The organism is Melghiribacillus thermohalophilus (assembly GCF_004342905.1).
GTDB classification, from domain to species: Bacteria; Bacillota; Bacilli; order Bacillales; family Alkalibacillaceae; genus Melghiribacillus; species Melghiribacillus thermohalophilus.
Genome location: NZ_SMAN01000004.1, coordinates 57,672 through 173,014, shown reverse-complemented (window position 1 = coordinate 173,014; position 115,343 = coordinate 57,672). Strand labels below are relative to the sequence as shown.

The 115,343-nt window shown below is 42.0% G+C and carries 111 protein-coding genes, 2 tRNA genes, 1 riboswitch and 5 other annotated features (2 of these 119 cut by a window edge); of the genes, 24 read left to right on the top strand and 89 right to left on the bottom strand.

Annotated elements, in window-relative coordinates:
• The 3 genes in view from EDD68_RS05575 to EDD68_RS05565 are tightly spaced (at most 46 nt apart) and all read right to left on the bottom strand, a layout consistent with a single transcriptional unit that may run on beyond the window.
• Positions 1 to 1,280: the 5' portion of an ABC transporter substrate-binding protein gene (locus tag EDD68_RS05575; RefSeq protein WP_132371261.1), read on the bottom strand. It extends 379 nt beyond the left edge of the window; the window shows 1,280 of its 1,659 coding nt (coding positions 1-1,280); it begins with the start codon at positions 1,278 to 1,280; its stop codon lies beyond the left edge, outside the window.
• Positions 1,281 to 1,326: 46 nt separating this feature from the next.
• Complete coding sequence (locus EDD68_RS05570; protein ID WP_132371260.1) at positions 1,327 to 2,322, bottom strand: ABC transporter ATP-binding protein; 996 nt, start codon at positions 2,320 to 2,322, stop codon at positions 1,327 to 1,329.
• The gene (locus EDD68_RS05565) at positions 2,315 to 3,352 is read right to left on the bottom strand and encodes an ABC transporter ATP-binding protein (protein ID WP_132371259.1); all 1,038 of its coding nucleotides are present in this window, start codon (positions 3,350 to 3,352) and stop codon (positions 2,315 to 2,317) included. The genes EDD68_RS05570 and EDD68_RS05565 overlap by 8 nt, the downstream gene beginning before the upstream one ends.
• 1,086 nt (positions 3,353 to 4,438) lie before the next feature.
• On the opposite strand from EDD68_RS05565, the gene EDD68_RS05560 reads away from it, so the two are divergent.
• The gene (locus tag EDD68_RS05560) at positions 4,439 to 5,398 is read left to right on the top strand and encodes an MBL fold metallo-hydrolase (RefSeq protein ID WP_132371258.1); all 960 of its coding nucleotides are present in this window, start codon (positions 4,439 to 4,441) and stop codon (positions 5,396 to 5,398) included.
• A gap of 39 nt (positions 5,399 to 5,437) precedes the next feature.
• Here the strand turns inward: EDD68_RS05560 and EDD68_RS05555 are convergent, their stop codons facing one another.
• The 5 genes from EDD68_RS05555 to ehuB all read right to left on the bottom strand — a co-directional run bounded on the left by EDD68_RS05555 (position 5,438) and on the right by ehuB (position 9,317).
• The gene (locus tag EDD68_RS05555) at positions 5,438 to 5,752 is read right to left on the bottom strand and encodes a thioredoxin family protein (RefSeq protein WP_132371257.1); all 315 of its coding nucleotides are present in this window, start codon (positions 5,750 to 5,752) and stop codon (positions 5,438 to 5,440) included.
• Between the two features lie 351 nt (positions 5,753 to 6,103).
• Entirely contained in the window at positions 6,104 to 6,943 is an 840-nt protein-coding gene (ehuA, locus tag EDD68_RS05550) for an ectoine/hydroxyectoine ABC transporter ATP-binding protein EhuA (protein WP_424399151.1), read from the bottom strand.
• A gap of 19 nt (positions 6,944 to 6,962) precedes the next feature.
• Positions 6,963 to 7,685, bottom strand: a complete 723-nt coding sequence (gene ehuD, locus EDD68_RS05545; RefSeq protein WP_424399150.1) for an ectoine/hydroxyectoine ABC transporter permease subunit EhuD — start codon at positions 7,683 to 7,685, stop codon at positions 6,963 to 6,965.
• 1 nt (position 7,686) lies between these two features.
• The gene (gene ehuC / locus EDD68_RS05540) at positions 7,687 to 8,337 is read right to left on the bottom strand and encodes an ectoine/hydroxyectoine ABC transporter permease subunit EhuC (RefSeq protein WP_132371255.1); all 651 of its coding nucleotides are present in this window, start codon (positions 8,335 to 8,337) and stop codon (positions 7,687 to 7,689) included.
• Between the two features lie 113 nt (positions 8,338 to 8,450).
• Complete coding sequence (ehuB, locus tag EDD68_RS05535; RefSeq protein WP_132371254.1) at positions 8,451 to 9,317, bottom strand: ectoine/hydroxyectoine ABC transporter substrate-binding protein EhuB; 867 nt, start codon at positions 9,315 to 9,317, stop codon at positions 8,451 to 8,453.
• A gap of 758 nt (positions 9,318 to 10,075) precedes the next feature.
• On the opposite strand from ehuB, the gene EDD68_RS05530 reads away from it, so the two are divergent.
• From EDD68_RS05530 to EDD68_RS05510, 5 genes are all read left to right on the top strand, one after another.
• A complete protein-coding gene (locus EDD68_RS05530) occupies positions 10,076 to 11,167 on the top strand; it encodes a GerAB/ArcD/ProY family transporter (protein WP_132371253.1) in 1,092 nt (363 codons plus the stop codon).
• Positions 11,167 to 12,672: a spore germination protein gene (locus EDD68_RS05525; protein ID WP_132371252.1), complete on the top strand. Its 1,506-nt coding sequence runs from the start codon at positions 11,167 to 11,169 to the stop codon at positions 12,670 to 12,672. The genes EDD68_RS05530 and EDD68_RS05525 overlap by 1 nt, the downstream gene beginning before the upstream one ends.
• Positions 12,669 to 13,823, top strand: coding sequence for a Ger(x)C family spore germination protein (locus EDD68_RS05520; protein WP_132371251.1), 1,155 nt, complete (start codon positions 12,669 to 12,671; stop codon positions 13,821 to 13,823). The genes EDD68_RS05525 and EDD68_RS05520 overlap by 4 nt, the downstream gene beginning before the upstream one ends.
• A gap of 381 nt (positions 13,824 to 14,204) precedes the next feature.
• Positions 14,205 to 14,414, top strand: a complete 210-nt coding sequence (locus EDD68_RS05515; RefSeq protein ID WP_165902070.1) for a helix-turn-helix domain-containing protein — start codon at positions 14,205 to 14,207, stop codon at positions 14,412 to 14,414.
• A gap of 145 nt (positions 14,415 to 14,559) precedes the next feature.
• On the top strand, positions 14,560 to 14,853 hold the full coding sequence (locus tag EDD68_RS05510; protein ID WP_132371249.1) for a hypothetical protein: 294 nt from the start codon (positions 14,560 to 14,562) through the stop codon (positions 14,851 to 14,853).
• Between the two features lie 112 nt (positions 14,854 to 14,965).
• Here the strand turns inward: EDD68_RS05510 and EDD68_RS05505 are convergent, their stop codons facing one another.
• The 3 genes from EDD68_RS05505 to EDD68_RS05495 form a co-directional block, all read right to left on the bottom strand.
• Positions 14,966 to 16,396: an alanine/glycine:cation symporter family protein gene (locus EDD68_RS05505; RefSeq protein ID WP_132371248.1), complete on the bottom strand. Its 1,431-nt coding sequence runs from the start codon at positions 16,394 to 16,396 to the stop codon at positions 14,966 to 14,968.
• Between the two features lie 321 nt (positions 16,397 to 16,717).
• Positions 16,718 to 17,890 carry an FtsW/RodA/SpoVE family cell cycle protein gene (locus EDD68_RS05500; RefSeq protein ID WP_207902542.1) on the bottom strand — a complete coding sequence of 391 codons (1,173 nt, stop codon included), beginning with the start codon at positions 17,888 to 17,890 and terminating at the stop codon, positions 16,718 to 16,720.
• Positions 17,891 to 18,151: 261 nt separating this feature from the next.
• Positions 18,152 to 19,186: an AimR family lysis-lysogeny pheromone receptor gene (locus EDD68_RS05495; protein WP_132371246.1), complete on the bottom strand. Its 1,035-nt coding sequence runs from the start codon at positions 19,184 to 19,186 to the stop codon at positions 18,152 to 18,154.
• 188 nt (positions 19,187 to 19,374) lie between these two features.
• On the opposite strand from EDD68_RS05495, the gene EDD68_RS05490 reads away from it, so the two are divergent.
• The gene (locus tag EDD68_RS05490; RefSeq protein ID WP_207902541.1) at positions 19,375 to 20,235 is read left to right on the top strand and encodes an MBL fold metallo-hydrolase; all 861 of its coding nucleotides are present in this window, start codon (positions 19,375 to 19,377) and stop codon (positions 20,233 to 20,235) included.
• Positions 20,236 to 20,278: 43 nt separating this feature from the next.
• On the opposite strand, the gene EDD68_RS05485 is transcribed toward EDD68_RS05490, so the two are convergent.
• From EDD68_RS05485 to ilvB, 9 genes are all read right to left on the bottom strand, one after another.
• Positions 20,279 to 21,046, bottom strand: a complete 768-nt coding sequence (locus tag EDD68_RS05485; protein ID WP_132371244.1) for an EAL domain-containing protein — start codon at positions 21,044 to 21,046, stop codon at positions 20,279 to 20,281.
• A gap of 80 nt (positions 21,047 to 21,126) precedes the next feature.
• Positions 21,127 to 21,214: riboswitch (cyclic di-GMP riboswitch) on the bottom strand.
• A 250-nt stretch (positions 21,215 to 21,464) separates the two neighbouring features.
• Positions 21,465 to 23,162, bottom strand: coding sequence for a dihydroxy-acid dehydratase (gene ilvD, locus EDD68_RS05480; RefSeq protein ID WP_132371243.1), 1,698 nt, complete (start codon positions 23,160 to 23,162; stop codon positions 21,465 to 21,467).
• 139 nt (positions 23,163 to 23,301) lie between these two features.
• Positions 23,302 to 23,889 carry a 3-isopropylmalate dehydratase small subunit gene (gene leuD, locus EDD68_RS05475; RefSeq protein WP_132371242.1) on the bottom strand — a complete coding sequence of 196 codons (588 nt, stop codon included), beginning with the start codon at positions 23,887 to 23,889 and terminating at the stop codon, positions 23,302 to 23,304.
• Between the two features lie 11 nt (positions 23,890 to 23,900).
• On the bottom strand, positions 23,901 to 25,316 hold the full coding sequence (leuC, locus tag EDD68_RS05470; protein WP_132371241.1) for a 3-isopropylmalate dehydratase large subunit: 1,416 nt from the start codon (positions 25,314 to 25,316) through the stop codon (positions 23,901 to 23,903).
• A gap of 68 nt (positions 25,317 to 25,384) precedes the next feature.
• Entirely contained in the window at positions 25,385 to 26,461 is a 1,077-nt protein-coding gene (leuB, locus tag EDD68_RS05465; RefSeq protein WP_132371240.1) for a 3-isopropylmalate dehydrogenase, read from the bottom strand.
• Between the two features lie 21 nt (positions 26,462 to 26,482).
• A complete protein-coding gene (locus EDD68_RS05460) occupies positions 26,483 to 28,033 on the bottom strand; it encodes a 2-isopropylmalate synthase (RefSeq protein ID WP_132371239.1) in 1,551 nt (516 codons plus the stop codon).
• Complete coding sequence (gene ilvC / locus EDD68_RS05455) at positions 28,020 to 29,048, bottom strand: ketol-acid reductoisomerase (protein WP_132371238.1); 1,029 nt, start codon at positions 29,046 to 29,048, stop codon at positions 28,020 to 28,022. The genes EDD68_RS05460 and ilvC overlap by 14 nt, the downstream gene beginning before the upstream one ends.
• 55 nt (positions 29,049 to 29,103) lie before the next feature.
• Positions 29,104 to 29,625, bottom strand: a complete 522-nt coding sequence (gene ilvN, locus EDD68_RS05450) for an acetolactate synthase small subunit (protein ID WP_132371237.1) — start codon at positions 29,623 to 29,625, stop codon at positions 29,104 to 29,106.
• 2 nt (positions 29,626 to 29,627) lie between these two features.
• Positions 29,628 to 31,349, bottom strand: coding sequence for an acetolactate synthase large subunit (gene ilvB / locus EDD68_RS05445; RefSeq protein WP_207902540.1), 1,722 nt, complete (start codon positions 31,347 to 31,349; stop codon positions 29,628 to 29,630).
• Between the two features lie 122 nt (positions 31,350 to 31,471).
• Positions 31,472 to 31,735 (bottom strand) — a binding site (T-box leader).
• 454 nt (positions 31,736 to 32,189) lie between these two features.
• Here ilvB and EDD68_RS05435 point away from each other — a divergent pair.
• Positions 32,190 to 32,762: a uridine kinase family protein gene (locus tag EDD68_RS05435; protein ID WP_243646761.1), complete on the top strand. Its 573-nt coding sequence runs from the start codon at positions 32,190 to 32,192 to the stop codon at positions 32,760 to 32,762.
• A 453-nt stretch (positions 32,763 to 33,215) separates the two neighbouring features.
• Here EDD68_RS05435 and EDD68_RS05430 read toward each other — a convergent pair.
• From EDD68_RS05430 to EDD68_RS05365, 14 genes are all read right to left on the bottom strand, one after another.
• A tRNA-Arg gene (locus EDD68_RS05430) sits at positions 33,216 to 33,289 on the bottom strand.
• Positions 33,290 to 33,541: 252 nt separating this feature from the next.
• Positions 33,542 to 33,615 (bottom strand) — tRNA-Gly (locus EDD68_RS05425).
• Positions 33,616 to 33,694: 79 nt separating this feature from the next.
• Positions 33,695 to 34,219 carry a metallophosphoesterase gene (locus EDD68_RS05420; RefSeq protein ID WP_132371233.1) on the bottom strand — a complete coding sequence of 175 codons (525 nt, stop codon included), beginning with the start codon at positions 34,217 to 34,219 and terminating at the stop codon, positions 33,695 to 33,697.
• A gap of 6 nt (positions 34,220 to 34,225) precedes the next feature.
• The gene (locus EDD68_RS05415; protein WP_132371232.1) at positions 34,226 to 34,831 is read right to left on the bottom strand and encodes an XTP/dITP diphosphatase; all 606 of its coding nucleotides are present in this window, start codon (positions 34,829 to 34,831) and stop codon (positions 34,226 to 34,228) included.
• On the bottom strand, positions 34,800 to 35,615 hold the full coding sequence (gene rph, locus EDD68_RS05410; protein WP_132371231.1) for a ribonuclease PH: 816 nt from the start codon (positions 35,613 to 35,615) through the stop codon (positions 34,800 to 34,802). Before rph ends, EDD68_RS05415 begins: the two co-directional genes overlap by 32 nt.
• A 140-nt stretch (positions 35,616 to 35,755) precedes the next feature.
• On the bottom strand, positions 35,756 to 36,832 hold the full coding sequence (locus EDD68_RS05405; RefSeq protein ID WP_132371230.1) for a GerMN domain-containing protein: 1,077 nt from the start codon (positions 36,830 to 36,832) through the stop codon (positions 35,756 to 35,758).
• Positions 36,833 to 37,051: 219 nt separating this feature from the next.
• Entirely contained in the window at positions 37,052 to 37,849 is a 798-nt protein-coding gene (racE, locus tag EDD68_RS05400) for a glutamate racemase (RefSeq protein WP_132371229.1), read from the bottom strand.
• A gap of 19 nt (positions 37,850 to 37,868) precedes the next feature.
• The gene (locus EDD68_RS05395; protein WP_132371228.1) at positions 37,869 to 38,327 is read right to left on the bottom strand and encodes a MarR family winged helix-turn-helix transcriptional regulator; all 459 of its coding nucleotides are present in this window, start codon (positions 38,325 to 38,327) and stop codon (positions 37,869 to 37,871) included.
• A gap of 324 nt (positions 38,328 to 38,651) precedes the next feature.
• A complete protein-coding gene (locus EDD68_RS05390) occupies positions 38,652 to 38,876 on the bottom strand; it encodes a helix-turn-helix domain-containing protein (protein WP_132371227.1) in 225 nt (74 codons plus the stop codon).
• A gap of 139 nt (positions 38,877 to 39,015) precedes the next feature.
• Positions 39,016 to 39,525 (bottom strand): hypothetical protein, encoded by a 510-nt coding sequence (locus tag EDD68_RS05385; protein WP_132371226.1) that lies wholly within the window; start codon positions 39,523 to 39,525, stop codon positions 39,016 to 39,018.
• 92 nt (positions 39,526 to 39,617) lie between these two features.
• A complete protein-coding gene (locus EDD68_RS05380) occupies positions 39,618 to 40,082 on the bottom strand; it encodes an acyl-CoA thioesterase (protein WP_132371225.1) in 465 nt (154 codons plus the stop codon).
• Between the two features lie 111 nt (positions 40,083 to 40,193).
• Positions 40,194 to 40,958, bottom strand: a complete 765-nt coding sequence (gene sdhB / locus EDD68_RS05375; protein WP_132371224.1) for a succinate dehydrogenase iron-sulfur subunit — start codon at positions 40,956 to 40,958, stop codon at positions 40,194 to 40,196.
• Positions 40,959 to 42,719 carry a succinate dehydrogenase flavoprotein subunit gene (gene sdhA, locus EDD68_RS05370; protein WP_132371223.1) on the bottom strand — a complete coding sequence of 587 codons (1,761 nt, stop codon included), beginning with the start codon at positions 42,717 to 42,719 and terminating at the stop codon, positions 40,959 to 40,961. It abuts the gene before it with no gap.
• Between the two features lie 54 nt (positions 42,720 to 42,773).
• Entirely contained in the window at positions 42,774 to 43,397 is a 624-nt protein-coding gene (locus tag EDD68_RS05365) for a succinate dehydrogenase cytochrome b558 subunit (protein ID WP_132371222.1), read from the bottom strand.
• Positions 43,398 to 43,794: 397 nt separating this feature from the next.
• Between EDD68_RS05365 and EDD68_RS05360 the strand changes: the two genes are divergently transcribed.
• Complete coding sequence (locus tag EDD68_RS05360; RefSeq protein ID WP_132371221.1) at positions 43,795 to 44,220, top strand: DUF2507 domain-containing protein; 426 nt, start codon at positions 43,795 to 43,797, stop codon at positions 44,218 to 44,220.
• Between the two features lie 78 nt (positions 44,221 to 44,298).
• Here EDD68_RS05360 and uvrC read toward each other — a convergent pair whose 3' ends face one another.
• The 12 genes from uvrC to zapA all read right to left on the bottom strand — a co-directional run bounded on the left by uvrC (position 44,299) and on the right by zapA (position 57,991).
• Positions 44,299 to 46,104 carry an excinuclease ABC subunit UvrC gene (gene uvrC / locus EDD68_RS05355; protein ID WP_132371220.1) on the bottom strand — a complete coding sequence of 602 codons (1,806 nt, stop codon included), beginning with the start codon at positions 46,102 to 46,104 and terminating at the stop codon, positions 44,299 to 44,301.
• 121 nt (positions 46,105 to 46,225) lie between these two features.
• On the bottom strand, positions 46,226 to 46,540 hold the full coding sequence (gene trxA / locus EDD68_RS05350) for a thioredoxin (RefSeq protein ID WP_132371219.1): 315 nt from the start codon (positions 46,538 to 46,540) through the stop codon (positions 46,226 to 46,228).
• A 318-nt stretch (positions 46,541 to 46,858) separates the two neighbouring features.
• The gene (locus tag EDD68_RS05345; RefSeq protein ID WP_132371218.1) at positions 46,859 to 47,839 is read right to left on the bottom strand and encodes an electron transfer flavoprotein subunit alpha/FixB family protein; all 981 of its coding nucleotides are present in this window, start codon (positions 47,837 to 47,839) and stop codon (positions 46,859 to 46,861) included.
• 33 nt (positions 47,840 to 47,872) lie between these two features.
• On the bottom strand, positions 47,873 to 48,646 hold the full coding sequence (locus EDD68_RS05340) for an electron transfer flavoprotein subunit beta/FixA family protein (RefSeq protein ID WP_132371217.1): 774 nt from the start codon (positions 48,644 to 48,646) through the stop codon (positions 47,873 to 47,875).
• 18 nt (positions 48,647 to 48,664) lie between these two features.
• On the bottom strand, positions 48,665 to 49,441 hold the full coding sequence (locus EDD68_RS05335; RefSeq protein WP_132371216.1) for an enoyl-CoA hydratase: 777 nt from the start codon (positions 49,439 to 49,441) through the stop codon (positions 48,665 to 48,667).
• Positions 49,442 to 49,445: 4 nt separating this feature from the next.
• Complete coding sequence (locus EDD68_RS05330; protein WP_132371215.1) at positions 49,446 to 50,048, bottom strand: TetR/AcrR family transcriptional regulator; 603 nt, start codon at positions 50,046 to 50,048, stop codon at positions 49,446 to 49,448.
• A 112-nt stretch (positions 50,049 to 50,160) separates the two neighbouring features.
• Complete coding sequence (locus EDD68_RS05325; protein ID WP_132371214.1) at positions 50,161 to 51,861, bottom strand: long-chain-fatty-acid--CoA ligase; 1,701 nt, start codon at positions 51,859 to 51,861, stop codon at positions 50,161 to 50,163.
• A 483-nt stretch (positions 51,862 to 52,344) separates the two neighbouring features.
• Positions 52,345 to 52,758 carry a DUF350 domain-containing protein gene (locus EDD68_RS05320; RefSeq protein ID WP_424399148.1) on the bottom strand — a complete coding sequence of 138 codons (414 nt, stop codon included), beginning with the start codon at positions 52,756 to 52,758 and terminating at the stop codon, positions 52,345 to 52,347.
• A 16-nt stretch (positions 52,759 to 52,774) separates the two neighbouring features.
• Positions 52,775 to 55,123, bottom strand: a complete 2,349-nt coding sequence (locus EDD68_RS05315) for an endonuclease MutS2 (protein ID WP_132371212.1) — start codon at positions 55,121 to 55,123, stop codon at positions 52,775 to 52,777.
• A 39-nt stretch (positions 55,124 to 55,162) separates the two neighbouring features.
• Positions 55,163 to 56,881, bottom strand: coding sequence for a DNA polymerase/3'-5' exonuclease PolX (gene polX, locus EDD68_RS05310; protein ID WP_132371211.1), 1,719 nt, complete (start codon positions 56,879 to 56,881; stop codon positions 55,163 to 55,165).
• A gap of 257 nt (positions 56,882 to 57,138) precedes the next feature.
• Positions 57,139 to 57,669, bottom strand: a complete 531-nt coding sequence (locus EDD68_RS05305) for a CvpA family protein (protein ID WP_341540264.1) — start codon at positions 57,667 to 57,669, stop codon at positions 57,139 to 57,141.
• A gap of 25 nt (positions 57,670 to 57,694) precedes the next feature.
• The gene (gene zapA / locus EDD68_RS05300; RefSeq protein WP_424399147.1) at positions 57,695 to 57,991 is read right to left on the bottom strand and encodes a cell division protein ZapA; all 297 of its coding nucleotides are present in this window, start codon (positions 57,989 to 57,991) and stop codon (positions 57,695 to 57,697) included.
• Between the two features lie 296 nt (positions 57,992 to 58,287).
• On the opposite strand from zapA, the gene EDD68_RS05295 reads away from it, so the two are divergent.
• Positions 58,288 to 59,151 carry an SGNH/GDSL hydrolase family protein gene (locus EDD68_RS05295; protein ID WP_132371208.1) on the top strand — a complete coding sequence of 288 codons (864 nt, stop codon included), beginning with the start codon at positions 58,288 to 58,290 and terminating at the stop codon, positions 59,149 to 59,151.
• 32 nt (positions 59,152 to 59,183) lie between these two features.
• On the top strand, positions 59,184 to 59,813 hold the full coding sequence (locus tag EDD68_RS05290) for a YpmS family protein (protein ID WP_132371207.1): 630 nt from the start codon (positions 59,184 to 59,186) through the stop codon (positions 59,811 to 59,813).
• 9 nt (positions 59,814 to 59,822) lie between these two features.
• Here EDD68_RS05290 and EDD68_RS05285 read toward each other — a convergent pair whose 3' ends face one another.
• Positions 59,823 to 60,587 carry an EAL domain-containing protein gene (locus EDD68_RS05285; protein ID WP_132371206.1) on the bottom strand — a complete coding sequence of 255 codons (765 nt, stop codon included), beginning with the start codon at positions 60,585 to 60,587 and terminating at the stop codon, positions 59,823 to 59,825.
• 320 nt (positions 60,588 to 60,907) lie between these two features.
• Here EDD68_RS05285 and rnhC point away from each other — a divergent pair, with 320 nt between their 5' ends.
• Positions 60,908 to 61,816, top strand: coding sequence for a ribonuclease HIII (gene rnhC / locus EDD68_RS05280; protein WP_132371205.1), 909 nt, complete (start codon positions 60,908 to 60,910; stop codon positions 61,814 to 61,816).
• A 162-nt stretch (positions 61,817 to 61,978) separates the two neighbouring features.
• Here the strand turns inward: rnhC and pheT are convergent, their stop codons facing one another.
• The 3 genes from pheT to EDD68_RS05265 form a co-directional block, all read right to left on the bottom strand.
• Positions 61,979 to 64,408, bottom strand: coding sequence for a phenylalanine--tRNA ligase subunit beta (gene pheT, locus EDD68_RS05275; RefSeq protein ID WP_132371204.1), 2,430 nt, complete (start codon positions 64,406 to 64,408; stop codon positions 61,979 to 61,981).
• Positions 64,409 to 64,423: 15 nt separating this feature from the next.
• Positions 64,424 to 65,458, bottom strand: a complete 1,035-nt coding sequence (pheS, locus tag EDD68_RS05270; RefSeq protein ID WP_132371203.1) for a phenylalanine--tRNA ligase subunit alpha — start codon at positions 65,456 to 65,458, stop codon at positions 64,424 to 64,426.
• A gap of 49 nt (positions 65,459 to 65,507) precedes the next feature.
• Positions 65,508 to 65,741 (bottom strand) — a binding site (T-box leader).
• 45 nt (positions 65,742 to 65,786) lie between these two features.
• Positions 65,787 to 66,533 carry a TrmH family RNA methyltransferase gene (locus tag EDD68_RS05265; RefSeq protein ID WP_132371282.1) on the bottom strand — a complete coding sequence of 249 codons (747 nt, stop codon included), beginning with the start codon at positions 66,531 to 66,533 and terminating at the stop codon, positions 65,787 to 65,789.
• Positions 66,534 to 66,636: 103 nt separating this feature from the next.
• Between EDD68_RS05265 and sspI the strand changes: the two genes are divergently transcribed.
• A complete protein-coding gene (gene sspI, locus EDD68_RS05260; RefSeq protein WP_132371202.1) occupies positions 66,637 to 66,852 on the top strand; it encodes a small acid-soluble spore protein SspI in 216 nt (71 codons plus the stop codon).
• 339 nt (positions 66,853 to 67,191) lie between these two features.
• On the top strand, positions 67,192 to 67,677 hold the full coding sequence (locus tag EDD68_RS05255) for a hypothetical protein (protein ID WP_132371201.1): 486 nt from the start codon (positions 67,192 to 67,194) through the stop codon (positions 67,675 to 67,677).
• Between the two features lie 141 nt (positions 67,678 to 67,818).
• On the opposite strand, the gene EDD68_RS05250 is transcribed toward EDD68_RS05255, so the two are convergent.
• Complete coding sequence (locus tag EDD68_RS05250) at positions 67,819 to 68,904, bottom strand: M42 family metallopeptidase (protein WP_132371200.1); 1,086 nt, start codon at positions 68,902 to 68,904, stop codon at positions 67,819 to 67,821.
• Between the two features lie 74 nt (positions 68,905 to 68,978).
• Positions 68,979 to 69,473, bottom strand: coding sequence for a dUTP diphosphatase (locus EDD68_RS05245; RefSeq protein WP_132371199.1), 495 nt, complete (start codon positions 69,471 to 69,473; stop codon positions 68,979 to 68,981).
• 178 nt (positions 69,474 to 69,651) lie between these two features.
• Here EDD68_RS05245 and EDD68_RS05240 point away from each other — a divergent pair, with 178 nt between their 5' ends.
• Together EDD68_RS05240 and proC are read left to right on the top strand one after the other, a co-directional pair.
• Positions 69,652 to 70,032, top strand: a complete 381-nt coding sequence (locus tag EDD68_RS05240; RefSeq protein WP_132371198.1) for a sigma-w pathway protein ysdB — start codon at positions 69,652 to 69,654, stop codon at positions 70,030 to 70,032.
• A gap of 93 nt (positions 70,033 to 70,125) precedes the next feature.
• Positions 70,126 to 70,334: a binding site (T-box leader), on the top strand.
• Positions 70,335 to 70,386: 52 nt separating this feature from the next.
• Complete coding sequence (gene proC / locus EDD68_RS05235; RefSeq protein WP_132371197.1) at positions 70,387 to 71,232, top strand: pyrroline-5-carboxylate reductase; 846 nt, start codon at positions 70,387 to 70,389, stop codon at positions 71,230 to 71,232.
• Between the two features lie 208 nt (positions 71,233 to 71,440).
• Here the strand turns inward: proC and EDD68_RS05230 are convergent, their stop codons facing one another.
• The 8 genes from EDD68_RS05230 to EDD68_RS05195 form a co-directional block, all read right to left on the bottom strand.
• A complete protein-coding gene (locus tag EDD68_RS05230) occupies positions 71,441 to 71,818 on the bottom strand; it encodes a hypothetical protein (RefSeq protein WP_132371196.1) in 378 nt (125 codons plus the stop codon).
• A 122-nt stretch (positions 71,819 to 71,940) separates the two neighbouring features.
• Positions 71,941 to 72,528, bottom strand: a complete 588-nt coding sequence (locus EDD68_RS05225) for a TVP38/TMEM64 family protein (RefSeq protein WP_132371195.1) — start codon at positions 72,526 to 72,528, stop codon at positions 71,941 to 71,943.
• Positions 72,529 to 72,581: 53 nt separating this feature from the next.
• Positions 72,582 to 72,851 (bottom strand): DUF1294 domain-containing protein, encoded by a 270-nt coding sequence (locus EDD68_RS05220; RefSeq protein ID WP_132371194.1) that lies wholly within the window; start codon positions 72,849 to 72,851, stop codon positions 72,582 to 72,584.
• 86 nt (positions 72,852 to 72,937) lie between these two features.
• Positions 72,938 to 73,294, bottom strand: a complete 357-nt coding sequence (rplT, locus tag EDD68_RS05215; RefSeq protein ID WP_132371193.1) for a 50S ribosomal protein L20 — start codon at positions 73,292 to 73,294, stop codon at positions 72,938 to 72,940.
• A 50-nt stretch (positions 73,295 to 73,344) separates the two neighbouring features.
• The gene (rpmI, locus tag EDD68_RS05210) at positions 73,345 to 73,539 is read right to left on the bottom strand and encodes a 50S ribosomal protein L35 (RefSeq protein WP_132371192.1); all 195 of its coding nucleotides are present in this window, start codon (positions 73,537 to 73,539) and stop codon (positions 73,345 to 73,347) included.
• 37 nt (positions 73,540 to 73,576) lie between these two features.
• A complete protein-coding gene (infC, locus tag EDD68_RS05205; RefSeq protein ID WP_132371281.1) occupies positions 73,577 to 74,080 on the bottom strand; it encodes a translation initiation factor IF-3 in 504 nt (167 codons plus the stop codon).
• A gap of 76 nt (positions 74,081 to 74,156) precedes the next feature.
• Positions 74,157 to 74,295 (bottom strand) — a sequence feature (ribosomal protein L20 leader region).
• A 304-nt stretch (positions 74,296 to 74,599) separates the two neighbouring features.
• Positions 74,600 to 75,601 (bottom strand): coiled-coil domain-containing protein, encoded by a 1,002-nt coding sequence (locus tag EDD68_RS05200; protein WP_132371191.1) that lies wholly within the window; start codon positions 75,599 to 75,601, stop codon positions 74,600 to 74,602.
• Positions 75,602 to 75,803: 202 nt separating this feature from the next.
• On the bottom strand, positions 75,804 to 76,952 hold the full coding sequence (locus EDD68_RS05195; RefSeq protein ID WP_132371190.1) for a hypothetical protein: 1,149 nt from the start codon (positions 76,950 to 76,952) through the stop codon (positions 75,804 to 75,806).
• 152 nt (positions 76,953 to 77,104) lie between these two features.
• On the opposite strand from EDD68_RS05195, the gene EDD68_RS05190 reads away from it, so the two are divergent.
• From EDD68_RS05190 to EDD68_RS05180, 3 genes are all read left to right on the top strand, one after another.
• On the top strand, positions 77,105 to 78,280 hold the full coding sequence (locus EDD68_RS05190; RefSeq protein ID WP_132371189.1) for a BMQ_0737 family morphogenetic spore coat protein: 1,176 nt from the start codon (positions 77,105 to 77,107) through the stop codon (positions 78,278 to 78,280).
• 126 nt (positions 78,281 to 78,406) lie between these two features.
• Positions 78,407 to 79,399 carry a hypothetical protein gene (locus tag EDD68_RS05185; protein WP_132371188.1) on the top strand — a complete coding sequence of 331 codons (993 nt, stop codon included), beginning with the start codon at positions 78,407 to 78,409 and terminating at the stop codon, positions 79,397 to 79,399.
• Positions 79,400 to 79,560: 161 nt separating this feature from the next.
• Complete coding sequence (locus tag EDD68_RS05180; protein WP_341540265.1) at positions 79,561 to 79,953, top strand: M67 family metallopeptidase; 393 nt, start codon at positions 79,561 to 79,563, stop codon at positions 79,951 to 79,953.
• A gap of 35 nt (positions 79,954 to 79,988) precedes the next feature.
• On the opposite strand, the gene EDD68_RS05175 is transcribed toward EDD68_RS05180, so the two are convergent.
• The 7 genes from EDD68_RS05175 to EDD68_RS05145 form a co-directional block, all read right to left on the bottom strand.
• A complete protein-coding gene (locus tag EDD68_RS05175; protein ID WP_132371186.1) occupies positions 79,989 to 80,864 on the bottom strand; it encodes a glycosyltransferase family 2 protein in 876 nt (291 codons plus the stop codon).
• 54 nt (positions 80,865 to 80,918) lie between these two features.
• Positions 80,919 to 81,647, bottom strand: a complete 729-nt coding sequence (locus EDD68_RS05170) for a glycosyltransferase family 2 protein (RefSeq protein WP_243646759.1) — start codon at positions 81,645 to 81,647, stop codon at positions 80,919 to 80,921.
• Positions 81,647 to 82,561, bottom strand: a complete 915-nt coding sequence (locus tag EDD68_RS05165) for an NAD-dependent epimerase/dehydratase family protein (RefSeq protein WP_132371184.1) — start codon at positions 82,559 to 82,561, stop codon at positions 81,647 to 81,649. Before EDD68_RS05165 ends, EDD68_RS05170 begins: the two co-directional genes overlap by 1 nt.
• On the bottom strand, positions 82,558 to 83,388 hold the full coding sequence (locus EDD68_RS05160) for a dTDP-4-dehydrorhamnose reductase family protein (RefSeq protein ID WP_132371183.1): 831 nt from the start codon (positions 83,386 to 83,388) through the stop codon (positions 82,558 to 82,560). Before EDD68_RS05160 ends, EDD68_RS05165 begins: the two co-directional genes overlap by 4 nt.
• Positions 83,388 to 84,374 (bottom strand): polysaccharide biosynthesis protein, encoded by a 987-nt coding sequence (locus EDD68_RS05155; RefSeq protein WP_132371182.1) that lies wholly within the window; start codon positions 84,372 to 84,374, stop codon positions 83,388 to 83,390. Before EDD68_RS05155 ends, EDD68_RS05160 begins: the two co-directional genes overlap by 1 nt.
• Positions 84,367 to 85,458, bottom strand: a complete 1,092-nt coding sequence (wecB, locus tag EDD68_RS05150; RefSeq protein WP_132371181.1) for a non-hydrolyzing UDP-N-acetylglucosamine 2-epimerase — start codon at positions 85,456 to 85,458, stop codon at positions 84,367 to 84,369. The genes EDD68_RS05155 and wecB overlap by 8 nt, the downstream gene beginning before the upstream one ends.
• 146 nt (positions 85,459 to 85,604) lie before the next feature.
• Positions 85,605 to 86,522 carry an NAD-dependent epimerase/dehydratase family protein gene (locus EDD68_RS05145; protein ID WP_132371180.1) on the bottom strand — a complete coding sequence of 306 codons (918 nt, stop codon included), beginning with the start codon at positions 86,520 to 86,522 and terminating at the stop codon, positions 85,605 to 85,607.
• A gap of 133 nt (positions 86,523 to 86,655) precedes the next feature.
• Here EDD68_RS05145 and EDD68_RS05140 point away from each other — a divergent pair, with 133 nt between their 5' ends.
• Positions 86,656 to 87,618 carry a hypothetical protein gene (locus EDD68_RS05140; RefSeq protein ID WP_132371179.1) on the top strand — a complete coding sequence of 321 codons (963 nt, stop codon included), beginning with the start codon at positions 86,656 to 86,658 and terminating at the stop codon, positions 87,616 to 87,618.
• A 190-nt stretch (positions 87,619 to 87,808) separates the two neighbouring features.
• Here EDD68_RS05140 and EDD68_RS05135 read toward each other — a convergent pair whose 3' ends face one another.
• On the bottom strand, positions 87,809 to 88,522 hold the full coding sequence (locus tag EDD68_RS05135) for a glycosyltransferase (protein WP_132371178.1): 714 nt from the start codon (positions 88,520 to 88,522) through the stop codon (positions 87,809 to 87,811).
• Positions 88,523 to 88,680: 158 nt separating this feature from the next.
• On the opposite strand from EDD68_RS05135, the gene EDD68_RS15175 reads away from it, so the two are divergent.
• From EDD68_RS15175 to EDD68_RS05125, 3 genes are read left to right on the top strand one after another with little or no spacing between them, the layout of a single operon-like run.
• A complete protein-coding gene (locus EDD68_RS15175; protein WP_165902068.1) occupies positions 88,681 to 88,824 on the top strand; it encodes a hypothetical protein in 144 nt (47 codons plus the stop codon).
• Complete coding sequence (locus tag EDD68_RS05130; protein ID WP_132371177.1) at positions 88,821 to 90,047, top strand: glycosyltransferase family 4 protein; 1,227 nt, start codon at positions 88,821 to 88,823, stop codon at positions 90,045 to 90,047. Before EDD68_RS15175 ends, EDD68_RS05130 begins: the two co-directional genes overlap by 4 nt.
• Before the next feature lie 24 nt (positions 90,048 to 90,071).
• Positions 90,072 to 91,127 (top strand): glycosyltransferase family 4 protein, encoded by a 1,056-nt coding sequence (locus EDD68_RS05125; RefSeq protein WP_165902067.1) that lies wholly within the window; start codon positions 90,072 to 90,074, stop codon positions 91,125 to 91,127.
• 194 nt (positions 91,128 to 91,321) lie between these two features.
• Here the strand turns inward: EDD68_RS05125 and cysC are convergent, their stop codons facing one another.
• The 12 genes from cysC to EDD68_RS05065 all read right to left on the bottom strand — a co-directional run bounded on the left by cysC (position 91,322) and on the right by EDD68_RS05065 (position 104,146).
• On the bottom strand, positions 91,322 to 91,933 hold the full coding sequence (gene cysC / locus EDD68_RS05120) for an adenylyl-sulfate kinase (protein ID WP_132371175.1): 612 nt from the start codon (positions 91,931 to 91,933) through the stop codon (positions 91,322 to 91,324).
• Positions 91,934 to 91,944: 11 nt separating this feature from the next.
• A complete protein-coding gene (locus EDD68_RS05115) occupies positions 91,945 to 93,729 on the bottom strand; it encodes an SLC13 family permease (RefSeq protein ID WP_132371174.1) in 1,785 nt (594 codons plus the stop codon).
• Positions 93,729 to 94,901 carry a sulfate adenylyltransferase gene (gene sat / locus EDD68_RS05110; RefSeq protein ID WP_132371173.1) on the bottom strand — a complete coding sequence of 391 codons (1,173 nt, stop codon included), beginning with the start codon at positions 94,899 to 94,901 and terminating at the stop codon, positions 93,729 to 93,731. The genes EDD68_RS05115 and sat overlap by 1 nt, the downstream gene beginning before the upstream one ends.
• Positions 94,902 to 95,201: 300 nt before the next feature.
• The gene (gene thrS, locus EDD68_RS05105) at positions 95,202 to 97,148 is read right to left on the bottom strand and encodes a threonine--tRNA ligase (RefSeq protein ID WP_132371172.1); all 1,947 of its coding nucleotides are present in this window, start codon (positions 97,146 to 97,148) and stop codon (positions 95,202 to 95,204) included.
• A 13-nt stretch (positions 97,149 to 97,161) separates the two neighbouring features.
• Entirely contained in the window at positions 97,162 to 97,719 is a 558-nt protein-coding gene (locus tag EDD68_RS05100) for a GNAT family N-acetyltransferase (protein ID WP_132371171.1), read from the bottom strand.
• Positions 97,720 to 97,816: 97 nt separating this feature from the next.
• Positions 97,817 to 98,048: a binding site (T-box leader), on the bottom strand.
• Positions 98,049 to 98,109: 61 nt separating this feature from the next.
• Positions 98,110 to 98,955 carry a sporulation protein YtxC gene (ytxC, locus tag EDD68_RS05095; RefSeq protein WP_132371170.1) on the bottom strand — a complete coding sequence of 282 codons (846 nt, stop codon included), beginning with the start codon at positions 98,953 to 98,955 and terminating at the stop codon, positions 98,110 to 98,112.
• A gap of 81 nt (positions 98,956 to 99,036) precedes the next feature.
• Positions 99,037 to 99,960, bottom strand: a complete 924-nt coding sequence (dnaI, locus tag EDD68_RS05090) for a primosomal protein DnaI (RefSeq protein WP_132371169.1) — start codon at positions 99,958 to 99,960, stop codon at positions 99,037 to 99,039.
• A gap of 11 nt (positions 99,961 to 99,971) precedes the next feature.
• On the bottom strand, positions 99,972 to 101,336 hold the full coding sequence (locus tag EDD68_RS05085) for a replication initiation and membrane attachment family protein (protein WP_132371168.1): 1,365 nt from the start codon (positions 101,334 to 101,336) through the stop codon (positions 99,972 to 99,974).
• 106 nt (positions 101,337 to 101,442) lie between these two features.
• Positions 101,443 to 101,910, bottom strand: coding sequence for a transcriptional regulator NrdR (nrdR, locus tag EDD68_RS05080; protein WP_132371280.1), 468 nt, complete (start codon positions 101,908 to 101,910; stop codon positions 101,443 to 101,445).
• A 57-nt stretch (positions 101,911 to 101,967) separates the two neighbouring features.
• Entirely contained in the window at positions 101,968 to 102,348 is a 381-nt protein-coding gene (locus EDD68_RS05075; RefSeq protein WP_132371167.1) for a cytosolic protein, read from the bottom strand.
• A gap of 171 nt (positions 102,349 to 102,519) precedes the next feature.
• Positions 102,520 to 102,897 carry an adenosylmethionine decarboxylase gene (gene speD, locus EDD68_RS05070; protein ID WP_132371166.1) on the bottom strand — a complete coding sequence of 126 codons (378 nt, stop codon included), beginning with the start codon at positions 102,895 to 102,897 and terminating at the stop codon, positions 102,520 to 102,522.
• A gap of 214 nt (positions 102,898 to 103,111) precedes the next feature.
• Positions 103,112 to 104,146, bottom strand: coding sequence for a glyceraldehyde-3-phosphate dehydrogenase (locus tag EDD68_RS05065; protein ID WP_132371165.1), 1,035 nt, complete (start codon positions 104,144 to 104,146; stop codon positions 103,112 to 103,114).
• A gap of 250 nt (positions 104,147 to 104,396) precedes the next feature.
• On the opposite strand from EDD68_RS05065, the gene EDD68_RS05060 reads away from it, so the two are divergent.
• The gene (locus EDD68_RS05060; RefSeq protein WP_165902065.1) at positions 104,397 to 104,777 is read left to right on the top strand and encodes a hypothetical protein; all 381 of its coding nucleotides are present in this window, start codon (positions 104,397 to 104,399) and stop codon (positions 104,775 to 104,777) included.
• Between the two features lie 37 nt (positions 104,778 to 104,814).
• On the opposite strand, the gene coaE is transcribed toward EDD68_RS05060, so the two are convergent.
• The 9 genes from coaE to icd form a co-directional block, all read right to left on the bottom strand.
• Positions 104,815 to 105,414 carry a dephospho-CoA kinase gene (gene coaE, locus EDD68_RS05055; protein WP_132371163.1) on the bottom strand — a complete coding sequence of 200 codons (600 nt, stop codon included), beginning with the start codon at positions 105,412 to 105,414 and terminating at the stop codon, positions 104,815 to 104,817.
• Complete coding sequence (gene mutM, locus EDD68_RS05050; protein WP_132371162.1) at positions 105,411 to 106,259, bottom strand: DNA-formamidopyrimidine glycosylase; 849 nt, start codon at positions 106,257 to 106,259, stop codon at positions 105,411 to 105,413. The genes coaE and mutM overlap by 4 nt, the downstream gene beginning before the upstream one ends.
• Positions 106,260 to 106,273: 14 nt before the next feature.
• A complete protein-coding gene (gene polA / locus EDD68_RS05045) occupies positions 106,274 to 108,907 on the bottom strand; it encodes a DNA polymerase I (RefSeq protein WP_132371161.1) in 2,634 nt (877 codons plus the stop codon).
• A 200-nt stretch (positions 108,908 to 109,107) separates the two neighbouring features.
• Complete coding sequence (hflC, locus tag EDD68_RS05040; protein ID WP_132371160.1) at positions 109,108 to 110,037, bottom strand: protease modulator HflC; 930 nt, start codon at positions 110,035 to 110,037, stop codon at positions 109,108 to 109,110.
• Positions 110,034 to 110,996, bottom strand: a complete 963-nt coding sequence (gene hflK, locus EDD68_RS05035; RefSeq protein WP_243646758.1) for an FtsH protease activity modulator HflK — start codon at positions 110,994 to 110,996, stop codon at positions 110,034 to 110,036. Before hflK ends, hflC begins: the two co-directional genes overlap by 4 nt.
• A gap of 200 nt (positions 110,997 to 111,196) precedes the next feature.
• Positions 111,197 to 112,948: a two-component system histidine kinase PnpS gene (pnpS, locus tag EDD68_RS05030; protein ID WP_132371159.1), complete on the bottom strand. Its 1,752-nt coding sequence runs from the start codon at positions 112,946 to 112,948 to the stop codon at positions 111,197 to 111,199.
• Between the two features lies 1 nt (position 112,949).
• Positions 112,950 to 113,651: a response regulator transcription factor gene (locus EDD68_RS05025; protein WP_132371158.1), complete on the bottom strand. Its 702-nt coding sequence runs from the start codon at positions 113,649 to 113,651 to the stop codon at positions 112,950 to 112,952.
• 318 nt (positions 113,652 to 113,969) lie between these two features.
• The gene (gene mdh / locus EDD68_RS05020) at positions 113,970 to 114,908 is read right to left on the bottom strand and encodes a malate dehydrogenase (RefSeq protein ID WP_132371157.1); all 939 of its coding nucleotides are present in this window, start codon (positions 114,906 to 114,908) and stop codon (positions 113,970 to 113,972) included.
• A 27-nt stretch (positions 114,909 to 114,935) separates the two neighbouring features.
• Positions 114,936 to 115,343 carry the 3' portion of an NADP-dependent isocitrate dehydrogenase gene (icd, locus tag EDD68_RS05015; RefSeq protein WP_132371156.1) on the bottom strand. Its footprint extends 864 nt past the window's final position, so 408 of the gene's 1,272 nt are visible here — the last part of the coding sequence; its start codon lies beyond the right edge, outside the window; its stop codon occupies positions 114,936 to 114,938.

The following is a 115,343-nucleotide window of genomic DNA, read 5'->3' as shown; positions in this document are numbered from 1 at the left end:
TTCATGACAATTTTGACCTCAACGCCAACTTCCGCAAGCATTTGTTTGATGGCTTCTGCCATCAGTTTAGGCTGCGGCATATATGGACGCGGATTAGACATGGTGTAAAGTTCTACAGTGAATCCATCGCCATATCCAGCTTCAGCAAGTAAACGTTTTGCTTCTTCCGGATCGTAGCCGTAATCTTCAATATCGTCATTATAGCCCCAGAGTGAAGGTGGCATTGGATTTTTCGCAGGTTTTCCTATTCCTTCATAAAGGGTTAGTAATTTATCTTTGTCAATGGCCAGATTGATCGCCTGACGAACCCGTTTATCAGACATTGGTCCTTCTTTGGATGTATTCATCGCCATGTAGCTAACGTTCATGGAAGGACGGCGGATGACCTGCAATTCTGAATCGTTTTCGGCTGTGGTCAAATCCTGCGGGTTCATTCCATTCATAATATCGATGGTCCCGGACTGCAGTTCCATGAAACGGGCACTGTTATCTGGAATGACCCGGAAGATGACTTCATCGATCGATGCGACCTGACCAAAGTAGTCTGGATTCTTTTCCAGGACAATGCGATCGTCTCTTGCCCATTCAACAAATTTGAACGGACCGGTTCCTACTGGATTTTTTCCATAATCTTCACCATATTCTTCGATGGCTTCAGGACTGGCGATACCAAATGGTGGCATAGCCAGCGTCTGAAGGAAAGGTGCATTTGGTGCTTCAAGTGTGAACTGAACTTCATATTCACCGGTAGCCTCTACTTTTTCAATAATTCCAGCGGGATCATCTTCACTGGCTCCAAACATGTATCCATAGTAAATAAATTCGTCGGATGTAGCCCATCGTTCGAAGTTGTACACTACATCTTCAGCAGTGAAGTCTGTGCCATCATGGAATTTAACACCCTCACGCAGCTGGAATGTCCATACAGTCCCATCCTCGCTTACATCCCAGTCAACGGCTAATGCTTCAACAACATCCGTGCTGTCTTCGGCATAACGTACAAGTGTGTCATACACTTGATTCGTTACGTAAATGGATTCACCGTCTGTTACCTTTGACGGATCCAGGGAAACAGCATCAGCACCCCTACCAAAAACAAGGGTTTTCTTTTCACCACTGTCATCGGAACCCTCAGAGTTGTCGGAATTGTCTGCCTGAGATGTGTCCGTGTCATCCCCTGAATCATCAGTGGATGCATCATCGGAACCTCCACATCCTGCTATAATGATTAAGACTAAAAGCATGGCACTAAACAGCGACCATAAATATTGTTTCTTCATGAGTCAACCCCCTGTAAAAGTTTTGGTGATATTTATCGTGCAACAGTTAATTTACTCCTGTTTCTACCACCTCCTTCACAAGATGACAGGCCACCTGATGTTCATCAGAGTTGGTCAGCTGGTTTAGCTGTGGCCTTTTTTCCCGGCATATATCCTCTGCCAGAGGACACCGGGTATGAAATTTACACCCTGAAGGAGGAGAGGATGGGCTTGGCAGATCCCCTTCAAGGATAATTCGCTCTTTTTCGAGATGAGGGTCAGCTTCGGGCACGGCTGAAAGAAGTGCCTGAGTATATGGATGTTTAGGGTTGTGATACAGTTCATCTGCCTCACCGATTTCAACAATTTCACCCAGATACATGACAGCTACCCGATCACTGATGTGATGAACAACACTTAAATCATGGGCGATAAATATATATGTAAGATTGTACTCTTTCTGCAAATCTTCCATAAGGTTGACAACTTGAGCCTGAATGGACACATCAAGGGCCGATACAGGCTCATCACAAATGACCAGTTCCGGCTCCAGGGCGAGTGCTCTTGCAATTCCAATACGCTGCCGCTGTCCCCCGCTAAATTCATGTGGATAACGGCGTTTATGGTAAGAACTCAACCCTACTACTTCAAGCAATTCATCTACTTTTTGTCGCCGCTGTTTTGATGGAACATTAAAACTTCGCAGCGGTTCACTGATAATCTGTTCAACAGTCATGCGAGGATTAAGGGAAGCATATGGATCCTGAAAAATCATTTGCATCTGCTTCCGGAGCTTGCGGAGTTTTTCTCCTTTATACCGGGTTATTTCTTCTCCGTTAAAAAAAATGTTTCCTTCGGTAGGTTCCAGTAATCTCAAAATCGTTCGCCCGGTTGTTGATTTGCCGCAGCCGCTTTCCCCAACAAGACCGAGTGTTTCCCCTTTTTTAACAGCAAAAGAGACTCCATCTACCGCTTTAACTGCCCCGACCTGCTTTGGTATAATCGCACCTTTTTTAATCGGAAAGTGTTTTTTTAAGTCTTTTACTTCAAGTAAATTAGTCATTGGATAACACCTCTTCTTTTTCCTCGTACAACAAACATCTGACGAAATGATCCGGTTCACAAGGTTCGTAGGATGGATTTTTGCTGTAGCATGAATCCATCGCATGCTTGCAGCGCGGGGCAAAATGACATCCTGCCTCAAGATTTCTCAAATCAGGGGGAAGACCGGGAATGGCTTCCAGTCGCTTTTGTCCTTCTTTTTTCTTTGTGATCTTTGGAATGGAATTTAACAGCCCCCAGGTATAAGGATGTTTTGGGTGATCAAATAGTGTCGCTGCTTCCGTAAATTCAACGGGCTGTCCGGCATACATCACCATCACCCTGTCGCAGACTTCTGCGACAACTCCGAGATCATGGGTGATCATCATAATGGACATGCCCATCTCTTCCTGAAGGCGATTTAATAAATCCAGGATTTGCGCCTGAATGGTCACATCTAATGCGGTGGTAGGCTCGTCAGCAATAAGCAATTTGGGATCGCAGGATAATGCCATGGCGATCATGACCCGCTGGCGCATTCCGCCGCTGAATTCATGGGGATAATTGTTCAGCCGTGCCCGCGCATCCGGTATGCCAACCAGATCGAGAAGCTCTACGGCACGATCGATTGCTTCTTTCTTTGTCATATCCTGATGAGTGAGAATCGTTTCTACCATTTGTTTTTTGATCGTAAATACTGGATTCAACGATGTCATCGGGTCCTGAAAGATCATCGAAATTTCATTCCCGCGGATTTTTTTTAGTTCTTTTTCTGACATACTGAGTAAGTTTTTGCCTTCGAATTCGATTTCACCACCAACAATTTTTCCCGGTGGGGAAGGGATCAGGCGCATGATAGACATCGCCGTCATGCTTTTGCCAGACCCCGATTCTCCCACAATCCCCAATGTTTCTCCTGGTTTAATGTCAAAGGTCACACCATCAACTGCTTTCACGACTCCAGCTTTCGTGAAAAAATGCGTCTTTAAATTGCGAACCTCAAGCAAACTGGTACCTGTCACCTGTCGGTTTTTTTTATCTTGATTTGCCATTGTGATCCCCCTTTGTGGTGCCCGTCACCTGTCGATTTTTTTCTTGAATATATGTAGTAGATCGATACTGAATCGGTTCATTTAAAAGTGATTTTTTATTTCTATTACAATATATATAAGGAATTTTCTGTTATGTCTGACTTTTCTAATTTATTTTTAATTATACATAACTATGAAACTCGATGTATTTTTTCTCATTTTTCTTAAAAAAAGTGCCAGTCACCCGGCACGTTTTGTCGAAAAAGTATAGATTGAAAACCTTCCTAATCATTATCATAACAATGATCAGGAAGGCTTTCTAAACGTTCATTTCTTCTGCAATTTTTACCTGCAGGCATTCATTCATCACATTTCATAGAACTTAAATCTTCCAGTCATTTCATCAAGGTTTATTCATTTTGAACTAGTTCGCAATCCAATCTGCGTTTTTCAGTTTCATCACCTGAGAAAATGCTGAGAACAAGTTTGAACGATAAAAAAGCTGGAGAATGATGAGGGGAAAAATAAAAACGGAAGCTGCACCATTCATAATGTTGAGGTTCACTTGTAATCGAGGCCCTGACGGGATTTAAATGTATCGATTTGCTTGTTTTATACAAATCAAGAGGGTGGGCAACCTGTCTTAAGAAAACACGTTCTTCAAACACATGACCAGACAGATGATATTTTTTATTGAAGTATTGGCATAGCGGGTGTTGATCCTCCTCATCACATTGGAAAGGGAGGTGAACTTGTCTGAAGGAGCAAGTGATCATGATTGGTCATTAAATAGTATACACCCAGTTTAAATCTGGTCTGTTCATGGACCAGCTCCAGCATATAAGGATAATTTCAGAAGTCCTGATTCGTTAAAAATAAAGCATCCCTTCTGTTGCCTCTGGATACAATATGATAGAACTATTGTGGGCTCGATATTCATTTTTATCTTGCCAACCGCTTTCACCTCCTTTTTTACATGTATGATGTATTCCACAAAAACAGCAAGACCCCTTCGACTCGAGATAGAGTTTTTTCGACAAGTGGCAGCACCTTTACAGATTGGTGAAGGTCTTCTACACTAGTTTTAAAAGGATGGGAGGTATCAGGATGGGAGCAAAATTAAAGCGATTAGATGAAAGAATTACATTAATTGATGGCTTTGATCTCGGGCTTGCCAATCGAACCGGATCATATGTCATCAATGAAGAGGAACTGACTATTGTGGAAACAGGGCCCAGCATGTCTGTCCCACACATTTTGGAAGGTTTAAAAGAACTCAACCTGCACCCCCAGGACGTGAAGTACATCATCGTTACCCATATTCATCTGGACCACGCCGGAGGAGCCGGCCTGCTTTTGAATGATTGCCCAAATGCAAGAGTGGTTGTGCACCCTCGAGGAGCAAAACATTTAGTCGACCCGGCACGATTAATTCAGGGAGCAAAGTTGGTTTATGGAGAGGATTTTGACAGACTGTTTGAACCTGTCGTGCCTATCCCTGAGAATCGGATCATAATCAAGAATGATAAAGAAACACTGACAGTCGGCAAAAACTGTACATTGACATTTTACGATACCCCTGGCCACAGTTACCACCATTTCAGCATTTACGATCCGGTGAGCAATGGAATATTTACAGGAGATACCATTGGTGTTAGTTATGATGAATCTTTAAAAGATGTAGGGATTCAGCTGTATTTGCCGTCCACTTCTCCGAATCAGTTTAACCCTGATGATATGCTTCGGTCCCTTGAACGTATCCAGAGATTACATGTAAGCAAAATTTATTTTGGCCACTTTGCCGAATCCGAACATGTTGACGAAGTGTATAAGCAGATTAAACAATGGTTGCCTCAATTTGTTAAAGTCGGCAAAGAAGCAATGGATACTCAACCGGGTTCAGTTCAGAAGGAAGTGACCAAAAATTTATATCAGCTCATCAAAAACGAGCTACGTAACCATGGGGTTCCTGACGATCACCCGGTATACGAATTCATCAAACTGGATACATCCGTCTGTGCCATGGGGCTGTTCGATTATTTTCAAAAACAGCAAAAAAACAGGTAAGGTGAGCGGTTTATCAACAATTCTTCGATTGACTGGCACCTATTCAGTCAGGATATTGAGCTGCCTGATCAGTTTGTCTAATTGGATAAACCTTGCCTGACGATGAAGTTCTTTCCCTTTTGAGAATAGAATGATAACCGGTACAGTAAAAACCAAATAGGCACCTGAAACGGCGGGGGTTTCGCTGGCATCTGCGTGAATCCCTTTTACTTTCGGATAGTCTTTTAACACTTCTCTCACTTGTGGCAGCACGGAATGACAAACAGAACAATGGGGCTGGGAAACATATAACAGCGTTAGCGGCTGCTCCTCGATCGTCTGGGTAATTTCCTTGAAATCTCTGACAAAGTTCATAGAGTATGATCCTTTCGTGTAGGTTTTACACCCCTTATTGTAAAGCAAAAACATAGATATTATAAACTTTATGCCTTGTACTTCTGAGGATCGTACGGTGATATCTAAAACCTCTATCACGTCTCATTAAAGAAGACTTGCATGCACCACGGCCTGGCATGCTGAGAGCAAAGGATTTTTCCCTTCCCTATCGCCCTCATCATATCCATTACCACTAAAAGGAGCCTTCACTGGCATGTCATACCTCTGGTTATAATGTAAAACCCCCTGCTGGAAAAGATCAACTCCAGCAGGGGGTTCGACATTAAATGACTCTTCCCGACAGGTGATAGGTTCCGTCCACGCCCATGATTATTTGGTTGTGGCGAGTCCTGAGACGGATGAATTTCCAATAAATCTGCTGAGAAACTGACGAATACGCGGACTGTCCGGGTTTTCCAGAATTTTATCCGGTGAACCCTGTTCCAGTATCCGACCTTCATCCAAAAAGACAATACGGTCTGAAATATCCCGGGCAAAATCCATTTCATGGGTAATTAAAATCATGGTCATATCACCTTCACGGGCCAGATCCTTAATAACTTCTAGTACCTCTCCTACCAGCTCAGGGTCCAGGGCACTGGTCACCTCATCAAATAGCATCACTTTCGGCTGCATCACAAGTGCCCGGGCGATGGCCACCCGCTGCTGCTGTCCACCAGACAGCTGGGATGGATACTGGTCCACTTTTTCTGCCAGTCCAACTTTTTCAAGCATCGTTACGGCCCGCTCCTCAGCTTCTTCTCTGGAAAGTCCTTGAACACGAATAGGGGCCTCTGTAACATTGCGCAAAATCGTCATATGCGGGAATAAATTAAATTGCTGGAATACCATACCGATTTTCCCGCGAACGTTCCTCATATGCTTTTCATCAGCAGGGACCAGTTTGCCGCCAACTTCTTTGTGCCAGAGATAATCACCGTCCACCCAGATGGTGCCGGAAGTCGGCTTTTCCAGTGTCATCAGCATCCGGATAATGGTCGTTTTCCCGGAACCGCTTGCTCCAATAATCGAAAGTTTCTCCCCGCGGCCAACTTCCAGGTTTAAATTATTTAACACAACGGTGTCGCCAAATTTTTTCGTAATATCGTTGTAACGGACAATCGGGTCCTTTACTTGATAAGATTTATGCTCCACAACTTTTTTATTCAACCTTCCCATACACCCTTTCTTAAGCATTTTTTTGCCTGAATCTTCTGTTCATGCGTTTTTCCAGTTTACTCACCAGAATGGCAGATGGATAACTTAACAATAAGAACAAAAACCCGACGATTGTAAATGGCTCCAGATAATCGAAATACTTGGCCCCGATAAATTTGGCCATATTAAGCATTTCCATTAAAGTAATTGCGGCCAGTAACGGTGTTTCTTTAAACATCGTAATTAAATAATTACCCAGCATCGGGATAACCGGGGGAATTGCCTGAGGCAGTACAATTCTGAGCCAGGTCTGGCCTTTAGAAAAGTTTAGCGCCTTACTTGCTTCCCATTGAGACTTAGGAACTGCCTCGATACCCGAACGGTATATCTCTGAAACATAGGTGCTGTAATGGATTCCCAGTCCCAGTACTCCCGCTGTAAATGCACTCATTTCAAAGCCGATATACGGGATTTCCGGGAATCCAAAATAAATGAAGAAGAGCTGTACTAGTGGGGGAGTACCCCTAACAAATTCCAAAAAACCCTGAAAGAACCATTTCACTGGCCTGATGGGAGAACGTCTTCCCAGAGTCAAAAACAGGCCGAGTATTAATGCGACAAAATAGGCAACAAAGGTGGCCGAAATCGTCACCCACATGGCATCCAGCAGATCAGGGAATATTTCACAGGTATACTGCCAGCTCCAGACATTGTCTTTATCATTAAAGGTTTGACACATATTATTCCAGTCCATGCTATTTCGCTACCCCCTTAGAGGCTCTGCGCTCAAAGAACCTTGATAGATAAATTAATGGAAGAGCCAGGATGAAATATAATACGAGCAATGCTAAAAATACTTCATCCGCCATTCCCGGATTGCTGTTTCGGATCATCTGTCCCTGATAGGTCAAATCAGACAGGGTGATCAGTGATACAAGTGAAGTACCCTTTAACAACTCAATGGAAATATTCCCAAATCCGGGAAGCATCATGCGGAGAGCCTGGGGCAAAATAATTCTTGACATGCGTTGCCATCGGGTCATATTCAGGGCAATGGCAGCTTCTGTTTGGCCTTTTGGAACTGCTTCAATGGAACCCCGTACAATTTCTGATGCATAGGCTCCATAGTTGAGGCTTAAAGCGATAATTCCAGCCCAGTAGGGTGACATGCTGAAATCATATCCATATGCCCTCAGCAATATTGGGAAAGCAAAAAATAGCCAGAACATTTGAACAAGCAGGGAAGTTCCCCGAAAGAATTCTACATACATCCGAGTAAACACTCGCACAAATTTTAATCGGCTTACTCCTCCGAGTCCTGCAATAAATGCAATGATAAAAGCAAAGACCGCTGATACAATAAATATTTGAACGGTTACTCCTGCCCCTTTTAGCAAGAGAGGCATGATATCTATATAAACGCTAATGGTTTTGCACTCCTTTCCCTATATGACAGTGGTCTATGATCGCGTTTAAAAGGCACTCTTGTTCCAGAGTGCCTTTCCACATTCAAATCCGTTTATCCCTCACATAGCTCTTCTTTCGTCACATCACCAGGCAAGTTATCTTCTGTAAATCCGTATGGCTCAAGAAGCTCCAGAAGTTTTCCGGACTCTTTTAGTTTCTTTAATTCTTTGTTATATGCTTCAACAAATTCTTTATCTTCAGGTCGAAAGGCTGCAGCTCCATAACCGTATACGGTCTTTCCATCGATTACCGGCTGCTGGAAGTCTTCTACAATTTCTATTTTATCGGAATCTGCATCTTCTAATGCTGTCCGAAGGGTAAGGTCTGTCATCGTAATGGCATCAACTCTTCCTGTTTCAAGTGCTGAAATGTTGGAAGGAATATCTGGAACGATAACCATCTGTTCTTCACTAATTCCTGCCGCTTCTAGATAATCAATTTCGATTGCACCATTCATAACCCCAATTGTCGCATCCGGGTTATTCGCTATGTCTTCATAGCTATGTAGATCCAGTGGATTTCCGGGCTGAACGGCAAAACCTTCTCCAATTCGGTATTCAGGTTCAGCAAATTCTACCTTCTCGCATCGGTCAGGTCTAATATACATACCTGCAGTAATGACATCAAAATTTCCCGCATGTAAGCCGTTGATTAAGGAACCAAACTCTGTAACTGTTCCTTCTACGTCTTCAATTCCAAGGTTATTGAAAATTTCTTTGGCAATGTCAACTGCCTCACCTTTAATTTCTCCATCTGCGGTCATATACGCATATGGCCGTTCATTGGCAAAACCAACGGTGATTTTTCCTTCCTCTTTTGCCTGATCCAGGGTTGACGAATCCCCTCCTGATGTACTGGATCCACAACCTGCAATGGCCAGAATAGCTGTTATAGCAAAAAAGGTTAATAGTTTTTTCATGGTTTACCTCCTTTAAATATTCGAACACAAGGTTTTGTTGTTCAATTTCGAATATTCCAAAAATTTAACAGAGTCCTGCGTGTAAAATCAAGTGATTTCTTTGTTTATTCGCCTTTTAAACCCAGGTCTTTGACGTATGCGGACGCAGGCCATTAAATATTCATAGATTCATAGGATTCAAAAAATCCGTCTTCCCTTCTCAACGCCACATATAAAGTTTACCAGCTACCCAAAAATGGATTCAAATACCATTATTTACGATTTGCTGGCATTATGAATGTTTTACGGGGATAAAAGCCAATTAGCCTTTTTAAACCTATTATATGTATAGATAATTCAATTATTCTTCCATATCCACATGTCAGCCATCTGGATATTTTATTTTGATACACACTGAAACGATATAGAAATGATTACAAATGAACCTTAAGATAGACGTACACCCGGATTTTTACTCGAGTAATCATAACAGAGTAGCTTTTTTCCAGGTACATGTCCTTCCATACGGTTTGTTCATTGTGCTCTTTACAATATGCAGGAATGGATAAAATTCCAATCGAAAGGGGAAGAACTGCCTTCTGTAAAAAAAGAGGGGGACCCCCTCTTTTTCTACGACTGCAGAACATTCCTTCCCTGGACAACCCATTTACCATTGTTGAAGGAAAAATTTTAAATTTTAGGATTGAAATGGACTTAAATGAGAAACCATGAGTAATAATTCGTGAATTGCAAATAATGAGACTGGTAGGTGTCCATCTATGCAGGATAAGTTTGAAAAAATTGACGTATTCAATGTAGCCTTATTATTTTTCACATCCATTGGTCTGGTCAATCACGTAACCATTATCCCGGCTCTTTTATCAGCATCCGGACGGGATGCCTGGATTGCCGTAATATTTACCTTCTTCGTCGTCACACTCTGGTCTTTCACGGCTTATTACGTCATAAAAGGAACGAATAGGGAAAATATCTATGTCTGGCTCAAAAAACACTATGGGAAGGCAGTAGCCTACGGATTTGGTTTTGTCACCGTGGTTTATTTATTATCCCTCGTTGCTGTAACACTTAAAGATATGATCGACTGGACCTATATAACATATTTAAACAAAACACCTCCGTTTCTTTTGTATACGCTATTTTTGCTTCTCTGCTGGTTTATCGGTAAAACCAATATACGCACGATTGCCATCGCCAATGCCGTTTTATTGCCTGTCATAATTGTCTTAGGCTTTTTTGTATCGTATTCCAATATGAGGTTGAAAGATTATTCACTTTTAACGCCGATCCTTGAAAATGGGTTTTATCCGGTCATTCAGGGGATGGTGTACTCTGCTGCAGGCCTGGTTGAAATCTTTTTAATCATATTCATTCAACACCGAATAAAGGGAAAAATAAAATTTCGCTTCTTTGTCATAGTCGTATTTTTACTTGCAGGGCTGACGCTGGGTCCTGCTACAGGAGGCATCGCTACATTTGGTGCTGAAGAAATGACTAAACAGCGTTTTCCGGCTTTTCAGCAATGGAGACTGGTCAGTCTGGGACGGTTTGTGGAACATGTTGATTTTTTTTCCATTTACCAGTGGCTCTCCGGGGCTTTTATCCGAATCTCACTGGCTTTATATGTCATTGGTGACCTCTTTGCCATTCCCCAGGGAAAAAAACGGGAACTCATGCTGGGAGTATTCTGCATCCTGGTACTGATTGTCCTCACATTCCCTTTCAGTGATATCGAATTTCTGTACTTTTTATCCTTCTTTTATTTGCCTGCGAGTCTGATCTTAATCGTCAGTTTATCTGTCATCTTCGTGTTATTAACAGTAGTCGCCAGAAGGAAAGGGAGAATGAAGTAATGGCTCGATACAAATCGAAATCAAAAGATAAAAAAAATCACATTCAAGATGAAATAACAAAGGAACAACTGGAAGATGTTTTTGAAAACTGTCAGGATATCAAAGCGCTTGAAATGGATTTTAATCGGCCGGGGCATAAAGCAGTCAATGTTATTTTCTTTTATAACGAAGGCATGAGTGATGTGGAAAAGCTCAACGAAAAAGTCATCCCGAGACTGGAAGAATTATTTAAACAGAGTGCTGATTCACGACTGGATAAACATACCATTATTGATGAACTTCATATTACTTCCTTAAAGATCGAAACCGACCTCGATCGCATTATCCCAAAAGTATTTGACGGGGAACTACTGTTTTTTATACCTGACTTAAAAACAGCTTATACCATTAATTTATCCAAACAGCCCCAGAGAAAGCCCGAGGAACCAAACACCGAAATATCCATAAGAGGGCCAAGGGATGGATTTATTGAAGAGATTGAGGTGAATGTTGCTCTTGTCCGCAAAAGGCTTCGGACCAATTCCTTTCGCTATGAACAGTTTGAAATCGGTGACCGCACTAAAACCAGGGTTGGACTTTTATATATCGATGATATTGCACGAAAGGATATTATTGATCATGTCAGAGAAAAATTATCTACCATTAAAATCGATGCATTAACCAGCTCTAACCAAATGGAAGAATTGTTAACCGAAACTCCATTTCGGCTGCTTCCGATGTTTAAATATACCGGAAGACCTGACTACGTTGCAGATGTATTGATCAAGGGGCATTTCGCCATTATTGTGGATGGCACCCCGTCGGCTATTATTGGTCCGGTTTACTTGATGAAAATCATGAAGTCGCCTGAAGATTCGGATACCATTTATATTTATGCTTCTTTAGGGCGGCTCTTTCGGGTATTTGGAATTACAGCAGCTACCTTTTTGCCCGGTCTTTGGGTCGCGCTCATTACGTATCATCCTGAACAGCTCCCGTTCATCCTTTTATCTGGAATTGCGGAATCAAGGCGGGGTGTGCCCCTTCCTCCCCCCGTCTCAGCCCTGCTGATGGTTCTCGCATTTGAGCTGTTCCGGGAAGCCGGTCTTCGTCTCCCAACCCCGATTGGACAAATCTTAGGCGTAGTTGGCGGTATCATTATTGGGGATGCAGCCATTCGGGCCGGCTTTACGAGCCCATCCATGGTTGTTGTCATTGCCACATCCCTCGTAGCTACCTTTGCCCTTGCCAATCAATCCCTCGAAGGGGTGATTAGTGTACTGCGGCTCGGAGTTTTAATCCTTGCCAGCTTTTTAGGGCTGTTTGGAGTATTGATTTCAGTTTACTTTATTTTAGCGTATGTATCTAATCTCAGGTCCTTTGGCATTCCATATCTTGCCCCGATTTCTCCTTATCGTCTAAAAGACATTACGGATGCCATCTTTCGCCGGCCGCTGAAATCAGATAAAAAACGGCCGGAAATCCTGCACCCAAAAGATCAGGATAAACAGGAGGATAATCAGTGAAACATAACAGCTTAGTTAAAGTCATTGGTTGGATTCTCATACTTATGTTTTTATCCGCCTGCTGGAATGCGAAATCGATTGAACAGCTGTTCTACGCCCATAGCATTGGGGTTGATTACAGGGATGATAAATATTGGATCTATTTGCAGATTGTTAATTTTTCAGGTGCTTCTCCTGGACAAAACGGCGGCGGTGGTGAACAGCCATCTGAAATTGCAGTAGGAGTAGGAAAGGGAGATACATTTGCAGAAGCTGTTCATGATCTGTATCCCGCAACCCAGAGACGGGTTTTCTGGGGGCACCTGTCAAGCATTATTTTCACAGAAAATGCACTCCGTCACCAATTTATGAATACGCTTGACACGTTTAACCGGTTCAATGAATCCCGGCCAACCCTCTGGATCTACGCAACCGATCAGTCACCCGAAGAAGCTTTATCCACCATGCCGGTAGCCGGGCAAAATGCTATTTTTTCTTACCTGGGTGAACCATGGGAAAGTTATGAGCAAAGTGTTTTAATACAGCCGATAAAAATGAACCGTTTGATTGCATCCATCAATGAACCAGGGAAGACCACATTATTGCCAATGATCCGTGTAGCAGGTGACCGATGGATCAATACTGAAGAACAGGTGCCGAATTTGTTGATTGACGATATTGCAGTGATCCAGGACAAACAATTCAAAGGTTCTTTAACCGAAGATGAGATGCTCGGAGTAAGATGGATTCAGGGGGTTAAGGCCAGAACACCAATTATCGTAAAGCAAAAAGACAAGGCTGTTGCCACGTTTATCGCAACATCAGCTGACTCAAAGATTACCCCAAACATGAACGAAGGAATGCCAACCTTTGATATACAGACAAGAGTAAAGGGCTATGTTATTGAATTAAAAAAAGAAGTGACAAAAAATTATCTGGAAAAACAATTAAAGAAAAAAATCAAAGAACAAATTGAACGTACGTTTCAGGCAGGTCTCGAAATCGAATCAGACATCTACAGTTTCTCACATGTTTTATATAAAAAAAATCCAGAACAGTGGGACCAGCTTGAAGAAAAGGGATATTTAAACATAAACAAAGAATCCCTATCCTCTATAAATGTTGAAATCAATATCGATCATGCAGGATCAGAAAAACTTTTACTAGAATAAATTGACAAAGGAGCGTGAACCATGACGCTCCTTTGTCTATGCTTCCATCCATTTCGGTGTTCCATTATTCATCCAACCCGAAAACATCCACCTTTACCGTATGTAAGGCAAAGGCACCATGTTAACTCCAGTTTTGTTGAAGGCCCGAAAAGGCTTTCAGTGCTGATAGAGGAACGGGAAAAATCAGGTCTGGATCATACAATACCTAAACAGGAAGCATTGTAGTGAACGCTAAATGTTTATGAAGTTTATTTTTCAATATTTCATAAATTTTTGATTCCTTCATGAAATTGGAAGCTTATCCCCAGTTATCTTATGTTACTATTACAGTTAGTCAAGGGCCCTTTTACAAACACATCTCAGCGGATAAGGAGCGTTCATATGTACAGCATTTCAGAAGTTGCCAGACTGCTACATATTAAACAAGAACGAGTGAGAAAGTGGTGTGAAGAAGGTCGGTTTGAAGGAGCCGTGCAAATTGGCGGTGAATGGAAAATCCCTGCCTTCTATTTTGATTTTGAAACCGATGATGGGGATGTGCCGAATTCCAGAAATTCGTTTAATGCAAAGAATCAATACTTCTCCCATTAATCTACTCTCCCATCTCTCTTCCACAGGTATTTCGATTATTCGGAATTCCTGGCTTTCTTTTATGAAGTGTGACCCATGATGAATAATCAACAGTGATATGGAGAAAATATCTTTTTGTAAGGCACATTGGATTGGAGTGAGTGAAATGAAAGAACTACTGGAACATGTGAAGGAAGTGCTGGAGCAATCACTAAACCATCCTGATGGCCACAAATTAGATCACTGTATACAAGAGCTGGAAGAAGCAAAGGCAAGGGCCGGCGAAGATCAAGAACAAATGTTCAATGACCTGTTAAGGGCAGTGACCCAGGCACGAAACGCCCAGATCCAGCTAGAAAACGCCAGGGATAATTCCGCCACCAATGCATTTACCGAGGCGCACCGTGCTATAGAACAGGCTATTGAAGCCTACACAGACCCGGACAATGATCCTGTTTAGAGGCCAGAGGTGTTCCTGATGGTGGAGCACCTCTGGACGGTTTACAATGAGAAAGTCGTTTAAAAACTGTCAGCAGTCCTCGTGGTCAACAGCAGGATGGATCAAGTTTTTCTCATTTTCCTTCCTGTTCAGTCCACCACTCTACATTTTTTAACTCTTTAATTCTTGAAGCATAAAATACAGGATCTTTTCCTTGCTTGCGCTGTTCAATATAATCCTGCAAAACAGCGAAGGCAATTTTGCCTAACAGTAAAATGGCAATGAGGTTTACAATGGCCATCATAGCCATAAAAAGATCGGCCATGTCCCAGACAAGCTGAATTTTGGCCATGGACCCAAACATCACCATCCCAAGGACGGCAAAACGGTAAACCTGCAGCCACATGTTACTGTCTTTCATAAACTCAACATTGGTTTCCCCATAATAATAGTTTCCGATTACGGAACTAAAAGCGAACAGAAAAATGGCGATGGCCACAAAAACGGCTGCCCACTCACCAATATGTGCACTTAACGCTGCCTGGGTCAGCTGAATGCCGTCCTGACTGGCCATGGTGTAATCGCTGTACAACAGAATCATAAAAGCGGTTGCACTGCAGATCAGCAGTGTATCTGTAAATACCGCAAGGGTTTGGACCAGTCCCTGTTTGACCGGGTGACTGACACCGGCTGTTGCAGCAGCATTTGGGGCACTTCCCATTCCTGCTTCATTGGAGAATAATCCTCGTTTGAGACCCTGCATCAAAGCTGCACCAATTCCTCCACCAACAGCCTGCTCTAGTCCAAAAGCGTGCTGTACAATTAAAGCAATGAGTGCTGGAATTTCCGTTATATTGATCACCAGTACATAAAAGGCAACGATTAAATATACGACAGCCATCACCGGAACAATGACCTGGGCTACTTTTGCAATCCGTTTAAGACCACCAAAAATAATCAGTGCTGTCATGATAACGAGAATCATGCCCATCAGTGCCCGGTTGGCGCCAAAAGCTTCTTCAAAGGCCATAGAAATCGTATTGGCCTGTACAGCATTAAAAACCAGACCAAAACATAACGTAATTAAAACAGAAAACAGGATACCCATCCATTTTTGTCCAAGTGCTTTTTCCATATAATAAGCTGGACCGCCCCGGAAACCATCACCATCCCTTACTTTATACACCTGTGCAAGGGTGCTCTCGACAAAAGCAGAGCCAGCACCAATTAATGCAATAAACCACATCCAAAATACCGCACCTGGTCCGCCAACGGCAATGGCTAAAGCTACTCCGGCCAGATTTCCTGTCCCCACTCGTGATGCAATGCTAATACTAAACGCCTGGAAAGCAGAAGTACCTTTGCTTCCGCTTTGTTCAATGGCTTCTTCCTTAATTACCCGAAACATTTCTTTAAATAAGCGAAACTGCACAAACTTACTGCGGATTGTAAAGTAAATGCCAGCTCCTATTAAAAGAAATATTAATACATATCCCCAGAGAATATCATTTCCAAAAGATGTAATTGAATCAAGCAGACTATATAATTTTTCTCCGATTGACATGCATATGTTTCTCCTTTCTGTTTTGTTTTCCCTTAAAATATATGACTCGATCATTTTCGAAAACACTAAAAATGAAAAAAGCTGAGATATAACTGAAAAAAGGAATGAAATGAAAGATCCGAACAAAATTCAATGTTCCGGATCTTTTTATCAAACAAGAGAGTATAAAACTTGAATCTGTCTTACTCTCTCACCTTCACATGGAAGGTTCTATTGTCTAGCTACGGGAGCGATTCTCTTCCGATCTTCTTCCCCGTCAAGGTTGATGCCTTATCAATCATCTGATGGAAAAAGTTGACGTTCCCGGATCGATCCTGCTTTTTACTTTGCTGACAGATTTGTTTCAAACATATATTTCTTCGTTCTCATTTTCATATTGATCACAAGTCCGACGGCAATCATGCTTGCAATCAATGAACTTCCCCCATAACTGATAAAAGGCAACACTATACCGGTGATGGGCACGATTCCGACAGACATCCCAACATTTTGAAACACCTGAAATGCCAGCATTCCAATCACCCCTGCACCGACATAACTTCCAAAAGGATCTTGATAGTGAACAGCAATCAGGGTAATACGATATATTAATAAAAAATATACGATTATCACTAAACTGGCCCCCAAAAACCCGTAAATACCAGCGATAACTGCAAAGATAAAATCCGAATAGGCATAGGGTACATTGGGGAAATATTCCAGGGATGATAAACCATACAGATGCCCTGCCCCTATACTTAAAAGGGATTGCCTGAGCTGATACCCTTCTTCTGGATATTCAAACGGTTTTAACCATCCGTAAAAACGATTTGCCTGATAATCCGGCAAAACCCCCAGTACTTGATTAAAGAAAAAATCTGGATAATACATATACAAAAAAAACAGGGCAATTAACGAGAATACAGGTATTGAAATCATGATTAAAAGGGTAGACATTCTCAGATTGGCAACCAGCAAAACAGACAAAAAAATAACGAGATACACCAACAGGTTTCCTAAATCTGGAAACCGTTGCATAAGGAAAATTAACGGTACTAGGTAAATCCCCATTTTTAAAAGAAACTTGATTTCACTCAGTGGACGGGAATCAGTTTCTGTCCTGGCAGCAGTTCTACTTAAAACCAGAATCAATCCGATTTTCATAAACTCTGCCGGCTGAATGGAGAATGGACCAATCCTGTACCATCCCTTTGCCCCATTAATGATAGGAGCAATATCTTCAGGAGCTACCAGTATCCCGGCAAGGAACAGAAGACTGAAAATATAAATATACACAGCAAGCTGCTTAAAAACAGATAGATCGATCATGGTTACCAGCAACAATAAACCACCTGAAAGCGCATACCAGATTAATTGTTTTTTTATATAATGATCAGTCGTTAATTCAAGGTCCTGAACATGAAATAACGAAACAAAACTGATGGTGGCCAGTATTCCCAATAATGACAAAACAATGTAATCAAGTCTGGATAAAAACTCAGAAGTTTTATTCATACTCCAACTGTTCACCCCACTTTCACCCTGATGCCTTAACCATTCCATCATGAATCCATGCGTTCATTCCAGCTACCAATGTTCAGGCAGACGAACCCCCATCTCCATACGCGCATAACCCTTTACAATTCTACCCATATATGGTTAGAAAGTCTATTCCCATTTTAAAAATCCTTCAATGACAGCTTCCATCCCCCGCCCGGAAGACATTCTGGACAAAAAATGACGTGTCATGATAAACACGTCATCACCTGCTAAGTATTATAGGTATGGTAATTGCTCTATAGCCTTTAGAGGCAGCCGAGCAAAAAAGTAATCCTTATATTCATTTACAAAACCATCATAGGCCTTCTGTAATATCCCTGTATCCTTTTTTGCCAGTCCATAATAATAAGTTCGAAATGGGGTGAAGTGATCAAGATTTTCTAGCAGTTCTATAGCCCTTTTCCTGTTTCCTCTGGCAATTTCTAAATGAGCCTGTTCCGACAGATCAGTAGTTTCAATTTCTTCATATTTGCCGAAGTGTGCAGATATAAAAGGAATCGTATGATTCGCTACCTGATCGTAAATAATTTTATAACCGTATACGCTGGATAATAACAGCGATTCCTGAATATGTCCCATTGCTTTATCATAACTTTCAAAAATAAAGGTTTGGGCCAGATGGGAATGCAGCATAGCTTTTCTCTCTTGATTGTAACTATTGTTAACCACTTTATACGCATACATTCTTGCCATGATGACTTCGTTTTTTTTCCAGTGATAATGAAATAAAACCTCATATTGCCGCATGGTGAGATAATCACGAAGCAAAGGGGATTCTACCTGATCAATCCATGCTTCCAGGGTATCCAGATAAACACCTAATTTTCCGTATTCCCTTAAATCGTAATAACTGTATATCAGCATGAATAGCTTTAATGCTTGAAGAGCCGGGTCAGATGGTCCCAGGTCGTTCATACAGTCAATTAATTCCCGGGCATTGATTTTCCGTTTTTTCCGTAAATACATCCATTTATACATGTTCGCCCATTCTGCTGAGGTTTCATCAAGGAGTCTAGAATGTTGATCAACCAGGGTTCTTAATTCTTCATAAAAGCCATTCCAGTAGAGAAACTCCATTCCCTCCCTTTGAATACGCGGGGAACTGGAAGATATAACGAATTGTTTGATAATCTGGATGGTATCATATAAACTTCGATTATTTTTTGCAATTTGCATATTCAAAAATAACGGCAAGTGTTCACTTAACCCAATAGCTGACAGATCGTTATGTTCTATCTGGTTTCCCGTCATCTTTTCAAACCCCTCTGCACAGGTGAGATGCTTCACCATTTTTCAGGATTATTTTATATTTTACTACAAAGATTTGCATGATTTCAAAACAGAATGCCAAATATGACTGGCAAACGGGGACTTCTTACATGAAAATGTCGATTCGGATGCATGATAATAGTAGGAAAACAATTAGGAAGGTGATCATGGTGGACAAAGATATTGGATATGGTCAGGATTACAAATTCATACCCGCAACTTCAGTAGCAAGCGGAATGATGCAGGAAATTGCCGAAGGGGTGCTCTTTCAGACGATTCAAATCGTAAATATTGGCTTGATCACAAACCGTGAACAATCAAAATGGATGCTGATTGATGCGGGAATGCCAGGTTCGGCCGATGATATTCTTGAAACCTGTGAAAGAATATTGGGCCCAAAAAGCAAGCCTGAAGGAATTATTTTAACCCACGGACATTTTGACCATGTAGGAGCGCTGATTGAGTTATTAAAAGAGTGGGAAGTGCCGGTTTATGTACATCCTGATGAGTTGCCGTTTGTTACAGGGGAACTCAGTTATCCTGAACCGGACCCTTCTGTTGAAGGGGGGCTGATTGCAAAGATTTCACCAATGTTCCCAAATGAACCGGTGAATATCGGAAATTATGCCCGAGCCATTCCATCCGATGGGTCCGTTCCAGAATTGGCGGAATGGCGCTGGATACACACACCAGGACATACACCCGGACATATTTCTTTGTTTCGAGAAAGGGATCGGGTCCTTGTCGCCGGAGATGCTTTTGTAACCGTGAAACAGGATTCCCTTTACAAAGTCCTTACCCAGAAACAAGAAATCAATGGTCCTCCAAGATATTTCACAATCGACTGGGAACAGGCCTGGAATTCTGTTAAAAAATTAGCATCATTAAATCCGGACATAGCACTCACCGGACATGGACTTCCTGTATCAGGTGACAAGCTCTCTGCTGGACTGGACAAACTGGCTCAGGAGTTTGACAAACTGGCCATTCCTGACTTCGGCCGCTACATTGACGAAAAACCTTATTCATAGATGCATAATGAAATCCCCTGGTGACTTCATTTCTCAGGGGATTTTAATCTTTATGTATCGTCGTTGCTGTATGGGCATGCTGATCATCCTGAGTGGCAAATTGGCCTAGCGGTGCCGGTTTATCAAGATAAAATCCCTGGCCTATATCGACCCCGAGTTCTTTTGCCATTTCCAGATCTTCTTTTGTCTCAATCCCTTCAAGGACAACCTTCATCGCCTCACTGGAAAAATGGACAAATACTTTCACAGCCTCCTGTTTCATCAGGGAGTGCTGAAGGTTTTTGGAAAAATATTTATCGAGTTTGATGACATCCGGTTCTATCTCGATAATATTTTGAAAGGAAGCTGAACCCTTTCCGACATCATCAATAGCGATCTGGAAACCGTTATGTTTTAAAAAGGAAATCATTTCCTTAAGTGATTCTGGATTTTGAATGACCTCATTTTCGTTTATTTCAATGACCATATCAGATGGGTCAAACGGAAATGTGTTCAAGAGTTTTTCAGAAAAGGATAAAAATGATGGATGCTGGAGTGTAGAAGGGAAGAGGTTAACAAATAAACACTGTCGTTTGAACAGATTATATTTTGAAAAATGCATCACAGCATTGGTTACAGATGACGTATCCAGATCAAAAAGACACCCATGTTCTCTGGCCGTACGGAACACATCTTCCGTACGATCGAAATTGTTTACCCTTAATAGGGATTCATATCCAATAACCTGGTCATTTTTCAGTTCATAGAGGGGCTGGAATACATGATGGAACAGCCCGTGTTCCAATATTTCCTTCATTGCACTGGCATTCATGACAGAATTCCTTTCTCACCACATGTTTGTTCTCAAAAAAAAAGATTCACCGAAAAAGTGAATCTTTTTAAGATTACTTCTTCGGTAACCCGGCGGCCTTAGCAAACAATTTGCCTTAGGTCCGTAGCTTTGCGTCCCTATCTTTCGATAGGTTTGCCTTTATCGGAAGTGATGATAGGATGATATTCCTAACAATTACTATGTATTGGTAATTTTATTTATAGTTATAACATATATTCGAAAAAAAATCTACCTGTTTCTACAGATTTAGACAAATCCATGACATCTATATATCAAACTCCCCGATGCCCTTAACGATATTTTATTTATCCTGTCTGCTATGAACAAACTTCTCTACTGGTTGACATCTTTGTATACGTAAAATGGCATCAGGTTCATCCTCTGATGCCATTTTACCTTAATCATCGAGATCTAAATCGGTAACCGCACCTTTAGATGCCGAAGAAACCAGATGTGCATATTTGGCAAGCACACCTTTCAATTTACGCTCTGGTTTTTTCCATTCTTTGCGGCGCCGTTTTAGTTCTTCATCACTGAGATCGACGGACAGTTCCCGGTTTTCACTGTCAATGGTAATCATATCCCCCTCTTTTATTAATGCAATCGGTCCTCCAACCTGCGCTTCCGGTGCTACATGTCCAACGACAAGACCGTGGGTCCCTCCGGAAAAACGCCCGTCGGTTATTAGTCCAACGGTATGCCCGAGGCCTTTTCCTACTAAAATGGCAGAGATCGAAAGCATTTCCGGCATTCCCGGGGCACCTTTAGGGCCCACATATCGTATGACCAGTATATCTCCTGGCTTTATGTCATCATTTAACACAGCATCTGTGGCATCTTTCTCCGTATCAAAGACCCGTGCAGGTCCGGTAATATTGGTGACCTTTAAGCCGCTTACCTTTGCTACCGCTCCTTCTGGTGCCAGATTGCCCCTTAAGATAATCAGAGGGCCATCTTTTCGTTTCGGCCGATCCAGAGGAGTAATAATGTTCTGATTCTCCTTTAATGGGGCCGCTTCTTTCAGGTTCTCCGCAACTGTCCTTCCGGTTACCGTCAGGCAATCCCCATGGAGGAGTCCGGCTTCGAGGAGGATCTTCATAACAGCCTGTACTCCCCCAATCTCGTGAAGATCCTGCATCACATATTTGCCGCTCGGTTTTAAGTCTGCAATATGGGGAACCTTCTTTTGAATCCGTTCAAAATCTTCAAGCCCTAATTTGACTCCAATCGAATGAGCAATGGCCAGAAGATGAAGAATCGCGTTCGTAGATCCCCCGAGGGCCATGACCACTGTAATAGCATTTTCAAAGGCTTCTTTCGTCATAATATCTTTCGGGTAGATTCCCTTTCTCATTACATTCATCAATGCTACCCCGGCATCGTAGCAATCTTTATGTTTTTTCGTTGTATCGGCTGGATTGGAAGAATTGTAAGGTAAACTCATTCCCATCGCTTCTATTGCAGCTGCCATGGTGTTGGCCGTATACATTCCGCCGCACGAGCCCGGGCCCGGACAGGCGTTGCATTCTACTTCATGGAGTTCTTTTCGGTCAATATCTCCCTGATTATACTTGCCAACTGCCTCAAATGCCGACACAATATCGATATCCTGACCATGTAAGTTTCCTGGAGAAATGGTGCCCCCGTATACAAAAATTGCCGGAACCTCACAGCGGGCAATGGCCATCATGCATCCGGGCATATTTTTGTCACAGCCGCCGATGGCAATCAGACCATCCAGGTTTTCTGCTCCCACCACCGTTTCAATGGAATCAGCAATGACCTCCCGGCTGTTCAGGGAATACTTCATCCCTTCTGTCCCCATGGCGATTCCGTCTGAAACCGTTATGGTATTAAAAATCATCGGTGCCCCTCCGGCATCACGGACACCCTGTTTCGCCTTTCGGGCCAATTCATCAATATGAACATTACAGGGTGTCACTTCACTCCAGGTGCTGGCGACTCCCACCATCGGCTTTTTAAAATCCTCATCAGTAAAACCGACAGCCCGAAGCATCGCCCGGTTTGGTGCCCGGTTTACGCCTTCACTGATTACCTTACTTTTAATCCGCATATCTTTTGTATCATCTGTCATCATACTTCCCCCCCGAAATTTGAGAACGTGTGTTTAAACTACTATATGCGTTTTTTCAGAAAATTTCAATATGTTCAGGAATGCCCGATTCAAAAGGTCATAAAGCCCTGACCTTTTCTTATATAGCCAGGGCAAAACTTTATGCTGTATGGTTTCTTTCAAAATCTGTGATTTTGTCCGCATATTTCAATGTCACATCAATCTCATCCCACCCATTGATCAGCATTTCTTTCCAGTAGGAATCGATCTCAAAAGACTGCTCAAATCCTTTGTCATCACGGATTCGCTGTTCTTGCAGATCGATGGTGCATTCATAATCTGCCCTCGCAGATTCTTTTAACAGATATTGAATATCTTTTTCAGGCAATGGAACGGGCAAAATGCCATTTTTGAGACAATTGTTATAAAAAATATCGGCAAAGGAAGAGGCGACAATCACTTTAAACCCGTAATCCTGGAGTGCCCATGGAGCATGCTCCCTTGACGAGCCGCATCCAAAATTGTCCCCGGCAACCAATATACTGGCCCCTTGATTTTCCGGCCGATTTAGTTCAAACTCTTCGTTTACCGAACCATCGTCCTTAAATCGCCAGTCATAAAACAGAAACTGCCCAAATCCGGTACGTTCCACCCGTTTTAAAAACTGTTTGGGTATAATCTGGTCGGTATCCACATTGACACGGTTCAGACCTGCTACTTTTCCTTTATGAACAGGGATTGGTTCCACTATTTTCCCTCCTATCCTACCGGCTCTTTTTCAAGTAAGCGAATATCTACAAACTTTCCATAAATGGCTGCAGCAGCTGCCATCGGCGGGCTGACCAGATGGGTACGGGCACCTTTTCCCTGCCGGCCTTCAAAATTCCGATTTGAAGTAGATGCACAGCGTTCCCCTTCAGGGACTGTATCCGGGTTCATACCGAGACACATGCTGCAGCCGGAATCTCGCCATTCAAATCCGGCATCAATAAAAATCTGATCCAGCCCTTCCTGTTCTGCCTGTTCCTTAACCTTCTGTGATCCTGGCACAACCATGGCACGAACCCCCGGGGCTACTTTTCGCCCCTGGACGATTTTAGCTGCAGCCTTTAGATCAGATAATCTGGAATTGGTACAAGAACCGATAAACACATGCTGTATTTCGATTTCCTCCATCGGTGTATGGGGTTCTAAACCCATGTAATCCAGCGCTTGAGCTGCCGCACGCTTTTCGGTGTCTGTGTTAAAATCATCCGGTGATGGAACCCGTTCTGTGACAGGCACACACATGGACGGGTTCGTTCCCCAGGTAACTTGAGGGGCAATTTCAGATCCGTCTATTTCCACAACCCTGTCATAGTCTGCCCCTTCGTCGGTAGCGAGGCTTCTCCATTCCTCTACCGCCCTTTCAAAATCTTCACCTTCCGGGACATATTTTCTCCCCCGCAGGTATTCGAAGGTTTTGTCATCCGGGCTGATCAAGCCGGCTTTTGCCCCAGCTTCTATTGACATATTACAGATGGTCATCCGTTCTTCCATGCTCATGTTGCGGATCACTTCTCCTGTATACTCAATCACGTAACCCGTTCCGAAATTCACTCCGAATTTTCCGATAATCGCGAGTATCACATCTTTGGCTGTAACCCCTGCTCCCAGCTTGCCTTCCACGTTTACCTTCATGGTTTTTGGCCGGACCTGCCAGAGTGTCTGCGTCGCAAGAACGTGCTCTACTTCACTGGTTCCGATTCCGAAGGCCAGAGCTCCAAAAGCTCCGTGAGTTGACGTATGACTGTCCCCGCATACAATCGTTTTACCAGGCTGGGTTAATCCCAGTTCTGGACCGATGACGTGAACGATTCCCTGCTCTGGACTGTTGAGATCTGCCAGCTTAATGCCAAATTCCTTACAGTTTTCAACGAGGGTATCGATTTGTTTTTTTGCAATTTCATCTGTAATTGAAAAACGATTCACGGTAGGAACATTGTGGTCCATTGTAGCAAAGGTCAGGTCCGGTCGGCGGACCTTTCTCCCCTTTAGCCTGAGGCCTTCGAATGCCTGGGGTGAAGTGACTTCATGGACCAGATGTAAATCAATATATAAAAGATTCGGCTTCCCCTTCTCTTCGATGACTGCATGCTTTTCCCAGATTTTATCCACAATGGTTCTGGCACACATATTTTCCCCTCCCTTTTCAAATAGATGGTCAAGTGTCAGCCCGAACAGGACGGGCTGACACTGAATGATTACGTTTCAAGATATTCCACTACTTTTTGAGTCATTTCGTCTGTTGACAGAATGGTGGTTCCCTCCTGGGCAATATCCCCTGTACGATAGCCGCCCTTCAAAACCTGCTGTACAGCTTCTTCCACAGCACATGCTTCTTGATTCATAGAAAATGAGTATTTCAGCATCAATGCAGCAGATAGAATCATGGCGAGGGGATTGGCTTTGTTTTGACCGGCTATATCAGGGGCAGAACCGTGAACCGGTTCATATAACCCCGGGCCATCATCTGAAAGACTGGCAGATGCCAGCATCCCCAGTGATCCGGTCAGCATCGATGCTTCGTCACTTAAAATATCCCCAAACATATTTTCCGTCACGATTACATCAAACTGAGCAGGATTCCGGATCAGCTGCATCGCCGCATTATCTACCAGCATGTGCTCCAGCTTCACTTCCGGAAAGTCCTTTGACACCTCTTCGGCCACTTCCCGCCACAATTTACTTGTCTCCAGCACATTGGCTTTATCAACAGAGGTTACCTTCTTTCTTCTCACCTCTGCCAGTTCGAACGCTTTCCGAATGATCCGTTCCATTTCCCTCCGGGTATAAAAGAGGGTGTCTACTGCCGATTCCTCACCGTTTTCATTCTGTCTTCCTTTTGGTTCCCCGAAATATAATCCCCCCGTTAATTCACGGACGATCATTAAATCGACTTCTTTTATAATCTCCATTTTTAAAGTGGAGGCTTCTGCCAGGTCAGGAAAGCAGGTCACAGGGCGCAGATTGGCAAACACCCCGAGTTCTTTTCGAAGACCGAGCAGCCCTTTTTCGGGACGTAAATGGGATGGGTTTTGATCCCATTTTGGTCCTCCTACTGCTCCTAAAAGAACCGCATCACTGGTTTTGCAAACTTTAATGGTATTTTCGGGAAGGGGCGTGCCTTCCTGATCAATGGCATCACCCCCGATCAACGCAAATTCATAGTCAAACTGATGGCCAAAATGGCGGGCCACAACATCTAAAACTTTAATGGCCCCATCCATGATTTCTCTTCCGATTCCGTCTCCTGGCAAAACTGCAATTTTCTTATGCATCGAGATCCCCATCCCCCTAACCTATCCTTTGCTTACCGCCTTTTGCTGTTCATGATTCCATTTTTCCTGCATAAATACCCGGTTAATGGCATTCACATAGGCTTTTGCTGACGCCTCCAGCACATCCTGGGCCGTTCCCCTGCCATTGGAGGTTCTCCCCCTATATTTTATTTTGACGTACACTTCTCCAAGGGAATAGCTGCCGCCGCTTGTTGACTGAATCCGATAGTCTAAAAGCTCCACAGGCGAATCCATCATTTTGTCAAGGGTATTGTAAATGGCTTCTACACTTCCCGCACCGGTACCGGCTTCCTGGATTTGCTTTCCGTCCGGAGTCTCGAGGGTAATGGTCGCAGTTGGAATATGATTGGTTCCATACTGTACCTGAAGAGAAGTAATCTCATAGTAGCTGCTGGAAGAACCGGCCCGTTCTTCGGTCATTAGCGCCATTAAATCTTCATCGGTAATTTCTTTCTTCTTATCTGCCAGATCTTTAAACGCCTGGAATACGCGGTCCAGCTCATCAGGTTCCAATTCATAGCCCAGTTCTTTCATCCGATTTTTAAAGGCATGTCGCCCGGAATGTTTTCCAAGAACCATCGAATTTGATGCAACTCCTACTAATTCAGGAGATATAATTTCATAAGTGGTTACTTCTTTTAATACGCCATCCTGGTGAATGCCTGACTCATGAGCAAAGGCGTTTTTCCCTACAACTGCTTTATTCGCCGGAATGAGCATACCTGTAAGTTTGCTGACCAGTTGGCTCGTGCGGCTGATTTCATCCAGCTTCAGGCCAGTCATGGCATTATAGTGGTCCTTCCGAATATGAAGAGCGACCGCAATTTCCTCCAGAGATGCATTTCCGGCCCGCTCCCCGATTCCGTTAATGGTACCCTCGATCTGATCAGCGCCGTGTTCGATAGCGGCAAGAGAATTGGACACAGCCATCCCCAGGTCATCGTGACAGTGGGCAGACAGCTTTACCCGGTCTATATTAGGTACATTTTCTTTTAAATAGTTAAAAATTTTTCCGTACTCTTCAGGTGTGATATAGCCAACGGTATCCGGAATGTTGACCACATCTGCTCCTGCATCAATTACTTCTTTTACAATCCGGGCAAGGAATGGCAAATCAGTGCGGCAGGCGTCCTCTGCTGACCACTGAACGATCGGAAATCGTTTTTTCGCATATCTTACCGATTCAACTGCTGTTTCAACAACCTGTTCCGGGGTTTTCTTCAGCTTGTAAGTCATGTGAACCGGTGAGGTAGCTATAAAAATATGAATCCTTGGCTCTTCCCCGTATTTCAGGGCTTCCCATGCGGTATCAATATCCTTCTGATTCGTGCGAGCAAGACCCGTTACCGAGGAACCTTTAATGGTTTCTGCAATTTCCTTTACGGAGTGAAAATCTCCGCGGGAAGCTGCCGGAAAACCTGCCTCAATAATGTCCACCTGCAAACGCTCAAGCTGCCTGGCAATTTCCATTTTTTCCGAGTGATTCAAATTGACCCCGGCTGACTGTTCCCCATCACGAAGGGTCGTATCAAACATGTTAATCTTTCGCACCAGCGCCCACTCCCTGCTTTTGTTTATTCCCTTTGACAAAAGGCATCATTTCACGAAGCTCACGACCTACGGTTTCGATTAAATGATTCTTTTCTTTTGCGTTGATGGCATTGAATTCTGGACGGTTCACCTGATTCTCGAGAATCCATTCTTTGGCGAACTTGCCGCTTTGAATGTCTTTCAGTACCGCTTTCATATTTTCTTTGACATGTTCATCAATCACCCTTGGTCCGGACTTAAAGTCTCCCCACTGGGCGGTGTCGGAAATGGAATAGCGCATGCCCTCCAGGCCGCCTTCATACATCAGGTCCACAATCAGTTTTAATTCATGCAGACATTCAAAATAGGCCACTTCCGGTTGATAACCCGCCTCAACCAGAGTTTCAAAACCGGCTTTGACAAGTGAGGTTAAACCGCCGCAAAGAACGGACTGTTCACCAAATAAATCCGTTTCCGTTTCCTCCTGAAATGAAGTTTCCAGAACACCGGCACGGGCTGCCCCAATCGCTTTGGCATAGGCCAGGGCATATTCTCTGGCATAGCCGGTATAATTTTGTTGAACGCCAATAAGGGCTGGAACCCCTGCTCCTTCGGTATAGGTACGCCGGACGAGATGTCCCGGCCCCTTAGGTGCTACGAGAAAAACGTCTACATTTTCGGGAGGAACAACCTGATTAAAATGAATGTTAAACCCGTGGGCAAATACTAGGGCATTTCCTTCCCTTAATCCCGGTTCAATCTGATTTTTATACACAGCTGGCTGATGTTCATCCGGAAGAAGCACCATCACAATATCAGCCTGCTCTGCTGCTTCCCGAACGGTCATCACCTGATGTCCATCAGTTTCCGCCTGGTTCCATGATTTCCCTTTCCTGAGACCTACCACCACATTCATGCCGCTCTCCTTTAAGTTCAATGCATGGGCGTGCCCCTGTGATCCATAACCGATAATCGCAATCTTTTTATTTTTTAAAAGCTCCTCATTACAGTCTCCGTTATAATACACGTTTGCCATCAAAAACCTCTCCTTTCAAAAATTCATATATATTTTTAATCATCAAAAACAAATGTTACGGATTAATCAGCAAATTGTGTCTGCTTTGTTTAAGCTGTTTGGTTCCCCTTGTGAAAGCAGTTGTGCCTGTTCGGGCGATTTCTTTAATCCCATATGGCCTTAACAGGTCAATTAAAGCTTCCACCTTATCCGTTTTTCCAGTCACCTGTACCACAATGCTGTCTTTGCTCACATCTATGATCGAAGCCCTGAACGGTTCAATCACCCCTGTGATTTCCGATCGGTTTTGAGGGGAACTCATGACTTTTATTAAGGCAAGTTCCCTTGCGACCATGGGCATATCCGTTATATCCTGAACCTTAATGACATCAATCTGCTTGTTCAGCTGCTTGATCAGCTGTTCGGCCTTTCGTTCATCCTCTACTTCTACCACGAAGGTCATTCTGGAAACTTCCGGTGTTTCCGTATGACCCACCGTTATGCTTTCAATGTTGTAGCCCCTTCTGGAAAATAAACCGGTTATGCGGCTTAGAACTCCGGAGCGATTGTTGACAAAAGTCGTAATGATCCGTCTCATAGCTAAGGCTTCACCCCTACCATCTCATGATTTCCTTTTCCTGGAGGCACCATTGGATAGACCTTTTCCTCCGTTGGAATCTTGACGTCGATCAGAACGGGACCTTCATATTCCAGCGCTTCTTTCAACACAGCTTCAGCCTCCTGTTCACTGGAAGCTTTGAATCCTTTAATTCCGTAGGCATCTGCCAGCTTTAACAGGTCTGGCTGATCTGGAATTAACGAGTGGGAATAGCGTTTTTCGTAAAAAATTTCCTGCCACTGTCTTACCATCCCGAGGGAATGGTTATTCATCACGACAACTTTTACGGGAATATTAAACTGGGCCAGAACGGTCAGTTCCTGAGATGTCATTTGAAAACCGCCATCCCCCAGAATCGCTACTACAGTTGCTTTTTCATCAGCCAGCTGAGCCCCAATCGCTGATGGAAGGCCAAATCCCATCGTTCCGAGGCCTCCGGAAGTAACCCAGCGGTTCGGTTTTTTAAATCCATAATACTGAGCTGCCCACATCTGATGTTGACCAACATCTGTTGTGATGATGGCATCTCCTCGTGTTTGCTCATGAATCATTTCGATGAAACGCTGGGGTTTCACCACGTCCGAATCTTTCTTGTACGTCAGCGGATATTCTTTCTGATAGCTGTTTAGCTTATGGATCCAGCTGGATGTATCCGCCTGTTTTCCGTTTTCTTCAATCAGTGCTTGTAACGCTTCCCTTGCATCTCCAACAACGGGAATTTCTGTTGGAACATTTTTGCCGATCTCCGCCGGATCAATATCGATATGGGCGACTTTTGCCTTTGGAGCAAAATGTTTCAGGTTCCCTGTCACCCGATCATCAAATCGTGCACCAATGCTGATTAATAAATCACATTCATATAAAGCCATGTTTGCAGTGTAGCATCCATGCATGCCAGCCATTCCAAAATACAACTCATGATCACCCGGCATACCTCCGAGCCCGAGCAGGGTGTGCACAACTGGAATCTGCTGCTGTTCCACATATTTTCTCAGTTCTTCGTTAGCCCTGGCATGAATCACCCCTGCCCCTGCAAGGATGACCGGTTTTTCCGAACGGCTGACGGCCTCCACCAGCTTACGGATTTGCAGGTGATTCGGTTTTGTCGTCGGCTGATAGCTCGGGATATTGACCTCTTTAGAGTAATCAAAAATTCCTTTGGCACTGGAAATATCCTTTGGGATATCAATTAATACAGGTCCTGGTCTTCCGGTTGTGGCAATGTGAAAAGCTTCCTTGATCATTTTTGGAAGCTCATTTACATCTCGCACCTGATAACTGTGCTTGGTAATCGGCATGGTGATTCCAATGACATCCGCTTCCTGAAAAGCATCGGATCCGATAACCCCCGATGCAACCTGACCGGTAAACACGACAAGAGGCAATGAATCCATCATGGCATCGGTTAAACCTGTAACGACATTGGTTGCGCCGGGACCTGATGTGACGATACAGACACCCGGTTTACCGGAAATTCGCGCATAGCCTTCTGCCGCATGGATCCCGCCCTGTTCATGACGGGTTAAAATGTGTTTGATTCCCGCGTCATACAACTTGTCATAAATCGGAAGCACAGCGCCTCCCGGATACCCAAAAATGACTTCTACATTCTCTTCCTTCAGGGCTTCAACCAGCATCATGGCTCCATTCATTTTGCCAGATGTCGACTTTTCAACACTCGCTTCCTTAACTTTTGTTTTCATCAACAATCCTCCTTGAGAAAAAAACGTAATAAAGGATTAAAGGCCAATAGACTGACACCATCCACCTGTTTTGTCTTTAATAAAATAAAAACCTCCCCGCCCCCTATACAGCCCGAAGGCTTGCAAGGGGCGGAAAGGTTTGACTTTCCACGGTACCACCCTATTTTGTGACACCCTTACAAGCGTCACCTCATGAACGTATACCGGATGGATACGTTCATTTTAATAACGAGTGCCCGTTGACACCCGGCCAGCCCTACTGATGAAAAACGTTCGGGCTGACACTCAGAGGGGAGTTCATCCACAGTGGTATCACCGGTTTCCAGCTGCCCCGGCTCTCTGTAGATACCGAACCTGTGATTACTGGTCCTCTTCAACGCGTTAATCCGTTTATGTCGTGTATTGTTTGAGGACTATCATACGCCGATTTAGAGCGGGAGTCAACCACTTTTTTAATAATTTTTAGATAATTTAGATTTATCTAACTTATTGTATCCGCTTTCATTGTGAATTTATGAACGATTGTGAAAGGTCAAAGAAAATCAAAGAAATTTTGTTACCATTACAAACCGATTGCCTAAACACAATTGTAGGGGGCGTACGCAGGGTGGGGTAATTTCCTTATACGTTATATATAGCCCAATCTACATATTGGTATAATTGCTCTGAATCCGATAGAATATGTTAAAATATGTATAAACATTGTAAAAAAAGTTCTTAAGTTAACCGTGCAGTTTACTTCAACAAACAGGTTTAACAAAATATTCAGAACTAATATTTAACAAACTTAAAAGTGGTGATAAAGTGAATTTTAATGCGAAGCAAGGTGACGTGAATAACATTGAACAATTGATTAGCTCCATCAATTCTATATCTAAAAAACAATCAACCTTGTTAATCGGAATAGATGGATGTGGAGGTTCAGGCAAGACAACATTAGCAAATAAGTTGAAGACGGAATGTTCAAACGTAACTGTGGTTCATATGGATGATTTTTATTTACCTTCTTCTCAACTGATAAAAGCACCACCAGAAAAGAAACCCATTGGGGCAGATTTTGATTGGAAACGTTTATTAAAACAAGTTCTTGAACCTATCCGTCAAAACAAAGAGGGATGTTATCAACGGTACGATTGGGATATAGATGATTTAGCAGAATGGCATACAGTCCCCGTTGGAGGAATGGTCATTATTGAAGGTATTTATTCCATTCGTAAGGAATTAGCAAATAAATACGATTATAAAATATGGGTTGATTGTCCACGAGATATAAGGCTTTCACGGGGGCTTAAAAGAGATGGTGAGGAAGCTCGCGGTATATGGGAAAACAATTGGATGGTCTCAGAAGACATCTATGTAAAAGAACATAAACCTTATGAAATAGCAGACCTCGTAGTTAATGGAACGGAATAAATCCATTAATCCGCTAACGAGTGGGATTGTTGAAGAATTGCTTAGTAACGATCTAATGTGCGACACTCCCCACCTTCTGCAGTTCGTTTCACAATTCGATTAGGTTCAAATGGCTAAACCTACCTGGAAGTCTGCGACAATCCACGATCTGAGGCCCTCCACTTCTTTCGCTTAAACGCTTCTTGAATCGCATTTTTTGTTCCGTCATATTTCGAACGTCGGTCATCGCTAGACCATTGGACTGAACGGTTGTACGTCGGTCGTCTTTTCACGATAAATTTTGAGCCAATAGAAAACGCCTCCTTTCGCTATCACACGTAAGGAGACGTCTTTGTCCGATGTGTACCGCTATTTTCACGCGATTTCGGAGTTATTTCGGCTATATCTGCGCAATCTCTGCGTCTGGGCGAACGTTCGAATCACGTGACATAACGGTATTTTTAATAAAAGGAGCGTCCCAGGAGAGATTCGAACTCCCGACCGACGGCTTAGAAGGCCGTTGCTCTATCCAGCTGAGCTACTGGGACATGATATATAATGTTATATACAGCATAGTTTTTTGTTTAGGTTTACACTCCGTCGTCCCCATCTCAGTATGTCTATTCAAGAAGCAGCTCGATTGGTACGCTGAAGTTCATTCAGTGAAGCAAATTCGGACGTGCTCTATCCTGTTCCTTCCTCTGCAAGCTAATCCATTGATGCATGATGCGTCGGAACAACTCGCAGTCAATTCGGCAGATGTTTTGCTCGTAGCTGAGCTACTGGGACATGATATGAAATGGAGCGGGTGATGGGAATCGAACCCACGACATCAGCTTGGAAGGCTGAGGTTTTACCACTAAACTACACCCGCATTTTCCAATCGACAAGTATTATTATAAGAACATAATAAGCAACTGTCAACCACCAATTTTTGTTTTCAGGCAGGACTTTTAATCCTGCCCAAAAACAAATGATTTAGTTAATTCAGGAACTTCATTTCCCTCAAGATCTAAAAACTGCACATGAAAATGGCTGTTGTCTTCCCATGTCAGTTTCGCATAGGTTTTTTCAAGTCTTCCACGAGGCTGATTAATGCTTCCTGGATTAATCAATAACGTATTCCCCACTTTTTCCGCTGTCGCAAAGTGAGAATGGCCAAAGCATACGATGTCCGCTCCCACTTCTTCTGCCCGGTAACTTAAAGGCATGAGTGTTGATTTTACCCGGTACAGATGTCCGTGGGTCACATAAAACTTCACATTGTCCAATAGAAAGTCTACCTCATTCGGATAGTTTGTGTCAAAGTCACAGTTGCCCCGCACCCTTCGAAATCCTTCCATCCATTCAGATTCGTAATCGAGCTCTGAATCTCCACAATGGATGAAGGCATCCGCTTCCCCCTGATGTCTCTTTTTAATCATCGCCAGCTCATCTTTCAATCCATGACTGTCACTGACTATCATGACCGTCTTCATCTATCATCACTCCGCCAGTGGATTTTCTTTTAGCCAGTCCATCATTTGATTGATGGCATCTCTTCGGTGACTGATCCGGTTTTTCTCCTCCGGTTCCAGCTGAGCCATCGTCTGGTCATACCCATCCGGATAAAAAATCGGATCATAGCCAAACCCTTTATCACCGATTGGTTCAAAACCAATTCGCCCTTCACATCTTCCCCGTTTCAGAACCGTCTCTTTTCCCGGAACGGCAAGAGCAAGCACACAGACAAAACGGGCAGTGCGCTCATCCTGTTCCACTCCATCCAGCTCACTCAGCACTTTTTCCATATTTTTTTGGTCGCTTTTTTCAAGTCCTGCATAACGGGCCGAATAGACACCAGGCTTTCCATCCAGCGCATCAATTTCAAGGCCCGAGTCATCTCCCATGACTGGCATTTGAAAACGATCCGCTATCGTTTCGGCTTTAATGGCGGCATTTTCTTCAAATGTTTCCCCTGTTTCTTCGATTTCTGGGATATCCTCCTCGAGATCAAGCAGGGTTACAATCTCAATCCCAATAGATCCAAAAATTTCTTTAAACTCCTTTGCTTTTCCGTTATTCTTCGTCGCCAGAATGATCTTCTTCATGTTCTCCCTCTCCATTTTCTTCGTGATTGGCCTGTTCGATATTCTTTTGAATCAGTTCATGCCATTCTTCACCGATTGCTTCCCGCTGAATCTGGAATATATCTTTTAGTCCCTTTTCGGCAAGGATCAGCATGTTCTTTAACTGGTCAGGCGTAAAGGTCGCTTCTTCCCCCGTACCCTGCAATTCCACATATTCCCCCTCGCCTGTCATGACAATATTCATATCCACATTTGCTTCGGAATCTTCTTCATAACACAAATCTAAAATTTCTTTTCCATCAGGCAGGACACCGACGGAAATCGCTGCCAGATAATTGGTAATGGGCATTTCCTGAATTACTTCTTCACAGATTAAATTACCAAAGGCAAGAGTCATGGCGACAAATGCTCCGGTAATAGACGCTGTGCGTGTCCCGCCGTCTGCCTGAATGACATCACAGTCCACCCAGACGGTTCGCTCACCGATTTTTTCGAGATCCACAACTGCACGGAGAGAACGCCCAATTAAACGCTGAATTTCCATGGTTCTACCCGAAATTTTTCCCTTTGAAGATTCCCGGATATTCCGCTGTTCCGTTGCACGCGGGAGCATGGCATATTCGGCGGTTACCCAGCCTTTGCCTTCTCCCCTCATGAATGGTGGAACCCGATCTTCGACACTTGCATTACAGATCACTTTGGTATCTCCTACTGTAATGAGTACCGAGCCTTCTGGATGTTTGATGTAGTCCGTTTCCATATGTATGTGTCTCAGTTGATCATACTGTCTGCCGTCTACTCTCATCTCCACGTCCTCCTTCTGCGGTATCCAACAATCATAGTAACATAAATTTCACAAAAACCATAAAATCAACTAGCAAAAATAAAATGAGGCTGCTGGTCAGCCCCACTTTATGGACAGTCTTATTATAAACACATGGCCGATTAAATACTACCAATCTGTTGCATTTTTTCTCGGGTTACAGGTTCTGACAGCTCTTCCCCACTTTCCTGAAAAACCTGTTCATGTCCTTCAACTTGTACCTGGACTGCTTCGATTCCCGGCAGTTCCGTTAAAGAAAGAACAAGGGAAGTCATGACTTCATCAGAAATCACTTGATTTTCCGGCTGGCTAAAAATGGATTCATTAAACGTTAATGTCAAAATACCGTCTGTAAATTCAGGATCTTCCGTGAGCTGTACATTCTCCCTGAAGACATTTAATAATGGAAGTTCAGCTGACGGACCATCCATCAATGCTTGTACCACGGCTTCATACATGTCGTTTTCCTTTGTCTGAATCGGTATCGTCACGGGAACGTAATAGTACTCGTTATCGTGCTGGGCTGGATAGTAAAGCGTAACAGCTTTACTATCGAGCAGATCATAAACATCACCCGCAAATACGTTTATACCCTGATCTCTTGAAAACCCTTCAGAAATCGGCGTGCCATTAACGGGCATCACTTCCTGATCCTTTCCATTTATGCGAAGTTTTATCCGCTCAATGGAATCAAATTGAGTGAGAGTGAAGGTCATAGCCTGTAAAATTTTTAATTCATCCTCTGGTCGATAATTGGTAAATTCTTCGGAGACATCAACAATTAATGTTCCATCTTCCTGTAGATTCAGACCATTGACCTCGGTTCCAGCAGGAAGAACAGCCTGAAAGCCATTTGGCAAAAGGTTTGAAACAGGTCCGCCAATGACTAAATATTCAAGTGACTGTCTCGCTACTTCTTTTGATTCGGCTGCAGGTAGCTGCAAAATCTGCGGAACCACAAACCCATTTTGATCTATTAAGTATAATGTGCGCTCCGTGGTATTTGATACAGGCTCTGATGTACGATCCCCCTGTTCGTCCGTCTGATCTTCCGTGTTTTCTAAATCATCAATCATTTCTACATCCTCTGGTGGTGGATCCATTTCTTCCAGTGATTGTTCTCCTTCGAACATACAGCCATTCAGAATCATAGAAACTGACAGAATGCCTGGAATCATCCATTTCAAGCGCTTTTGCATGCCTTTCCCTCCCATGGTGGTTTGTACTACTATTTATACGAGCTATATAAAAAAATAGACCTTATTTTCAATAGAAAAATCCTGTTTTTTTGGGAGAAAAGAAAGATTCATAAATGGAAGTCAGCATTCTGGACTGAAGTTTCTCTTTACGTTCATCCGGAAAAACTGAAATCGGATAAACCAGTGAAACGCCAGTCCGTACTCTGGACTGGCGCTCCATTATAACCGTATACTCTTTATATGTGGGATTTTGTAACCAAACCAGTTATTGGCGATATGCTGAAAAAGGGCAAGATTTCCTGTTGTAAACAGTTTGTGATTTGGTTTTCGCTCTCCATGAAAAAGCAAATTACCATAGGCTAAAATCGTACTTACTTCTCTGGCCGTTTCTTCTCCTGAAGAAATAATCGTCACTTGATTACCAAGCACTTTTTGTATCACTGGTTTGAGTAAAGGGTAGTGGGTGCACCCCAGTATTAATGTATCCATCTCGTCAATGTGCTGCAAAGGTTTGAGGGACTCATCCACAATATGTTCCGCTTCTGGCCCTGATAGAATTCCCTGTTCCACCATAGGCACTAATCGGGGGCAGGCCAGGCTGTAAACCTCTATTTCAGAATGAATGTCTTTTAGCACATTTGGATAGGCTTTACTGCTAATGGTACCCTCTGTTCCAATTACACCAATTTTACGGTTTCTGGATGTTTTAATGGCAGCCCTTGCCCCGGGCTGGATGACTCCGACTACCGGGATATTTAAATGTGCCTTTAGTTCCGGCAATACAAAAGCTGTTGCCGTATTACAGGCAACTACCAGCATTTTGATATCATACTGACCCAAAAAATTTACCATTTGCCAGGTAAATCGTCTTACTTCATCCTTAGTTCTTGATCCATACGGACATCTTAATGTGTCACCGAGATAAATAAATTCTTCTTTCGGCAGCTGCCGCATCAATTCCTTCGCAACTGTTAATCCACCTACGCCTGAGTCAATAACACCTATTGGCTGTTCCACGAATGTCTCGCCTTTCTATCTATTTTTTCTCTCCATTTCGAATCATTTCCATCTCTGAGTAGAGATGATCCAGTGATCCCTTCAGTGTCAAAACTTCTTCCTCTGAAAAATTTTTGAGAACATCATAAAGATATTCCTGTCTTTTTTCAATCACTTCATGAATAATGTTCTTTCCCTTTTCCAGCAGATGAATCCGAACCACCCGCCGGTCCTTTTCATCGCGAACCCGCTCAACCAGTTCGGTTTTTTCCATCCGATCAATTAAGTCAGTCGTTGTACTAAATGCCAGATGCATCTTTTTGGAAAGGTCACCGATTGTTAAATCTCCCTCTTCCATTAACCATTGTAATGCAACAAATTGTGGCGGTGTGATAGGATAATGGTTTAAAATTTCCCGACCCTTTTGTTTGACGATGTGAGATATGTATCGCAGTTTTTTCTCAATTTCTCCAATTGTTGCTACATCAACATGTTCCACGGTCAGAGACCTCCTAATGATTAACTTCATACTCTTATTCTTATGTTTTTTTGACAGAAATTCAAGATATAATGACAAAAGAAGCCGAAAAATTCCTTGATTGATTCATAATGATGTTAGTATTTCATCAGGGATATGACCGTTATTTACGGATGATAAGGCAAATGCCCTTATGTTCACAACGCACCAGCAATCAACACCAAAATCTCACTGAGCAAGACATGCATATCCACCCATACTCATAAAATGCATATCTAAGGGTTCCTCCTGATGACATAAAAATGAGGCTGATGCCCAGGGTAATCCATGGGCCAGCCTCTCCATCTAAAGTTTCAACTCCCCCATGCGAAGGAGTTCGACCACTGCTTGTGAACGCCCCTTTACACCCAACTTTTGCATGGCATTGGAAATATGATTTCTGACAGTTTTTTCAGAAATGTACAATTCTTCTGCTATTTCCTTTGTTGTCTTATCCTGCACGAGAAGTTCAAATACTTCTTTTTCCCTTTTTGTGAGTATTTGCTTCGGCTTATAATCTTTGTCCTTCAACAGGTAACCCCTCCTTGCTCCCTCAGAGTTGCAAGGATTTGGGGAATGCTTAGTCACTTTATAGTATGACATAAAAATCTTTACTGTTCCCTGACAGTTCAAAAATGGGTCGTTTTCTTGCCAGCTCATCAGGAGCAGGCTATTCGACTTCAATTACGATCTGCCCAACATGTTCATTTCCGATGTATACATTCAAACACCATCGTCCCGATTTGGAAAATTCCATATATGAAGTTACCGTAGCATCTGATAATTGCGAAGAGGAAAGATCAACAGAGTTTACCCATGAAAAATGTCCCGTTTGATCAGTCAATACTTTCTCGATCGAATGGGTTTCCCTGTGAACTCCAATGACTGATACGGATTTGTCCTTCCATGTGGGTTTCTCTCCCCAGAAATACCAGTTTGCCTTTATCACTTCACGGGAAGAAAAAGACTCATCATATGACAGGGCTAATGTATCCCGTTTCCCGATGACCGTCTCCCCGTTCAATTTAAAACTTGGACTGATATCCCAGCTTTCAGGCAAGAGCTGCTGACTAACAGGAGGGATTGACTGAGATTCTTTTTCCTTGTTTTCAGTGGAACTTTCAACATGACATGCTGTGAGAAAAAGCAGCACAACCAGTATAAATTGGAAATATTTCATCCTCTCCTCCTCCTTTTCTATTTCCGGGGAAATATCACTTTGACTTTCTAAAGTAAAAAGGATGACCGGGGCCATCCTTTTTCACAGAAGAATTATTTCAATGCCTTTGTTTTGGCATTATTCAGTTGCTCCCTTTGTTCTTCGGTAAATGGTACTGGACGCCCTGTTTTCGGATTAATCTGCACAATTCTTCCCCGGCCAGTCAGACATAATTCACCCCTCTGGTTCATGCACATATAATGGATATCTATAGAGCTTTGGCCTATTTCATTAGCTTTCACATAAACCTTTAACTCGTCACCGAAGTACATTTGCCGGTGAAAATCACATTGCAAATCCGCTACAACTGGAACTTTATCCTGCTGGCCATCCAGTGGACCAAACAATTGAATGGCATCAAAGAATTCTATGCGGGCCTGTTCGAAATAAATAAAAGGAGAAACATTATTGACATGTCCGAACATATCTGTTTCAGAAAAGCGTACATTAATGGTTGTATAAAATTCAAATTCCTTTTTCCACTTTTCCAGATCATCAATATAATTTACTCTGCCCACAACTTTTCCCCCTATCAACATACAGAAAAGATCGAATATTAAGACATGCATGTTTCAGTAAAAACCTTGCCGCGAAATGCGACAAGGTTTATAAGCCATTATGATATCAAATTATACGTTATAGTCACTTCCAAAAAAGCTCTTAAATGATTGAACGGTTGCTTCACGATTCAGTGCAGCGATAGAGGTTGTAAGCGGAATACCTTTCGGACAGGACTGAACACAGTTCTGAGAGTTCCCGCAGTTTGCCAGACCTCCATCACCCATAATGGTTTCCATTCGTTCTTTTTTATGGTAGGCACCTGTTGGGTGTGCATTAAACAAACGAACTTGTGATAATGGAGCCGGACCAATAAAATTAGATTTGCTATTGACATTCGGACATGCTTCCAGGCAAACCCCGCATGTCATACATTTCGATAGCTCGTATGCCCACTGACGTTTCGTTTCAGGCATACGAGGTCCGGGTCCAAGATCATAGGTACCGTCAATCGGAATCCAGGCCTTTACCCGTTTCAATGAATCAAACATTCTCGAACGATCCACTGCCAGGTCGCGTACAACCGGGAAGGTGGACATCGGTTCAAGGCGGATCGGCTGTTCCAGCTGATCAATCAGAGCCGTACATGCCTGACGGGGTTTTCCATTAATATTCATGGAACAGGCTCCACAAACCTCTTCCAGACATCCCATTTCCCAGTATACTGGAGTTGTCTTTTCTCCTTTAGCATTGACTGGATTTCTGCGAATCTCCATCAAGGCAGAAATCACGTTCATGTTTTCTCGATACGGAATGTTAAATTCTTCCGTATACGATGTAGAATCGGGGCCATCCTGACGCTTAATAATGAGCGTCACTGTTTTGCCTTCGCTCATTTATTGTTCCCCCTTCTTCTTCGTGTAGTCCCTCTTCCGCGGCTTGATCAGGGATACATCTACATCTTCATAGTACAATGATGGGCTATTTTTCTCTGCATCATATTTAGCCATGGTTGTTTTCAGCCATTCTTCATCGTTACGGTCCGGGAATTCAGGCTTGTAATGAGCACCGCGGCTTTCATTACGGTTATAAGCACCAATGGTAATCACACGTGCAAGCTGCAGCATATTATACAGCTGACGGGTAAACATGACACCCTGGTTGCTCCAGCGCGCTGTGTCGTTGATATTGATGTTTTCCCAGCGCTCCATGAGCTCCTGGATTTTTTCATCCGTCTTTAATAGTTTAGCATTTTCGCGAACAACTGTCACATTATCTGTCATCCACTCACCGAGCTCTTTATGAAGCTGATAAGCGTTTTCGTTTCCATCCATGTTCATGATATTTTCAAATTTTTCTTGCTGCTTCTTCAGTTCATCATCAAATAGCTGGGACGATACATCTTCAGCCGACTTATCCAGTCCTTCAATGTACTTAACCGCATTCGGACCGGCAACCATACCACCATAAATACAGGATAGAAGCGAGTTCGCACCAAGACGGTTGGCTCCGTGAATCGTGTAGTCAACCTCTCCGGCAGCAAAAATGCCTGGAATATTGGTCATCTGATCATAATCAACCCATAATCCACCCATTGAGTAGTGGACGGCAGGGAAGATTTTCATCGGTACTTTACGCGGATCATCACCCATAAACTTCTCATAAATTTCAATTATTCCGCCAAGCTTAATATCGAGTTCTTTCGGATCTTTATGGGACAGATCCAGATAAACCATATTTTCACCGTTAATGCCCAGTTTCTGGTTTACGCATACATCAAAAATTTCCCGTGTTGCAATATCACGCGGAACCAGATTACCATAAGCTGGATATTTCTCTTCAAGAAAGTACCATGGCTTACCGTCTTTATATGTCCATACACGTCCGCCTTCTCCACGAGCTGACTCACTCATCAGGCGAAGTTTGTCGTCACCCGGGATTGCGGTTGGGTGAATCTGAATAAATTCACCATTGGCATAAATGGCACCCTGCTGATAAAGAGAAGATGCTGCGGAACCAGTATTAATCACAGAGTTTGTAGATTTACCAAAAATAATTCCAGGTCCGCCAGTAGCCACAATAACCGCATCTGCTTTAAAAACCTTTATTTCATGAGTCGTTAAGTTCTGGGCAACCACACCGCGGCTTTTGCCTTCTTCATCAATAACAGCGGATAAAAATTCCCAGCCTTCATATTTTGTAACATAACCATTAACTTCATGACGACGCACCTGTTCGTCAAGAGCATATAAGAGCTGCTGTCCTGTTGTTGCACCTGCATAAGCTGTTCTGTGATGCTGTGTGCCACCAAAACGGCGGAAATCTAAGAGACCTTCTGGGGTACGGTTAAACATCACTCCCATACGGTCAAGCATGTGAATAATGCCAGGAGCTGCTTCACACATTTTCAAAACCGGTGGCTGATTGGCAAGGAAGTCCCCTCCATACACGGTATCATCAAAGTGCTCCCATGGTGAGTCTCCTTCCCCTTTTGTATCTACCGCACCGTTAATTCCACCTTGAGCACACACAGAGTGGGAGCGTTTAACAGGTACTAGTGATAACAAATCAACGTGAACACCTGCTTCAGCTACTTTAATCGTTGCCATAAGTCCGGCAAGGCCTCCGCCTACGACAACTACATTTCGTTTATCCATGTCAAGTTGTCACTCCCTTAAATTCAAATAATTAATGTATTCATTCGATTCTGCTTAACCCTGAGTTGTAATAAACGCAAACAGCGTAGAAATACTGATATAAGACAACGCTACAAAAATAAATAGCGAAATATAAGTAAATACAACCTGCGATCTAGGTGTTACGGTAATGCCCCAGCTAACTGCAAATGACCACAAACCATTCGCAAAGTGGAAAACGGCTGATACAACCCCGACTATGTAGAATCCAAGCATAAATGGATTTTCAAGTATTCCTTGCATCAAGGCAAAGTTTACTTCAGTGCCATTAATGGCTGTAGCAAACCTCGTCTCCCACGCATGCCATACAACAAAAATTAATGTAATAATACCTGTAATTCGCTGCAAATAGAACATCCAGTTGCGGAAAAATCCGAATCTCGATACATTGTTCTTTGCAGTAAACGCAATATACACTCCATAGATGGCATGGAACAACAGCGGAAGGAAAATGACAAAAACTTCAAGAAAATAGCGGAACGGCAGATTTTCCATAAATGCAGCCGCCCGGTTGAAAGATTCAGCACCATAACGGGCAAAATTATTGACAATTAAATGTTGTACAAGGAAAATTCCCACTGGAATGACACCTAACAGAGAATGCAGTCGTCGATAGAAATATTCACGATTGTCTGACATGTTTTACCCCCCTCATATTCATTTAACCTAATGAAGAAATTTGAAGAAAAAAATAAAAAAATAAGCGATTTTAAACCAAAAAATTCCTTCTCGCCTTTACCATCTGAACTTTGCATGCCATGTAATATTGTACTTCTATCGTATGACAGCGTCAAGAAATGACATTCATAAAATGTTCAAAAAAAGCCTGATCTTCATCTAAAAACGCAGAACCCCACCTGGTTTTAGCAAATCGGTCACTCCAGTGAAAAGAAAACGTTTTTCTTGCAGGATTCCTATCTATTTCTATACATTTTATTATTAGCAAATATTGATGAAGCATGTATAATAAACATTATTATATTTTTTGAAGAAACAGCATGCGAGTACAAATGTGTGATGAAAGGGAGAACGTTCGATGGAAAAACAACTGAAGGGATTGGGAGAAGCCGTAAATTTAAAAACTCCAGCTCTTGCACATGAAATATTGAGGACAAAACTGCTCGACGATCTGCTGGGGAAAGAAAGTGAAATGATTCAGTACTATATGGGGAAAAACCTGGCCAGAATGTACCCATGCAAATCAATGGAAGAAATGTTCGAGTTTGTTTCAAGTATTGGCTGGGGAAATCTCATCATGACGAAGGAAAAGAAAAAATCCCGCATTTTTGAATTAAAGTCCCCATTGGTTCAGGCACGCTTTTCCTATGAAACACCCTATCTTTATAAGCTGGAAGCGGGATATATTGCTGAACAGCTCAAACAGATGACAGGAGATGACTGGGAATGCACCTATAAAGAAAACAAGCGGAAAGGCTTGATAGTGTTTTACGCCGCCTGTTAACATCCCATATATCCATTAGTCATCCCTGCGGTCGGCCGCAGGGATTTGTTCTAAATAGGCACGTTTGAATATAAGGGATTATGTTTCGGTTTGAGGTTCCTCCTCAGAAGATCTGGATTTAAAATACTGGACAATTTCTTTAGCAGTCGGTTCCGGAATGCCGATATTCCTAAAATCTTCAACACTCGCCTGTTTGATCCTATCGATGGAGCGAAAATGCCGCAAAATTTGATTTCGTCTTTTTTTACCCACCCCTTTTATGGCATCAAGCTGTGACTGAAATGCGCTTTTATTTCTCAGGTTGCGATGAAAACTAACCGCAAACCGGTGAACTTCATCCTGAATACGCTGGATTAAATAAAATTCATGAGAGTTCCGCTTCAGGGGAACGACTTCCGGTGGGTCCCCATAAAGAAGTTCGCTCGTCCGATGTCTGTCATCTTTGACAAGACCAGAAACGGGGATATCCAGTCCAAGTTCATTTTCAAGTACATCCTTAGCTGCATTCATCTGACCCTTTCCCCCATCTATCAAAATCAATTCAGGTAGGGGCAGTCTCTCTTTGAGCACCCTTGTGTATCTTCTTCTGATCACTTCTCTCATCGTTTCATAATCATCCGGGCCATCCACATGTTTAATTTTATATTTCCGATACTCTTTTTTATGAGGACGGCCATCGATGAAAACAACCATTGCTGAAACTGGGTCTGTTCCCTGAATATTCGAATTATCAAAAGCTTCAATGCGATGAGGGGTTTCAATATTCAGCGCATCCCCAAGCTTTTCTACTGCTTTGATGGTACGGGCCTCATCCTGCTCAATTAAAGAAAATTTTTCGCTAAGTGCAATCTCTGCATTTTTCATCGCCAGTTCAACCAGTTCTTTTTTACGGCCGCGCATCGGAATTTTCACGTCAATATTCAGCAATTCCTTCAACAGTTCATGATCGGTTCCGAGGGGAACTAATATTTCCTTAGGCTTTGGATGGTTCTGATGCAAGTAAAAACGCCCGATATAGCTGATAAATGTTTCTTCTGGATCATCGAAGAACGGAAAGATGGCCACATCCCTTTCAATCAGTTTTCCCTGACGGATAAAAAACACTTGAATGCACATCCATCCTTTATCAAAAGCGTAACCAAACAAATCCCGATTGACATGATCATTCAGGGTCATTTTTTGCTGTTCCATTACGGACTCAATATGCTGGATGAGATCACGGTATTCCTTTGCCCGTTCAAATTCGAGCCGTTCGGATGCTTCATACATCTTTTTTTCCAGATCCTTTTTGATTTCCTTATGGCCACCGCTTAAAAACTTTGTAATTTTCCGAACGATTTCTTGATTTTGCTCCTGGGGCACCTGAAATTCGCAGGGCCCGAGACACTGATTTAAATGGTAATACAGACAAATCCGGTCAGGCATTTGATTACATTTGCGAAGGGGATAAAGGCGATCCAGCAGTTTTTTTGTCTCACGGGCAGCATAGACATTCGGATAAGGGCCAAAATACTTTCCCTTATCTTTTTTTACTTTACGAGTAACAATAAGACGGGGATGGGCTTCGCTCGTGATCTTTATATACGGATAGCTTTTGTCATCCTTTAAAAGAACGTTATATTTCGGATCATGCTTTTTGATTAAATTCATTTCCAGTATAAGTGCTTCAATTTCTGATGAGGTCACAATATACTCCAGGTCATCAATTTCCTGAACGAGCCGCTGAGTTTTCCCGTCATGGGCCCCGGTAAAATAGGATCTTATCCGGTTTTTCAGTACTTTCGATTTACCGACATAGATCACTTCACCATGTTTATTTTTCATCAGATAGCATCCTGGCTGGTCAGGCAGGATGGCCAACTTATCACGTATTTTTTTGTTCATAACAGGCCACTCTCCTAATGAACGAAAACATCTGCTTTAATCCTAACACCCGGCGTGAATACCTTTAACTTTATTATACAAAAAGAAAGAACAGCCATAAACGGCTGTCCTTTTTAATTTATTACGCGTGGTTATTAATTAATTGAACCAGTGCTTCTTTTGGCTGAAAGCCGATAACCTGGTCCACAACTTCACCGTCTTTAAATAAAAGCAGTGTTGGGATGCTCATCACACCGAATTTTTGAGCAGTTTCAGGGTTTTCATCTACATTGAGCTTTGCGATTTTTACTTTATCGCCCATTTCACTGTTAATTTCTTCTAGAACCGGTGCAATCATTTTGCAGGGTCCGCACCATGGCGCCCAGAAATCTGTAAGAACTAGTCCTTCAGAGGTCTCCTGATTAAAGTTCTGGTCAGTTACATTTACAATAGCCATTATATCTTTCCTCCTATTCCAGCTAATTCAAATATGGTTTAAGTATATCATTTCGGGACAAAAGTATCTAATAGTTTGTTTTCATTACTTTTCCCCAACCGGGGATAAATCATGCGAAAGGGATCAACAAACCTTTCACATACCCCCATATGTTTATGATAAAAGGTGTGCCAACTATTGTCAAAAAATATATTTTTCATCATTCTCTGGCTATGAACCAATCACCCCTGAATGGTTCTACTGTCTGGTACATCCTACATGACAAAGAAAAAGAGACTGCAACCAGTTATTCTGGTACAGCCTCTTTTAGAGAGACAATTAGGCGTTTTCTTTCAATTTCTTAATTTCTTCAGTCAGCTTCGGAACAACCTCGAATAGGTCACCGACAATTCCGTAGTCTGCCACATTAAAGATATTGGCTTCCGGATCTTTATTAATGGCGACAATAACTTTTGAATTGGACATGCCTGCCAGATGCTGGATCGCACCAGAGATTCCGCAGGCAATATAAAGATCTGGTGTAACCACTTTACCGGTTTGGCCGATTTGCAGTGAATAATCACAGTATCCTGCATCACACGCACCACGAGATGCACCTACGGCACCCCCAAGAACTTCTGCCAGTTCTTCAAGCGGCTTAAACCCATCGGCGCTTTTCACACCCCGTCCTCCGGCAACGATGACTTTTGCTTCGGACAAATCTACACCTTCAGTGGTTTTACGGATAATATCTTTAATCACTGTACGAAGATCTTTGATTTCTACATCTTTTACAGCCACTTCTCCACTTCGGGTGTCGTCACGGTCCAGTGGAGCAATGTTGTTTGGACGGATTGTCGCAAACAACAAGCCTTCTGTAACCACTTTTTTCTCAAAAGCTTTTCCGGAATATATCGGACGTGTGAATACAACATCATCTCCGTCAACTTCAATATCTGTAGCATCAGAAATTAAACCGCTTTCAAGTCTACTCGCAATTTTCGGAGTCAAGTCTTTCCCCTGAGCGGTATGTCCCATGATGATGCCTTCAGGATTTTCATCTTCAATCACAGCCATGGCAGCCTGTGCATATCCCTCGGAAGTATAGTTTTTCAAATTTTCATGCTGAACGACCACCGCCCGGTCGGCTCCATAATAAATCATTTCGTTTCCTAACTGTTCCAGATTTCCTTCACCAAACAATGCGGCAACAACTTCTCCATCTTCATTTATTTTTCTTGCAGCTGCAACAGCTTCAAAAGACACGTTACGAAGCGCACCATCACGGACTTCACCAATGACTAGTAGTTTTTTACCCATTCGAATCGATTCCCCTTTCTTCTGCTGTTCGTATTATAGTACCTTTGCTTCGCTTCGCAATAATGAAACGAGTTCTTTAACCTGATCATCCATTTCCCCTTCCAGAATCCGGCCAGCCTCTTTTTCAGGGGGCAGGAATACTTCGAGGGTTTTTGTCTTCGGCTCTACATCATCTTCGTCTAAATCAAGATCGTCAATCTCTAATTCCTCGAGCGGCTTTTTCTTTGCCTTCATAATCCCCGGCAGAGATGGATAACGGGGTTCGTTTAAGCCTTGCTGACAGGTAACGAGAAGCGGCAGGGATGTGTCCACTTTTTCAACATCACCCTCAACATCCCGTTCAATATGAACCGTATCCCCGTCAATGGTAATGTCGGTAATTGTGGTGACATATGGTATACCTAAACGTTCAGCCAGACGCGGGCCTACCTGACCGCTTGCGTTATCAATCGCAACATTGCCGGCTAAAATCAGATCGTATTCTTTATCCTCGAAAAACGCTTCCAGAATTTTTGTAGTGGTTATCTGATCGGTTTCCTCCAGATCATCCTCTATATTGATCAGAACGGCTTTATCCGCACCCATAGCCAGAGCAGTCCGCAGTTGCTTTTCGGATTCTTCATTTCCAATCGTGACAACCGTCACTTCACCGCCATGCTCATCCCGAAGTTGAATGGCTTCTTCAATGGCATATTCATCATAAGGATTAATGATGAATTCTGCGCCCTCTTCCTCGATACGTCCATTTTCGATCACAATTTTTTCTTCTGTGTCAAATGTTCTCTTCATTAATACGTAAATGTTCATGTCATAACCTCCCTGAATCTATTGGTCTTTGAAATTAGGTTTTCGCTTTTCAATAAATGCCTGAACCCCTTCTTTTGCATCTTCTGTACCGAAGACTTTTCCAAATTCGATGGCTTCCTGATGAACCCCTTCTTTAAATTGAGAGGTTTGGGCATACGGCAAGAGTTTCATCACCGCGTGAATCGTTGGACCGCTTTTCTGGGCAATTTTCGCAGCCAGTTTCCGCGCTTCATCTAGCAATTCATCATCCTGGGCAACCACTTTGTTGGCCAGCCCATACTGAAATGCTTCCTTACCGGAAATCGGTTCGCCTGTCAGAATCATTTCATAGGCTCTTGGTATGCCGACATAGCGTGGAAGCCGCTGGGTACCTGCAAAACCTGGAATAATGCCAAGGGTCAGTTCAGGAAGTCCTAATTTGGCATCTTCTGTGATTATCCGGATATGACAGGACATGGCAAGCTCCAGACCACCGCCGAGGGCTGCCTTGTGAATGGCAGCGATTACAGGAACGTGAAAATGTTCAATCCGGTCAAAAAGCTGTTGACCCTTTCTCGCCAGTTTTGTATAATCATCCTCGTTTTGAAGACCGGTAAATTCTTTAATATCAGCACCTGCTGAAAAGAATCTACCTTCACCATGCAAGATAACGGCTTTTATGGATTTGTCTTGTTCGACCTGATCCAATGCTTCAGACAAATCGGTAAGAACATCTGTGGAAAGAGCATTGGCAGGGGGACTGTTCAGTGTGATGGTGGCGATGTGATCACTCTTCGTTAGCAAGACTTTTCCCATAATCTCAACTCCCTTTTTTATCATCAGTGGATTTTAGACCGTTAAGAATGTAATAGTGGACATCTTTTGCCTGTTTGACCAGGTCATATTTCTGATCTTTCATCACCCAGTTCGTAACGACCTCATCCACTGTACCAAATATCATCTGTCTTAATAGTTTAATATTAATTTGCGGATGAAACAATCCTTCTTCAATACCTTCTTTAAGAATCTGATCAATAATTGCAAGATAACCTTTCAGGGAATTGTTAATTTTCATACGCAAATCTTTATTGGATTGACGAAGTTCCAGTTGAGTCACAATCGCCAGCTGATGATTTAAAGAGAGTTGTTTAAAGTGGATTTCAATCAGGGAATATAATTTATCTTCTGCTGATTCTTTTTTGGTGATTTCTTCTCTGATTTTTTCAATAAACTCACCCATCTTTTCTCTGAATACAGATACTAAGATGTCTTCTTTATTTTTAAAGTATAAATAAATGGTGCCGTCAGCTACACCGGCTTTTTTTGCAATTTTTGACACCTGTGAGGCATGGTATCCGTTTTCGGCGATTACTTCAACAGCTGCATCAATGATTTGTTTGTACTTTGGTTTATTTCGTTTCATAGCCATCTCCTCTGTCTGACAAAAACTGAATGAACAGTCATTCACTCTTCATTCTACAACCCCTTAAAATTTATGTCAACTTTCGTGGCATTCATACATACATGATTTTGCGTCATTGTGCGTTTTCCTCGCTCTGATTGGCCTTTTCTTCTTCTGCCAGCTTTCTTCTTAAAATTTTCCCTACGGCCGTTTTTGGCAGTTCATCCCTGAACTCATAGATGCGTGGAACTTTATATGCGGCAAGATGTTTTCTGCAAAATTCGTCAAGTTCTTCTTCTGAAACAGTTTTACTCTCTTTTAGCACCAAAAATGCCTTGACTGTTTCTCCGCGGTATGGATCGGGCACGCCTACAACGGCTGCTTCTTGAACGGCCTCGTGTTCATATAGCACTTCTTCGACTTCCCGTGGGTAAATATTATATCCCCCTGCAATAATCATATCTTTTTTTCTGTCCACTACATAAAAATATCCTCTTTCATCCATGTAACCCATATCACCGGTAAACAACCAGCCATCCTTTAATACTTTTTCAGTCTCCTCCGGGCGATTCCAGTACCCTTTCATCACCTGAGGTCCTTTAACAGCAATTTCTCCTACCTCTCCGACTTCCGCTTCTTCCATCGTATCCGTCCTGAATATTTTCGAATCGGTATCAGGCCATGGAACACCAATGCTTCCTGACACCCGGTCACCCCAGATAAAATTAGCATGGGTAACAGGTGATGATTCGGTTAACCCATAGCCTTCCACCAGTTTCCCCCCGGTGATCGTTTCAAATTGATCCTGGACCTCTACCGGAAGAGGAGCAGAACCGCTGATACAGGCCTCAATTGACGAAAGATCGTAATCTTTGATTTTGGGATGATTCAGTAAACCGATGTACATCGTCGGTGCACCAGGAAATAAGCTCGGGCGTTCCTTTTCAATCATTTTTAAAATTTCTTCCGGGTCAAATTTCGGCATAAGAATCATTTTTTGCCCCATCATGACTGAAAAATTCATCACAGAGGTCATGCCATAAACATGGAAAAACGGGAGTGCTCCCAGGGTAACACCTTCGCCATCCTTGACTTTATAAAGCCAGGCTTTGGACATTTGAGTATTGGCAACGAGATTGAGGTGAGTGAGCATAACTCCCTTTGGAAAACCAGTGGTTCCGCCTGTATACTGAAGCAGAGCAAGGTCTTCTTTTGGATCAATATCTACTTGCTTTACACCATCCCCGGACTGCTTCAAAACCTGTTTCCAGTGATGTACGTTTTCTGTCTGTTCGATTTTCCCGGGATGCTGACCCTGCTTCTTTTGAACGAATGGGTATAATACATTTTTTGGGAAAGGAAGATAATCTTTCATACTGGTGACAATCACATGCTGAAGATCTGTCTGATTTTTTACGGTTTTCACCCGCGGAAACAGCATATCCAGACAGATCATATATGTTGCACCTGAATCTTTCAACTGGTATTCCAGTTCCCGTTCAGTATACAGGGGATTGGTCTGCACCACAATGGCCCCGGTCATCAAAGCTCCATAATAACCGATAATGGATTGAGGGGAGTTGGGGAGCATGATTGCCACTCGTTCACCTTTTTCCAGACCTAATGACTGCAAAAAAGATGCCATTTTTTTCGACGATTCCAGCAGATCCCTGTATGTCATTTCTCTCCCCAAAAAATGAAGCGCTTTCTTTTCAGGATAACGGCTGGCTGTATCAATCAAAAACTCATGAAGGGGTTTTTCATCATAATCAATGGTTGCAGGAATTTCTTCAGGATATAAATCAAGCCACACCTTCTTCTCTTCTTTCGTCATATCATAACCTCCTTTAGTTTCTTTAAGTTTATTATAAACTTTTTTTGTCTGATTTGAAATATTATTGTAAATCATCTGAAAAATAACCTGGCGTCATCACGCTGTGGTTCAAGTCACAAAATTGGCCGCTCTGTCAGGCATCAGAAAACCCGATGGCCAGTGAAAAACTGACCGAAGAGTGTCCGGGGAACAACGCCAGAAAGCCTGAGATCAATCGTAAATGTTTAAAAAGATAGATAGGAACCCCTTCAGCCATAACAAAGACAACGCACCACCAATCACGATGACTGAACCCTATGGCCCTCTTCGTTATCCTTTCTATAGTCTTTCATGGGAACAAAAAAAGCACCCGAAAGTTTTTCTATTTTTCGGGTGCAACAGCAGCAACATCATCCAATCATTAAATATACAATACCAATCACCACAAATATTGCTGCTACAATCATTAACACTTTTGCTAACGTTTCCATTTCCCAGCTCTCCTTATAAGATCGTAGCCCCAACTACAAAAGATAATCCTACAGATATGACCATCGATATGAAGCCAACTGCCCGGTTGTCAGCCTCGATTTCCTCATCGATACGAAACGTTGGCGTCAGAAATTCAAAAATAAAATAGCCTGTAAGCAATAGCAAAAACCCAAACGTTCCCCACCCTATGCTCTCCAGCATCGTATCGTTATGCTGAATGGAAAACCGAAAAATATTTGTAATCCCGAATATTTTCCCCCCTGTAGCCATAGCAACTGATACGTTCCCCTTCCGAATTTCCTTCCAGTTATTGTATTTTGTCACCAATTCAAAAACTGCAAGAAAAACAATCACGCATAAGATCACAACACTAAAAGTCGCTGCTGTCTCAACCAGGGGATATTCCCAAAAACTTTTCCACATCATCTTTCCCCCCTAAATTTTATCCTAATTTCAACACCGTCACACCGCTTCCGCCTTCATTCATTCCTCCCAATCTGGATGACTGAATAGAAGGATGCTGTTTAGCAAAATTTTGAACAGCCTGTCGCAAAGCCCCGGTACCTTTTCCATGGATGATGGAGACCTGTGGATAACCAGCAAGGATTGCATCATCAATGTACTTTTCCAATCGGTGAAGAGCATCTTCATAGCGTTCTCCCCTGAGATCCAATTCTGGTTTGACATGGTATGAACTCCCCTTAACCGTTGATAGGGATTGTTCTTTAACAGACTCCGGGCGGTGAATAAATTGTAAATCTTGTTGATTCACTTTTACTTTCATGATTCCCAGCTGAACCTGATATTCTGAATCATTCATTTGTTCAACAATATGCCCTTCCTGATTTAAAGAAAGCACTTTTACTTCATCTCCGGGCTGTAAAGATTTGTTTGGCTGCTGGCTCGCGGGGTGATCTGCTGACTGATTTTTCTGAGCAAATTCCACCTGTGCTTCCTCGAGCTGTTTTCTGGCATCAATTAGCTGATGCTCTTTTATATGGGCCTGTTGTTGCATGGAGCGTAACTCGTCAATGATTTCTTCGGCTTTTTGTTTTGCTTTTTCAACCTCTTTTTTCGCTTTTTCTTCCGCTTGTTTGTACAAATGCTCTTTTTTCTGTTCAAATTGCTTCCATTTTCTTTTCAAATCTTGGAGGAGGTTTGCTGCTTCATCAAGAACTTTTGCTGCTTCCTCGTAGTCTTGATCTGCTTTTCTCCTCGACTCTTCAAGTGAGGCAATCATGTTCTCCACACTCTGGGAATCCCGGCCGATTAACGTTTTGGATTTGTGGATGATTTCTTCGCTCAGACCAAGCTTTCTGGAAATCTCAAACGCGTTGCTTCTTCCCGGTACACCTATGAGAAGGCGGTAAGTCGGTTTTAATGTTTTCACGTCAAAATCGACTGATGCATTGATGACCTGTTCCCTGTTGTATCCATACGCCTTAAGTTCCGGATAATGGGTGGTGGCAATGACTCTGGCGTTCCTTTCAACCACTTCATCCAGTATGGCCATGGCTAGAGCTGCTCCTTCCTGAGGATCAGTCCCCGCACCCAATTCATCAAACAGCACCAGGGTTTGATCGTTTACATGATTCAGGATATCAACAATATTGGTCATGTGGGAAGAAAAAGTGCTCAAACTCTGTTCAATGGACTGTTCGTCGCCAATATCGGCAAAAACATGTTCAAAAACCGCCATTTTACACCCATCAAGGGCAGGAACCATTAATCCGGACTGAGCCATTAAGGTTGTTAACCCTACCATTTTAAGAGTGACGGTTTTCCCCCCGGTATTCGGACCGGTAATGACAATGGCTGTAGAATCTTTACCGATAGAAATATCGTTTGCAACCACTTCTTCTGCAGGGATCAATGGATGTCTTGCCTGTTTCATATCGATGATTCCCCGGTCGTTCATTTCAGGTTTAGTACCCTTTATCTTTCTCGCATACTTTGCTTTCGCCGTCATAAAGTCAATTTTCGACAGAATATTCATATGGAGATTTAACGGTTCTGCGTCCTGGGCAATCTTTTCGGTCAGTTCCCTCAAAATCCGTTCGATTTCCTGTTTTTCCCGGGATCGCGCTTCCTGCAGTTCATTGTTTAGCTCCACAACAGCACCGGGTTCTATAAACAGTGTTGCCCCTGAGGAAGACTGGTCATGGACAATGCCTCCAAATGCTCCCCTGTATTCCTGTTTAACCGGCAATACATAACGGTCATTGCGTATAGTAATGATGGCATCCGAAAGCATCTTACTTTTTGTCCGGGTATCATGTTCCAATTTATCCCTGATCCTGCTTTCAAAAGAACGAATTTGCCTGCGGACCGATCGCAGCCTGTCTGATGCACTATCCAGAACCTGACCATGATCATCAATACAACTTTTTATGCTTCTTTCCAGTTCATTTAAAGGGGTGATTTCTTCACTTAAATGTTTTAATATCGGAATATCCACCTCATCAATTTCCTCAATAAAACGTTTTAACGTTTTACTGGCACTGATGACACTGGCAACGTCTAAACACTCATCAGGCTGGAGCATCCCGCCGATTTTGGCCCGCTTGATGCTCGGACGTATATCTTTGATACCACCAAGGGGGATATGTCCTTTTACACGCAAAACCTGAAAAGCCTCGTCTGTTTCTTCCTGCCATCTAACAACTTCCTCAAGGTTTGTAGAAGGTTCTAATGTTGCTACCAGTTCTTTACCAGGTGATGAACTGGCATGCTCTTTCAGCTGGTGGATTACTTTATCAAACTCGAGGACTTTGTAAACTCGGTCATTCATGTTTCCTTCTCCTTTATGCTTTAAAATACATGTCAACCATTATTTATTTTTGTTTAAAAACTGTTCAAGCTGCTTTAGGGACCAGGTATTCAGTACAGTTTCTTTTTTGAGCCATCCTTTTCTGGCCATTATCACACCCAGATGGATATCATCGAGCATGTTAAAGCTGTGGGCATCTGTGTTAATCGCTATTTTCACACCAGTCTCCTGGGCTCTCTTTAGCCATTTCCATGAAAGATCCAGTCGATTCGGATTCGCGTTCAATTCAAGTGCCGTATTCGTTTCTTTTGCCCAGTGGATGAGCTGTTCAAAGTCTACGTCATATCCGGATCTTCTGCCAATTAATCGGCCGGTTGGATGGGCGATCAAATGCACATAAGGGCATTCCATTGCCGATTTGATCCGCTTCATGATGTCTTTTTTTGATTGTTTAAAACCAGAATGGATAGATGCAATAACCAGATCCATTTCTTTCAAGAAATCTTCAGAAAAATCAAGATTTCCATCTGGTAATATATCCATTTCAACACCAGAAAAAATATGAATCTCAGGATATATTTCATTCAAACGCGCAATTTCTTCCCGCTGATTTCTCAACCGCTTTTCGTCAAGACCGTTTGCTACCCTGAGGTATTTTGAGTGATCCGTAATGGCGATATACTCATACCCTTTTTCAATTGCTTTTTCGGTCATTTCTTCCAGAGACTGGGCGCCGTCGCTCCAGGTTGTATGCATGTGCAAATCGCCCCGGATATCTGTAAATTCTATAAGAGAGACCTCCTGTTTAAAGGCCTCGATTTCACCCTGATGTTCTCTGAGTTCAGGCGGAATATAATGGAGGCCGAAAGACTGAAAAAATGCTTCTTCTGAATCAAAAGTGTGAATCTCTCCTGTTTCAACGTCTTCAACCCCGTATTCATTAATCTTTTTTCCCTGTTCTTTTGCCAGCTGGCGCATGGCTACGTTATGATCTTTCGAACCGGTAAAGTGATGAAGAGCAGTGGAAAATGCTTCAGGACTGACGATTCGGAAATCAACCGACACATCATAACCTTCATAGAAGATGACTGTTACTTTCGTATCGCCCTGAGCTACAACTTCTTGTATGCCATCCAGGGCAACAAGTTGTTTTTTTATTTTTTCGGGGTGATCCGTCGCGATAATAAAATCGAGATCTTTAATCGTTTCTTGCATACGCCTCATACTTCCGGCTCTGGAAAAACGAACAACCCCATCCATCCCATTTAACCGGGCTTCAATTTTATTTGCAATAGGAATCATAAATGCGACGGGAAGGCGCTCAGGTTTTTCCGAAGCATCTTCCAGCGCCTTTACTATTTTTTCAGAAGATTTTTTCCCGAAACCGCTTAATTGTTCCACTTTCCCGCTTTCACACGCCTCTTTTAAGCTAAATGCATCTGTTACTCCCAGTTCCTGGTATAGCCTGGCTAATTTTTTGCCTCCAAGCCCCGGCAATTCTAACAGGGGGATTAAGCCTGCTGGAATTTCTTCCTCAAGCTGTTTTAAGGTCTGGGACTCCCCTTTTTCGATATACTCTTGAATAACAGCAGCTGTTCCTTTACCTATTCCCTTCAGTGTTGTCAAATCATCGATCTGTGCGAGGGAACGGTCATCGGTGTCCAGTGCCTGTGCAGCCTTCCGGTAAGCTGCTATTTTAAACGGATTTTCAGCTTTTAATTCAAGGTATATGGCAATTTTCTCCAAAAGTCTGATGACTTCTTTTTTATTTACTTTCATACTACCACTCACTTTCACGGGGTTCTAATGAATGACTTAAGAAATGCTTCACACACCTGCTTAATCCCGCCCACTGCTGAAGGGCTGGACATCCCGGCAAAATCATAGTAGCTCGAGGGGCTGGTGCCGAATCTGAACAACAAACTCTTCCATTTGAAGGATAGGAACAGACTCAACTTATTCTTTTTAAAAAAGAAATGGATAATTGTCCACAGGCAATGACTTCACTAGAAGAAAATAAAGAACTTCTCATGCTATTAAGATGAGAAGTTCGAAAAATAATCGGCAACATGGGTAAACCACAAGGATTTTATTTGATTCGAGATGACAGGGGTGTGTTCAACAATAAACTGGGCCAGAAAGGAACTGTCGATTAACTTCTGGATAAACACTACGGGTACAAGTGAAAGGAAGTAAAGCATAATAAATAAAATAAAATACACTTCTATAAACCCAAGTACTGCCCCAAGCATCCCGTTAAAACTGTTTAGCACTGGAAGTTCGGCAATAAAATCAAGCATATTGGCCACGATTTGAAGAATGATTTTTACCCCAAAAAACAAAATAGCAAATGCTACCGCATTATAGAAGGCATGTTCAAGGGGCAAAGTATTGACAAATATCGCCCAGGTACTGTCATCCTGTATTTCAGGGTATGGAATCCACAACTCCAGCAGGGGAGCAAGATTGTCATAATAAATAACAGCAAAAACAAAAGCAATGATGAAACCGGTAAGATGCATGAACTGCATGATAAATCCGCGTCTTAATCCAATGAAAATTCCCATGATTATTAGTATAAAAATAAATATATCAACCATTTTTCTTTCTTTCCTTTTTCTGAATTTGATCTAACAAATCGGTGTATTCATCTTTTAATTTTAAATAATCATTCATCGTATTGACAGCTGTCAAAACAGCCAGTTTAGTCGTATCCAGATGAGGATTCCCCTCCTGAATCTCCTTCATTTTCTGATCCACCATGCCGGCGACCATTTGTATATGATGGGGAGGTTCTTCTCCCACTATTGTATATTTTCGGTTATGAATTTCAACCGTTGTCCGATTTTTTTTTGACTGTGTCACAGAAACAGCCTCCTCATCTATCATCTAAAGAATATATTAACATGATTGTGAGCTAGTTGGAAAGGATTACTCGTAAACGAGTCCCTACCCGTTCGCATGTTCCCATTACCATTTCACGAGATTGCAAAACATCAATTTTCCTGTTTTAACTGCCCCTTTGACTGAATACAATAAATAGAGAAAATGCAAACACCATGACCGATTCTAAAGACAGCCTGACGATTCATGACAGGCTGAGCAGTCGTGAGCTGGGTCCGGAAAGCAGACAGGACTGCATTTGAGGGTCTTATATATTACTTTTGATCAGGTGTGAGAATGAAATGTGGAATAAAGGTACAATCCTCCTGGGGGTCCTGGGTGTATTATTCTTAACGATTCTTTTCAACTATATATTGCCGTCTTTTCCGATCACAGACAAACAAAACATAAATCAATCAATGAAAGAGATACTAACATCTAATGACGACAGCGAAGAAAGTTCACCATCGTTCCAAAAAGAATCTTTCTCCAGGATTTTTCATCACACATTGCGTTCCTTTCATACGATTACGGCCTTCAGAAATCAATATATCCACATTGTAGCAATCGGGGATTCCCTGACGCAGGGGGTCGGAGATCAATCGGAGCAGGGAGGTTATGTAGGAATCGTTCAGCAGCATTTAAAGCAGAGGGGGCATATTCAGGCATTTGGAAAAAGGGGACTTCGAACTGATCAGCTGATCAAACGACTGGAAGAACAGGAAATAGCTGCAGCTATTAAACAGGCAGACATCGTGATTTTGACAATCGGTGCCAACGATGTCATGCAAGTTGTGAAAAATCATTTTACCGAATTGACTTATGAAAAATTCGTTGAAGAACAACTACCTTATCAGGAACGTCTCAGAAAAATCTTTGAACGGATTCGCACGCTGAATGGGGATGCGAAAATCTACCTATTAGGTATGTTTAATCCATTTGAACAATATTTTGGGGATATTCAGGAACTTGACCGTATTGTTGACGACTGGAACCGAATTGGACGGAATACGGTTCAGCAATTCCCGCCTGCAGTCTTTATTCCAACTAAAGATTTGTTTTCCAATCGAGATCACAACCTCTTTCACAGTGATCATTTTCACCCCAATACAAAGGGGTATGAGCTCATTGCCCGGCGTATTCTTTACTATTTGATCCATTACTGATTTCTAGATTGATCAAAGCGGGGGAACCAATTATGTTTAGCAGATTCACCAGTGAAAACAAGTGGAAAACGCTATTTTTCGTTCTGGCGGGGATCAATGTGGCATTTTTATGCTGGCTATTCTCCTATCTATTTGCTCTCCCGGTAAATATTCAGCAGGACCAACAACCCATTTATGATGAACAAACTGCTATATTCACAGTAAATTCAACCAGGGAAAATCTAAATATTTTAATTAATTCATATCTTGATCAGTTGCCTAAAAGTGATATCTATAATTATTCGGTAAACTTGAATCAAAATGTTCAGCTAAGCGGTTCAATTATGGCCTTTGGCCGAAAAGTGCCGATTGAAATGACGATGGAACCTTATGTGTTAAAAAATGGTGATCTTGTATTAAATGTCATTTCGGTTACCCTTGGACGTCTTCCCCTTCCAAACAAAAAAGTTCTCGACTATATCCGGGATCATTACCATTTGCCAGAATGGGTGATCATTGATCCTGCCAGACACCGGATTTATGCGGCCGTAACTCAAATGAAAACGAAAAGCCATTTTCATGTTCGTGTAAAAGAATTTAATTTAGAACATAATGAATTTTCATTCCAGATTACTGTACCTTCCCATTCATTTGATTTAGATCATCTGGAAAAAGTTTTTTAGCGGGGGCAACTACTTGTTATATAACGAGAGTTTTAAATTCAAAGGAAAGTCTCGTTGTTCCTTAATCAAATCCCGCAAGTCTTTTGGTTCATTGAGCAGAAACCCCTGAGCAATTGGAACCCCGATGCTTTTGGCCATGGCAAGATCTTTCGCCGTTTCAATCCCTTCCAGAATTAGCTGCATCTGATCTTTGCAATAATCAAGAATGGATTCAATAAAAAATTGTTTCTGCTTTGACTGATGTAAACCCTCTGCAAAATATTTATCCAGCTTTATGTATTCAGGCTCAAGTTCGATTAAGGTTGAAATATTGGAACTTCCTTTACCAAAATCATCAAGGGCAAAGCGAATCCCCTCTTCCCTGAGCCGGACAATTGCTTTTCTCAATTCAGATATGTCTTCAATCGGTTCGGCTTCATTGATTTCAAATACAACCCTCTGTTTAAACAGGGGGAATTCTGAACCTAACTGTTTTACAAAATCAAAAAATGCAGGATTCATTAGAGTTGAAGGAAAGACATTTAAAAATAACGTTTTCTCCATTCCAGACTTAAAATAGGTTTTAACTGACTGAAAAACCGATTTTGTATCGAGAACATAAAGTTGATTCTTTTCCTTTGCCATTCGAAACAGCTGTTCCGGGTTCATATCTTGAAATCGAATAAAGCTTTCCATCCCATAAGTTCGCCAATCTGACAAAACATAGAGGGGCTGAAAATGATGAGAAATTTGTTTATTGTTTAATAACTGATCAATTGGATCCAATCCTTCCATCCCCTAACTTCTCTTTTTTCGCAAAAAAATGTTAATTTTTATGAAACATAATATACAATTTGTTAATTAGATTCGTACACATTTACATAGATGTTTATATTTGTTTATAAATGTTGTAATCATCCGTTATTTTCGCTTTTTACTGCAACATGACTCTGCGGAGGAACGTTTGTTTGCAGGATAAATGTCCCTCTATATAATGTATAAGATTCAGGTATAAAGATATAGTTTTTTGCATGGAAGGTAAAGTCTGTCCATCCTTTGTTTAGAACTCGCATTCCTTCTGTTATACTATGAATAAAAACAAGAGGGGATTATGGATGTCACAGGCGGTATTAACATTACCCTACGAAACCATACAGGAAATGAATCGGTATTACAAAGAATATTTGAAAAGAAATTCACCAGCAGGTACCGTTTTTGCTGCAAAGATTGACGGGTGTACCATTACAGCCTATCAGTCAGGAAAAGTACTTTTTCAGGGAAACAATTGTCAAAAAGAAGCCCTTAAATGGGGAGACTATGATGCATTCAAAGAAGAAACATCTCCTTCACTGCCATCCTGGATCGAAGGAAATCACATAGGGACGGATGAAGCAGGAACTGGTGACTATTTTGGTCCGGTTACCGTCGCAGGGGTTTACATCCAGAAAGATCAGATTCAACTGCTGAAAGATCTTGGCGTAAAGGACTCTAAAAACTTATCCGACCAAACTGTTCAGGAGCTTGCCAGAAAAATTGTTCAATTGGACATCCCCTATTCACTGATGACCCTGGAAAATGAGAAATATAATGAGCTCCAGAAAAGAGGCTGGTCACAGGGAAAAATGAAAGCCCTCCTTCATTACCATGTCATTGAAAAATTAACTTCAAAATTACATATGGATAACCCTTTGGAAGGGATCATCATAGACCAATTTGCTGAAAAAGATGTTTTTAAGCGCCACTTATATTCCGAAAATTTAGAAATGCCGGATCATTTATTTTTTCTTAAAAAAGCTGAACGTTATTCGCTTGCAGTAGCAGCAGCCTCCATCATTGCCAGGTATAAATTTTTATCAGCGCTTAAACATCTTTCGGCGAAATTAGGAATTGAACTTCCAAAAGGTGCAGGACATCAGGTAGATGAAACAGCGGCCCGATTAATCCGAATAAAAGGGAGGGAGACCCTGAACTCCTGTGCCAAGATCCATTTCGCAAACACAGACAAGGCCACCCGTCTTTTATGAAAAATCTTTTCAGCAAGGCGGAATACTTAAAAAAAACGAGGCGCACCTCTTAGCCCCGAAGACGGCTGGAGGACCACTAAGGAGATCCGATCTTTTTTATGTTATAAAAATAAAAAACCCGGTCATGTCTTTCATGACCGGGTTTCTAGCTGTGACAGGCATTTATCCTCTCAGTTCAGCGTGGAACTTTTCTTTCACAGATGTAATGATGTTTTCTCTGGCCTGATCCACTTCCTCATCAGTGAGCGTTGCCTCCGGATTCTGGAATAATAAACGGTAAGCGATGGATTTTTTGCCTTTTTCCATATGTTCACCTTGATAAACATCAAATACGTCAACTTTTTGCAGATAAGATCCTCCCGCATCCTTTATCACTTCAAGGATATCACTGGATGAAACCTGTTCACTAACGACAAAAGCAAGATCCTGGCTGACGGATGGATAACGTGGGATCGGTACAAACTGTTCTACTTTGTCCATATGTTCTAATATTTTTTCGAGATTGATATCAAATACATAAGTGTCCTTCAAGTCATACTCGTTTTGCAGTGATGGATGCAGTTGTCCAAGAAAGCCGAATGTTTCCCCATTGACTTTTAACACCGCACATCGTCCTGGATGCATCCCCTCAACTTCATCAGCTTCGAATTGAACTCCATTTAAGTGGATGTAATCGAATAGTCCCTCCAGAATTCCTTTGACCACGTAAAAATCGACAGCCTTTGTTTCTTTTTGCCATGGGTGGTTCATCCATAGACCAGTCAGAGCACCGGCAATCCGAAGTTGTTCTTCAGGCAGACTGATTAAGCCCTTCTTTCGATTGATATAAACAGAACCCAATTCATAAAGGGCAAGATCGGCTTGTTTTCTCGCAATGTTATACTGAAGGCTTGCAAGCAGTTCTGGCAGCAGACTTAAACGCAAGTGACTGTGAGCTTCACTCATCGGCATAGCCAGTTTAACTGGCACAGGGTTTAATGCTTTCACTTCAGGACTGACCAGTAATCCGGAACGTTTACGAGTAGTCAGGGAGTACGTCCATGATTCATTCAGTCCAGATCCTTGTAAATACCGATGAATGTTTCGTTTAAGCTGTTGTTGTTCCGTTAACCGTCCCGCATGCCCCGTTCCTTCAGGAAGTGTATATGGCAGGCGGTCATAGCCATAAATTCGGGCAATTTCTTCCACCATATCTTCTACTATGGAAACATCCCCTCTCCTGGTCGGAACGATTACCTTAAAGCCCTCTCCTTTATGCTCATAGTCAAATCGAAGTCTGGCAATGATCTCCTCCATTTCCCCTTTGGAGATATTGGTTCCAAGCACCTGATTGATCTGATCAGAAGAAAATTCTACAACATTCTCTATAACCTCAAGTTCATTAAATTCCACAACACCGGACAGTACTTTTCCTCCCGCATACTGCTCCAGAAGCTGGCAAGCCCTCAGACCAGCTTCTTTTACCCGTTTCGGGTCCACTCCTTTTTCAAATCGGATGCTTGCTTCACTGCGAAGCTGATGGTCTTTTGATCCTTTACGTACCGTCTGGGGATCAAAATAAGCCGCTTCCAGTAAAACGGTCGTCGTTTCTTGACTTACTTCTGAATCGGCTCCCCCCATGACGCCAGCAATGGCAACGGGTTCTTTTCCATTCGTAATGACGAGATGATCCTCTTTAAGGGTACGTTCTTCGTCATCAAGGGTTTGAATCTTTTCATCCTTTTTAGCCGTTCGGATCACCACTTCCTTAGAGCCAAATCGGTCATAATCAAAGGCATGCAGTGGCTGGCCATATTCTAACAGGACATAGTTTGTAATATCTACCACATTATTAATGGGACGGATTCCCGCTGCAATTAACCGGTTCTGCATCCATAGCGGGGATGGGCCTACTTGAATATTTTTAATGATAAAGGCCCCATAATATGGATTTAACTCCGGATTCTCCACTTTTACCTGAACATAGTCGGCTGCATCTTCGTTCATGGAATCAATCAATACCTCCGGAAGCTTTAAGTCTTTTCCGAGAATAGCTGCCACCTCATAAGCTACCCCAATCATGCTTAAACAGTCGGACCGGTTAGGGGTCAGTTCCAGCTCGAGAATCGTATCATTCAGATTCAAAAGTTTAATAGCATCTTCTCCGACTTCCACATCATCCGGGAACACAAAAATGCCATCTACAAATTCTTTCTGAACAAATTTATCATCAATGCCAAGCTCCTGAAGGGAACAAATCATTCCCTGGGATTCCACTCCCCGAAGTTTGGTTTTCTTAATTTTCATCCCACCTGGAAGTCTGGCTCCGGGTTTTGCCACTGCCACTTTTTGTCCTGCCTGCACGTTTGGCGCCCCGCAGATAATCTGCAGTTCCTCATCCCCGACATCGACCTGACAGAGGTTCAGTTTGTCAGCATTTGGATGCTTTTCGCATGATTTAACATAACCGACGACAACCTTTTTGATTTGATCAACGATTGGTCTGGCACTGTCCACTTCGATTCCGCTTTTTGTGATTTTTTCCGCCAGTTCTTCAGGGGTAATATCATCTAAATCAATATATTGTTTTAACCAGTTTATGGATACTAGCATTGTTGGCGTCCTCCTTTACGCATGATGGAATTGTTTCAGGAATCGTACGTCATTGATATAAAAATGGCGAATATCATCCACTCCGTACTTCAGCATGGCGATCCGCTCCGGTCCCATTCCAAAAGCAAACCCATTGTATTCGTCCGGATCAAAGCCAGCCATTCTGAGGACATTTGGATGAACCATTCCGGCTCCTAATATTTCAATCCAGCCCGTTCCCTTACATACGGAACATCCTTCTCCATGGCACATTTTACAGGAAATATCCATCTCCACAGAAGGTTCCGTGAACGGGAAAAAGCTGGGCCGCAGCCGAATTTCTCGGTCTTCTCCGAACATCTTTTTCGCAAATGTATTTAAAACGCCTTTTAAATCACTCATCCGGACATTTTTATCAACATATAGCCCTTCAATCTGGGTAAATTGATGGGAGTGGGTCGCATCATCGGTATCCCGGCGGTACACTTTACCAGGGCATATAATTTTCACAGGACCCTTCCCTTCATGTTTTTCCATGGTTCTTGCCTGAACAGGAGATGTATGAGTACGCATTAAAATTTCCTCAGTAATGTAAAAGGAATCCTGCATATCCCTTGCCGGGTGCCCCTTTGGCAGATTTAACGCTTCAAAGTTATAGTAATCCGATTCCACTTCGGGACCTTCTGCCACTTCAAAGCCCATTCCAATGAATAGATCTTCAATTTCCTGAATCAGTTTGGTTAACAGATGAGGACCTCCAACCGTGTTCGGACGGCCAGGAAGTGTCACATCAATGGTTTCTTCCCGAAGCTGCTTTTCAAGAGCCTCCTTCTCCAGCTGAGTTTGTTTTTCTTCAATGGACTTTGCAATGGATTCACGCACTTCATTAGCCAGTTGGCCAATGATCGGGCGTTCCTCTGCCGGCAATTTTCCCATACCCCTTAACACTTCCGTTATGGGACCTTTTTTCCCTAAATAAGAAACACGTACATCTTGCAGTTCTTTCACGTTTTCTGCTTTCTTCACTTTTTCAAGCGCTTCATTGCGTAATTCTTCCAGGCGTTCTTTCATGGGTTGTTTCCTCCTTTTTTATCAAAATGAAAAAGCCCCGCCCCTCAAAACAAGGGACGAGACTGGATTTCCGCGTTACCACCCTTTTTGGCACAGATGTGCCCGCTTCATTCAAGATAACGGATGCTTCCGAAACACCTTTACTTGCACCTGGCAAGGTCCCGGTGTCAGCTCCAGAGCGAAAGTTCGATGACGGCTTCGATGGAAATGCTTTCAGTCTGCGGCATTTCCTCCCTGCGATCGAAGGTTCCCATCATCTACTGGACTCCTTCAACACTTTTAGCATATTTGATTATGAAATTTATTATAGAAGAAGGTATTTTCTTTTTCAAGCCTGTGCCTGCAAATAATACATTAAAATGCCGCCTGCGATGCTGACATTTAACGATTCCGCTTTTCCTTTCATCGGAATGTAGACCCGCTCATCAGCTATGGTAAGTATCTTTTCCTGAACGCCTTCTCCTTCGTTGCCGAAAACAATTCCTAGTGCATCAGGAACTTGAAGGCTTTGAAAAGGTTTTCCCTCCTCAATGGCCGTTGCCCAAATGGAAAAACCAAGTTTCTTCAGCTGTTCACTCCACTCAGGCAAGTCCCCTCTATATACAGGAAGATGAAAAAGGGAGCCCTGGGTCGCACGTATGGTTTTTTCATTGTATACGTCAACTGTTCCTTTTCCAAAAATCACTGCATCAAATCCCATCGCATCCGCTGTACGGACTATGGTTCCTGCATTTCCTGGATCCTGAACACGATCTAGCATCAGCACTCTTTTGAATGATGAACGAAACGGAATCTCTTTCATCTCACAAACAGCCAGTATTCCCTGTGATGTCTCAGTGTCTGACAAATAAGACATAATTTCATCGCTGACCCGAAAAACAGGGAGTTCTCCGGGGTCAAAACCTAATCGAAAATCCTCGGTTAAGATCAACTCTTTGATCGGCCAGCTGCTTTTATTCGCCTCTTCAATCAGATGAGGACCCTCAACTAAAAAAGTCTGTGTCTTTTCACGCCACTTCTTTTTCTTTAGTTTATTCCATTTTTTTACTTTTCCATTTTGAATGGACTGAATCATCTGTTTCACCTGTTTCTAAATCTGTTTCATGTACCTTATGATACATATTTTACATCCGTGAGGTCAAACTAATCCTGTGACTAATCTTGAGTGGGGTGAAAACATGGATTTAAATTTGCGTAAAGCCATCTTAAACAATATTTCTGAAAATAACGCGGAACAATTGGAAGCTACTATAGTGGATGCCGTTCAGAGCGGTGAAGAGAAGATGCTGCCTGGTCTTGGTGTACTGTTCGAACTCATCTGGCAGCAGGCTACAGATGAAGAAAAGGATCATATGATTGACATACTTGAAGAGGGAATAAAGAATGCCACATAAAATCTTTAGCGTGTCTGCCTGATCGGGCTCTTATTATGTATCCGATCCGCAACCGGGGATGAAACAGGTTTTCCATTGAACATGTTCTGACTCAAAAGCTTCGTTTATTGTCCGTCAAAAGGGTAATGAGGGACTTTTCATTTTAAATGAACTTGTGCTTGTCCAGGTATATTCATTGTGGTAATGATCTCTATGAGCAGTGCACTACCTTTGAAGGTTGTGTTGGTTCCCTGGGGTCAGCAGCAATCTTTGGGCTGTAGCACAGCTTCCTGGGGGGAAGCCTCTACCTTTGGGCCATTAAAGCACTTTCTTGGGTAATCAGCTCCTGTCTTTGGGTCATTGAATCCCTTGCATGGGCCGTTGCTCCACGGGGTTGGGCCATTACACCCGGGGCTTGGGCCGTTACACCCGGGGCTTGGGCCGTTACGTACGGGGATTGAGCCGTTGCCCCCCATGCTTGGGCCGTTACACCCAGGGTTTGAGCCGTTGCCCCCCATGCTTGGGCCGTTACACCCAGGGCTTGGGCCGTTACACCCGGGGCTTGGGCCGTTACGTACGGGGATTGAGCCGTTGCCCCCCATGCTTGGGCTGTTACGCCCAGAGGTTGGGCCGTTGCATCCCATGCTTGGGCTGTTACGCCCGTGGCTTGGGCCGTTACACCCAGGGATTGGGCCGTTACGTACGGGGATTGAGCCGTTGCCCCCCATGCTTGGGCTGTTACGCCCAGAGGTTGGGCCGTTGCTCCCCGGGGTTGGGCTGTTACGCCAGGGGATTGGGCCATTACGCACGCAGATTGGGCCGTCGTCCCCAGATTTTGGGCCATAGCGCTTCTCCACTGAACGGCCAGAAACCCCTTTTCCTTCGCAAGTCTCCAGACTTAAAATCGTGAAGTGCATTTTCCTTGCAACCGCTTATAAATTCTCAAATTAAAAAGGAGCGCACGTGGAAGCGCTCCTTTCATGTGATTCATCCAAACGTAATTTCATTGACTTTGTTCCGGTCAAGACGCTTGATGACTTCAACAATTAATTTTACTGCATTCTCGAAATCATCCCGATGAATCATGGCAGCATGGGTGTGGATATATCGGGTTGCAATCGTAATGGACAGGGCAGGCACCCCATTTGCTGTTAAATGAATAGCTCCGGAGTCTGTTCCTCCGCCTGCAATTGCATCAAACTGATAAGGAATCTTTTGCTCATCTGCTGTATCCACAACAAAATCACGGAGACCTTTATGGGAAACCATGGACGCATCATACAAAATAATTTGTGGGCCTTTGCCAATTTTGCTAGTAGCTTCTTTTTCCGTGATACCCGGTGTATCACCGGCAATACCTGTGTCAACAGCAAATCCGATATCCGGTTGAATGGCATGAGCAGATGTTCTGGCACCTCGAAGGCCCACTTCTTCCTGAACAGTTCCTACACCATATACAATATTAGGATGTTTTTCGTCTTTTAACCGTTTTAGCACTTCAATGGCAATGGCACAGCCGATTCGGTTATCCCAGGCTTTGGCAAGTAGCATTTTTTCATTTTTCATCACGGTGAAATCGAAATACGGAACAATGGAATCCCCGGGGCGAACCCCAAATTCTTCTGCCTCTTCTTTGCTACTAGCTCCGATGTCAATAAACATATCTTTGATTTCAACTGGTTTTTTACGGGCTTCAGCAGAAATAATATGAGGAGGCTTAGATCCAATGATACCGGTTATATCCCCTTTTCTCGTCATGATGGTTACACGCTGGGCAAGCATCACCTGGTTCCACCATCCGCCGACAGTCTGAAAATAAACAAACCCTTTGTCATCGATGCGGGTGACCATCAATCCAATTTCATCCAGATGTCCGGCAACCATAATTTTAGGGCCATTTTCATCTCCGGTTTTTCTGGCAATTAAACTTCCCAGATGATCAGTATAAACTTCATCGGCATATGGGGAAATGTGTGTTTTCATCACTTCTCTTGCTTCCCGTTCGTTCCCTGGAATCGCTTTCGCATCCGTTAACTCTTTCAGCATCGTTAACGTCTCATCCATTTTTACCATTATGTATCCTCCCTTTGACAAAGTTACTCAAACCATTCCCATTATAACGCTTTTACATGCATTTAACAAAAAAATCAGTACCCCTGATCCTGCCGTTCATGATTTAGTTCATTTTTTTTCAAATACGCCTGTTCGATCATGTCGGTCGTAAATCCGAGCTTGATTCCCAGCCTTACATACTGAATGCAGAGATTGTTATAATGATCCATGGTGCTCATTGTGTGAAACAGTCTAATCTGATCATATACGGCCAAAAACTGTTCTGTCAGGGTGTCAGGTGGTGGGGATGTCAACTCGATTTCCTCCCCCTTGAAAAAATAATTCATATCGATTCCGAGAGATAAAATAAAATGAAGTCCGTCTACATATTCCTCGAGGATGACGGATTGTTCGTTAGGTCCTTTTGTGCTCCAGTATTTAAAACAGCGGGTTTCGTTAGCCAGTTCGCCCACTTCAACTAACAGAGCCATTACTTTTTCATCGAACAGGTCTTTCCCGTTCAGGTTGTGCTGCTTTTTAATTCTACCATCTAGCTTGTCCTGCATCTGATAAAGCTTGTCCCAGTTCATTCGAGTACTCCTTTTTTCTTTATATTATAACATGTCGGTAGCCAGTCGATTTTAAAATCTAAAACTTAACCAAAAAAAGTGAAACATAAGACATCAGCAGGACGTAAATATAAAAAAATATCTAACAGGCAAATCCATAGTTTTTAAATAAAAAATAGAGTATAGGGGTCGTTCAAACATGATTGTGATTTTATTTCGGATGTTCATACTTTTCGCTGTGGTATTTCTGATTTATGCCGTTTATAAATATATGATCAATCCAAAGCGTAAACTGGAAGCAGCCCATGAAAAAAAACAATTTTATTTCCTGGATGATCCGGAAAATGTCAAAAAAAATTTTTTCATGACATACAAAGGAATGATGTTTGAAGGCGAAAAATATTTAGGAACTACTGACCAGGCCTTTCATGTGGTAACAGTGAATGTCTGGACCCATCATTCAGACAGGCTCACAGGCATTACAAAAGATGATATTTATTTTCTGGAAAAAGAAATTTTAATTCGTTACCCCCACGCCAAAGTAGAATGGAAATATCCGATTAAACAGTTGCTCGAGTAATCCAGAGAGTGAACATAATCGTTGTCTAAATCACAAATTTTCTTGACATCGACCAGGATTTTCGTAATAATACTAAAAAACATAAACCATATGACTGAAACGGTGAAGGGGCCAGTAGATAAGATTTCTGGCAACAGAGAGTGGAATCCACCGGCTGAAAGATTCCACAGTCATGAGCTTATCGAACCTACCCCGGAGTTGTCAGGCAAAAACCTGACCGTTTCCCGCGATAAGGGTGACAAGAGGGCATGTTCATCACGTGTCAATAAAGGTGGTACCGCGGAACCCTTTCCGTCCTTTTACAGGGAGGAAAAGGGTTTTTTTCATTGGGTAAAAAGAAAGGAGCTGCAGAGAATGACAAACCTTCAAAACACAAAGATTTCGTTCATCGGGGCAGGGGCTATGTCGGAAGCGATCCTATCCGGACTTTTAAAAAAGGAAATCATACAACCAGATTCTGTGTTCATAACGAATCGGAAAAACGATGACCGCCTTCAAGAAATCAATCACACCTACGATGTGAAATGTTCCAGAAATACAAAGGAAGTCGTGAAACATGGGGATATTCTTTTGCTGGCTGTCAAACCAAAAGATGTGGATGAAGCGGTTGAAACGATCAAACCCTTTGTTCGAAAAGAACAGCTGTTCATCTCAGTACTAGCGGGGGTATCAACAGCATATCTGACCTACCGTCTCGGCCTGGACCTTCCCATCATTCGGGCCATGCCAAATACTTCAGCATCGATCGGACTGTCGGCAACCGCACTTGTACCTGGTAAACATGCAAATGACTCACATCTGAAAATGGCTGAAACATTATTCCAGTCCATTGGCACGACGGTTATCCTGGAAGACGAAAAAGACATTCACGCTGTTACCGGACTATCCGGCAGCGGTCCTGCATACATCTATTATTTTGCTGAAGCAATGGAAGAAGCAGCCCGTCATCTGGGGATATCTGCAGACAAAGCAAGGTCTCTCGTCATTCAGACCATACTTGGAGCGGCGAGTATGATGTCATCCACTGATGAACCCCCTTCTATGTTACGCAAAAAGGTAACCAGTGAAGGAGGGACAACCGAGGCTGGCATTAAAAAACTGGAATACTTCCGTTCTAAAGATGCACTGGTGGAGTGCATTAAGGAAGCAGCTGCCCGTTCCGAGGAGCTCGGGAAGCTGTTTTCGCCTATGAAGAGTTAGGGTTCTCCCTCTGACCACATACGTGAGGGGCGGACAGATCCATGAGATTATGGGAAATCCGTGAACCTTCTGACGTCCGTTCTGTTTAAACAGAGATTCATCAAATAAAAGTTGCTTCTTAAAAAAGACACAAACACCGGGTGGTCTTGGCAGGGAGACAGAACCCGGTTCATTTTATGTCGACTCAGGATTAAGAATAGGCACATATTTACTTTTCTTTATGATCATCATGGATTGTTAAACAGTTTCGCATCTGCATATATCTTCCCCAGAAAGCCCTTTGCTGAAACGACAAACCTATTATTTCCATTATATGACTGATATTCTCGGTTCCACTCTCATTCGAAATACCTGGATCATACAGACTTTTCTTCAGCACAAATTCCATACTGCCGGATCCCCCATCTCCAGGCAGTACGAGAGAGAGTTTGCTGCAATCAGGTAAAAGACACGTAAATGTATGTTCATGATCTTCAGCAGATAGCCAGTTTACGAAGTCCTGCTCGTCAGGCTTGCTTACTATCATGACAGCAGTAAGCATGGCCATAAACAATACTACAAAACTAAGAAATATTCCCCTCTTCATCTGATTTACCCTCACATCTTATTTCGTTTTGAATTATATCAAACAACGTATTCCCGACAAATTCCCCCTATTCTATGTGCCCATAAATAAAACAGGAAGGGCATCATCCTTCCTGCTTCTGATCAGGAAACAGACGTATGGGCGTTTTTGTTAAAGAAATCCTCCCATTTCATGACGATTTCTTTCTGTCTAATGAGGTAGAGGAGGGGAAGCAAAGCAATGACAACCATTCCCATCACCAGCGGGGACATCGTTGAGATCCATTTTCCAAATGATGTATAGACAAATGCGAGGGGAACATTGGACATAACCGATAATCGGACGTATTCCCGAAAACTTTTAGACATTTCAATGATACAGAGCGATAACAGGTGAAAATGAATAAAAGGCATTAATCTGAGCAGAATCAGCTGCCCTTTTGACAGTTTTGTATGTTCTCCCAGCATTTTTCCTTTCAGCCGAATCAGCCGGTTGATCATTCCGGGTGCACTCGAGGCCATTTGATAAAAGGCAATGCTCGACAGGGTGACACCGATCACCGAGTACACCGTGCCGGTAACCATCCCAAACAAGATCCCTCCTGATACGCAAATAAATGCGACAGGCAGGAAAAAAAAGGGCCTCAGCAGATGCAAAATGATAAATAATACCGGCGCCATGGTGCCGCTGGACTCTACAATGGTGAGGATCCATGATCCAAGATGTTCCATGAAAGAGCCCCTTTCCTTTGATTTATTCTATCTATATGACAATAGACGAGCCTTTATGACATCATCCCGAAGTAAATCAAAAGAACTCCATGTACGATCGTGAGAACAGGAATAATCAGGATGAAGGACTGATGCTTCGTTTTGTGGCGATATAGATACATGGCGAATAATGTCCCAAACGCTCCCCCGGCCAGAGACCATAAAAAAATCGTTCTTTCCCTGATTCTCCACTTTCCTTTTCGCGCCCTATATTTATCAGTCCCCATAAGCCCAACTGTCACAGCATTTACAAAAACAAAATAATAAAGCCACCATCCGTTCATAGGCTCCTCCTAAAATAGATATAGATTTTTCAAAATCAATGAAAAAGCCCTTGCTCACCGTAAGCAAGGGCTTCGTGTATCATCTTTTATTTCAGTGCTTCTTTCGCTTTTGATACAAGCTCAGCGAAAGCTTTTTCATCGTTTACAGCAAGATCTGCAAGCATTTTACGGTTAATGTCAATTCCGGCTTGCTTCAGTCCATGCATGAAACGGCTGTATGACATATCGTTCATACGTGCTGCCGCATTAATTCGGGCGATCCATAGTTTACGGAAGTCACGTTTTCTCTGTCTGCGGTCACGGTAGGCATACTGACCGGATTTCATCACCTGCTGTTTGGCTGTTTTAAATAAAGAGTGCTTGGCACCATAGTATCCTTTAGCTAATTTTAAAATGCGTTTGCGACGTCTTCTTGTCTGTGGTCCACCTTTTACACGTGGCATATTCTTTCCCTCCTATTGTCAAAAACCATATTTCTTGTTCTCAACGATCTTTATTTTGGAAGCATGGTCTTAATTCGTTTGTAGTCGCTCTTCGAAAGCAATGTTGCTTTACGGAGCTTTCTTTTCTGTTTTTGCGTTTTATGAGCGAATAAATGACTGGTATAGGCATGAGAACGTTTAAATTTGCCTTTTCCTGTTTTTCTGAAACGTTTTTGAGAACCTTTATGGGTTTTCATCTTTGGCATAATCGCTTCCTCCTTTAATCAGTGCTCGAACTCGTTCCTATTTTTCATTGCGGGGAGCAATCATCATAAACATATTGCGCCCTTCCATTTTTGGTTTCGTTTCCACAACGCCAAGGTCTTCAAGTTGTTCTGCCATGCGTTCCAACACCTGCTGTCCAAGCTCCTTATGAGTGATCGCACGGCCCCGGAAACGAACCGTCGCCTTCACTTTATCCCCTTTGCCGAGGAATTTTCTGGCATTGCGAAGCTTGGTATTGAAGTCATGTTCTTCTATGGCCGGACTCAGGCGCACTTCTTTCACATTAATCACTTTTTGTTTTTTGCGCTTTTCCTTTTCTTTCTTTTGCTGTTCATAGCGGTATTTTCCGTAGTCCATAATCCGGCATACCGGAGGCTTCGCATTTGGAGCCACCATCACGAGATCAAGATTTGCCTTTTCGGCAAGCTCAAGAGCTTCCTGGCGTGATTTCACACCCAGCTGTTCCCCATTTACATCAATGAGCCGAACTTCGCGGGCGCGAATCCGCTCATTGACAAACATATCTTTGCTAATAGTTAGCCACCTCCACAAATTTTTGAAAACATTAAGGTCTTTTTTCCGACAAGCTCCGTTTTATCCATTAAAAAAAGTGTGGCATACATACTGCACCCACACTACACCAAATCTTCCGTATTCATAAAAGAAGACTCTTTTGAACCTGCCAACTGTCGTTCTGACGTCGATCAGGTGAGAAGCGGGTGCTTCTACTTGTCTGAAGACCTTATCCATTTTTATACCTTTTATATTATATGCAATACATCACCGGCATGTCAAGTTTTCTTTGTGCAGTCCAGAACACAAAGGATTGTATCACATTGGCTTGTATGAGACAAGTTAATACTGTGAAAAAACGACCTTTTTTATTTATTCGCTATGTTTAATGTTTATCTTTTATCTTCGTTGCATTTTTTCCGGCTACAGCCAGTAAAAGAGGAAATTTTCATTTTGTTTCTACATTTAATCTATGCATTACAAAAGCAGTATGATTGGGGAGGTATAAGCGAGAGCAGCTTTAAAATATCAATTTGTATCCTTAGGTGTTTTCTGTTCGTATTCTTTAAGCTTTACCTTTACATCATTTAACTCATCGGTGAGCAAGCTAACCTTTTGTTCCAGTGAATGAATCATTACTTCACTTTCTGACAGCTTCGCTTCTGAATGTTGAAGTTCCCATAAAAGCAGCTCAATCTGGCTTTTATCAAAATCATCCTTGTTTTCTAACCGGTCATCATTTTGGTTTTTCGGAAGCTCTTCATCATCCAATAGCTCATTCATCTGTCTTTCCAGTTCATATATTGAACTCATATAAAACCGCTGTTGTTCATTGTTTAAAACGATAAGTTCTTTCATTTTTTCTTGATAGCTATTTTCTAATTCTTTTCTTTCCTGAAGCGCTTTTTCCAATTCATGCTGTAAAGAAGCGTTTTCTTGTTTCAATCTGGTATGAGCATTTGCAATTTGTTTATATTTTCCCTCTAAACGGTGTATCTCAGTCTTTAAATCCTTTTCTCTATTGATCATTTCGGTGTTCTGTTTCATCAGAACCCCATTATCCTCTGATAATTGTTTTATGTTGTTTTGGTATGTGGTATTTAATTGTTCAATTTTTTGGATGTGGTCGTTTAATTGAGAAATAGCATGCTGCTGTCGGGATTTCTCGGAATCACGATCAGCCATCTGCTCCTTTAACTGTTCGATTAGCTGGTTCCGGTCGTTTAATTTCTGGTTAAGATGCTTTATTTTCCTTTCGTTTTCCTTTAGATCCCGTTGATACATTTCCCCTAATTCGGCTAACTCCTTTTGCAGCTCCTGGATTTCAAAATACTGATCTTCCAGTTTTTTTTCGTATTCGTTATTCGTCTTTTCAAGCTCCATGTTTTTCTTTTTATAATATTTTAACAATTGGACATCCATATTCCGTTCATATTGATGAATGATCCTTTTATATTTTTCCAGTTCCGATTTATAGTGAATCAGTTTTTGTTCAAGCTCCAGGCAATCACCGGACAATGTTTGATTCATGTCATCCACCCTCTCATAATGGATCCCCCTCCTTCAGCATATGCCCGATCGGACAGTCCAGTGAATAACATTCATCAAACATTCCTGATTAGGGAACGCAGCACTGATCCTGGGAGCTGCCTGAGGACTTTCAGTTAGATGCAGTGATTCCGGGGATAACTCAAATACCGCAACCCTGAGGATTGCGGCAGACCCGATCACCTTAAAAAGAAATGGTTATACTGTTTTGGGAAGGAAATTTTTGGTTTTGTTCAGAAGTAATCAGAAAACTTTTGATTCTAGCCATGTTTTGCTGTGAAGGTTTTTTTACAATAAATTGTACATCACTTATTTTTAGTTGCTCTCCAGATGTTATCGTAAAATCGGATATTGGAGATATCCAGTATTCTCCCCGTTCTTTCGCCCGTTCAAACCAGTCTTCATACATGAATTTCCAACCACTAATTCCTTTTGATGTGTGCACTCCCATGGTTTCAGCTATATCAGGAGGCAAAATTTGTCCCCCGATTGAAATCGTGTCAACCGGGTCTACTTTTAAACATACTAGAGGATTGTTTACATCTGTGTTTCCGCTGTTTTTGATAACTATATCTCCCTTTATAATGTACATCTCTTCTTCACTGGAGGGATAAATCGTATAATCCAGATACATATCAATGAGTTGTTCCCTGGTACCGGGAACCCTTTTTGGCAAACGGGATGATTCTTTGGGTGCAATGGATACTTGATTGTTTTGGTGGTTGCCGGTAAACATCTTTAACACTTCGACAGGGAATGCGTGGCTGCTATTTTTTTTGTCCAGGAAATAGTCCATAATCCCCGAAGCGAGTGAGATCGCGAGCCTCCTGTAGAAAGATTGGTCAGAATCCTCAAGGGCTTTAGGAATATTCAACTGGACAATCAGCAGACTTGTATTTTTATCTGCTGCCCGTTTAAAGTTGTTCTGAATCCGGAATGCATCCAGATGTTTTTTAAAATGAGGTTTTAGGTCAACTGTATATAAAATGGTCACTGTAGGAGTACTTGTGTATGGATTTACCCTTCCTTCCAGAACAAGTGTTAGGTCAGCAGTTTTTTTTTCATGATGTTGATTACTGACAAATAAAACATCTCCATTTAATAATCGTGTAAGCTCCTTCTTCATGTACATCTCTTCTTTTTTTTGACCATGATCCGACAGATTGATGTTAATCATCTTCTGGGGAAGAGCTGATTCTATTTTTATTCCCTGTAGGGAATCTTTCCACTTGAGCTGATACCCATTTAACTCGCAAAACCGTTTAAATTTTATTAAATCGCTAGAAGGAATTTCCAGTACTTTGTTTTCATTCAAAAAAACAGGGATATGCAAATGCCCAACCTCCTCTTGCTATTCCGTCTATATAAGTCATTCAAAAATAAAACAAAATCTAAAAAATTTCACAAAAATAGGCATTTAAAATTTACCGAACCCCCATTTAGCCATACGATATAGTGACTCCAATACAGAAAGGATGAATGTTTGTGAGTAAGCGTAAATCGATCAGGGGATCACAGATTACTCCTTCACCGACTCCAACAGGCATTCCATTAGATCCAAATGACCTGACTCCCGAATGCATTCGTGTAGATAAAGTTTACGACTGGGTTTTCTTTACAACTGAATATCAAAACAAAAACATGATTCCAGATGAGGCCTGCCGTACAGCTGTTACAAATGCCCTTCAACAGGGAGAAGAAGTAACCGTGCAATGCGACCCGGCAGACCCGGATGATGTACTGTGCAACGCGACCATACTTGAAAATGGAAATCCAGGAAGAGTTCAGATTATATGGACTGTACCAGTAGAAGTCTCTGTTCTAATTAATGGCAATGTAGCCTGCACGTTTACCGTACGTACCCAATTCAGGGATGAGATTGCCCTATGTGTTCCCTCTGGAATTACAAATGACAATATCAACTGCCGGGCCACACAGGTTATTTGCCCATCAAATAATGGGGTGTTAATGGGATCGGATCCATTTGGACCAATGGTTCCTGTGAGGGTAATCCTTTGTAAAGATGTTCAGGTTGAATACCCGGTCAAATTAGAAGTACTGGCTAAATTTTGCTTTCCTCGTCCGAATGATATTGAATTACCTGAGCAAACGTTCCCTTGTGATCTTGATCTGCTCGAATTTCCTGAGCAATGTCCCGCCATCTTCCCTAGACAAAATACTGAAAGCCAGGCTACTGCATTGGCCCGAAATGAAGATACCGTCGCAGAGTTTAACGGAACAGTCGTAACTGGTTTATCGACACTTGAAGCTGAAATTGCTCAAGAGTGTTCAGTGGCTAATAGCACGTTCTACTATGAATTTGATGCTACGGATCCAGATACTACACCAACGCCAACTCCTACTCCATCTCCGTTTGATTATAGTTTTACATTTGTTCCTACAACAATTGAACGGGTCACAAGCAATCTGGCTGAAGAGTCATTGACAGCGTTTGGCGAGGGAAGACGTTCATTTGATGGAACGGAAGAAACGCTGTTCTATGAACTTAACATTTTCAATGATCCAGATCAGTTCCGCTTAATCCTGAGAAACAGTTCAGGTCAGGTTGTGTTTGATAGCGGAGTAGTAGATGCACTTGTCAATTACAGCGAATGCCGTACCTTTAACGATATTCTTACAAATAATAATGATGATGATTAATAAGGGTGTGGGGAGGACTTAACTCCCCTTACTCTCTATTTTTTGCTACATACGCCTATTTTTCCCGGACTGATTCAATCCCATTCTGTTCAATGAATATACTAATGAAAGAAAGGAGGATCTTTCATGTCTAATCAAACGGTTCCTTCTGACAACCGGTCCCTTGCCTTTTTGGGATGGAAAACGGATCAATTAAAAAAACAGCTTGACGAATATGAATTGGAAACCCGAAAGATTTCACGTGATGTTATGAATTCCAGACATCGGCTAACCGTTATACGCACACACTTCCAGAATAGTGAATGTAATGCAGATGAAAGTCCAGACATGAAAAACAGGATTCAATCTTTGATCAGACGATTAAATGCAATTCAACAAAAACAAACGATATCCAAAAAAGACCGTCAATATCAAATGAAAAAAAACGAAGAGTTGAGCCGCCAATTAAAAAAGTTGAATGATCGGCTATCCGAAAGCCAGCAAACCATTCTTTTTTTATCCAGACATGTGCATAATTTAGAGAAAACAAAAACAGATACCAGATGTAAAGAGCTATTCAATTATTTAGTAAAAAAGAAAACCTATATGCTCGATCAAATGTTTCACACAATTAAGAGATATGAATCTAAACATCTAAATATTCAACAATTCATTGATGAAAAAAAGAATTATTTCGCCCAGATCATAAATGATCTTCATTTGACAGCTGAAAATGATCATAAAGAAGGAGGGATTAGAGAAATGTTTTTCAATTTCTGGAATAACGACGAAAAAAAAACGAAACAAATACCATACGAAGATAAAATGAACGAAATCATGATTACATTGCAAAAGCTTCAGGATCAACTCACAGAATACGAAACGTTTTTTGACCATATGGAAAAAATGAGTAAAGATTTAGAACAAAGCTACAAAAATGAAATGAATGAATTAAAGTTGCTATTAAGAAAAATGGAACGAAACAGACAATCAGATGCACCAAAGAAAAAGAAGACACATCAGGAAAATAGCGATTACAAATCAAGCCACATTTCAGAACAGTTCCAGCCTTCCTATTATCCTGAAACCGATCAGGCTGAGGAACGTTTAATTTTTAACCCTTTTAAATATACCCAATAAAGGTTCAATGTTGAAAGGAGTGATCAGATTGAAAAGAAGCGATCTTCAATTGCTGTACAGAAGAAAAAGGTCAGTTCCAGTAACCAGCAAACCTTCTCTCACGTTTAAAAAAACGATTAGAAAAAAAAGGGGATCGGACTGCTGCAAGTAAACACCATGCCATTCTGATTCATCGACATGCGTATGATGCCATGATTGACCATTGTATTTCCGAACTTCCTAACGAAGGCTGTGGAATTCTTTCAGGAAACTCGACTGTAATTTCCCGAATCTGGAAAATGAAAAACATAGATGCCAGTCCCGAATCTTTTATGATGGATCCGGAAGAAATCAATGATGTCCTGGAAAGAATACACTATCTGGGTGAACAATTTATGGGAGTTTTTCATTCCCATCCTTCCGCAAGTCCATATCCATCGAAAGAAGACATGGATCATTTTCATTACCAGAACCTTCCCTATTTTATTGTCTCTCTTGCATCTTCCTCTCCGGATGTTCAATGTTATTATATTCGCAAAGGGAAGGCGGAGCGTGCCGAGTTTAACATGATTTAATTCCCAGAAACGATTTCTGGGGATTTTTTCATGGACTAAAATGGAATGTTGAATTTTCGAAAAAACCATTCATCATCATACTTTCGCATTTTAAAATACATTTCCCGCCGGGATAACACGCCATCACGAATAATGTCCCTTTGAATGGAATGGGCATCATGATCAATTAATTTTTTGCATTTCTGAATCCGTTTAAAATTGAAATGAGAATAGGCCATCCTGAGAAGGTTATAATGGACATGTTTCATGGATACCTGATATGGATGAGATTTCCTGAATTTATGCAAAATAGTTACAACGGGACAAACAGAAAGACGATAACCGAATAGCCATAATTTAATAGACAATTCTACATCCTCATATCCCCATACTTTGAACCCCCTGTCAAACCCTCCCACATGTTCAAAAACATCTCGATGAATCATCAAGCAGCCCCCTGGCAAAATAGCTGTCTCCGAAAGATGATTGGGTCTCGGATTCCAGGTAACTTTCAATTTACTGTTTAATGTTTGTCCATACCCGATATGATGTGGGTTTTCAGAAGCAGCTATGCCAGGGGTAACGGCATCCGCCCTGTTGTGCTGAAGCGGCTCTAGTAGACGGTCTAACCACCTATGTTCAAATTGTAAATGAGCATCACAAAATACGAAATACTCTCCATTTGCATGTTTAGCTCCTTCATTTCTTGCGTTAGAGGCTCCAAGTCCCTTCGTTTCAATAAGCTTCACTCCCTGAAAAGAGCTGGGATGTTTTAAAAAATGACAGCATCCGTCATCAGAATGATCATCGACTACAATGGCTTCAAAAGTTACATGGGTTTTTACCGAAAATAAGGATTGGAGTGTCTCTTTTACATGATTCCCTTCATTTTTTGCCGGGAAGATAATGGAAACTATAGGTTTTTTAGTCATACCAGACCCACCTTTCTCTTTATCTTCTGTTTTATCTTATGAAAAGTGTTCGAATCAGTGATTAGTCCATTTTTTCTTTCTCTCCCTTATTATCAACTGTTTAATGTCCTTCCTGTGTCTGTCCATTACTTTCATCGTTTCTTTTCTCAACCCTGATGCATATTTAAAACTCCCCATTCCGGTATGGACCCGATATTGAATGAGAGGCCATTTTAAATACGTAAAGTCATATATTTTGGCTAGTCTTAACCACATATCATAATCCTGAGTGAACCTTAATGACTCATCGAAAAGTCCAACCTTCTGAAATACATCCATATGGGTCATCACCGTACTGCCATTCACCGGGCATTGTTTCAGCAATGTTTTATAAAATGATTGTTTATTGGCAAAATGAAACTGAATCGGACTTCCAATATTTTGACCCTTCCCGTCGATTAACTTATAAGCGGTGTGGGATACTTTTGTCCGGTTTATTTTCATATGTGCCAGTTGTTTCTGAATTTTATCGGGTAAGAATACATCATCTGAACTGAGCCAGGCAAAATACTCGCCGGTTGCATGGGTGATGCCAGCATTTAAAGCACTCGCAGTCCCTGCATGCCCCTTTTCGATATACTTGATTTTTGATAAAAAAGGTGATATTTGTCTCGTATGGGATGTAGAACCGTCATTCACCACAATAACCTCCACATTTTGGTAGGTCTGGTTCAATGCACTTTGAATGGCCTGATCGATAAAAGGACAATTATAAAAGGGAATGATAATGGATACTTTTTCCATTATGCTTCCTCCTTTTCAGCATGAATACGATAATAGCTCAATACATCTTTTAAAGATTCAGGGAAACTTCGGACTGGTTTCCATCCAAGTTGTCTAATATTTTCTATATTTACACTGAATGTGTTTTTCTCCTGGATGGAATATTGAGGTAAGGAAACACTGGTTAGTGATTGAAAAGCTTCTACCACTTCAGCCAGTGACCTGCTTTTACCAGAACCGACGTCGTACTCTTCCCCCGGAATCCCTTTTTGAAACAGCCGTTCATAAGCGGCTACAGCATCCCGGACATCAAGAAAATCTCTTTGAACTGAAGGGTCATCAATTGTTATAGGGTCAGATTCCATCTTTTTTTCCATTGATGCAATTTTTTCCGCAATCATCGAACAGACCCCCCTGGAAGGCCCCGGGCCAATTAAATTAGTGGGTCTGGCTATGACGATATTCATCTGATAAAATGCAGACCAATTTTTCGCCAGCATCGTTTGAAATGTTTTGCTTAATTCATAGGGGTGTTTGGATGGCATCATGTGTGGCTGATCATTCTGAAGTGCGGATCCGATAAGCAATATTTTTGCGGGCAGTTTTTCATTACGGACGGCTTCCAGGAGGTAAAGGGTTGCCAAAAAATTCATGTTCATTGTCTTTAAGGGGTGTGACCAGGATTCTTCTACATGATTTTGTCCTGCGAGATGAAGGATGTTTTCTGGCCTTACAGTTTTCACCAGATCCCTGACCTGCTTCCATTCAAGCAGATCACCCTTTACTTCCTTAACCTGATCATCTGTCGGATCTTTCAGATGCTGTTTATGGGTTAACGCGGTAACCCGATAACCCTGACTGGCAAAATACCTGCATGCATGCTGACCGGTAAAACCACCAGCACCTGTAATTAAAATATCGGACGTTACAGTCATGACTGATCCATCCAATTTTTCAGCTCGATCAGCATCTGTTCATAGTCCGGAACTGCATAATGAAAATCCGATCTTGTTTGAAGAAGTGTTCGATCAAGCTGATGGGATTCATCTTCCAGTATTCGGACATCATCTTTTTGAAAAACTTGTTTGATCCATTTTAATAAATCATGTTTCGATATTTTCGATTCAGAACAAAGGTGATATAAGCCAGTGATATTGTTATTGATCATTTGATTAATGGCTTTAGCCAGCTCCAGTGTCGTTACCCCATTCCAGAATACTTGTTTATATCCGAAAATTTCTCCCCTCTGTTTCATAAACCATTGAAACAGTCCAATCCCATTCTCTTTTAGTTCCGGACCAATCATCGAGGTGCGAATCGTAAGATGGACATCACTTTCCTTGATTTCCCCCAGAGCTTTTGTCTTCCCATATACTGAAACTGGATCGGGCTGGTCATTTTCGGTATAACTTCCCCTTTCTCCGCTAAATACACAATCCGTGCTTATGTGGATGAGCTTCCCGTTTTTCCTCTCCATCCACGAAGCCAGCTGATGCGGCAATATCCCATTGACGTAAAAGGCGTCCACTTTATTTTTGCTCGCATTTTCATTTAACAGCCCGATACAGTTGATTAAAATATCCGGACTTACCTGTTTGATCAATTGTTCTGTTTTATCTGGATCCCTTACATCCAGAAAAAAACCTTCTTTGTCATCCCGGTCACGGGAGGTATAAAAAATATCATGCTCTGTTCTTTTATGAAAATAATCTACAATCATATGCCCGGCCATTCCTCTTCCGCCCAGAACCAGGATCTTCACTATAAAAACCCCCCTTTTTCTAGCATTCTTTTTATTTCCAATTTGCTCATGAGGTTATAATTGGAATGATAAATTTCTCCGCTCATTGCCGGGAAATGTTTATAATGTTCCCTAACCCCTTCGATTTCAATGGGTGGAAGAATAATATAATAATGATCTTTATAGACAACCGTATGATTACTTTCAAATTCTGTCAGCAATAATTCATGAATTTTTTCTCCAGGACGTAAGCCCTTTTCTTCAATATTTATGTTTTCACTTCCAGAATGCTCGATTAAAACGTGAGCCAGATCTATGATTCTGATTGCTGGCATTTTCATCACAAATATTTCTCCCCCGATGCTTTCCTCCGTTGCCCTGAACAATAATTCAACAGCATCTTCAATGGTAAGGAAAAATCTGGTCATTCTCCTGTCTGTGATTTCGATTTTTCCTTTTCGCTCCATTTGATCTTTAAAGACATGAATAACACTGCCATTGGTTCCCAAAACATTTCCGGATCGAATACAGATAAACTTCGAGCGGGAACTTAATGTGTTGGCATGAATAAACAATTTTTCGCCTATTGCTTTTGTAAACCCATAAAAATTGGCCGGATTTGCTGCTTTATCCGTTGAGATATAAATCACATTTTCAACCTGATTCACAAGAGCTGCTTCAATCACGTTCCTGGTTCCAGTTACATTTGTTTTTAATGCTTCATAGGGCTGATATTCACAAACAGGAACGTGTTTCAGAGCAGCGAGATGGAAGATATAATCAACACCTTTGCATGCATCTGACAGAGCTTTCTGATCGCGGACATCTCCCAAAATAAAAAACAAAGCCGGGTGCTCATTAAACATTTGTTTCATTTCCACCTGACTGGATTCATTGCGGGAAAAAATTCTTACTTCAGACGGGTTCTTTTTTAAAATTTGCCGTGTCAGTTCCTGTCCCCATGATCCGGTTCCTCCAGTTATGAGTATCTTTCGGTTTTCAAACAATTGCTGCACCTCCAAGCAAAAATTTCACGACCCGATCTGATACATTCCGATCGAGATAACCCTCCGGGCAATTCCAGTTCCTTTGACACTTCAACATCACATCTGTTTTTTCCAGAATACTTCTGGCATCAAGACCTGATAGAACATTGCTGCCACATTCAATCGTCTCCGGACGTTCTGTTGTCTTTCTTAAAGTAACGGCAGGCACATGGGATATACAGCACTCTTCCTGTACGGTACCGCTGTCGGTTAAAACACATGCTGCATGCTGCAGGAGATGTATAAATTCGAAAAAACCAAAGGGTTCATAAAATTCAACAAGGGGGTGAAGTTCATCCAGAAGTTCTTTGCTTATTTTTGAGCGTGTTCTTGGATGAATACTGCAAATGATTCGGCGGCCATAATGTATTCCCACGAGATTCAACCCCTGAATAATCTCATTTAGATGTTCGGGGCAATCCACGTTTTCCGAACGGTGGAACGTAACTAAAAAATATTGATAGGGATCCACCTTTAGTCTCTCCAGAATATTGCTTTTCGAAATGTCTTCATCATAATGCTGAATCACTTCATAAATAGGATTTCCCGTCACATATATACGGTTGACTGGAATTCCTTCTTGAATAAGATGTTGTTTGCTTCTTTCAGTATAAGGAAGGTTAAAAGATGATACGGAATCCACCATTTTTCTGTTTATTTCTTCTGGCACTTCCCTGTCAAAACAGCGATTACCCGCTTCCATATGAATAACGGGAATATTCATTCTCTCCGCAAGAATGGCGCTTAAGGCACTATTCGTGTCTCCCAATATCAGGACACGGTCGGGTTCTTCCTGTGACAGGATGGTTTCCAGTTCTGTAAAAATGATTGACAGTTGTTCCCCAAATGATTTTTGTGAGTGGGAGAGCACATAATCAGGCGTACGAAGGCCAAGTTGAGCAAAAAAAACATCATTTAATGAACGAGTAAAATTTTGACCGGTATGAACAATCACATGCTGCTTCGCATATTGATCCAGTAATGGCATGATTAAACTCAACCGGATAATTTCCGGTCTGGTTCCTAAAATCGTCATAATCTTCATGAGGCAATCCTCCGGTTTTTTCATTTCTCACTGTCAGAGTATGTCTAAATAGCAAGATGGTAAATGATAGAAGTTTAAAAAAACAGGAAAGAGGCGATGTGCCGGGGAAGATCCGTGATCTGCTGTCACCGACTTTCAGGTTGTCTTTATGGGCGGTAAAAATCTAAAGTGTTTTTCAACCCTTTTTTGAAGGAGGTAAGGGGTTCCCAGTTTAAATGCGTTCTGGCACTGCTTGAATCTAATAAACTATGTTTAATATCTTCGTCTTTTGCTTTTTTGTATACCGGTTTTATCTGAAGATTTTCGAGTTCCGTCATGAGATTCCAGAGTTCATTTAGACTTGTTGATATACCGGTTGAAACGTTCACAACGCAATTATTTCCGTGATGTACTGCCATGACATTTGCCCTGGCTACATCCTCGACATATACAAAATCCCTTGTCTGTTCCCCGTCACCATAAATGACGGGTTTCATGCCTCTCGTAAGTTTATGGGCAAATATAGCAACTACCCCACCCTCTCCCTGAATATTCTGACCAGGTCCATAAACGTTTCCATATCTTAAAACCGTGTACGGTATACCTGTCAAACGCAGATTATTTTTTAGATATAATTCTGATGCGAGTTTGGAAATCCCATATGGCGATTTAGGAGCTGTGCGATGGTTTGGATCTACAGGCAAATATTCCGGTTCCCCGTATACGGCAGATGTCGAGCTGTAAACCATTTTTTCAACATCATATTGACTGGCAAACGATAGGACATTCAGGGTTCCTAAAATGTTAACTCTAGCATCGTAAAAAAAGTTCTTTTTTGACTTCGGAACACTGGCCTGGGCCGCAAGATGAATGACTGCATCCGGTTTACTCTGACGGAAAATTTCACCAAGAGGTTCACATATATCCTGATTAAAAAATTGTACATCCTGCAAATAAGGTTTAATGTTATTTTTTGACCCGGTACTCAAGTTGTCAATCACAGATACATTCATTCCATTTTCAACACATTGTTTTACGGTCTGGGACCCTACAAATCCACATCCGCCTGTGATTAAAACGTTCATGATCAAACTCCTTTTTTGAAATTTCTCTTCAATATATGAAAAAAACTATGTTGCTGTTTTTATAGCAACCCATGCATCTTTTGTTTTTGTACATAAACTATCAGGGAATACGAACAAATGAGGTGTGTGGGATATGAACCTATATATCGTTGGAGGAAAACAAAAAGGAGAAGTTTTAAAAGACTGGCAGCAGTATGAAAAAGGGCTTATTTTAAAAGTGGATACTGACAAAGGAACCCAGGAAACTGTACTGGAGTATCAATCGCCCAAAGAAGTTTGTGCTGATGGCGGTACATCTACTCATTTTACCGCTGCTACCATCAAGAATGACAAATTATACGTAGGTACGCAAACAGAGGTTATGATTTATTCCCTGCCCGATTTTCAACTATCGGGGTATATCACACTCCCCTGTTTTAACGATATTCATCATGTTCGTCCCCGCGAAAATGGAAACCTGCTAGTTGTGAACACAGGATTGGATATGGTCCTGGAAGTTACTCAGAAGGGATCCGTTATCAGAGAATGGGGAGTGATTGACAGTCCCTGGGAACGATTTTCAAAAGAAGTCGATTATCGAAAGGTGCCTTCAACCAAACCCCATAAGTCTCATCCCAATTATGTATTCACTGTAGAAAATGATATTTTTGCTACAAGATGTCATCAAAAGGATGCGATTTGCCTGACGAATCCCAGAAAAGTTATTGACGTAGGAAATGCCTACATTCATGATGGATTTATCCTTGATGATTCCATTTACTTTACACAGGTGAACGGCTATATCATCGAAATCGACCGGAATCATCTGCAGGTGAAACGACGGTATAATTTAAATGCCATGACCGATGTTGATAAACCCCTCGGATGGACCAGAGGAATTCATGTATTTTCTGACGGCAAGGCTATCGTAGGTTTTTCCAGAATCCGACCCTCCAAAAAAATCCGGGAAGATGGAAAAGAAATTCGTCTCGGAGGTTATGGAGTTATGCCTACTCGGTTAGCCTGTTATGATTTACATTCGCAAACATTTCTCTGGGATTTTGAAGTTGAAGAGTTCGGACTAAATGCCATCTTCTCGATTCATCCTGTAGATTAGTTAGAAATGAAAAGTCGACCCGTTTTTGTTGAAGGGCCTGGCTGGAGAATTTCTGATTCACAGCATGATGGAAGCAGCTCAAGGGGCTGTATGGGAACAGATATCTTTTAAAAAATCTGGGCTGTCTCAAAGCGATACCGTGCTTGTGAGACAGCCCATTACAGTGAGGATAACATGGTGGGACTCTTAATCATTTATTGATCTGTCTTTTTCGGATGGCTGGTAAATGCTCCTTTAAGAACATTTCTTTTTCCTTTTTGATTTCTTCCTGGTTTCTTCTCGTCCCCATACGGCCATGAATGCGATATAAAAGAAGAGGTTCTTTCAAAAAGACAATCGTTTCCAGTTCCATCACCTTTAGCCATAATTCAAAATCCTGAACATACTTTAGTTTTTCGTTAAATAATCCTGTCTGTTCAAATACGTTTCTTTGAATGATGACAGAAGAGCCATGAATAGGATTGATGCCTTTTAATACATATTGATCAAACTCATCCCGTGTGGCAAATGACTTTCCGGCATATTTCCTTACGATTTTTGACTGATGGTTCATAATATGATAGTTCGTGCATGTACAGCGGATCCTTTTTGAGGTCATAAATGCTATTTGTTTTTCTGTCTTTTCCCGGTAATGGATATCATCTGAACTTAACCAGGAAATATAGTCACCACTTGCTGCTTTTATTCCTGCATTTAATGCACTGGCGGTTCCACCATTATCTTTTTCAATATATATGATCTGGTCCATATAAGGTTCCAGCTTTTCCACATATTGATCTGAACCATCATTCACTAGAATGATTTCCTTATTGTTATAAGTCTGGTTCAGTCCACTCATAATTGCATGATCGACATAGGGGCAATTATAAAAGGGGATAATAATCGATACTTTTGGATTATACATGATTCTCACCCGCTATTAATTTATGCATCCATACGCTGGCCCGTATCCATCCTTTCACTAGTTTTTTATTTTTTGCGCAAGGGCAGTGCAACTATACAGAAGCTTCCGATATTCCATATAGTAAATTGTGGGAAATATCAGGTGATAGGAGGATCTGTATGAAAGACTATTCTGCAGAAGAACTCTGGAAAAAAGCAAAAAAAAATTTGCCGAAAGGATATCAAATTCCAGATCCCGAGATGGTTAAATGGATGAACGTAAAAAAAGATAAAACTTCAAAGCCTTTATCAAGGAAGGGATGAATGTGAAAATTTTAATTGCGACATCCTTCCGCATTCCCGGTGGTGGAATCTGGACGTTTGTCAGGCATTTAAAAAATCAGCTCGAACTTAAAGGGCATGAGGTGGACATTTTTGGACAGAGCCCAGAACTAAATGATTATCATCTATACAATAAGAACCAAACGTTTGATAAACTCCCTTTCAGAAATTTCCTTATCCGGATTCTTGGTAAGGATGATTTTGTCACAAACAATCGTATTTTAAATGCGGAAATCAACCGATATTGTTTTGAATTCGTTACGGCATCACTCAATCTCGCACAATACGATATCATTCATGCCCAGGATGTGATTGCAGCAAGATCATTTCGCCGTGTCAAACCGCGACATATCCCGATTGTTACGAGTGTACACGGCTATCTGTCAGGAGCCATTTACTACTCATTAAAAACCGGGAACCGTAACCTTTCAGACGAAGAAATCTACCAAACAGATACCTATCAGTATTACAAGTTTCTCGAGAGAATCGGCTATCAATCCAGTGATCTGATTCATACTTCCTCACGCTGGATGCGTAACAATATTACCAATCGGTTTTCTGTTAAACCTGACAAGATAGTCACATTTCCTTATGGAATGGATATAAAAGAATTACAGCAATATCCTCAGGGGATTTCCTCGCAAATACAAAAACCTAAAAACAAAAAAGTGATTCTAACCACTAGCAGACTCGTCTATTTAAAAGGCATTCATGATCTTCTCGATTCTCTTGAACGGCTCAAACAGGAAAGAGATGACTGGGTTTGCTGGATTCTTGGGGACGGTGAAATGAAAAAAGAGCTTGAAGAGAAGGCCTGTCAGCTTGGACTAAATGACCGTGTGTTTTTCCTTGGGACTACCCAATATGTCGGTTACTATCTTCAGCAAGCTGACATCTTTGTCCTTCCCAGTTTACAGGAAAATCAGCCCTTTGCATTAATTGAGGCCCAGTTATTTGGACTGCCCGCCATTGTCAGTGATTCGCACGGATTACCTGAACTGGTACAAGATGGAGAAACAGGCTTTATATTTCCTGCCGGCGACAGCAAAAAACTGTACAGCTGTTTAACGGAAATGCTGGAAAAAGACACGTTGAGAATTCAGATGGGAGAAAGAGCGAAAAAGTGGGGGGAACAACACTGGTCAACCAGAAGCCTGCTTCATGATGTAGAAAATTTATATCAACGTGCCATACAGCTCGCCTGAACAAATCCTTTGGAGGGATAAATGATGAAAGTTTTATTTGTCTTTTATGTGCCAGGAGGAGGGGTAGAAACGTTAAACCGACAGAGATGGAAAGCTTTAAAAAAAGCAGGCATCACTTCTCATTTTCTTTATATGAGAGAAGGAAGCGGAATGAAAAACGTAAAAAACATGACGGTCTTCATCACCAATCATAATCAACGAATTAAAGACATATTAACCAAACATCAATACGATGCCGTTGTCATCTGTTCTGATCATACCTTTATTCAGCGTTTAAAATCTATGGGGTATAAGGGAAAAATAATTTATGAAATACAAGGTCTAGGAGGTTATAAACAGGCGAGACGATGGCTTACCAACGCTCGATCTATTTTGTTACACCACGCAGATGCCATGATGTTTCCTGAAACGCCGCACATCGTTCAATTAACCAAAACAATCCTGCCAGAGAAAAAAACATTTATTTTTAACAATTGCCTTGACACAGAATCATTTACCTACCGCCCGCTTCCTCCTCCCAAATGTCCGGTCATCTCCTGGGTAGGACGTCTGGAAAAGAACAAAAACTGGCGATATTTCTTGAGAATATGTAAAGGACTGATTCAGAAACAACGAGATATGAAAATATGGATGTTCATTGATGACCAGCTTTCACCGGAAAAAGAAGACTTTTTAAAGATGATTAAAGGTTTAAAACTGCAGTCCAATTTGACGTTGTATACAAACATTCCGCATGAACAAATGCCAGACTACTATTCCATGACAGGGGATTCAGGGGGGTTTTTATGTTCCACCTCCCTGTCAGAAGGTTCCCCCTATTGTGTACAGGAAGCAATGAGTTGCAAATGTCCAGTTCTGGCCACCGATTCAGACGGAGTTCAAATCTTCATCACCCATAACGTTACTGGAAAATTAGTTCCAGATGATAAACCGCTCCATGCCATTCAGGAAGGACAAGAACTACTGACCAATCAGACCTTAAGAAAAAAAATCATTACTCGGGCACACCGATTGGTTCAGACGAAATTTTCGCTGGATCAGTATGGAAGGCAATTTAAAATGATGTTAAAACAACTTTAATGCACCTCATAAGATGTGACTGATAAAGTCCCAGGATCCACGATGAAGCTGTCTGAGCCTTCAGCAACAAAAACCGAAGCGAATCGGGGACTGCGCTGAAAAGGTAATCCACATTCACTGAGTTTTATTGTTTCCGAAGCAATGAAAATGCAGGTCCGGACACAGGACCTGCTCAATGTGTTTCATGGGATATTTTACATAGAACGAACGGTCAAATAACCTTTTTCTTTTAAATATTTCAAAATCTTTTCTGTGCATTGCTCAACTGTCATCTGATCCGTTTTCACAACGATTTCAGGATTTTCAGGCTCTTCATAGGGATCATCAATACCTGTAAAACCGCTAATTTCTCCATTTCTCGCCTTCTGGTAAAGCCCTTTAGGATCCCGTTTCTCACATTCTTTTACATCACATTTTACATACACTTCGATAAATTCCCCCTCATTCAGAAGACTCCGTATCCTATCACGATCCTTTTTATAAGGGGAAATAAAGGCTGCAAGGGTAATGATTCCTGCGTCTATAAACAATTTTGATACTTCTCCGACCCGTCTGATATTTTCTTCCCGATCTCTTTTTGAGAAACCTAAATCCTGATTTAATCTCTGTCTCATATTATCTCCATCTAATCGGTAAGTTCTTACATTCAGATGATGCAACGTTTGTTCAAGGGATACTGAAAGAGTAGATTTTCCTGACCCGGATAAACCTGTAAACCAGACGACACAACTTTTGTGTCCATTCAGCCGCTGCCGATCGGACTTTGTGATTAGACCTTCTTGTAAGAACACATGTTTTTGTTTCATCCGAATCCTCCCTACATCATCCATCTAAAATAAACAATCCATATGGTCAACACCATAACCATGCCATTTAATGGTGATCCAAACTTGATATAGTCTGAAAACTGATAGCCACCCGGACCATAAACAATTAAATTCGTCTGATAACCAATAGGCGTGGAAAAACTGGAAGAAGCGGCACAAGCGATGATGACAGCCATACCGGATGGGTCGATCTGAAGGGTATTGGCCACTTCCATCGCAATCGGAAACATGATAATCGCAGAGACATGGTTTGTCATCACTTCGGTAAAAAGATTGGTTAGCATATAAATCCCCAGCATGGCTGCAACGATTCCGAAAGGTTGTAATAAGAGTACGATTTTTTCTGCAAGCCAGAACGCAGCTCCTGACTGGACAAGCGCCTCACCAATTCCAATCGAACATGCTATGATAAAAAGGACGTTAAAGCGAACATACTGTTTAGCTTCATCAGGTGATACCTTTCCAAGAACAAAATACAGTATAGTTAACATCGCGACTCCAGATAATAAGGGGACAATCTTTACAGATATCAGGAGAATGGTCAAAAAAAACAATCCAACATCGATCCATCCCTGCATGATTGTTTTGGTTGATGAAAATGGATTTGTCTTAAAAATAGGGGTGACTATATAAAAGTCTTCTTCATGATTTCTAAAATCAAAATCGGAACCGATGAGGAGCAGTAGCGTATCACCGGGTTTTAAAACAATATCCCCAATTTTCTGTTTCAGCCGTTCATTTTTGCGGTGGACAGCAATCACAGCTGCATCATATTTTCCTCTGAATCCATTTTCCTTAATTTTTTTAAAAAGCAATGACGATTGATGTGAAACAACCGCTTCAACCAGCCTGGCATCATCCCATACATGTCTGTTAAATTGTTGGTCATCATCAGTTATGATCTCAAGCCCTTTTTGTCCCTGAAGCTCAACAATGGTCGATATGAGTCCTGTGAAAATGAGACGATCTCCTTCTTCAATGACCGTCGTGCTTTTTACAGGAGAAAGGTTTTCCCCGTTGCGGACAATCATGATTAAGTAAAGGCCCTGTAATTCTCTCAAGCCCGCTTCTTTAACAGTCCGGTCCAAATAGGGATAGTCACCGGTAACCAGAACTTCTCCCAAATATTCTCTGGAACGCTTCCTTATTTGTTGTTTTAGGCTCTGGTGTTTGGGCAGCAATCTGGAACTGAACACCACCAGATAGGCTAATCCAATAACTAATGCAGGTATCCCTATGATGGCTAATTCAAAAAAAGAAAACCCTTCTTGGAATTCCTGTATCATCATTCCATGAACGATAACATTGGTCGAGCTTCCCATTAACGTAATCATTCCTCCAAGAATGGTTGCATAAGATAGTGGAAGCAGAAAAATGGATGGATATTGATGATGTTCCTCTGACCAGTTTTTAACCGCCGGGGCAAATGCAGTCACAATCGGAGTATTATTTAGAAAAGCTGAAAATAATGACGAGGGCAATAATATTTTCAACAATGTTGCTTTATCCGAAGACGGTTTTTTTAGTACGGTGTAGATGATCCGGTCGATGATTCCCGTTTTTTTAATTGTACCAGCTATAATAAAGAGAAGCCCGACCGTTATCATGGCCTGGTTGGAAAAACCCTTAACCGCTTCCTCCGGTGAAATGATTCCTACCGAGAGAAACAAGACCAGTGTCAGGGCCATGATGATTTCAGTCCTCATCACCTCGAAGATCATAGCACATACCATAATCAGTATCGAACTGAGAACAAACATGATTTCCCAGCTCATTACGAGTTCTGTCTTCCCGTTCTATTCTGGTTTAGTCCTTCAATCAGTATTTCTGCTACTTCAGGTCTTGTCAGTTCAACTGGAGGCTTTTGACCATTTCTTAACATGTCTCTCACTCTGGTTCCGCTCAGCTCCAGGCGATCTTGTTTTTTATGTGGACACGTTTTTGGCGTTGCCATCTGAGCGCAAACATGGCAATAAAAGGCGTGTTCAAAGGTTAAAATTTCTATGTCAATCTCCTCTTTTTTAAATGTTTGAAAAATGTTTTGGGCATCATAAGTTCCATAATAATCTCCCACCCCTGCATGGTCACGGCCAACTATAAAATGAGTGCAGCCATAATTCTTTCTCACAAGCGCATGAAATACTGCTTCCCTGGGGCCAGCATATCTCATTGCAGCCGGAAAAATAGATAGTTTCACCCGGTTTTTAGGAAAATATCGTTCCAAAATCGTTTCATAACTTTTCATTCTGATGACAGGAGATATATCGTCTCTTTTCGTTTCCCCTACCAGAGGATGAACAAAGAGGCCATCGACAAGTTCAAGGGCAATTTTTTGAATATATTCATGAGCGCGATGAATCGGATTGCGGGTCTGAAAACCGACAATCGTTTTCCAGCCCTTTGCATCAAAATACTTTCTTGCATCTTCTGGTGTCATGGCATAATCCTCAAATGGTTCATGAGATGGTCTCCTCAGAAGCCATATCGGACCTCCAAGACAAATGTCCCCTTTACTTAACGTCTTTTTCACGCCTGGATGATCATTATTTATTGTTCCAAATACTGATTTTGCCTCAAACACTTTATCACACGCAAATTGATCCTGTACTTCCATCATTCCATAAATGATGCCGTCGGATCCCTTCAATGCAATGTGATCACCCGGCTGAATCGTTTGTGCTTCATCTTTTGTTATGGTTAACGTGATGGGAAGCGGCCAAATGTGACCATTAGATAGACGCATCGTTTCTAACACATGTACATAGTCGTTTTCGTTCATATACCCATCGAGGGGACTGAATGCACCAGTAGCTATCATTTCCAGATCCGATAACTCCCATGCGTTTAATGCTACAGACGGTAACTTATGTGCCTTTTTGATCCATTCGTCTTTGCATTCTTGATTCACTTCCCTCTGAATCAAAATTCCGCCATGCGGAGGAATCATTTTATCCCTCCTCAATATTTTCGAAAGCTTGATGTTTTTGATTTGGTCCTATGGATACTTTATGAAGAGTGGAATAAATCGGAGACGACTCGTCGCGAAAAAAAGCCATTGCCTAACTTGAATGTAGCAGAATAGACCTGCGCTTTTAGAAGAAAGAACGCACGGATTGCTGATCATCACCGATTAAGGGATGAGGACTACGGGAATCTGCTGTAGCTAAAAAATGTCCAAAGTAGCTCAACGATTTTCTCATTCTATGAAAAAAAGGAGTCAGATAGCTAGTATCTGACTCCTTCCTCTTTACTTTCTTAATCTTTTTTCGTGAATGTCTTGTTTGATCTCCTCCAGAAAACGCTCAAACGATTTGGTCTCCGATTTCTTTTCACCGTAGCGGCGAACATTGACCGCACTTTGTTCGATTTCCTGATCTCCGACAACAAGGGCAAACGGAATCTTCTGAACCTGTGCTTCCCGGATTTTGTAGCCGATTTTTTCATCTCGTTCATCCAGCTCTACCCGGATGCCTTCCATGCGGAGCTTTTCTTCCAGCTCTCTGGCATAATCCAGATGTGCTTCCAGAGAAACCGGAATAATTCTGGCCTGGACAGGTGCAAGCCAGGTCGGGAAAGCTCCTTTATATTCCTCAATGAGGAAAGCGACGAATCGTTCCATAGTGGAAACGACCCCGCGATGAATGACAACGGGACGATGTTCTTTGCCGTCTTCGCCAATATAGGTCAGATCAAACCGCTCTGGCAAATGGAAGTCCAGCTGTACAGTCGAAAGGGTTTCGTCTTTTCCTAAAGCGGTTTTCACCTGAACGTCCAGCTTCGGTCCATAAAAAGCGGCTTCACCTTCCGCTTCCACATAATCCAGGTTTAAGTCTTCCATGGTTTCCTTCAGGAGATATTGTGCCTTTTCCCACATTTCATCGTTATCCACGTATTTTTCTTTATCTTCCGGATCCCGGTAGGACAGACGGAAGTAATAATCATCAATTCCGAAGTCCTTATACACATTCTGGATTAATTTCACCACCCGAATGAACTCATCTTTCAGCTGATCTGGACGGCAGAAAATGTGGGCGTCATTCAAGGTCATCGCCCGAACCCGCTGCAGACCGGCCAGTGCCCCGGACATTTCATAACGGTGCATCATACCCAGTTCGGCAATACGGACCGGCAAATTTCGATAACTATGCAGCTGATTTTTATAGATCATCATGTGATGCGGGCAGTTCATCGGTCTTAACACCAGCTCTTCGTTGTCCATTTCCATTGGCGGGAACATGTCTTCCTGGTAATGATCCCAGTGTCCGCTTGTTTTATACAAATCAACGTTGGCTAAAACAGGTGTATATACGTGGTTATAACCGAGACGTTCTTCCAGATCCACAATATAGCGCTCAATGGTGCGCCGGATGGTTGCACCTTTCGGCAGCCACAGCGGCAGCCCCTGACCGACTTTCTGGGATACGGTAAAGATCTCAAGTTCTTTTCCAAGTTTGCGATGATCTCGTTCTTTCGCTTCTTCCAGCATTTTTAAGTGCTCGTCCAGCTGGCTTTTCTTTTCAAAAGCAGTACCGTAGATCCGCTGAAGCATCTGGTTGTCACTGTCGCCGCGCCAGTAGGCCCCGGAGATGCTCAGCAATTTAAAAATCTTGATTTTTCCTGTATGTGGAACATGCGGGCCGCGGCAAAGGTCAAAAAATTCACCCTGTTCATAGATGGTAATAGTTTCACCCTCAGGAATATCGTCAATCAGCTCCAGCTTCAAATCATCGCCGATTTCCCGGTAAATCTCTCTGGCTTCTTCGCGGGTAACTTCTTTCCGTTTGATTTCAAGGGCTTCATCCACAATTTTTTTCATTTCTTTTTCGATTTTTGGCAAATCTTCCGGTGTTATTTTCTCTTCCATATCAATATCGTAGTAAAACCCATTTTCAATGACAGGGCCTACCCCAAGCTTGACATGTTTATATAAACGTTTGATGGCCTGGGCCATTAAATGGGCAGTTGAGTGGCGAAGCACTTCCAGACCTTCGGGATCCCGGTATGTGACGATTTCAATCGTTCCATCCCCCGGAAGCTCCCTTCTGAGGTCAATCAATTCTCCATTAAACTTTGCGGCCAATGCCTGTTTTTTCAAGCCTGAGCTGATGGATGCTGCTACATCTTCAGCGGTTGTGCCCTGTGGAAACTCCTTCATGGATCCGTCTGGAAACGAAATTTGCAATTGTTCAGCCATTCTTGTCACTCCTTTATGAATGTTGGTTGATTGGGCTCCAATCCTCTTTCAGCATGCTGTAAACAACATGATCTACATAATGATCATACAGCCATTCGCATTGTCTTAAGGTTCCTTCATTTTGAAATCCAAGGCGTTCAGGAATCGCTCGGCTTTTATGGTTTTCGACAGCGGCCCGGATTTCCACTCGATTTAAATTCAGGTTATTGATCGCATAATCTACCATTGCTTTCGTAGCCTTTGTCATTAAACCGAGTCCCTGAAAATCTTTTCCCAGCCAGTAGCCAATGCTCGTTGAACGGTTTAACCAGTTGATGAAATGAAAACCGATCACGCCCGCTATCCTTCCCTTATGCCAGATGCCGGCATCCAGGCCATTGTTATCCGCAAACTTTTTTAATGAAGATCTGATAAAGACGTTTGTGTCTTCCTCGGATCTTGTATGGTCAACCCAGGGCAGCCATGTTCGCAAATGGTCCCTTGACTGATCGGTTAATTCATATAAGGCTTCACTATCCTGAATGTCCAGTAACTTCAGATATGAGTGTTCATCCAGCGGACAGGTAAACATATTTCTCTCCTCCCCATAACAATCATTGCGACTCACAATTAGCCTGCTTCGGAAAATCCCTTTCTGATTTTGAAAATCAAAAAACGCCCATCCCAAAAAAAGGGACGAGCGTTGCTTAAACCCGTGGTTCCACCCTTGTTCCGCATACAGCCATATGCGGCACTCTGGCTGGTCCTTAACGCGGATCAACGCTGACTGCTACTCTTTGTTCACAATCAGAGTTCAGAGGTGGTAAACAATATGCCGTCACTCAGGAAGCTTTCAGCCCATGGCTTCCCTCTCTGTTCGAGCAGGTTCCATATTGTTCATGTCCTCATCATTACTGCCTGGCTATGTTGGATTTTATTATGTAGGTATTATAGCGGCTCGTTAGGATAAAATCAAGCCTTTTTATGATGTATAAGGAAACTTTTCTGCTGGAAGAATTTCTACCCGTTCCTGAAAAACGCTGACCACCTTTTGTACCAGCGGATCTTCTGGCTTATGTGTATAAATTTGAATGCAGCGTGGGTTCAATGCCAGTAGGGGGGAGAGATTCGGATCTGTCGTTTGTTGTCCGTACAAATATAAGGGCTCTTTATTTTGCAGCTGTTTAATTTCCCGTCTCGTATAGGGTACGCCATCTGAGTTGTAATACTGAAAGGAATGGTCGGAGTATATGATCAGCGCGTCACATTTGATATTCTTTCTGTTTACTTCATTTCTCAGGTGGTGAATAAACTCCTGGTATTCCGACTCCCTTTTCCATTCGTCGATGGCATAGCCGATCAGTTCAATGAGCCATTCATAATAATCCTGTTTGGCTTTCTTTAAAAAGAGATTGAAATGAAAGGATCGGCCGGAATACAGACCGGACTGAACAAAGCTGTATAAATCGCATGACTGCCGGTGCTGAAATTTTTCGGGTACATACTGTTTCGGTTCTTTTACAACCGATCGAATAAAGGGGAGAATCTGTTCAATTTCCTGTTCATTCGTAAAGTAATAATTCTCTTTTAATATGGTTTTATACCAGTTATCAAAATAATAGCTTTCCATGACATGAACAATTCCCCTGACCAGCAGTTCTTTCAGGTTTTCTGCAGGCCGGGGGGAAAGGTCAATAAGCAAATGATACCCTGTATCATCGAACGCTTTTTCATAACGGACTTTTAATGATGAATCCCGTTCACAGACAAAATTAGAAAAAGCATGTGCCTCCTGCAAATTTTCAAACCAAAGTTCGATCCGCCTCAACCTGACATCCTCCTTATCCCATAACAAACTGTTACATTATATGGGCGGGAAGGAGATAAAATGAATCATCAGGGGAAAAAATTAGCGGCGATGATTCTGTCCCCACATCGCTACTGGTTCACTGACCTGGCGGATTCGTTCAACAATTCTTCCGGCTTTCATCAATTCTGTTTCTCCCCTGTGATTGGAGGATAAGTTTTTTTCCAGTTCTTTCAGACTATAATTGGAAGTGAAAAATACCGGAAGATGTTCCATCATTCGATACTGAAGGATGGCACCAAGCACCTCATCTCGAAACCAGGAAGACTGAAATTCAGCCCCAATATCATCCAGAATTAAAACCGGCACCCGCTTAAAGCGGTCGATTTTTTCATTTAATGTAGAGTCATTGATGGATGATTTAATCTCTCTGACAAATTCAGGCATATAAATAAAAAGGGATTGTATATTTCGTTCGGCCAGTTTATTGGCCAGCGCTCCCAGTAAATAGGTTTTTCCAACACCGAAAGGACCATGCAGGTAAAGACCTCTGGTAATTTGATCCTGCTCAAGATATTGTCTGATTTTTCGAATCGCCTCATATCGCTCCGGATCATCCAGCCAGATATCATCAAAATTAGCCTCCAGAATCTCTTTTGGCATGTAGAGGCTCTGGACCAAAGATTTTTTACGGTTTTGTTCATCGGCCTGTCTCTTTTTGGGACAGCGGTCATAAGTAATCCGAATATGACCGCCACTGGCATGAATGTGCGGCACATAGCCCCTGACTAAATTTCTACATTCTTTAAGAGAAGGGCAATGCTCGCACTTTTTGGACTGGGAATGGTATTCATACAGTTTGATCAGCTGGGTTTCTATGTCTCTCTCCGTCAAATCGGGATGCCGATCAAGAAAATCTTTGATTTCCGGAGAATCCAGAAGACTTTGTTTCATATGCTGATAGGTTTTTTGAAAACGTTCACTTTCCCGCATCCATTTTCTAAGTGTTGACTGAATGGGTTCCATATGAATCATCCTTATTTTCCTAATGGTTTAGAAGAAATGTTCTTCAATGCCCGTGCTAATTCCTGTTTTTCTTTTTCTATATCCCGCTGATTCCTTCGTGTGTTTGTCTGGCTGGATTCATCTTTTTCCTTTTGTTTTTGCTTCTTAAACCACTCCGGAAGCACTTCTCTGCTCTCTGATCTTGATTTTCTACCGGTTCCCCAGGACTGATACAGCCTGTTTTCCGATTTCGCAAGTTTCATGGCCTCTCTGGCTGTCTTTACTTTTTTCCTCGACCAGTGAGTAGCAATTTTTTCAACATAATTCCTGGTCAATTTCATATCTGTTTTCTGTAAAACATAATGAATGAGTACATTCATGACAGGCTGTGGAAGTCCGTGCTGGTGCATGATGTTGGTAATCATCTTCACTTCCTGTTCGGAAGCAAATCCAGTTGAAGAATAGTCCTCCAGGATTTCTCTGTGGGTAATGGTTTCAAAATGTTCGATTAGTTTATCTTCCTTCGTGCCTGTCCCCTGTTTTTTTCCCGATTGCCGGGATTCAGCTTTAACGTTAAGTGCTGGTCTTGTCTGTCCATATTTTTTTGCATAGAAGTCTAAACAGGCTTCATGTAAATCACTTGTTGACAGATGAAAGGATTCATCAATCGACCAGAGCAATGCCTTTTCCATTTCCAGCTGATTAAGCTGATAAATCCGGACAAGACTATTCATGTATTGTTTATTTTCGGGAGTTAAAATATGTTGATCTGGTATATTGTACTTTTGCAGTGCCTGTGCCAGATACTCGAAATCTATCAAATAATCTTTTGCCTGTTCTTCTGTGGAAGAAACCTGGTCCATGGCTTCATCAAAGTCAGGCATCTCCGGCAGTACGGTTGTGAATACCTCATTAAAGGAACGCGTCCGGGACTGTACGTTTTCTGGCAGTTTATTTTGATCCATCATACAATTTTTCAGACGATTATACTGGATCTCCCCAACGTGATGTTTCAACAGAATCGAAAGCATCGGATCCTGAAAAAATGCTCTACTGGAAAAAGGGGGAACAACCACATAATAGTATGTGCGTGCGTGCTCATCATCCAAAACGTATGTTTTTAATAGCCCAATTGCTTCAAGCTTTTTCCGTTCCTCAAAAAAATGATCAAGACTGATGTTCATGATATTAATTAATGCGTGATGGGTCGATGGCTCCCCGATTTTAGACTGAACCCCGTATTCATGCAAAAATGTCTGATAAATGGAAACAGCTGTCACTCCGATTAAAGGTTGATAAAGATGAGTCAAAGCCTGAACATAATCCTGCCTCAACGTGTCTTCAAGATGAACTCGATATCGGTCTTTGGGCAGCAATTCCTTTATTCTCTCATTCATATATGGCCCGACTCCTTTCTTCTTCTCTGTTTCGCCAGGTGACAACTTTACGGATCATCTGTTCTCGCCAAAAAATGAAAGCACCCCTGATCAAAGGGGCTGACTGTTAATGGTCCGTTTCGGATTTATTGATGAGTTCCTTAAGTTCTTTTAAAAACACATTAATATCCTTGAACTGGCGATATACGGATGCAAAGCGCACATATGCCACTTCATCGACCTCCGCCAGCCTGTCCATCACCATTTCACCAATTTCGTTACTCTGAATTTCTGAAACCCCGCGGTTTCTGAGCTCTTTCTCCACTTCCAGAGCGATGTGTTCAATCTGATCCATCGATACCGGTCTTTTTTCACAGGCTTTGATCAGCCCTCTCATGAGCTTTTCCCGGCTGAATTCTTCCCTTGTCCCTTCCTTTTTTACTACAATTAGGGGAACTTCTTCAATCCGTTCAAAGGTTGTAAAACGAAACTGACATTGTTCGCACTCACGCCTCCTTCTTATGGCGCGGCCTTCTTCAATCGGTCTTGAATCCAGCACTTTTGTACTTTTATATTGACAATTGGGGCACCTCAATAACATCAACTCCATGTCTAACCGTCACCATTGAACAAGGAGCAGCCAGGGTGACGATTAGTCTGTTATGTATGGCAAGGTTTGTTTCAACTCATCATAGATGTTTTGAATCTGCCGATAGCGGTAGCCAAAATCAAAGGGCAAACTGGACTCTACTGTCACAGTCAGATCAATCGCTGTGCGAAAGGGTTGTACCATAATAACCGACGCTACGATAAACATCTTCCGTTTCCCTCTAATATTGGCACTGATTTCACCATGATCCTTTGATTCAGCAACAATATCATAACCCTTTTTTTGAAACAATTTATAAAGGGCATCATAAGCCGTGTCTTTATTCACTTTAAAATATCGTGTTTTTAATGCCGGGTCTTGAGGTGTGTCAGATGTCTCCGCATGATTCCCAAATAGCTTGATTAATGTCGATTTTAGTCCCATCGATTCCACCTCTTTTACCATTATATCAAAATTTACAATTAAACATCTACCAGTTTATGAATAAAAGCTGTGGGTATGGATGGAAGGCATGAATAATCCGTCAGAGTGAGTGGCGATGGATTTGAAAAAGCCGTACCACTTTTGTGTGGCACGGCTTTATATTTTTCGTATTTACATAGCCTGAAATTCCTTTACTTTTACTGGCCCTGTTCCTCGAGGAACTTCGACCTTTTCGACTGTTTCAGCTTCCAGCGCTTCAACAATATATTGTGCTGCAACATTCGGGTCAATCCGGTCTCCGCATGTATATACATCGATGCTCGCATACCCGTGTTCAGGGAAGCTGTGAATGGTTAAATGGGATTCAGAAATAATCACCACTCCGCTTACTCCCTGAGGTGCAAATTTATGAAAAGCAACTTCACGAATTTCTGCACCTGCTTTTAATGCAGCATTGACAAAGATTTGTTCAATCAGAGCCATGTTGTTTAATTTATCCGCATTGCAATTCCATAATTCAGCGATTACGTGTCTTCCCATTGTGTCCATTGCAATGTCCCCCTCTACAATATATTTACTTCTTACTGATGGATATGAACTACCACGGGGGAAAGTTAGTCCAGAGAGGTCCTAACCCTTTAAGTAGCCATATTTTGTTTTCAGAAGTTCAAAAAAAGTATATATCGATTGTTTGAAATTTGCAAGACAAAATTTTTCCCAGACGTTATTTTTCATTTTACCCATTGCAATGGCTGGTTATTCTTCAGGAAGACAGCTGGGCTTCCCTGGTTATCATCCGTTCACCGACGTATTTTGTCAGATCGACTACACGGCAGGAGTATCCCCACTCATTGTCATACCAGGCCAATACTTTTACTTTACGGTCTCCCATAACCATTGAAGATAACCCATCTACAATGGATGAATACTCGGAAGTTGTATAATCGACAGATACTAATGGTTCATCGCTGAAGGATAGAATCCCTTTCAAACCGTTTTCTGCCTCGTGTTTAAAGGCCTCATTTATCCTTTCAGCTGTAACATCCGTTTTAAGGTCGACCACTAAATCCACCAGGGAGACGTTTGGTGTTGGTACCCTTAATGCCATCCCGTGCAATTTTCCGTTTAAATGGGGCAACACCAGACCCAGGGCTTTCGCAGCTCCCGTCGAAGTAGGTATGATGGACTGGGTACAGCTGCGTGCCCGGCGTAAATCCTTATGGGGATTATCGAGATTTTTCTGATCGTTGGTAAAAGCGTGAACTGTGGTCATCAGACCGTTTTCGATGCCAAACTGCTCATCCAGCACTTTAACAACTGGTGCCAGACAGTTTGTGGTACAGGATGCATTAGAAATGATGTCATGCTCTTCCGGATTGTACGCTTCTTCGTTAACTCCCATGACAATCGTAGCATCCACTTCTTTTCCTGGAGCGGTAATGATTACTTTTTTGGCACCAGCTTCAATATGTGCGGATGCAGCTTCCTTTGTACGGAATTTACCCGTCGCTTCAATCACGATATCAATATTCAAGTCATCCCAGGGCAATTCTTTTGGGTTACGGTTTGAGACCAGTTTAACAAAATGATCATCTATTTGTAAGCCATCTTCCAAAGCTTTCACTTCTCCCTGAAATGTTCCATGAACACTGTCATATTTCACAAGGTGAGCTAGCGTTTCAGCTGGATAACTGGCATTGATCGCCACAATATCCAGTTGATCTTCATGAATGGCTTTACGAAAAACCATACGTCCAATTCTTCCGAAACCATTGATGGCGATTCGTGTCTTATTCATGAGAAACTCCTCCTATATATTTGTGTCACACTTTTTTTATTAAATTCAAAATTAGTATAACACATATGATTGTTTTTTTGGATATAAAAATCAAGAATATAATAAATGAGTACGCATTTATTAGGATATGTTTTTTGTATATTTTCATCATTCATTGATGAGCAACTGCGCATGAAAACGTTGATGCCCCTGGATGGCACCTCTCGAACCATAAGGTACAGCTCTCTTTCTCCAGAAAAATTCACTGTCTGTGTTGTGTGTTGCGATTACGTTCTATTCGGTTCGCTCTGTTGAATCCTTTGGGCGATTGCACTCTCTCCTTGGGCCGTCAGCAAACTTTCTTGGGCCGTTAGTCATCTTTCTTGGCTCGTCAGCTCTTTCTTTTGGGTCGTCTGCCAGCATTCTTGGGTCATCAGCAAGGTCCCTTGGGTCGTCAACTCTTCCTTTTGGGTCATCTGCCAGCATTCTTGGGCCATCAGCAAGGTCCCTTGGGTCGTCAACTCTTCCTTTTGGGTCGTCTGCCAGCATTCATGGGCCATCAGCAAGGTCCCTTGGGCTGTCTGCCATCACTTTTGGGCGATCAACTACCAAGCAGGAAACTGTACCTCTCCTCTTTTGGGCAAAAAAATAACCCGGCTATGTTATCGGACCGGGTCTGGGTACTGCTTTCATATGATGTTCCATTTTTTTAATATGTTTTTGACCTGCTGATAAGTTTCCTCAATCGTTCCATTATTATCGATGATTTCGTCTGCCATTTCCGCTTTTTCCCCAATGGGAATCTGTGCATGGATTCGATGCAAAGCTTCCTCTTCCGTTATGTCATCTCTGCTCATAAGCCGCTTAAGCTGTACATCTGGATTAACATATACTACTACGGTTTTTTCTACAAAGTGGGTGAGCTTGCTCTCGAAAAGAAGAGGAATGTCCAGTACAACTGCTTTTTTATTATCATCCACTAACCGATCACGGCGTTCGAGCATTTTTTTCCTTACCTCGGGATGTACAATACGGTTTAACACTTTCCTTTTTTCTTCATTCTGAAATACAATAGCCCCCAGTTTTTTTCGGTTTATGGTGCCGTCATCGCGCAAGATTCTTTTTCCAAAAACATCTACAATCTTCTCATATGCCCTTTCTCCGGATTCCACCACTTCCCGGGAAATTTGATCGGCATCAATTACGGGAACACCCAGTTCCAGAAACATTTTAGCAACCGTGCTTTTTCCTGTGGCAATACTCCCGGTCAGACCAATTACCAGGGTCATTGTTCCATCTCCCTCTCTTGATAGTCTCCCTGACACCCGGGGCAAAAATGAGTTCCCCTGCCCCCTACCTTGATTTTTTCAATGGGAACACCGCATTGTTTACATGATTTCCCTTCCTGTCCGTAAACATAGAGATTCAGTTGAAACAGCCCAATATCTCCATGTGTATTTACGTAGGTTCGGATCGTTGTTCCTCCTGCATTGATTGCTTCACGCAAAGTTGTCTTCGTTTCTTCTGCTAATGTCTCACACTGTTCAAAAGATAGATTTCTCGCTTTTGTATTTGGATGGATGCTGCACCTATACAGTACTTCATCGACATAAATATTGCCCAGGCCAGCAACAATCCTCTGATCCAACAACACGTTTTTCACAACTCTCTCTGTCTTTTGAAACCTTTCATACAGATGATTGCCGTTAAAAGAAGAAGAAAATGGTTCCGGGCCTAAATGATGAAGAGGCGGAAGATGAAATTCCGTCCCTTTCCGATAAAGATGCATCGTACCGAATTTACGAACATCCTTGTAACGCAGCTCCGTATCATCAGTAAACCGAAAAATCACGTGGGTGTGAGAATCGATTGGATCACCCTTCTTATATAAGCCATATTTCCCTTCCATACGCAGATGGGAAATAAGAACATCATCCGTCAAATAAAACAGCAGATATTTTCCCCTTCTTTTCATATCTAAAATTTCTTGTGACTGAAGAAGGGCAGAAAACCGATCTGGCTCAGGATACTGAATGATTCGTTCCCAGTAAATGGTTACCTTTTTAATCGTCTTATGAAGCACAGAGGGCTTTAAAGTTTCTTTAATGGTTTCCACTTCTGGAAGTTCCGGCATGCTGGTTCTCTCCCTTACTTAGCGTCATACCATGTCGGTCCATAAGCTGTGTCAACTTTTAAAGGCACCTTTAGCTGTACGGCCTCTTCCATTTCTTCCCGGACGACTTGTTCAAGCTGTACCACTTCTTCTTCAGGAGCCTCCAAAATAAGTTCATCATGGACCTGTAAAAGCATTTTCGCTTTCATCTGTTCTTTCCTGAGTCTGTTATTTAAATGAATCATCGCAATTTTGATGATATCCGCAGCACTTCCCTGAATCGGGGTATTCATCGCTGTTCGCTCCGCAAAACTGCGGCGGTTGAAATTCCGACTTGTAATGTCCGGCAAATACCGGCGGCGCTTCATAATGGTGGTCACATATCCTTTTTGTTTCGCCTCCTGCACAATTTCATCCATGTAATTTTTTACGCCAGGATAGCTTTCAAAATAACGGTCAATAAACTTCTGGGCTTCTTTTCTCGTAATGCCAAGGTTCTGGCTCAACCCGTAGTCACTGATTCCATAGACAATTCCAAAATTAACAGCTTTAGCCTGTCGTCTCATGTTTGAATCCACTTCATCTTTATCCACATGAAAAATATCCATAGCGGTCTTTGTATGAATGTCCATGTCGTCCCGAAAAGCCTGTATTAACTTTTCATCCCCTGCCACATGGGCCAGCACCCTCAATTCAATCTGGGAATAGTCGGCAGCAAATATGACCCACCCTTTATGGGATGGAACGAAAGCCTGACGTATTTTTCTTCCCTCTTCCAGTCGGATTGGGATATTCTGCAAATTCGGATCGGTTGAGCTCAAACGGCCAGTCTGGGTAAGGGCCTGATTAAAACGGGTATGAATTTTATGATCCGCTTGATCTACAACTTTCAATAATCCTTCAATGTAGGTGGAGTAAAGCTTGCCCAGCTGCCGGTACATTAAGATTTTCGGGATGATTTCATGGTAAGGTTTCAGCTGTTCAAGCACCTCTGCTGATGTAGAATATCCAGTTTTCGTTTTTTTAATGACCGGCAGGTTCAATTTTTCAAATAATATATGGCTTAGTTGTTTGGGTGAATTTAAATTAAAAGTTGTTCCCGCCAGTTCATGGATTTCTTTTTCGATTTGATCAAGGCGGTTTTTTAAATCTTCACCCATTTTCTCCAGCCGATTCGTATCTACGGTAACCCCTTCGTGTTCCATATCACCGAGAATTCCGGCAAGGGGCAGCTCCAGTTCATGGAATAGTTCATATTGCTGATTTTCCTTTAATTGTTCAATCACCCGATCTTTCATTCGAAGCAGCATATCTGCTTTTCGTACGACGTGTTCAGACAGCGTCTTTAATTCCGGAACCTTTTGTTTGGCACCTTTACCGTATATTTCTTCATCATAGGATATATCCTTCTCATTCAGCCGATGGCTGATGGAAGGAATATCATGATGATTTTCTGCCGGATTGACTAAATACGATGCAAGTAAAAGGTCAAATGTGATTCCTCTCAGATCAATTCCTTTATTTTTAAGGGCGACGGTGATCTTTTTGGCGTCAAATAAGTATTTTTCATTGCTTTCATCCTCGGCCCACTTTTTAAATACATCGGACTGCAAAGCCGTTTCTGGTTTAAAAAAATATTTTCCGGTCTCATTCACGACCGCAAAGCCAAGGATTTTACCGTAATGATAATTTTCATCCAGCATTTCGAGAACAAAGGCATCTTTTCCTGTAAACATATCCTCTGTGATGTCTTCTGGGATGAGGTAATCCAGTTTTGATAATATTTCGGCCGGCTTTTCATTTTCATTGCTTTCGATCCGTTCCAGCAATGACTGAAATCCTAAATCTTTGAAAAGCTCCAGCACTTTCCTGTTCTCGTACCCTTTATATGTAAGATCATCCAGGTTGATTTTCACTGGACTGTGACGGTTTATGGTGACCAGCTCTTTACTCATGAACGCCTCTTCTTTATGATTCATTAAGTTTTCTTTGAGTTTTTTGCCGCTAACCTCATCCAGATGTTCGAACAATTCTTCAACGGTTCCGAATTGGTTCAGCAATTTAACTGCTGTTTTTTCTCCTACTCCCGGAACACCGGGGATATTATCTGAACTATCTCCCATCAGCGCTTTCATATCGATGACCTGATCATGGCGGATTCCGATTTTTTCTTTCAGATCGGAAGGCGTATACGTTTCTACATTTGAGATCCCTTTTTTTGTAACAGCCACTTCTACTGAGTCATCAACGAGTTGCAGCAAGTCCCGGTCACCGGAAATGATTTTCACCTTAAAATCGTTCTTTTTAGCCTGTTCCGCCATCGTACCAATAATATCATCCGCTTCATACTGATCCAGTTCGTAATGGGAAATTCCAAAGGCATTCAGAAGTTCCTTTACAATCGGAAACTGTTCGGACAATTCGGGCGGGGTCTTCTGTCTGCCCCCTTTATATTCTTTATATGTTTCATGGCGAAATGTGGTTTTCCCGGCATCAAAGGCAACCAGCATATGTGTCGGCTGCTCTTCTTCAAGCATTTTCAAAAGAATAGTGGAAAAGCCATACACGGCATTCGTATAAACCCCTTTATCGTTATTGAGCAGGGGGAGGGCAAAAAAGGCCCGGTAAAGTATACTATTTCCATCCATTAAAATTAATTTTTTGGTCATTGACCGCACTCCTTCATTCCATGTTCAAAATTCCGTTCTCAAACGGTTCCTGCTTTCCTGCTTATCGGCTACAAGCACACCAGATGGCTGACCAATCCGATGTTTTGAACGACCTGCCGGTTCAGGTTATATTCCACAAAAAAGCGTTTTTCCCTTCTATTTTATCATGTTCTTTCATAGAAGGAAAAAACGCATCTGATTTACTCAAAGTAACCTAATAGTACTCTTGTATAAGGCGAATCATGTGGCAGAATAATCGTTGTTTCTCCATTTACAACATCGGTATACGATTGCAGAGTGCGGTAGAGACGGTAAAACTCTTCATCTTTCTGGAAGGCTTCATTATAAATCTGGGCAGCTTCCTGCTCCCCTTCTGCCCGAATCTCTGCCGCTTCTCTTTCGGCTTTTGACAACATTTCTTTAACCTGACGGTCGGTTTCTGCAATAATTCTTTCTTTCTCTGCATTACCTCTGGATAAGTACTCCTGAGCGGTAGATTCCCGTTCAGAGATCATTCGCTGATATACAGATTCTTCATTGTCATTTGGAAGATCTGTCCGCTTAATTCGAACATCGGTGATTTGAATGCCGTATTTATTTTGTTCAAGGCTCTTATTTACAGCCTCTTTTACCCTGGTGTTCAAATCCCCTCGGGAAGACTTTTCATCATTAATAATTTCTTCATAGCTCATCTGTCCGAGCTCTGAACGAACCACAGAAAATATAAATTCACCCATCCTTGCTTCTGCGTTGGCAACTGTACGGGCATTGTTGATTAGATCCTGCGGGTTGGTAATGGTCCAGACGGCATAATTATCAATAATAATCCGCTTTTTATCCAGCGTATTGATTTCCTGTTCATCCATATCATAAATAAGCTGTTTATTAGGCATCACCGTAAGGGTCTGGATGAATGGTATCTTAAATTTCAGGCCGGGTTCACTTTCAATGCGAACAACTTCACCAAATTGGCGAATTACTTTGTATTCCCCTTCGCGAACAATAAATACGCTGTTTAACACAAGAACAACCAAAGCTATGATCAGAAACAAGAATATCCCGTTTTTAATAGAACTTTTATAATTAAAGGATTTTTTTTGTTCCATGTCAATGATGTTTTCTTCGGTCATGACTGATCCCCTTCTTTCTCTTCGCTTTCTTCTTTTACCGGAGGTACAGTACGTGTTTGTTCATTGCCAAGGGGCAAGTATTTGATTGTATTTCCATTTTCATCCATGACATAGATTTTTGCCTCTGGAAGAACCTTTTCAAGTGTTTCAATGACTAAACGGTCTCTTGTTACATTCGGCGAGTTGACATATTCTGCATATAGTGCATTGAAGGTTGCCACATCTCCCCGAGCCTGTTCAATGCGGGCGACCTTATCTCCTTCTGCTCTTGATATGATGGCATCACGTTCGCCATAGGCCTCTTCCATTTTCTGGTTTTCGTATTTGCGGGCTTCATTGATTTTGGTATTCATCGTTTCACGGGCATCTGTCACTTTAGTGAAGGCCTTCCTGACCTCTTCGTTCGGCAAATCAACTTCCTGCAATTTCACATCGATAATTGATATGCCTATATCATACTTCTGGATCAGACTGGTAAGTTGTGTTTGAACATCATTTTCGATCACCGATTTACCAGAAGTTAATGCTTCATCTATGGTGGAAGTACCAATAATTCCCCGAAGTGATGCAGATGTTGCATTGTAAAGCGTGTGTCTTGGATCTTCCGAGTGATATAAATATTTTATCGGTTCTGTAATTTTCCACTGAACTACCAGATCAGCCAGAACAATATTTTCATCTCCTGTTATCATTTGAATCGTATCATCTTTCTCATCATCGGGATTATAGCCAAAATCCAGACTAAAAGTTTCCTGTGATAATTTTTCGACTTCCTGAATCGGCCATGGCAGCTTGAAATGCAAACCAGGGTCGACGACAGTAGTTTCTGCTTCTCCAAATGTAAGTACGACAGCCTGTTCTGATTCATCAACGGTATACCAGCTGGTCATCAGAACAAAACCTAGGACAACAATAATTGCAATCGTACCGGACCAGATATAGATTTGTTTTTTACTCACATGTTTACCCCCTTATTTGTTTATTACAGTATGATTACGTAATAACCCATGGATCCGTTTCATGGAAAGGAATTTTTCGATTCATAACTTCTTTAACAAAAAAACGGAGGCAGCTAATGGCCTCCGTCACACAAAAACCTTGGATGAAAGGGTTTGATTCCATCTTATCACCATTCATTCAATGTTGAGTTAAGACTGTGTTAATATTTAGTAAATTTTTTCTTTAATGTAATATAAAAAGTGGTTCCTTTATTTATTTCAGACCTGACATCTATTTTACCATGATGGGCCTCCACAATATGCTTAACAATGGCCAGTCCGAGACCGGTTCCCCCTGAATTTCTGCTCCGCGCCTTATCAACTCGATAAAAACGTTCGAAAATTCTCGGCAAATCTTCCTCGGGAATACCTATGCCTGTATCTTTGATGATCAATGTAAATTCATCAATTTCATCCTTTGTGCCGATGATGACTTTACCCCCGCCAGGAGTATAGGAAATGGCATTGGTAACCAGATTCAGCAATACCTGTTTTATTCGAGAAGCATCACATTCAAATCTTATGTCTTCGTAAATATCGCTGGTAATGGTTATATTTTTGTCTGCTGCATGATAATCAACCAGTGTAAGCACATCGCTGACCATCTCTTTTAATGATACTGTTTCAATATGGAGTTCAACATCTTCTCTTTCCAGTTTTGAAAGTTCCAGTAAGTCCTTAATTAACAGCTGCATCCTCCTGCTTTCTTTATAGATGATCGTAAGAAATTCGTCCAGCAGCTCAGGGTCATCTTTTGCCCCCTCTAGCAGGGTTTCTGAAAACCCCTTGATGGAAGTAATAGGAGTTTTGAGTTCATGGGACACATTTGCCACAAAATCTTTTCTGATTTCTTCTAGTCGTTTTATTTCAGTAATATCATGGAAAACCAGTACCGTTCCCTTCCAGTCTTTCCGTTCATTGAAAATCGGTGCTCCGAACACTGCAAAGAAACGCCTCTCAATTCCACTTGAGACAACAATCGTCTGCTGCACATGATCTTCAGTCATAAAAACGTCCCTAACCAGATTATGAATCTCCTCACGGGGAAATGCGTCATAATATAAATAACCAATATAGTCAGAATACTTCCCGGAAAAGGATTCAAGAAAGGCTTTATTCACCAGATTGATATACCCTTTCTCATCTATAAGCATCAGGGCGCTCCCCATACTGTCCACAACCGCCTGCAGGCGATTACTTTGAATTTTTGAATGCAGAGTCATTTCTTGCAGATTTCGTGCAAGAAGGTTGATAGCATGGCTTAACTGACCTGCATCACCGAAGTGACCTTCATAAATTCTGGCATTGTAGTTTCCATTAGCCAGTTGGAGAGCAGTATCTGTCGCAGCTTTGACCGGCTTGACATATTTTTCATACATATTGTACCCGAAAATCAAAATAAACAGGGAAAGTGCAGCGATGAATGCAGCAAATATGATCCAGACCGTGTGAATCACCTGTGTTAGCTGTGCTGAGGAAAGGATGAGAATAACCGTGCCACTCCATTGACTGGTCTCAAATGACTGAGCTGATAAATAAAAATCATCCAAAAAAACAGTCTCTCGGCCTATTTCAAGATCCATCAGTTCCTTTATAGAACGGTCAACCTGTTCAGGTAAATAAAATAATTGATCGGTCGTATCAAGTATTTTTCCGTCATCATTTTCATGCAAGATAATCCCAATCTCTAACGCTTTACTTATTTGGACAATCGTATGTTTAAATCCAGGGGCGTCAGGATTCATGGATTCAATTGTCGATACAACATAGGAACCTTCCCGGTCCATACGCGCTTTGATGGTTTCAGTCATGAATTGCTCAATCAGCTGTCCCAGAATTAACCCGATGATAGTCATAATCAACACAATGACACTGCTAAAGATGAGAATGGGACGAATGGTTGATTTATTCATGTCACTTCGGTTCCTCCATTTTATACCCTAACCCCCGAATCGTTTTAATATAGATCGGTTTTTTTGTATCAGGTTCTATTTTTTCCCGAAGATGACTGATATGGACATCAACGATTCGAGTATCTCCGACAAAATCATAATTCCATACGGCACTTAACAATTGATCTCTTGAGAGAACTTTTCCTTTATGACGGGCGAGATACAAAAGAAGCTCAAATTCCTTCGGGGTAAATTCCAGTTCTTCTCCCTGAAAATAAGCCTCATATTGATCCGGGTATATTTCAAGGTTCCCGATTTTAATTAGGCCGGCATTTTCATTTTCATCATTTGCTTTTTTGGCCGTCCTTCGCAAAATCGCTTTTATCCTTGCTAAGACTTCTCTTGGACTGAATGGTTTCGTCAGATAATCATCTGCACCCAGCTCAAGTCCAAGCACTTTATCAAACTCTTCGTCTCTGGCAGTTAACATCAATATCGCCGTATCGATTTTCTTTTGTTTCATTTGATTGCATACTTCGATCCCGTCTACTTTAGGCAGCATCAAATCCAAAACGACGAGATCAAATGATTCCTCGTCAAGCAGTTGCAATGCGGTTTCGCCATCATATGCTGCAGCTGTATCATATCCAGCCTGTTCAATATGATAATTGAGAAGAGTAACAATGGATTCTTCATCATCCACAATGAGAATACGCGGCTTCAATATAAACACCTCTCTACTTTAGTACCTTCATCATACAATGAAAGAAACGGAATAAAAAGTAGATTGTTACAATCTTTACACCATATTTACAAAAACAGGGGCGTTATTTCTTTATAATACAGGTGATGGCAGGAAGATGAGCTTTTTAATATCTGCTGCCACTTCAACGGAAGAAAAAATAGCATTTTTAGATCATCGAGCCGTTTTCCCGGTTAACATGGGCAACCTGCATTCAAGGATGATAAGGAAGGAGGCTCGATGGCATTTCTGGAAAATAAAAAAAGGATCCGGGTAAAGTTCCCCGAATCCTGACACTTATCATTTTAAGACGTCCATTACTTTTTTTACTGAATTAGCGGATTGATCTAGTGCTGCTTTTTCCTCATCAGTGAGATCCAGTTCAATAATTTGTTCAATCCCATTCCCGCCTAAAATGGTCGGAACGCCAAGGTAAAGGTCGTGATAGCCATACTCATCTTCCAGATAAGCAATAGCTGGAAGAATACGTCGCTGGTCTTTCAAGATGGCTTCTGCCATTTCTGTTAACGATGCTGCTGGTGCATAATATGCACTTCCGTTTCCAAGAAGGTTTACGATTTCTCCGCCGCCTTTTCTGGTCCGTTCAACAATTGCATCCAGACGGTCTTTTGGAATTAATTTTTCTAACGGAACACCGCCAGCATATGAATACCGGATCAGCGGCACCATGTCATCACCATGCCCTCCTAGAACAAAACCGGTAATATCTTTAACGGATAGATTGAGTTCCCGGGCAACAAATGTACGGAATCGTGCTGTATCCAGGATGCCTGACTGACCGATGACACGGTTTTTCGGGAATCCAGATTCTTTAAATACGGTATATGTCATAGCATCAACCGGATTGGTTAGTACGATCATGTAGCATTCCGGGGAGTATTTTACAATTTCCCGAGTGACGCTCTTCATGATTTTGGCATTGGTATTGACTAGATCGTCACGGCTCATTCCCGGCTTGCGAGCAATTCCCGCAGTGATGATCACAAGATCAGAGTCCTTCGTGTCTTCATAATTGGACGTTCCAATAATATTGGCATCAAACCCCTGTACAGGACTGGCTTCCAGCATGTCAAGGGCTTTCCCTTTTGTTGGATTTTCCATATCGGGAATATCCACCAGAACAATGTCTCCAAGCTCTTTTTGAGCCATCATCAGCGCAGTAGTAGCACCGGTAAAACCAGCACCAATAACAGAAATCTTCTTTCTTTTAATGCCCATTTGAAAGACCCTCCTTAATTGACTGGCTTAGTCCATATTTTTAATTAAGGCATCGCCAAACTCAGAAGTCTTCACTTCGGTTGCATTATCCATCAGGCGGGCAAAGTCATAAGTAACCACTTTGCTGGCAATGGTTTTTTCCATCGCTTTGATAATCAGATCTGCTGCTTCTCTCCAGCCAAGGTGTTCGAGCATTAACACGCCGGAAAGAATAACAGATGATGGATTAACTTTGTCCAGACCAGCATATTTTGGAGCTGTTCCGTGTGTAGCTTCAAAGATTGCATGTCCTGTTTCAAAGTTAATATTGGCACCAGGAGCAATTCCGATTCCGCCAACCTGTGCAGCAAGGGCATCAGAAATATAGTCTCCATTCAGGTTCATAGTTGCTACCACATCAAATTCTTTTGGACGGGTCAAGATTTGCTGTAAGAA

Bases quoted from the DNA above. Each gene is read 5' to 3' on its own strand.
- EDD68_RS05335 (WP_132371216.1), bottom strand. From the start codon at position 49,441: ATGGGAAAAGTCTTGCTAACGAAGAGTGATCACATCGCCACCATCACA.
- EDD68_RS05560 (WP_132371258.1), top strand. From the start codon at position 4,439: ATGGGAGCAAAATTAAAGCGATTAGATGAAAGAATTACATTAATTGAT.
- EDD68_RS05145 (WP_132371180.1), bottom strand. From the start codon at position 86,522: ATGAACGTTTTAATCACAGGCGGATGTGGATTTGTAGGGTCCCAGACC.
- wecB (WP_132371181.1), bottom strand. From the start codon at position 85,458: ATGAAGATTATGACGATTTTAGGAACCAGACCGGAAATTATCCGGTTG.
- EDD68_RS15175 (WP_165902068.1), top strand. From the start codon at position 88,681: ATGAAAGACTATTCTGCAGAAGAACTCTGGAAAAAAGCAAAAAAAAAT.
- sat (WP_132371173.1), bottom strand. From the start codon at position 94,901: ATGATTCCTCCGCATGGCGGAATTTTGATTCAGAGGGAAGTGAATCAA.
- trxA (WP_132371219.1), bottom strand. From the start codon at position 46,540: ATGGCTATTGTAAATGTAACTGACCAGAACTTTAATCAGGAGACCTCT.
- EDD68_RS05385 (WP_132371226.1), bottom strand. From the start codon at position 39,525: ATGAAATATTTCCAATTTATACTGGTTGTGCTGCTTTTTCTCACAGCA.
- sdhA (WP_132371223.1), bottom strand. From the start codon at position 42,719: ATGGATAAACGAAATGTAGTTGTCGTAGGCGGAGGCCTTGCCGGACTT.
- ilvB (WP_207902540.1), bottom strand. From the start codon at position 31,349: ATGAAAACAAAAGTTAAGGAAGCGAGTGTTGAAAAGTCGACATCTGGC.
- rph (WP_132371231.1), bottom strand. From the start codon at position 35,615: ATGAGAGTAGACGGCAGACAGTATGATCAACTGAGACACATACATATG.
- rnhC (WP_132371205.1), top strand. From the start codon at position 60,908: ATGTCACAGGCGGTATTAACATTACCCTACGAAACCATACAGGAAATG.
- EDD68_RS05170 (WP_243646759.1), bottom strand. From the start codon at position 81,647: ATGGAAAAAGTATCCATTATCATTCCCTTTTATAATTGTCCTTTTATC.
- EDD68_RS05240 (WP_132371198.1), top strand. From the start codon at position 69,652: ATGATTGTGATTTTATTTCGGATGTTCATACTTTTCGCTGTGGTATTT.
- EDD68_RS05565 (WP_132371259.1), bottom strand. From the start codon at position 3,352: ATGGCAAATCAAGATAAAAAAAACCGACAGGTGACAGGTACCAGTTTG.
- EDD68_RS05075 (WP_132371167.1), bottom strand. From the start codon at position 102,348: ATGGGACTAAAATCGACATTAATCAAGCTATTTGGGAATCATGCGGAG.
- leuC (WP_132371241.1), bottom strand. From the start codon at position 25,316: ATGTGTGCCAGAACCATTGTGGATAAAATCTGGGAAAAGCATGCAGTC.
- EDD68_RS05225 (WP_132371195.1), bottom strand. From the start codon at position 72,528: ATGGAACATCTTGGATCATGGATCCTCACCATTGTAGAGTCCAGCGGC.
- EDD68_RS05125 (WP_165902067.1), top strand. From the start codon at position 90,072: ATGAAAGTTTTATTTGTCTTTTATGTGCCAGGAGGAGGGGTAGAAACG.
- EDD68_RS05485 (WP_132371244.1), bottom strand. From the start codon at position 21,046: ATGAATGCCAGTGCAATGAAGGAAATATTGGAACACGGGCTGTTCCAT.
- EDD68_RS05420 (WP_132371233.1), bottom strand. From the start codon at position 34,219: ATGAAGACGGTCATGATAGTCAGTGACAGTCATGGATTGAAAGATGAG.
- EDD68_RS05345 (WP_132371218.1), bottom strand. From the start codon at position 47,839: ATGGGTAAAAAACTACTAGTCATTGGTGAAGTCCGTGATGGTGCGCTT.
- ehuC (WP_132371255.1), bottom strand. From the start codon at position 8,337: ATGCCTCTCTTGCTAAAAGGGGCAGGAGTAACCGTTCAAATATTTATT.
- pnpS (WP_132371159.1), bottom strand. From the start codon at position 112,948: ATGAATAAATCAACCATTCGTCCCATTCTCATCTTTAGCAGTGTCATT.
- sspI (WP_132371202.1), top strand. From the start codon at position 66,637: ATGGATTTAAATTTGCGTAAAGCCATCTTAAACAATATTTCTGAAAAT.
- hflC (WP_132371160.1), bottom strand. From the start codon at position 110,037: ATGACCGAAGAAAACATCATTGACATGGAACAAAAAAAATCCTTTAAT.
- speD (WP_132371166.1), bottom strand. From the start codon at position 102,897: ATGGACACAATGGGAAGACACGTAATCGCTGAATTATGGAATTGCAAT.
- EDD68_RS05525 (WP_132371252.1), top strand. From the start codon at position 11,167: ATGGCTCGATACAAATCGAAATCAAAAGATAAAAAAAATCACATTCAA.
- EDD68_RS05330 (WP_132371215.1), bottom strand. From the start codon at position 50,048: ATGAAACGAAATAAACCAAAGTACAAACAAATCATTGATGCAGCTGTT.
- EDD68_RS05140 (WP_132371179.1), top strand. From the start codon at position 86,656: ATGAACCTATATATCGTTGGAGGAAAACAAAAAGGAGAAGTTTTAAAA.
- EDD68_RS05175 (WP_132371186.1), bottom strand. From the start codon at position 80,864: ATGACTAAAAAACCTATAGTTTCCATTATCTTCCCGGCAAAAAATGAA.
- EDD68_RS05360 (WP_132371221.1), top strand. From the start codon at position 43,795: ATGGAAAAACAACTGAAGGGATTGGGAGAAGCCGTAAATTTAAAAACT.
- EDD68_RS05340 (WP_132371217.1), bottom strand. From the start codon at position 48,646: ATGAACATTTACGTATTAATGAAGAGAACATTTGACACAGAAGAAAAA.
- leuB (WP_132371240.1), bottom strand. From the start codon at position 26,461: ATGCATAAGAAAATTGCAGTTTTGCCAGGAGACGGAATCGGAAGAGAA.
- ilvC (WP_132371238.1), bottom strand. From the start codon at position 29,048: ATGGCAAACGTGTATTATAACGGAGACTGTAATGAGGAGCTTTTAAAA.
- EDD68_RS05320 (WP_424399148.1), bottom strand. From the start codon at position 52,758: ATGATGTGGAAAAGTTTTTGGGAATATCCCCTGGTTGAGACAGCAGCG.
- EDD68_RS05185 (WP_132371188.1), top strand. From the start codon at position 78,407: ATGTCTAATCAAACGGTTCCTTCTGACAACCGGTCCCTTGCCTTTTTG.
- EDD68_RS05505 (WP_132371248.1), bottom strand. From the start codon at position 16,396: ATGTCAATCGGAGAAAAATTATATAGTCTGCTTGATTCAATTACATCT.
- EDD68_RS05100 (WP_132371171.1), bottom strand. From the start codon at position 97,719: ATGTTTACCTGTCCGCTGGATGAACACTCATATCTGAAGTTACTGGAC.
- coaE (WP_132371163.1), bottom strand. From the start codon at position 105,414: ATGACCCTGGTAATTGGTCTGACCGGGAGTATTGCCACAGGAAAAAGC.
- ilvN (WP_132371237.1), bottom strand. From the start codon at position 29,625: ATGAGACGGATCATTACGACTTTTGTCAACAATCGCTCCGGAGTTCTA.
- zapA (WP_424399147.1), bottom strand. From the start codon at position 57,991: ATGATAGATGAGGAGGCTGTTTCTGTGACACAGTCAAAAAAAAATCGG.
- pheT (WP_132371204.1), bottom strand. From the start codon at position 64,408: ATGCTAGTATCCATAAACTGGTTAAAACAATATATTGATTTAGATGAT.
- EDD68_RS05130 (WP_132371177.1), top strand. From the start codon at position 88,821: ATGAATGTGAAAATTTTAATTGCGACATCCTTCCGCATTCCCGGTGGT.
- EDD68_RS05555 (WP_132371257.1), bottom strand. From the start codon at position 5,752: ATGAACTTTGTCAGAGATTTCAAGGAAATTACCCAGACGATCGAGGAG.
- thrS (WP_132371172.1), bottom strand. From the start codon at position 97,148: ATGGCTGAACAATTGCAAATTTCGTTTCCAGACGGATCCATGAAGGAG.
- dnaI (WP_132371169.1), bottom strand. From the start codon at position 99,960: ATGGAACCCATTCAGTCAACACTTAGAAAATGGATGCGGGAAAGTGAA.
- ilvD (WP_132371243.1), bottom strand. From the start codon at position 23,162: ATGACAGATGATACAAAAGATATGCGGATTAAAAGTAAGGTAATCAGT.
- EDD68_RS05250 (WP_132371200.1), bottom strand. From the start codon at position 68,904: ATGGTAAAAATGGATGAGACGTTAACGATGCTGAAAGAGTTAACGGAT.
- EDD68_RS05065 (WP_132371165.1), bottom strand. From the start codon at position 104,146: ATGAATAAGACACGAATCGCCATCAATGGTTTCGGAAGAATTGGACGT.
- EDD68_RS05500 (WP_207902542.1), bottom strand. From the start codon at position 17,890: ATGAATAAAACTTCTGAGTTTTTATCCAGACTTGATTACATTGTTTTG.
- EDD68_RS05290 (WP_132371207.1), top strand. From the start codon at position 59,184: ATGTTTAGCAGATTCACCAGTGAAAACAAGTGGAAAACGCTATTTTTC.
- pheS (WP_132371203.1), bottom strand. From the start codon at position 65,458: ATGAAAGAACGCCTGGAAGAATTACGCAATGAAGCGCTTGAAAAAGTG.
- EDD68_RS05515 (WP_165902070.1), top strand. From the start codon at position 14,205: ATGTACAGCATTTCAGAAGTTGCCAGACTGCTACATATTAAACAAGAA.
- polA (WP_132371161.1), bottom strand. From the start codon at position 108,907: ATGACCAAAAAATTAATTTTAATGGATGGAAATAGTATACTTTACCGG.
- EDD68_RS05230 (WP_132371196.1), bottom strand. From the start codon at position 71,818: ATGAAGAGGGGAATATTTCTTAGTTTTGTAGTATTGTTTATGGCCATG.
- polX (WP_132371211.1), bottom strand. From the start codon at position 56,881: ATGAAAGTAAATAAAAAAGAAGTCATCAGACTTTTGGAGAAAATTGCC.
- EDD68_RS05325 (WP_132371214.1), bottom strand. From the start codon at position 51,861: ATGACGAAAGAAGAGAAGAAGGTGTGGCTTGATTTATATCCTGAAGAA.
- EDD68_RS05165 (WP_132371184.1), bottom strand. From the start codon at position 82,561: ATGACTGTAACGTCCGATATTTTAATTACAGGTGCTGGTGGTTTTACC.
- EDD68_RS05245 (WP_132371199.1), bottom strand. From the start codon at position 69,473: ATGAACTGGGACAAGCTTTATCAGATGCAGGACAAGCTAGATGGTAGA.
- EDD68_RS05315 (WP_132371212.1), bottom strand. From the start codon at position 55,123: ATGAATGACCGAGTTTACAAAGTCCTCGAGTTTGATAAAGTAATCCAC.
- EDD68_RS05365 (WP_132371222.1), bottom strand. From the start codon at position 43,397: ATGTCAGACAATCGTGAATATTTCTATCGACGACTGCATTCTCTGTTA.
- EDD68_RS05510 (WP_132371249.1), top strand. From the start codon at position 14,560: ATGAAAGAACTACTGGAACATGTGAAGGAAGTGCTGGAGCAATCACTA.
- cysC (WP_132371175.1), bottom strand. From the start codon at position 91,933: ATGAAACAAAAACATGTGTTCTTACAAGAAGGTCTAATCACAAAGTCC.
- mdh (WP_132371157.1), bottom strand. From the start codon at position 114,908: ATGGGCATTAAAAGAAAGAAGATTTCTGTTATTGGTGCTGGTTTTACC.
- EDD68_RS05295 (WP_132371208.1), top strand. From the start codon at position 58,288: ATGTGGAATAAAGGTACAATCCTCCTGGGGGTCCTGGGTGTATTATTC.
- mutM (WP_132371162.1), bottom strand. From the start codon at position 106,259: ATGCCGGAACTTCCAGAAGTGGAAACCATTAAAGAAACTTTAAAGCCC.
- EDD68_RS05285 (WP_132371206.1), bottom strand. From the start codon at position 60,587: ATGGAAGGATTGGATCCAATTGATCAGTTATTAAACAATAAACAAATT.
- EDD68_RS05085 (WP_132371168.1), bottom strand. From the start codon at position 101,336: ATGAATGAGAGAATAAAGGAATTGCTGCCCAAAGACCGATATCGAGTT.
- EDD68_RS05265 (WP_132371282.1), bottom strand. From the start codon at position 66,533: ATGATTCAGTCCATTCAAAATGGAAAAGTAAAAAAATGGAATAAACTA.
- EDD68_RS05200 (WP_132371191.1), bottom strand. From the start codon at position 75,601: ATGAATCAAACATTGTCCGGTGATTGCCTGGAGCTTGAACAAAAACTG.
- EDD68_RS05135 (WP_132371178.1), bottom strand. From the start codon at position 88,522: ATGTATAATCCAAAAGTATCGATTATTATCCCCTTTTATAATTGCCCC.
- infC (WP_132371281.1), bottom strand. From the start codon at position 74,080: ATGTTTGTCAATGAGCGGATTCGCGCCCGCGAAGTTCGGCTCATTGAT.
- EDD68_RS05220 (WP_132371194.1), bottom strand. From the start codon at position 72,851: ATGAACGGATGGTGGCTTTATTATTTTGTTTTTGTAAATGCTGTGACA.
- proC (WP_132371197.1), top strand. From the start codon at position 70,387: ATGACAAACCTTCAAAACACAAAGATTTCGTTCATCGGGGCAGGGGCT.
- ehuB (WP_132371254.1), bottom strand. From the start codon at position 9,317: ATGAAAAAACTATTAACCTTTTTTGCTATAACAGCTATTCTGGCCATT.
- EDD68_RS05415 (WP_132371232.1), bottom strand. From the start codon at position 34,831: ATGAAGAAGATCATTCTGGCGACGAAGAATAACGGAAAAGCAAAGGAG.
- EDD68_RS05530 (WP_132371253.1), top strand. From the start codon at position 10,076: ATGCAGGATAAGTTTGAAAAAATTGACGTATTCAATGTAGCCTTATTA.
- EDD68_RS05570 (WP_132371260.1), bottom strand. From the start codon at position 2,322: ATGACTAATTTACTTGAAGTAAAAGACTTAAAAAAACACTTTCCGATT.
- EDD68_RS05495 (WP_132371246.1), bottom strand. From the start codon at position 19,186: ATGACGGGAAACCAGATAGAACATAACGATCTGTCAGCTATTGGGTTA.
- rplT (WP_132371193.1), bottom strand. From the start codon at position 73,294: ATGCCACGTGTAAAAGGTGGACCACAGACAAGAAGACGTCGCAAACGC.
- EDD68_RS05405 (WP_132371230.1), bottom strand. From the start codon at position 36,832: ATGCAAAAGCGCTTGAAATGGATGATTCCAGGCATTCTGTCAGTTTCT.
- EDD68_RS05305 (WP_341540264.1), bottom strand. From the start codon at position 57,669: ATGGGAATTTTCATTGGATTAAGACGCGGATTTATCATGCAGTTCATG.
- uvrC (WP_132371220.1), bottom strand. From the start codon at position 46,104: ATGAACAAAAAAATACGTGATAAGTTGGCCATCCTGCCTGACCAGCCA.
- sdhB (WP_132371224.1), bottom strand. From the start codon at position 40,958: ATGAGCGAAGGCAAAACAGTGACGCTCATTATTAAGCGTCAGGATGGC.
- ehuD (WP_424399150.1), bottom strand. From the start codon at position 7,685: ATGGACTGGAATAATATGTGTCAAACCTTTAATGATAAAGACAATGTC.
- rpmI (WP_132371192.1), bottom strand. From the start codon at position 73,539: ATGCCAAAGATGAAAACCCATAAAGGTTCTCAAAAACGTTTCAGAAAA.
- EDD68_RS05115 (WP_132371174.1), bottom strand. From the start codon at position 93,729: ATGAGCTGGGAAATCATGTTTGTTCTCAGTTCGATACTGATTATGGTA.